The organism is Pseudoalteromonas sp. DSM 26666 (genome assembly GCF_900116475.1).
In the GTDB taxonomy this organism is placed as follows: Bacteria; Pseudomonadota; Gammaproteobacteria; order Enterobacterales; family Alteromonadaceae; genus Pseudoalteromonas; species Pseudoalteromonas tetraodonis.
This window is the reverse complement of the sequence record NZ_FPAR01000002.1, coordinates 288,357-403,699: the sequence shown is the minus strand read 5'-3', so window position 1 is coordinate 403,699 and position 115,343 is coordinate 288,357. Positions and strand designations below refer to the sequence as shown.

Genomic DNA, 115,343 nt, shown 5'->3' with positions numbered 1-115,343 from the left:
GCTTTATTCGCAAATGGCAAAAGTTTCATTTTGACATAACGATTACCACCAATAACGTTTTGAATGAATTTTTGACGCTTTCTTTGTAATCGTCTTCTCAGTATAAATAACTTCTTAAGTGAGCAATCACGTAAAGTTTTTTTACTTGTTAGATTAACTTGTACAGTTTCTAACTCTTCTAATTGAGTATTGATCTCATTTCTTTGAGTAAGCCAAGCCTCATATTGTTCAGGGTTTAATTCCTCCCCTTTATCTGCATATTCTTGTACAACTTGTTCATATTGTTGAGTTGTTTCAACACCTTTGCTAAACCAACTTGATTCGCTAATCGATTTTTCACGATCTTGCTCAGCTTTCGTTACTAATTCTTTTAAATTTGCCAATTGTGTTTGAACTGCTACCAAATCACCTTTGAATGTTGCCTGTATTCTTTCTAGCTCTGTCACATAATCTGGTTTATCTTCACCTTCCTCTGTTAAGGTCAGCTCAGTAAATTCCTCTGATAACATGTCATCTATAGAGTCAACTAGTCCAGATACACCTGCTGACTTTTCAACTTTTTGCTTCTCAAGGGTATAGGTTTGATAAGCATTAAATATATCTTTATGACCACCTCGTTCAAAGCTTTCGATATCGCTATTTAAATCGTCTTTCTGTGATTCAAGAGTGCCTCTACTATCCAAATGCCCCTGTAACTGACGTACTTCACGGCAAAGCTCCAGAAAGTTATTCAATTCGCCATTAAACTGATACTTCCATGCAGAAAAATTAACCTCGTTCGAACGATCAATAATTTCTAATAAACTATTGGTGTTGCTAGCCAGTGCATTAATCTGTTTCTGGCTATATAAGCTAACGTGAAAACGTTCTTTTGGTTTTCCGTTATCAGCAGCCCAACCACCTTCTTGTAATTTATTAATATATGGCGCTGTATTATATTTCCATATTGATTGATAAGACTCTTCTCTTCGTTGTAACTCAACACAAATCTCAGTATCAGCTTTGGTTACACCATTCTTAAAAGAGCAAATTTCTTCATGAATCTGCGGAAGATCTGATACTTCATTTTCCCGTCCTAATGCCAATCGCACAGACTCAATAAATGTAGACTTACCTGAGCCACGTCCACCTATAACCGCATTAAAAAGGGGGTGTAAATCAAAGGTTGCTAGCTGACCAGGAAATCTCCCACAATGCTGCATCTGTGAAATATTCAAGCTTTTTAAAAATAAATCAGGTGTAGAGCTAGGATCATCAATACAATTTTCAACACAGAAATCATGGTCATGTAATGCAAGCCTAAGACCACCAATTGATGGTTGGCTCATTTTAATCCAAGAATATCGCTTTCCTAAACGGGAGCATTCGTGAGCATCAGACCCTTGCAATTTAGCTAAATGAGAACAAGCGCGAGCTAGTTCTGGGTTGACAGTACCTAGAAAGTTTAAGTCAATAAACTCAGCTGCCTCAATCTTACTAACCCAATGTTCAATTTCTTGGTTAGTTTTAGTAACACCATGCAGTAAACCTTTAGCGCGATCAATATGAGCCGGAATAGCAACACCATCTGCTGATTGAACAATATCAATAACGCCATCAATAGAAGCGGTTGTAAAAGTTGCCTCTGCATTGCCATGACCGGTTGTAATACCACATTGTCCTAACACAGCAGAAATTTTTGCTGAATCACAAGCAGGATCAAAAACAGCAAGCATGTGAACACGCTTTTGCCCTGTGCTTATCGTTATTTCGCATGCAGGAAATAAGCAAATTGGTCGATACCATTCGGCAGTTTGATCAAGTTCAGCATATGTCGCTTTTAATCTATCAATCCAACCACCAGATACATGATCTGCAATAGCTACACAGTCAATTTTTTCTACCATTAATGCTTTGAGCCAATCAGTTTCAGTCTCTTCTGGCTTTTTATAATCTGAAGAAGCTGGTGTATGCGTATGAAAATCAAACTTATACCAACGACTTCCTAAGTATTCATTACTCATAATTTTATCTTCCCTGATATTAATTTAGGCAACAACATATCGCGCTGTTGTTTGAGGTTTTGATTTCTTTTCTTTAAGTTAACCACATTCTCAAAAAGCTTATGAACAATTAACTCAAACTGTTCAACTAAACCTTCAGGTGGGGCGATATACTTTAACTGCTTTAACGTTGTTTGAGTCAAAAGCGGCTGGGCTGAGCCTCCGGCATATTTATTTAAGTTGAAGTACTCTAGCAGTAAGAATAAATATGAAATATTATTTTCCGATTTACATTTAGCGATAATAGTATTATCTGACCCCCAAAACCTATTGAAACAATATTCAACTGCACCACAATAAGCTCCAACACGACCTATTATTACAGCATTTTCATATTTCCATCCCTCTGCCTTACCAACAATACCGTTAGCACCGTACAGGTCAAACTCACCAACTACAGATTTAGCGCACTTCTTGCCATTCCAAAAGTCAAATGATTCTGAAAACTCTTTAACTTCCCACCCCTCAGGAATTTGACCTAGTGGCGAGTCAATGAGTTTTGGTTTGCCATCTGCATCAAAGTTATCTTCGTAGCTTGGGTAGCGGAAGTTAACAAACCATTCGCGATAAAGTGATTGCGCCATGTCTTCCAAAATAGCGATACGGCGGTTGTTGTTTTCGATTAGTGAGTCATAGTTTGATAGATACTTTCCGATAAGGACTTGAGCCTGAATATCTGAAACAACTTTAATGTCAATGTTTTCAAAAACACTTTTACTTACATTTTCGCGACCTGAGGCTGTACCGCTATTTAATGATTTTACAGTTGGAATTGTGAGCTGTAATAAATAGTAAATGTACATGATGTCGAATTTTTTAGTATTAACAACAACACAATTCACAGCCTGATTTACTAGGCTTTTTTCTTTTGTAAGGCAAGATTTACCTATTGTCCCTATTGTTACAACGCAAGGAGTAAAAGCTGGGACGAGTTTATTCTTGAATTTCGCAATCCCCGCATCCGAAAGACTCTCTTCCGTATTTCCAATATATCGCTGACCTAGAACCATATCTGTTGGCTTTATTAAAGGAATCTTGTCTCCATAATAGTGTCGTTGTTTAGTTGGTGGTGTACCACCAGTTATAACATTACCTAAATCTTTGATTTTTAGTGATTCAATTTGAAGAGTCATTATAATCCCTCCAAAAGACCAACAACATTTTCTGAAATTGAAGCCTCCAATTCATGCGCTTCAGCATTTAAGACTTCTAACTCCTCTTGTAATGCTGTTAACCTAACAACAAAGTCTTCATCACTTTCTTGCTCACCTTCAGCAACACCCACATAACGACCAGCGTTTAAACTATAACCTTGTTCAATTATTTCTTCTTTAGTGGCGACTTTACATAAGCCAGCGATATCTTGATAAGTTAGTTCGCCACTCTCTTTTTTAAAGAAACTTTCAAGCGAATAATTACCGTCATTGTCAGCATCGGGGTGTGTTTCTAGGTAAGTATTATCAATCTCTTGCCCACGGTATAAACGCACAATATTGGCGATAAAGTTAAGTTGTTCGCTGGTGTAATCACGCACAGCACGAGTCACTTGGCGGAAGATATGGCGAGCATCGATAAACAATACTTTATCTTTGTTATGCGCGGGTTTGTTTTTATCTAAAAACCATAAGGCACATGGTAAAGTTACGGTGTAAAAGAAGTTACTTGAAACGGCCACCATAACATCAACACCATCTTCTTCAATCAGCTTTTGACGGATTTCCTGCTCTGAGCCACGGGCATCACTGGCTGAGTTTGCCATAACAAAACCGGCACGACCTTTCTGGTTAAGTGCTGAGTAAAACATTTGAATCCACAGGTAGTTGCCATTGTCATTACGTGGCATGCCATAAGGGAAACGGTGTATATCACCTTCTAAACGGTCTTTTTGGATTTCGTTAACATTAAACGGTGGGTTAGCCATTACAAAATCAAACTGACCATACTGTTTACCGTCAATTACTTCACCTTTAGCTAAATCGAACGGGTCTTCATAATAAGAGTTACCTTCACGGATATCGCCCTGCAAACCATGTACAGCAAGGTTTAACTTAGATAAACGAACCGTATCGCCTGTTTTTTCTTGCCCAAATACAGACAACTCATCTGATGCATCTCTATTATGCTTTGCTACAAAGTCGGCAGAGCTGATAAACATACCACCACTACCACAAGCAGGATCAAACACTTTACCGTGGTAAGGTTCAATCACTTCTGTGATTAACTTTACTAATGCTGAGGGAGTGAAGAATTCACCACCGCCTTGGCCTTCAGTTTTGGCAAACTCATTAAGGAAATACTCGTAAATACGGCCAAATATGTCTGAGCCAAGAGTGAAATCGATGTCATTAAAGTTTTTAAGTAAACTCTTGAGCATGTCGTTTTCAAAGCGAGTATAGGTTTTAGGTAGTGCATCCTTAATTGCTTCGTTGTCAGCTTCTAGCGCTTTCATGGCATCATTCACCTGAACACCAATATTAGAGCCTTCAGGGAGTGCTAGTAGGTTAGAGTAGAGCGCTTCACTGGGCACATACATTGCGCCTTCAGCTTGGATTTTAGACTTTATATCGCCACTGCCACGACGGCGAGAGCTAGACTGTTCTTCTATCTTGCTTTTTGCCAGAGTAAAACGGTACTCTGCATACTTAAGAAAAATTAAACCCAGTATTGGTCGAGAGTATTCTTGAGCTGTTAAGCCTGTGTTAGCGCGTAATGAGTCCGCTGCTGACCATAAACGTTTTTCTAATTCTTCTATCTTTTTAAAATCTGCCATTTTTATAATCCTTCTTATAATTCCCTTTATGTAGGGTAATGTATCAAATATGAGTTTACTTATATACAAACTGAACAGTACGACTATCTTATTGATATTTAGCCAGTAGTGATTTCAACGTTTTTTGAGATTGTTCAAACTCAACTTGATAGTTATTTAGTATTTGTAGCTCTTGCTCAACATCTAACTCCTCAACTTCAACGTTTTTAATAATATAACGTGAAATATTGAGTTCGTTATTTTGCTCTCTAATTTCAGGCATAAATACGGCTTTATAACGATCGTCGTCAGCTAGCTTTCCTGCCGCTAAATCTGCTATTAACACTGCGTCTTCTTCTGAAATAGTTATTCTGTTTTTGTTGCTTTTACCTATTTCACTGGCATCCACAAATACCACTGAAGAACCTGCTGGTTTGTTTTTATTAAGCACCAAAATAACAGGGGGGATGCTTGTGCCATTTAGAACATTAGCGGGCAAGCCAATAACAGCTTCCAGTAATTCGTTTTCTAGCAAATGCTCTCTTACTTTTGCATCGTAACCGCCTCGGAATAAAAAACCTTGGGGTATTAAAATGTAACCTTTACCCGTTTCATTTAATTTACTTAAGGCTTGTTGTATCCATAAGCTATCACCAGCAGCTGCCGATATTGGCTTATCTTTAAGCACTGCGATAAAAGGAGCACCTATTAACATGCGCCGTTCATCTGCACCAAATTTCTGAGCCATTGGCGGCTCCATAACAACTAAATCAAATTGTTTGTCTAATCCAAAATTTGACTCTAAAAGTGAGTCTGTATTCGCCAAATTGAAATGTTTATTTTCAAGCGCGAGTAATCGATAAGCAGAGATATAAGTACTGCGATTCTTTTCTTCTAAGCAAAGAGTTTCTGAATTTAAGCTAGATGCTACTCTTGCTAAACCACATGCTCCGTCATACAAGGATTTGCTACTGCAATCACCAACTAGTGCAGAAAATATCCTTTCTATATTAAGGTTGGTTAAATCTCCTGAAAACCTTCCAAGTACTTGTGCATTCATTTCTCTTAAAGCCTTAGCAAGGGTGTCAAAGTTTGAAATGGCTGCGATGAAAGAGACGACAAGGTTGATTATCTTCACGTCAATTCGATATTGCTCTGGCGCTGAGCATATCTCAGCTGGATAATTCCCCTCTAACGCTTTTCCAGCTTCTATTAGCATATCTAACTGTTTAGCATGACCGCTATTCACGATTACTTCGAATGACTCAGAGTTTTCCTTTGCAATAAAAGCAACATAAGTAACCAATTCTAATATGTGTGTCACTTCCATTGAGCTACGGCTATTATCAATTAGATTCCTTAACTGTTTTGTTAAATTCTCCATTACTTAGCTCCTTTAATTAATTGGGTAATATAAGCCGTTGAAACTTTCTTTTGTTGCTCTGCCAAATTAAGTGTTGATTGATAAGCCTGGTTGCTAGCATGAAATAGTTCTGCAATTTCATTTTGTTTATTCAACCCTGGTAGCTCAATCACTAACTTTTTGATACTTGATAAGCTTATATTTGTAATTATTGCACCTGTGCTGATCGTATCTAACTGGCTTTGACCAACAGATGAGTTAAAGTAAGCTACAAGCACTTCTCCAAGTAACTCATTGTTATTTGGTCTAAGTAAAATAAAGTTAGCTGAGGCAATAACATTAAGGTCGGCAATAGCTTTAGTAACATAACCGGCCTTTATTGAGTTACCTTTAGCAAGAAGCACCACATCCCCTTCTTTTAATAGGAAACGCTGAATATCCTTCCCTTTCTTTATTATTATTTCACTAAGCTGTTGATCAATAATTTCACCATTTAGATTAACAGAGCTACCTGTTAACAAGCGCATAGCGCCTTCAGAGTTACTTTCATTCTTTTCGAATAGCGCGTTTGTTGCACCAGTGGTTAATTCATTACATAACACCTCGATAGTTTTCATGTTATTCTCCTTTCGTTTTCAGCCTACGAGTTAGGTTGTTGAGGTGATATTAGCCATCAAACCAAGTTAAAGCAAGTAGTTTTTTTAATTTAATTGAATCGTATTGTGAGTACGAATGTGTTGTTGATTGGGTTTATTTTGTTATCTTATTGAATCTATGATGATTAATATGGGAGTAATGAAAAGTTAGCAAACGATTATTAAATGCTGCGCTAAAGGCTTTCATGATTACTACACCGACACGGTTCGTCAACAAGTAAGCCCTAATGCGTTAGTTATTTGTGGTGTTTCAAAAATTGAAAACTTAGCAACCAATTATGAGCTACTGGTTATTGCTACGGGCGCGAGTTCAAAAATGATACTTGATGACACTAAAAGTGAGTCAAGCTCCAAAGTAGTAGCCACTAAACCAAAAGAATCTGATATTTTTGATATTCCTGCTTTTATACGTAACCAATCTGCACTACCTAGTAAAAGCTCTTTATAGGCTTTGTAAGTAAAGACAAAACTGTATAGCTATATGTAAATGCTACTCTAGTATTTGTAAAGGGCTGCTCTTTTTAAGCTTTTGGGTTTGCTGAACTATATTACCCCAGATAGTGGAATAAGCACTTATTGTGCTTTTAACTTTGACGATAAATGTATTTGAATTATCAAATTTAAAAAATGACTTTTTTGTCGTTTTGTTTTTTAACTTAGCCTGTATTTTTACTTCTTTAAGTATTTCCTTCTCAAATAGGGAAAAGTTTTTATAAAGTGCCTTAATATCAGTGTCATATATTTTATTCGAGTGGTCATAATGTTTACTCATCGGATCGTGGTCTGAAACAGAGTGATGAAGCATTTTTTTAGACTCAATTTCAGCAATTGTTGATGACCCAATTTTTTTAGTTAGCACTTCTTTCATATGTGATTTTAAAAAGCTGCGCAGTAGTGTTGGAAATGCTCCGGCTGAGCCTTTTATATTTATGTTATCTCGCGAGGCCGCTACCATGTTTTTTGGTGCATGATACTTAAGTGCTCGGTTTAAACTCTCTTTACTAATGGGTTTTGAGCCGTCTTTAACCTTGCAAAATAAGTAGGTGCGGTTTATGTCTGGGTTTAATTTTAACTCTTGTTGTATTGTTTTTTTCATCTCGGGTGTGAGTTGTATTTTAAACTCTTTTTGGTTTTTCATAGCACCGCGAGTGGTATGAGTTGTTTCAGGAAACGTTAAAAATTTAGGATTATCTAAATCATCTATATACGATAGACGAAGGTTGCAAATATTTATGGGTCTTAGCCCAGTAAACATCATCAGTAGTACCGCATTTATTAATGTATTATTTTTAGCTGTTTTTAGGTTTATGTATAGCTGAGAAATTAGAGATATATCAGTATATGCCTTACAAGGAATAGGCTTCGCCGTTCGAGAAGATATATAATTATTGTCTATCTCTAGGAATGGATTAGTGCCGTTATTATATTTATTTTTTGCGAACACCCACAGTTTTTTCATCTGCTCGAAATGCTTAGCCACATGCGGACCACTTTTCTCTGTTAGTAGTTGGTCAAGCGTGGTTTCTATTATCTCAGGCGTAATAGTCTGAAATAACGTATTTTTACCAAATGCATTTTGAATTGCATTAAGGTAAGAGGTATATGTGGTTACTGTGGTGTCAGCTAACTTGCTAGGGCTATGTTTATTAATTGCCTGTAAGTTTTCTATTTGTTTACTCACTACAAATTCGAATGTGTAATTAGAGGTGTTCTTTTTGTATATTTCGGCCGCTTTTAATTTCGCTGCTGAAAAACTCATATCATTAGAATCACCAAGCTTAATATTTTTTATGCCATGTTCTTTTTTAAAATGAGTAAAAAATTTAATAATGCCATCATGCTGGAATACAATTCTTATTTGATCTTTAAGCTGATACTTTGAAAGTCTCCTTCCTTTTTCTTGCGCCAATATAATAGTCGCAAGACTGGCTAGCTCTTCCATTGACTCGTCATTGTACGGTGGCTTAAATGCATTAAATTCAGCCATGCAAAGGTCACGACTTTCGATCGTAACCTCACATGGTTTTATTGAATTTAATACTGATGTTGCCATTAATAGAAAAACCTTAAAAAAGTTAAAATCATCAAATAATTGACGAGGTATCGCTCTAATAAGGAAATGATATGAAATTAATTTTTTTTACAAAAACTTTGGTAAGTCGAAATTAAACTTTTTTAATTATTTTTTGCTTTGGCTTCTTGGTCACTTAAATACCTCTCAACGACAGCTCTTCCCTCTGCTGTTAAGATCAAATCTTTTGCTACTCTACTCGTATCACCAAGTGGCTGGTTGATGAAATTTACATAACTGCCTTTGTGAACTAAGTGAGCTTTAATTCTATCTCTCAGGGCTTTCTTTTGGTTATTTTCTTCTAGGTTCTTAGCTTGTTTACTTTGCATACCCGTAAGTTTGAGTTGTTGGCTTTCGAGTTCCTTGGCTCTTTTTAAAATACTTGCTTCATGAATTTTAAATACATTAAATTTTAGCTTTGTTGAAGTGCCAAATAGTTCTTCAGATTTATCATAGTTTAAGCCGTTTGGATCGTCTTCTTTTCTTAGGTGATGAAGCGCGAGTCTTGTGAGTTCCTCAGCGTGTTTAAAATGATAGCCGTTGGCAACCATAATCGCTTTTGCGTTGGATTTAAAAAAGCTTCGGCACATTGTGCAAAATGCTCCCGCAGATCCTTTCATTACAATGTTTCTTTTATCTCCTTTTACTGCATCAACAGGGGAGTAATCTTTGATGATTTTGTCCAGCGACCTTTTAGCAAATGGTTTGTTAAGATCGCGAGGCTGAAGAAATATATGATCAGGGTTACAGTTGGGTAATGCATTTTCCATCCAAGCTCTTTGTTCTAAAATAATGGCGCGCATGGCTTTGGTTAAGGGCAATTTATATTCTTTTTGGTTTTTCATTTCTCCACGAACTCCGACAACAGATGCCGGAAAGGTAATTAATGTTGGGAAGTCGATACTATTGAGCCACTCCCACTTCATTTGTGGAATATTAATAGGGCGTATACCTGTCAAAATCATGAATCGAGCTGCATTTTTTTGATGTACATTTGGTGCAGACGCGAGGTTTATCCACAATTCAGCTATTGAATCTAAGTCAGTATAAACTTGGCAAGGACGAGGGCTTTCTACACGGTCAGATACGTAAAAGTCATCGATATCAGCTGCTGGGTTTTTACCTGAGTTAAATTTGTTCTTAGCAAATCGCCATACTCTTCTAATTTGTGCAAAAAGCTCGATTGCCTGGTTATTGGACTCTGTCTGGATAATTAAATCTACAATCTTTTCTAACTCTCCAGCTGTAAGAGACTGGAATGCACGCTTAAGCGGAAAATGATGCCTAAGCTTTTTTATTCTACATTGGTATGTTCTGAGCGATGAAGCTGCAAACTTGGTGGGTGCGTTGTTATGGCGCTCAATTAGGCTTTTCTCGTAAGTATCAAAAACTGTTTTGACAGTGTGGTTGTTTAAAACTCCCTCCTGCATTTGAGCAGTGAGCTTACGCGCTTTTGCTATTGTTAATTCAGGTGCTTCACCTAACTTGGTATTAGCTATGCCAGATGATTTAGGGAAGTTAGAGTAGAAAATAGCAGCGCCAGACTTGGTGAAAATTAGTCGAATATGGTGTTGCGCTTCGTATTTCGATAACCTTTTAGTCCTACTAGGTTTAAAGCCTTGTTTATAAATGCTTTTTTCTTCAAAAAATATGATGTGTTGAGCCAGCGTAGCACACCGATTTATGTGCTGCATAGAAAATGGCGGTTTGAGCTGGTTCCATTCTAGTTTTGCTTTCGTATATTGAGCTTTGTTAAGCGTTGATAAAGAGTACTTCACTTTGTTATAACCTATATAAATAAAGGCCTCGCGGCGATTTTTATTGATTGAGATCAACAAAGCAACAGAGAAAAATAGGCATAATTCGCGGCTGTAATTTACACCTAAAAATAAAATGGTGTGTTACGAATGTGTGCTACGATTAAATAAAAAATAAAGGTTTTTTATTGAACTACACTTGTATGAAAAGCAGTCAAAAAACATTTCATTTAAATCTATGTTTATGTTTTATAATGATTTTAATTGAAGGGGCTTAAAAGTGGCTCTACTCATAAATAGCAAATGCATTAACTGTGATATGTGCGACCCCGAGTGCCCAAATGAAGCCATTTATATGGGCGCTAAAATTTATCAAATAGATTCAGATAAATGCACCGAATGTGTGGGTCATTACGACAAGCCAACGTGCGTGAGCGTATGCCCCATTGATTGTATAAAGCCTGACCCTAATCACCGAGAAACTATAGATGAGCTGGCAGAAAAATATGTGAGGTTAATGGGTTAGTTACTTAATTAGTAGATTAATTATATGTTTTTCTGAGAAAGCTAAGTGCATTGTAACTAATTAGTTATTGTTTATTTTTGGCATAGTTCCCACATACAATTAAAAAAGGATTTAAAGTGCTCTTGAGCGAAATTAAAAATATAAAGAGCTTTCTTGGTGCCCAACTTTATTTTCAGCTAAATGGCCGAAGCTTAAATAATTTAATAGCTAAAGAGTAAAGGTCACAAATATACAATCTTATAAAGTATTATAGGGTTATTGAATATAAGAGATGACTTTATGAATACATTATACATTACTGGAGCAGGTGTAAGTGCTGCTAGCGGTATTCCCACCTTTCGCGGTGAAGATGGTTTTTGGACTATTGGTAGTAAAAACTATACGCCAATGGAAATGGCGACACGTGCAATGTATGAAAATAATCCAAGTGAGTTTTTAGCTTGGTATTATCATCGCTTTGCAACTTATCGTCATCATGGTCCTAACGAAGTGCATCATTGGCTTAGTGATAAAAACTTAATAACTCAAAATATTGATGGGCTAGATGGTAAGGCGGGTAATAAAAATTACATTGCGATTCATGGTCGGCTTGATCAAATGACTGTATTTCATCATCAAGGTGATAACGTTACACCACAAGCTACGCTATGGAGTAATGTTGATGAGAGCAACTTACATCGCTCTCTACTTGCGTTATTCAATATTGAAAACCATCAGCCAAAGCTTAATCATTCTTTAAAGCCCTTTGTGTTGTTATTTGATGAATATTACACCGAGCTATACCGCATTACTGAAGCGCAGCAGCGAATGATTGATGCCGATAAAATGGTGTTTATGGGTACTTCGTTCAGCGTTAATATTACTCAAATGGCGCTCGAGATTGCGCGAAGTTACAGTATTCCTATTGAAATTGTTGACCCCGACCCTACTCATGTATTGCACTCAAATGTAAGTTATAAAAAAATGACTGCGTTGGAGTACATACAGCAACAAGGTTAACTGGGTAAATAGGTTTTGTATTGCTGCTGGTATACATAACCTATTATGCGTTATTAATAATCAGTACAGCTTAGGCTATGTTATTGTTAGCCTTTAATTCACACTATGTACCGGTTATTTTAAGTACTAAAATACATTATAAGTAGACGACAGCAATGTTAAGTATTTCTCTTGGGCCTTTGGTTATTTCCATTTCACAGTTGATCATTTTTTTAGGGTTAGGCATTTTTTGGGGGCTTACCTATTTATTAACACGCCAACATCCATTACAAAAAGCGATTTTAGATACGGTTTTTAAAGCAATTGTGGTGGGCTTTTTAGTCTCGCGGTTAGCGTTTGTGTTTACTATGTGGGATGCTTATCAAGGTAACTGGTGGCAGCTTTTTAATATTAGCGATGGCGGCTTTATTGGTTATTATGGTTGGCTCAGCGGTATAGTGGTTTTAGCGTTTTATGCACGTGGTAAAAAAGCGGTAATGAAACACTACGCTATTGCTGGGTTTGTTGGTTTTTGTTCAATGATTATTCCTAATTTTGCGCTGTCTATTTACCAAACGGGTGTGCAGTTACCGCAGTCTGTTGTGCATAATATTCAAGGGCAGCAAGTTAACTTACAAAACTTCAAAGGTAAGCCGGTGGTGATTAACTTTTGGGCGTCTTGGTGTCCGCCGTGTCGAAAAGAAATGCCGGTACTGCAAGCGGCTCAAAAAAATAATCCAAACATTACAGTGGCGTTTGTCAATCAAGGCGAAGACTTACACACGGTAAAAGCGTTCCTTGATGAACAGCAACTCGACCTAAATCATGTGTTTTTTGACCAAAGTAGTAATGTGAGTCGCGAATCAGGTGCTGCGGGCTTACCAACAACTTTATTTTATAATAGCCAAGGTGAGTTAGTTACCAGTCATATGGGAGAACTTTCTCATGCGAGTTTAGGCTATTATATTCAGGCTATTAGTGATAAAAAATAACGGTGTATTGCTGTTTAATCGCGTCATTCCTTTTTTATGCTCTTTTAATAAGCAGCTAAATAGCAATTTTGCTGCTTAACTTCCTACCTTTATTTGAATTGACTATTTTTTGATAGTTTATTCAGTTACTTATCAGTTTACATTAACAAACTATTAAGTTTGGTTGTGTAAAATACAGCTACTTTTTTCGTATCAGCTTTAGCCGGTACGCTCATCTTTAAGTATTAACTGTATTTTAAATGGAACTGTTAAAACTATGACCGCTCATCGGATAACCCACGCTGCACATCACTCTCTTCCACTTTTTATTAAATCAACGCTATGCGTGTCTATTCTATCTGTTATCAATCATGCATATGCTGATGAAGCAGAAGATAAAACATTAAAAAGCAAAGATATGGAAGTCATTGAGGTGCGTGGTATTCGTTCCAGTATGGCGGCTAATTTAGATATAAAGCGTTTATCGAGCTCTGTGGTTGATGCCATAACAGCAGAAGATATTGGTAAGTTCCCTGATAAAAATGTCGCTGATTCATTACAACGCGTACCTGGCGTGGTGATTGACCGTGACGGAGGCGAAGGCTCATCGGTAAGTATTAGGGGGTTATCATCTGAGCTAACCTTTTCTCAGCTAAATGGTAATTTTATTGCGTCATCACCAGGTGAGCCGTCTCGCTCATTTGATTATGCATTACTGCCCTCAGCCATGATTGAAAGCGTGGAAGTGTATAAATCGCCAGAAGCGCGTTTAGATGAGGGGGGCGTTGGCGGTACAGTATTAATGCATAGCCGCAAACCGCTGAGCATGGAGGCAAACTCTGGGGTAATTAACATTGAAAGCACCTATGCCGATGTGACTGAAGAGTCTGAGCCGCAGTTAACCGCGCTTTATTCTTGGAAGAACGAGGCTGATACCTTTGGCATGTTGTTTGGTTATACCTCACAAAAACGCACTAACCGAACTCTCTCAGGAGGCACAGATGCAAACGTATGGCGCTTTGCCGGTGATAACCCGGTAGATGCCAATGGCGAGCTGGTTGATAATAATAATCAGTGGGGCTCAATAAACGATGCTCAGGGTAATAATTATAACGATGTTTGGTTTCCTCAAGTGGTTCGTGGCTCAATTGTAAACGAATTACGTGAGCGAGAAGGGATGCAATTTAGCACGCAGTGGCGCCCAACAAGCCGTGTTGAAATTGGCTTTAACTATTTTGGATTTTCACTTGATAAAAATAGAACTGAGTCGGTGATTGATATACCTGAATGGTCTTTAAATCCTGACTTTTTAACCGATGTAAGTTTGGATGAGTCGGGCACTATTATCAATGGGATGCAATTTGATGCAGCTGCGAGTGGCGCAGAGAATGATATGCAATTGCCGTGGATGCGAGGCCGTTATGTGCGTGAACAGTCGACCTCAGACACCTTTGATTTTAATTTAACCTATGAAGGCGATTATTTTAAAGCCCGTTTTGTGGCGGGCAATACGCGCTCTGAAGGCGGGCCAAAGGAGAGTTGGGAAGCGGCGTATAAAAGTTCAAACGCCGGTGAAAATGAAAGCCGTATAGAAAATGCATCGCAAACAGCGGGTTGGCAAATTAATGAAAACGATATTAGTTTCAATATAGACCCTAATACGCTAGCTAACTTATTAAATGGTGTGGGCGGTGGGCGCGATCCAGGCTCGTCAAATTCAAGTTTTGTACGCAGTGAACTCGAAGAAGATTACTACCAAGCTGACTTTGATATTTATACCGATTGGGGAATTTTAAGAACAATTAAAACCGGCGTAAAGTACCGAGAAGCTACGCTGCATCGTGAAACCGGTAATACCTTCTTTTTAGATCCTAATTTTGATATTGCTGCAGGAGAAGCCAGCGGGGAGGGGATCACACGTTTTGACAGTTATCAGTGGAATAACGGTATGCCACTAGCACAAGACGTGTTTATTAACGAAGCTAACATTGCTGGTGGTTTTAATATAAACCAAATGCCCGGTATTGATTGGCAAAAATATCGTGACATTGTGACCAGTCATTATGTGCCGTATACACGCAAAGAAGATAACTTTATTTATGATATTGAAGAGCAAATAGCGGCGTTTTATCTGCAAGGTGACTTTGAGTTTAATAGCGTGCGCGGTAATTTAGGGGTGCGTGTGGTGCGCACTAAAACCATGACATCATCAACCGACCTATATACTTATTTATTAGATCATACCAATGATGACAGCGGCGAGCCGGTAACCGGAGATGATCGATTTGTTGAAGACTATCAACTTATTACTCAAGAGAGTACCGATACTCAAATTCTTCCTAGCTTTAATATTGCATGGGATATAAGTGATGATGTAGTGGTGCGCGGCGCGGTTGCTAAAGTGATGTCACGACCTGATTATGCCGATTTAGGCGCACAACAACGCATCACGTTTGTCTCAGATGAGTGGGCAGACGATAGAGCTGAGTTTAATGAAATTCCGGGTTTTAGTGGCAGTGGCGGTAATAAAAACTTAAAGCCATTTGAGTCGGTGCAAGCTGATTTATCTATTGAATATTACTACAGCGAAGGCTCTGCCATTGGTTTAGCACTGTTTCATAAAACTGTTGATAATTTTGTTGTACCCTTAGTCATTGATGTACAACAAGATTTTGCTGGTAAAGAGGGCATTGTTGAGGCAGGAAATATTACTGTATCGCCATATAGCACAGTAGGTAATGGCACTGATGCCGTATCTAAAGGGGCGGAAGTATTTATACAGCATGCCTTTGATAGTGGTCTTGGTTTTTATGCAAACTACACTTATAACAAAACCAATAAAGCCGATGTCGAAGTGAATGGTAAAGAGTTTGGTAAATCGCCACTAATAGGCAGTGCTAAGTATCAATACAATACCTCGATATATTATGAGGGAGATGCCTTTAATATTCGAGCTTCTTATAATAAACGCGGTGAAACTGTGTTGGGTTTAAATAGCGGCTTAAATGTATACCAAGACCCATACGAGCAAGTTGATGTAAATGCTTCGATTAATTTATTAGAGGATTTGAGTTTGACCGCTGCAGTTATTAATTTAACTAAATCTGAGTCGGTAAAGCGCCTAGGTAACGATACAGAGTCTCGGTTATTAAACTCAAGCTATTCGGGCAGACGTTATTATGCAGGTATAAACTACCGTTTTTAAGCTGAGTGTGTTGAGTTTAGGTAAACAAGCTGTTTTGTTGCTGTTTTAGCTTTTTCTTGTAAGTTATTACTTTATAATGAGCGTTATAAAAATTATTTAAATAATATTAACAGGATTGAAATGAGTGATTTAACGGCAATAGCCAACTTATCCATTTTATTAGTTGAGCCTTCTGAAGTTCAGCAAAAGCTAATAAAAAAATCACTGGCTCAGTGCGGTGTTACACAAATTGAAACAGCAGACACGCAAGCAAGCGCACTTGCTGCTTTATCAAAGTATCACCCTGATTTAGTCATTAGCAGCATGTACTTAAGTGATGGCACGGCTGATTCTTTATTACAGGCAATACGCAGTAACAGTAACACTGAGCAACAAGCATTTATGCTGGTGTCGAGCGAGCGTAATAAACGTCATTTAGAGCAACTTAGGCAATCGGGGGTATTAGCGATTTTACCTAAACCGTTTAGTGCCGACGAAATAACCCGAGCGCTTAAAGCGACTTTAGATATTATTAGCGAGCAAGAAGTGGAACTAGAGCACTTTGATGTGACGCTTCTTAGAGTGCTTGTAGTTGATGACAGCCGTTTTGCACGAAAACACATAATACGAGTGCTAGCGGGGATGGGAATTCCAGCACCGGTAGAGGCCGAAGACGGTAAACAAGCAATTGAAATGTTAAACAGCCAATCATTTGATTTAATTGTTACTGACTACAATATGCCAGAAATGGATGGTAAAGAATTAACTGAAACGGTAAGGCAATCGAATGCGTACTCGCATATTCCAATCTTGATGGTGAGCTCAGAAGCTAACGATACCCATTTAGCTAATATTGCTCAAGCGGGTGTGGACGCAATATGTGACAAACCGTTTGAGCCCGCTACTGTGCGCGATTTACTCTTTAAAATCATGAGCTAAAACATAACTATAAAAGCACTTTTTAACTAAAGTGCTTTTAAGTAACGCAATGAAAAATTGAGCAGCTTGGCGGCCGGCAAGGGCTTACTTAAATAAAATCCTTGAGCAATATCGCAGTTTAGCTCGTTGAGTAAATCTAGCTGCTCTTTGGTTTCTACCCCCTCAGCCACTACTTTTATTTCTAGGCTGTGTGACATAGCTATGGCCGCTTTCACTAAATTACAGTCTGCCTTGTTATCTGTTATGCCAGTAATAAAGCTGCGGTCAATTTTTAGCACATCAAAAGGGTATTCTCGTAAGTAACTTAATGATGAATACCCTGTGCCAAAGTCGTCCATTGACAGTTTTATGCCCAGCTCATCAATTTGCAATAAGGCATCATGAATTGACGCTTGGCTATTCATCAGCACCCCTTCGGTAATTTCCAGCTCTAAACATTCATTATTAATACTATTTTTATGCAGAGTGTGTTTAATTATATTAACCAGTTCCGGATCTCTGAATTGGCGCGGTGATAAATTAATCGCCATGGTATAGTTTTGCTTGTTAATTGATTGCCATTCATTTAAAAAGCGTAAGGCTTGTTGAAGAACAAATACACCAATAGGCGTAATTAAGCCGGTTTGCTCTGCAATTGGGATAAACTCATCTGGTGTGATTTCCCCTAACACTATATTATGCCAACGAAGCAAGGCTTCAGCGCCAACGATGGTGTTTGTTTTTACATCTATTTGTGGTTGGTAATAAAGCTCAAATTCATTACGCTCCAGTGCACCATGCATTTGCTCTTCTATTTCAAAGCGTCGGCGCATGGCGACGTTCATTTGTGGGGTGAAAAAAGAGGATGTGTTTCGCCCCATGGTTTTTGCTTGGTACATAGCGGTGTCGGCATTTCGTAACAACACCGAGGCGCAGGTGCCATCCTTAGGGGAAATAGCAATCCCAATACTTAATGTCAGTATTAAGTCTCTACCTACAAGTTTAAAGGGTTTCCTAAATGCTTGAAGTAACCGCTCAGCAATCGCTAAAGCATCGTTTTCATCATTTAAATTGGATATTAAAACAATAAACTCATCGCCGCCCAATCGGCCTATTGTGTCACTTTTTTTAAGTGTTTGCTGTAATCTTGCTGCTGCCGCAATTAATAGTTCATCGCCCACTTCATGGCCTAAAGAGTCATTCACTTTTTTAAAGTCATCAAGATCTAAAAAGAACACCGCGGCTTTTTCGTGGCTCTTTTGTACTTCCAGTAATATTTGTGATAAGCGGTCTAGGGATAAAAAGCGATTAGGTAAATCGGTTAAACTATCAAAGTGGGCCTGATGGCGAATTAGTTCAGCGGAGCGGTGTGGTTCGCTAATATCACGAATAATCACCATAATTTGGTTTTTTTTGGGCAGTAAACGCAATCTCGCTTCGTAATAAATTACGCCTTCAGGCATGCTTAATTCGTATTCAAAACTGACCATACTGTCTTGTGTTATCGTTTTTTCTATATGAACCTGAAACTTTTGCGCTACTTTTTCAGGTAATACATCCACCATTTTTTTACCAATAAACTGGTTAGGTGAAATATATAAATCGTTTTCATTATTTGCATGGTAGTCAGTAATAGTGCCATTTTGCTCTAGTACAAAAAATAAATCAGGAATTGCCTCAAATAAAGTTTTGAGCATGGTGGCATTAAAGACGGCTTCTGCTTGTGCTTTGTGAACATCAGACAGATCAATATCAATACAGTACATTTGTTTGGTATTGTACTGATTGGTAAACATAACATGGCTTGAAAATACAGCTACATCACTGCCATTTTTATGGCTGAGTATGAGTTCTGATGCGGGAATTTCAATATCATACTTAATCCAATTACTATGCGCTTTAATAACGGGCTCTCGCATTGACGCGGGTATAATTAAATCTTCGAGTTTTTTGCCAATGGCTTCTTGGTGTGTATACCCATAAAGTAATTCGCTGCCTTTATTCCAATAAATAACACGTCGTTGCTCATCGTAACCTTGTACTGAAATAGAATCGACTGCATCAAAAAGTTGATGCAACGGGTCATTAGTAACATATTGATGAGCTGGCATATTATTAGTTTTATTGGGAGCCATTAAATGGGTTCCAGTTATTGAATTACTTTCTTTATATAATAGACATAAAGTTGTGATTTAGCATGGTAAGCGGCGTTTCAATAAGTGATTTTTTATTGATTGAGTAAATAGTGATTTGAACAAAGCCCAGTTAAGCACTTTTATAGTAAAGGCCAATAAACATTGGCCTTTATATTCTATTATTAGTTGGTGGGCATTAAATAGATTTCGCGTACGCTATTACGCTGATTAGCTTCAATGGCAAACAAAACTGCATCGGCCACGTCTTGAGGGTCGAGCTTATCTGGTTTTGCTTCATCAAAAAATGGTGTATTCACCATGCCTGGGGCTATGGTTGTACATCGGCCATGCCAAGGTTTCATTTCTTCTGCAAGGTTTTGACCAAAGCCATGAGCAAACCATTTAGTGGCACCATAAATAGAGCCATCAATGGGTCTTCGTCCTGCTGCAGAGCTGGTTAAAATGAAATGCCCTTGGTTTTCACGTAAATGAGGCAAAGTGAGTTTAGCGGTCCACAGCAATGCTTTAATATTAAGGTCAACCATAGCTGACCACTCTTCAGGATCGCCATTCTCTGTACCAGGTGATGACACACCCATGCCTGCGTTAGCAAATGCCGCGTCTAATTGACCAAATTTTTCAACGCCTTTACTCACTACATTCTCAAGTTCATTAAATTCAGTGGCATCGGCTGAAACGCTAAATGCATTTTCATGGCCTAACTCGTCAACTAGTTTATTGAGTTTATCTTTGCTGCGTGCGGTTAAGATCACTTTGTGGCCATTATTAACTAATGTTTTAGCGGTTGCCTCGCCAATGCCGCTCGATGCGCCGGTAATTAAAATTACTTTCTGTGTCATAGTTCCTCCAAAACAAAAAGCCCGCAGGTGCGGGCTAGAATTTATAAAGTTGATGCTTACTGAGCAATATCAAATGTCACTTCGGTATCTTCACCGGCTATAACCGCTACCGGCTTAACTTGATATAGGGTAAACGCTTCATCTTGTAGTTCGGCATCATCAATATGTGCGTTACAGGTATAACCTAGCTGATAATCGCCAGGTGTAATAAATGCCAGTTCAAATTCATATTGGCTAGTTTGTGCGTTTAGTTCTACGTTTGCAGTAGCCAATGGCGCGTCTACAGGGGTTTCATCTTCGTTTACTTCGTAATTATCACGGGGTACTTCTACATCACTGTTATACAAATAAACAGCATGACCAAATGAGCCATCTTCTGCGGCAACATCTATATTATCGGTTTCACAATTGGCGAACAGCGATTCGCTAGTTGTGCCTCTAATATCTTGTGATTCCGCGAGGTTTTCAAGACGTACTCCGCGCGGCTTTAATACTATTTCGTCCCCATTTTGTGGCGCAACTAGTGATTTCTTAAGATCAAACTCAAGTACAAAAGTATTGTCTGTTTGATTAAGGGTAAAACCATCAAGTTGAATTTCGCCTATTCCGTCATTGCCTTTTCTATTTACAATTAACGGTGCAGTGCTGTCATCTTCATAAACGACATGCGAAGTTTCAGTTAGGTTGTTTATATCACCATTTATCACGTCGGCACGTATCCATGAGTATTCACCTGCAGGTACGTCTTCGCCTTCTAGTAAGCCAAAAACATCATCGCCGGTGTACTCTAATAAGTTAACCATTTCAGCTTTGGTTGAATCGCTGGCTTCACGGGTTTCGAAGCTAAAATCTTCGCCACCTTGTGAACGAAGGGTGATAGAGTCAAAAACTACATTAACCGCTTTTAAGCCGGTTACTGGCGCATCTGAAATTCCTAAACTGAACGTTGATTTTTGCGGATCGGTAGGCGTAATAGGGGAGTCATCATTTGATGAACCACAAGCCGTTAATGCTAATAAGACAGCGCTACTGAGTAATGTTGATTTTAAGTTCATGTTAGGTTTCCAAATACTTTAAAGTATCACCAAGTATAGATACAAAAACTTAACCTACATTGAATCAATTTTATTAGGACATTAAGGATGTAGGGTTTGCAGTAAGCTTGCAAACCCTAGTAGCCGAAAGCAATTAAGCTTCTAGTTGAAATGGGTATACCGATCCTAGGCTAAGTAACTGGGTTAACTCATCAAGCGCTTGATAACTTTCGGTTAATAACGCTGGATCGGCAAAATCGTTCGCACCGAGTTTATCGCGGTAATGGCGCGTAGCCCAATCACATAATTGGGCGTACTTTTGCTCATTTAAAATAACCTCTGGATTTACCGCTGCTAGTTCTTGGCTATTAAGCGCCACACGTAAACGCAAACAAGCAGGTCCGCCGCCATTTTGCATGCTTTGGCGTAAATCAAAAAACTGCACTTGATTTATGGGGTTATCGGCAATAATCATTTCTTCAATATACGCTTTTACAGCAGGATTACGCTGGCATTCTTGTGGGGCAACGAGCAACATTTTATCGTCACTAAGGCTAACCAGTTGGCTATTAAATAAATAGCTACTAACGGCATCTTGAATACTCACTTTGCTGGTTGGCACTTCAATAATATAAAGCTGTTTGTTACCTACATAGGCTTCGCGGATATCGTCTAATGCTTGCGTTTGATTTAAAAACGCCTGCTGATGGCATAATAAAACATTAGCGTTACCCACCGCGATTACATCATTATGGAACACCCCTTGGTCAATCACATCAGGGTTTTGTTGTAATAGTATTTGGCTGGTATCTTTTATATTGTGCAATCGACAAATGGCTTCAGACGCTTCCAAAGTTTGCCTTGCAGGGAACTTAACGGGTTTAACAAGCTGACTGTTGAAGGCACTTGCACCAAATACAAATAATTCTAGCCCGGTTTCACCATGGCTGTCGCACAGGCGAGTATGGTTTGCTGCGCCTTCATCACCAAAAAAACCTTGCTCAGGCAAATGTGAATGGTGTGCAAAGTATTGTTCGTTATTAAACATTGCTTTGAGCAAACGTGTAGTGGTGTTTGGCTCTAAAGAGCGATGAAATTTATTATTTAGATTAGCCGCAGTGAAGTGTACTTTGCCGTCGTTAGTATCAGGTGAAGGCGATACGGTGGCTGCATTAGCGGTCCACATGGCTGAGGCAGAGTAACAAGCGCGCAATAAAATAGGATCGGCTTTAAAGGCTTTGTTAATGACTTGTGCATCGTTGCCAGTAAACCCTAAACGCCGCAATACATTTAAATCTGGGCGAGCATGAGGCGCAAATACCCCTTGGGTTAAGCCTTTATCGTGCATGGCTTTCATTTTAGCCAAGCCCTGCAATACTGCTTCTTGCGGATTTGAAAAGCTCGCCGCGTTATTTAACGAGGCAACATTTCCATACGACAAACCTGCGTAGTTGTGAGTAGGGCCGACTAAGCCGTCAAAATTAACTTCTAAAGCATGCATACACGTTCCACTAACCAATTAAATAGTCTTTTACAATACAACGCTATGACTTAGCTTGCAAAGTCTGTTCAAAAATAGTTTTTAACGCGAGTAGATACGCTCTTTCTCACTGGTGGTATGCGTATTTGTTGGCTCATTAACTTGCCATACTGTGATATCTAAGCGCCATAAAAAATAAAGAGTGTTGTATAAATTAGACATAATTTTTTTCCTTGGTGTAACTAATGACAATTAAATATAAGGAAGAAGTATGCCAATTGTTTATTGAATATTTTATGAATATAAATCAGATATTTACTATTATTTCTTTAATACCTAGTTTGGTTGAGGCACCAAATTGGGGGAGTAATTATAAAATATGCACTTTTTTGGTGTGATGTTATAAAGCCCTGCATTACATGACAGGGCTAGGGTAATTGCGTTAGGTTATTAACGACCTACTTTACCTTTTACAAGGGGCGTAAACGACATCACTTTAAACTTATTAGGGTTTTGAGTTTTATCATTGCTTAACACCGGCGAGTTGTGCAAATCGTTTACTGTAAAATATATTTTATGATCTGCACCATAACTAAAGCCATCTGGCCAGCTTAGGCGATCATCTTTAAATAACACTTCATAGTCGCCACTTGGTTTTACGACGCCAATTGCACCATTGGTTATATCGGTCACATAGACGTTACCGCCCCCATCCACCGTAATGCCGTCGGAAATGGGTTTAGTGCCGTAGCGCATTACTTTAGCTTCTAGCGCTTTTGCTGAAAGCTGCTCGTTGTTAATTGCGCTGGTGGCAATACGATAAACCGAAGTCCCCGACATTGACCCAAAGTAAAGCCAGTCTTCGCTAGGATCAAGCGTAATTGGGTTAACACCTAAACGCGCAGGTTGTCCGCCCAGGCGCATTGTTCGGCCATTAATAACCATATCAATATTTTCGGCGGTGGTGTATTGGCTATCTTGTAATACTCTTCGCGCTTCACCGGTTTTTAGGTTTACTATAATAATCGCAGCCTGACTGCCTTGTGCTGTGTCGGCAATGTAAATAACGCCGTGTTTATTATCGATAACTAAATCGTTTAAAAACGAGGTATCGGTAATTGTTGGCTTGGCTAGGTAAATAATTTTATGCAGTTGCTCTTGGTTGGTATCCCAACCAACTAATCGCCCCGCATGATCGGGCCCTGAGGTATCAAGCATCCATAGTATGCCGTCACTTGATACATTAACACCGAGTACCCCGTAAAAGCCCTTACCTTTGTTATATGCGTAAGCCCATTGCTCATTAGGGTAGGGTTTAGTGGTGCCATCACTTAATAGCTCCATGATTTTTTGATTTTGCCCATAAAAACCATGTATAGATAAGAATTTACGGCCAGATGGCGTAATGGCTATGTTGCCAGGCGGGTGTTGTGCATCAAATGTCGCAACAGTGGTTAATTCACTATTATTGGCAAGTGCTCCATTACTTACCAGTAATGTAATGCTGTAAGTAATAGCAATAAGTCGTTTTTTTAAATGAGTCATTAATTAACGCCTTGTTAGTTAAGTTGTAGCTGGGTAAAGCTGGGTTTTTAGTCGGTCAGATCATTGACCACTAAGTCGAGTAACTGCATTAATTGTTGTGCTTGGGTTGTGTCGATACTGTCAAATTTGCAAAAAATCCTTTTTGGGATGTCGGCAGCTTTAATTTTTAAAGACTGACCCGTGTGAGTCAGTTGCACCAAACGCCTACGCTTATCGTGTTCGTCTTTTATAACGTTAAGTAGTGACTTGTCGGTCATTTTTTTTAATATTTGAGTAAGCGCGCCACCATCGATTGCGGTTTTATCTATTAACTCAGCGATGGTTACTTCATCTTGTTCCCACAGCGCCATCATAACAACATACTGAGGATAGGTAAGGTTAAGCTCACCTAGAGGTTCTCGATAGGCACGGGCTATGCTGTTGGACGCCATATATAAACGATGGCATAACTGATTTTTTAATTTTAACTGTTCAAACGACATCGCTTTATCCTTCATTTCAATACAGAGTATTTTAGTTTGCATGCAAAGTATTTGCAATCGGAATTTAGTTGATCTATTATTTTGCATGCAAAGTAATTAACTTAGAAATTTTAATCTTAGGAGTTCACTATGAATGTATTACAAAATGTAGCTTATACAGCAAAAGCAACGGCAACAGGCGGACGTGAAGGCGTTGCTAAATCGGATGATGGTCGTTTAAATGTTAACTTATCAACACCTAAAGGGTTAGGTGGTGACGATGGACAAGGCACTAATCCAGAGCAATTATTTGCAGCAGGTTATGCTGCCTGTTTTATTGGTGCACTTAAGTTTGTAGCGGGTAGCGAAAAAATTGCGTTACCAAGTGATACTTACATTAACTCTGAAGTGTCTATTGGTGCGATTGATGCCGGTTTTGGTATTGCTGTAAAATTGGCTGTATCACTAGGTGATATGGACAAAGCAGCGGCACAAGCCTTGGTAGAGAAAGCACATCAAGTATGTCCATATTCAAATGCAACTCGCGGCAATATTGAAGTAGAGCTGTCGGTTATTTAATTAACCCCTTTATATTGTTTATAAAAACACGCCATGAGTGATCATTGCGTGTTTTTTATTGGACGCACCTCTAAAAGCCAAACTTGAGTTGACGCGGAAAATAGATAACTTTACCTGAATATATGAAATTTCATATATTCACTATTCCATATGTCTTTCTTTTCATATATTGTTGTTGTATGCAAAACAAGACTACACTGTATGAATCAACTAAATCCTCTGCATTTTTTTAAATGTATCGCTGACGACACCCGCTTAAAGACAATACTGCTTATTGCGCATGAAGATGAGTTATGTGTATGTGAATTAGTGGCGGCACTTGATGTAAGCCAGCCTAAAATTTCACGGCATTTAGCTGTATTACGTCAATGCGGTTTGCTTGCTGATCGTAAGCAAAATCAATGGGTGTTCTATAGCTTAAATAAATCACTACCTGATTGGGCGAAAGATGTAATTACAAAAACATTACATGCCACCCCTACATTTTATGAGCATCAATTACAGCGTTTAAATGTGATGGGCAAGCGTCCTGAGCGAATTTTAAAATGCTGTGACTAACTAAAGGAATTTTATAATGACGATTAAAGTAGGCATAAATGGTTTTGGACGAATCGGACGTTTAACCTTACGAGCGGCAATTGATTGGCCTGAGGTTGAATTTGTACATGTTAATGATGTGGCTGCTGATGCGAAAACACATGCCCATTTATTAGAATTTGACTCGGTTCACGGGCGCCTAAAATATGAGGTGCAAGCCGATGATAATAGTTTTTCTGTAGCAAAGCATACGGTTAAAGTAACGAATAATAAATCGATTGCAGAGACTGACTGGTCACAATGTGATGTGGTGATTGAAGCCAGCGGTAAAATGAAAACAACAGAATTACTTAACGCTTATTTAGCGCAAGGTGTAAAGCGTGTGGTTGTTACTGCCCCAGTTAAAGAAGAGAGTGTTTTGAATGTGGTAATAGGGGTGAACGATCATCTTTATAATCCGCAGTTACATAAAATTGTTACCGCGGCTTCATGCACAACAAATTGTTTAGCGCCTGTGGTAAAAGTATTGCAAGAAAAAGTAGGGATTAAGCATGGATCCATAACAACGATTCATGACATTACCAACACCCAAACCATTATAGATGCACCTCATAAAGATTTACGTCGCGCGCGCTCATGCGGAACAAGTTTAATTCCTACCACTACCGGCAGTGCAACGGCTATTACGCAGATATTCCCTGAGCTCAAAGGAAAATTAAACGGCCATGCAGTTCGAGTCCCCCTAACCAATGCATCAATTACTGATTGCGTGTTTGAACTAGAGCGTGGTGTAACCGAACAAGAAGTGAATGGATGGTTTAAACAAGCTGCTAACAACGAGCTAAAAGGCATTTTAGGCTATGAAGAAAAGCCATTGGTATCTATTGATTACAAAACAGACCCTCGTAGCACAATTATAGATGCGCTTTCGACAATGGTTATAAACCATACTCAACTTAAACTCTATGCTTGGTATGACAATGAATGGGGTTATGCCAACCGGACTGCTGAGCTGATGCTCAAAGTAGGACAAAGTGATTTAGTAAACTAGTTCAGGGTATTGAAGATGTTTTCGCAAATCGCCAATTTACCATCGGCTTTAAAACAGTATGGTATTATTACGGGTAATTACTGGGCTTTTACACTAACAGATGGCGCACTTCGCATGCTGGTGGTGCTGTATTTTCATCAGTTAGGGTATGGCGCGCTCGCGATTGCCATGCTGTTTGTGTTTTATGAGTTATTTGGGGTTATTACTAACTTAATTGGCGGTTGGTTAGGTGCGCATTTAGGTTTAAATAAAACCATGAACATAGGATTAGGGTTGCAAGTTGTGGCTTTAGCTATGTTGTGTGCACCAAGCGATTGGTTATCGGTAAGTTATGTAATGTTAGCGCAAGCCTTAAGTGGGGTTGCCAAAGATCTCAATAAAATGAGCGCTAAAAGTGCGATTAAATATTTAGTTCCCGAAGGTGACAATCAGCAAAGCCAATTATACAAATGGATTGCTATATTAACGGGCTCTAAAAATGCATTAAAAGGAGTTGGCTTCTTTTTAGGGGGGCTATTACTTACTTTACTAGGATTTGTTGGAGCGTTAGTTGCTTTAATTATGCTTTTAACTATCGCTTGGATCATTAGCTTAGTGTATTTAGAGGGTGATATAGGCAAAGCTAAAAATAAACCAAAATTTAAAGCGTTATTTTCTAAGTCTAGGGCAATTAATTTACTTAGTGCCGCTCGGTTTTGTTTATTTGCTGCTCGTGATGTATGGTTTGTTGTTGCACTGCCTGTTTATTTAGCCTCGCAATTTAATTGGCCACACTGGTGGGTTAGTGGTTTTATGGCACTATGGGTGATTGCTTATGGGGTAGTGCAATCTCAAGCACCAAAAATTACGGGTAAGTCACTTGTCAGTAATGATGCGATAAAGAAAGCGTTTTACTGGGGGGGAGTATTGGCGTGTGTCACCTTGTTATTAGCTTGTTTGATGCAGTTTAATATAGCTGTAAACACTACGCTAATTGTTGGGTTATTTATTTTTGGTGCTGCATTTGCTATTAACTCATCATTACACAGTTATTTGATTGTCAGCCTTGCTAAAAGTGATGGTGTTTCTTTGGATGTAGGTTTTTATTACATGGCTAACGCTGCAGGAAGACTGGTCGGGACAGTACTTTCTGGTTTTATGTATAAAGTATATGGGCTGCAGGCCTGTTTGTGGGTAAGCGCTAGCTTACTTTTGCTCGTTTGTTTAATCACTCAACGGTTAACTAAACAAAGTTAGCCGAACACTAAATACTAAAATAAGTCACTAAACGGTATTTCTGAAATATTTTATAGTATGTTCTTTTAATTGGTCTAAACTAAAAAATACATATGTAAGGTAAGGTAATTTTAATGCGGGAAATAGCGTTAGCAAAAAAGTTATTGTGGATAAGTGTTGGAAGTATACTTTTAACGGTTGTACTATTTTCAGGAATATTGTGGTCTAAATTATCATCAAGTAATGCACAAACCTCTTCAGAGGCAGAAACATTAATTGTCAGTGAAGTAGATGGTCGCTTAACCGCAAATGCAGCAGCATACGGTGAGAAAATTGCGGCATTTATCAATGAAGCTTATCGGATCCCATACTCTCTTGGCAGTATTTTAGAAGACGCCGATAAAACATCCATAAACAGAGAATCTGTCGCTCTACTAAATCGCTCAATACTAGAAAGCAATGATGTTATTTCTAGTATTTACTCACAGTTTGAAAAAAATGGCTTTGATGGCAAAGATAGTGATTTTACCCAAGGGTACGATCATTCAGTTGCTGGAGCTGGCACACTAGAGGTTTATCTAACGAGAAATTCGAACGGCGTTGTTGAACAACAAGTAGTAGAAGATGCCTCAGAAAAATATGTTGATAAAATTAATGAATTCGGTTTACGTGAAGCCGAATGGTACTTGTGTGCAAAAGACAAATTAAAACCCTGCATTATGGAACCCTACCTCTATGAAATAACACCGGGTTATTCTGAAATGATGACCTCTTTAGTGGTGCCTATTATTAAATCAGGCCAGTTTGTAGGGGTAACAGGCGCAGATATTACACTACCTGTATTTCAAAAATTGACAGAAGAGCTTTCAAAAGCGCTTTATGATGGTAAAGCAAAAGTAACCTTACTGAGTCATTTGGGTTTAATTGTCGGTACGAGCCACTACAAAGAAAAACTAGGTCGCCCTTTAAAAGAAGCGGTTAGCGCTAAAAGTTATGAGAGTTATAAAGCTCTAAAAGGCACCAAAGGAACAAACAAACAAGGCGCTGAAATAATGGTGTCTTACCCGATTGAAATTAAGCTTGCTGATGTGAAATGGATGCTGCTAATTGAAGTACCCGCTGAACTTGCCTTTGAAGGACCTATTCAATTAACTGCTGGGATGTCTGAGGCTGCAAAAGAGCTGGGTGTGATTATTTTGATCACGGGGACTGTGATTGCGGTATTGGCATTTATAGTAATGAAGCTTGTAGTAGGCAGTGTTGTAGCGCCACTTAAACAAATACAAGAACGTGTAGATAACCTAGCCAGCTCTGAAGGTGATTTAACACAAACACTACATGTTGATACGCATGCTGAGCTTATAGCTTTGGCCGGAGGATTTAATAAGTTTTTATCAAAACTGCGTGAACTTATTAGTGAGCTAAAAGCGGTCTCGGATCAAACCAAGCATCAAGGCGAAGTTACCTCAAATATTGCCGTAGAAACTAAGCATAATGTTCAGGCACAGTTTAAAGAAATTGAAAGTGTGGTTACTGCAATGAATGAGATGAGCGCGACAGCACTTGAAGTGGCTAAAGCTTCTGAGCAATCTGCGCAACAAGCTGATGAAATCAATACCTTAGTGGTTAGCAGCGAGTCGAGTTTATCTTCTGCGATGACCCAAGTTAAAACAATGTCTGAGGAAATCAAAGAAGCCAACCAAGCAGTCGAAAAAGTGGCCTCACGTAGTAATGATATTACGCAAATTTTGGATGTAATCCGAACTATTTCTGAGCAAACAAATTTACTGGCATTGAATGCCGCCATTGAAGCTGCACGTGCCGGTGAACATGGCCGAGGTTTTGCAGTTGTTGCGGATGAAGTTAGGGCTTTAGCGTCTAAAACTCGCTCATCCACCGATGATATTAGCAGCCTAATTGATAGCTTGTTATCAGAAGTAGGAAATGCCTCAACTGTCATCGAAAAAGGCGTTGTACGTGCTGAAAATGCAGTTGATGAAACTTCTACTGCCTTTGATGCACTGCACAGTGTTGTTGTAAAAGTGGATGAAATAACTAACCAAATCACCCATATTGCAACCGCAGCTGAAGAGCAAAGTTTGGTCACTGAAGAAATAAATCGTAATTTAACTATTATTTCTGATGCGGCATCTCAGCTCTCTGATTTATCTGCTCAGGCAGGCGATAGCAGCCAAGAACTCAATAAGTTGGTTGCACAGCAAGACGCTGAGCTGAATAAGTTGAAAACGTAAATTTTTTATTTAGAGTTAAACAAGCGGCTAATTTAATACAGATTAGCCGCTTTTTTATACGCTGAATAATCAAACTGAATATAAAAAGAGTTTATTTAAGCGCAAAGGTAAGCACCCAATAGGATTACAGTTTTTTGATTAGTACAAACATTTGGTTGATCATCGGCATCGCCAAATGCTCGACTGCAGGGCGATTAAAGTAACCTCGTAATCCTGTAAATTGCACTTGGAAAAATTGTGCGTATGCAGTTGCAGTTAAATCACCGCTTAGCTCACCATTTTCAATAGCGCGGGTAAACAATGTGGTTAAATAAGATTCAAATTTAGTCAGTAATCCTGCGCTTAACTCACTTAAAGCCGTGTCTTTTTCAGCAAATTCGGTATTTGCTTTTACTAACATACAAATAGCACTTGGACTGCAGTCCTTGGTTTTAATAATTACATTTTCAACAAATCCCCGCAAACCACCTAAAATCGAATCAGAGTTTGCTATAAAGCCCTCAATTTGGCTTTTCATCTGTACGGTGTAGTCTTTTAAAGATTCGCTGTATAACCCCTCTTTAGAGCCAAATGCAGAGTAAATACTTCCTGGTCGCATATTTATAGCTTCCTGTAAATCGCGGGTAGAAGTAGCGTGAAAGCCTTTCTCCCAGAACAGCTGACTTGCCACGCGAACAACATGTTCACGTTCAAATTTAATTTTATTGGCCATAATAGTTTCTATTAATTTGAGCGACTGTTCAATTTTAACTTGAGCGACCGCTCAAAATCAAATAATATGTTTCTCAACACGACTTAATACTATTTATTATATAGGAGCAAACTATGGCTGAATTTACCTTATACACGCAAGAAAATGCATCAGCAGAGGCAAAACCTTTATTAACAGACTCTGTCGCCGCTTTTGGAATGTTGCCTAATCTTCATGCTGTGATGGCTGAGGCACCAACATTGCTAAAGGGTTATCAAGTACTGCATGAGTTATTTCAAAAAACATCGTTTAATGCACAAGAGTTAACGGTTGTTTGGCAATCAATTAATGTTGAGCACGAGTGCCATTATTGTGTGCCAGCACACAGTGGTATAGCGGCTGCCATGAAAGTTGATGAGAATATTGTGGATGCATTAGTCAATAAAACCCCGCTTGCTGATCCTAAACTTGAGACACTTCGTGAGACAACGCTTGAAATGACACGAGAACGTGGTGTGTTAAGTCAGTCACAGCAGGAAAAGTTTTTTGCAGCAGGGTATACAAAACAACAGCTTCTTGAAATTGTGTTGGGTCTTGCGCAAAAGGTGATGAGTAATTACACCAACCATCTTGCAGATACGCCTGTTGATAATGCGTTTAAAAAATTTATAAAGTAATTTAAGATCAGTGTTCTAGTTCAAAATCGTAATTATTAATGGCTAGAACACTGTTTTTTAAAGAACTAATACGTTTTTAGGTATTACAAGGCAATAAGTAAAACTTATTTAAACTTTACTTCTTTATTGCTGCGATGGTAGGTGCGAATTTGCGGCTTAGTCCATTCACCTTTTTTTAAATAACTGGTGGAAACAACAAATTGCTCATCTTTGAATTCACTAGTTGATTTAACTTTAGTGATGCCCTCTTGGCTGCCAGTGACGTCTTCATAAGCAACAAATTGTGTTGGGCTCAACACTTTCATAACTCCTTTGGTATAAAAGCCAGCCGTAGTAAAATAATAAAATACTAATGACTGTTTTTTGCGATCATAGAAAATCATTGATTCGCCCCCATACTCACCTTCATTTATAGAATGCGTAGTGCGAATGGCTTTACCATTTAAGGTGCGCTCCCATTTGGTCACATCTTGGGTTGGAAGCGGGTTTTTATCTATATGAAAATCAGCTTGCCAAGTACCTAAGTAAGGAGTGAATACCGCAAGCTCAGGCTCTAGTAAATCCGTTTTATTATTTGCTTGAATACTGAATATACATAGTGAAAACAGCAGCATCGAAGCCTTTAAATATGTCATAATTTAACCTTGGTGTTTCTTTTAATTATCTTCATTATAGGCGATTATTTTTTGATAAAAAGTAGCTTAATTATATTTTCCAGCTTGTTTATAGCCTTATTTTGGTTAGCTTACTTAAATAATGAAGTTGAAATGTACTTACCCATATATGTTTCATCGATCAGCTGTATTACATTTGTATATTACGCATGGGATAAGCGAAAAGCGGTACAATCAAACCATAAAAAGGTGAGTCGTATACCTGAACGACACTTACATCTATTGGCTTTATTTGGAGGATGGCCCGGTGCACTTATTGCGCAGCAAAGTTTACGACATAAGTCACAAAAGCGAGTTTTTATTGCAGTGCTATGGGTATGTATTGTGGTTAATATTAGTATAATTAGTTACGCGTGGTTTGCCTATTACCGTATTTAAAATGCCTTTATTGAGCGTAATAAAGGCATTTTAAATTGATCATTCGCTTATTGCGCAGACTGGCTTAGCTGTTTTTCATCTAGCTCAATAGTTAAGATGGTTTTTTTGTCAACCGTTACCCATTTCCTATAAGTCACATAACCTGCTTTACTTACTTCGATATCATATTTACCTGCATCTAGTTCAATAGCGTCTTGATATACAGGCACTATATTCATAATACGTACTCTAGAGTCAGCAGGGTTAGTAATAACAGTCAGTGATATTGGCGCATTCTCTTCGCTAACTTGAGGCGTTGGCTCAATAACTACTTCCTCTGTTTTGTTTACACTAGAAGTTGTCGAACAACCCGTAAGTATAACGGCTGCAGCTAATAAGCTTAAATTTTTCATAGGTACTCCATTAATTATAAAAAGTCTATATATTTTAAAATCTTGGCGGAGTGTATGATGATGAAAATGCACTCGTCGTCCTTGACTTTATTATGTATATTTTGGGTTAGTCTAATAGCTAACTAATCTATATTCAATTATATCTGTGTTATTTTTGAGCAATAAATAAGAGTTGTTTAAAGCATATTGTCTAACGATTGCGTGATGGCCTCACTTTTTTCAACCAAACGTTCAGCTGCTTTATACATTCTTTTTTTCATTAAATCGTTCGCTGTACTAATGTAACGTCTCGATAATTCTTTTCTAAGTGATACTAAAAGAGAAAAATCGTTGGGTAGTGCTGTCGATTCGGATTTAATAAACTCTTCAAATTCCATTAAAGCTTTATGATCTTCAATAGTTTCTAATTGTGCAGAAAAGCGTTGAAACTTTGGACCATAAAAAATGACCGCATCGGCACGAGGAAACTCGGCTTGTTCGCCTAAATTAATCTTTTGTTGGTATGCGGTTAGTGCATTAATTGCAGACTCACGCTTCATTAAATTAGCAAGAAGCTCTTCTGCTTTTTTGTTATTTGAAAATACAATTTTACCCACATTTAAAAGTACTTTTTGTGAGATGACATCATCGCTTTCTATGGCTGTGTTTAACGCAACAGTAAAGTTATCAAGATGCAGATCTGTTGGTTGATAACGGTAAGTTTTATCTACTTCTTTTAGATCTTTAACGAGATGAGCAATACTATTGGGCTGGTCTTCGTTGTAGCGTGATTGTTCGAGTAATAAATCTATTCTCGCGGTAATATCAAAAATAATTGATTGGCGCTCCCTCAATACACTTTCTAATTGCATCGAAAGTTTTTCTGAATCGGGATAGTAGTTCAGTGCATTAGAATAGACCGCTATTATTTTATCAAAATCTTTAAATTTACGGCCCGCAATATTATTAAACTGGCTTGCTTCATCATTAAAGCTATCTAATATACTTTGCTGATTTGATCTGAGTAATCCTTGTTTAAGCACCTCATACTGTGGCGGAATTTGTTCTAGCTTGTTTAAAATAGTAGGGCCTTGCCAAGACATCCATGCTTCCACTTGTTGGTTGATTGCCTTGGCGTTATCAAGTTGTGCCTGTAATTGCTTGGTATTATCTGAGCTTGAAAAATAATTTTGAGTGATTAAGGCAATAATTGCCACACTAGCCACACTGGCAAAAATAGCGGGTTTTAAGTTCACTTTTAGCGTTTTTGAAATTTGTTCTAGTGAATCGAGTCTTTGGCTGGCGCTTAAAGATAATGCTTTATGTAAATTTTTCCATAAAAGGAGAGGGCAATTACTTGGTTTTTTTACAGTAGTATTTTTAGGAACTTTATCTGCAGCAATGCGGTTAAATGGGTGCTTACTGCTTAGAAGCTCATAAGCAATACAGGCAAATGAAAATACATCATCTTTAATGGATGCTTCGCCGCCTTTTAGCTGCTCAGGGCTAGCATACGTTGGAGTATAACCACCAATGGTTGCAAACTCACTTTCGTTTTTAACAGCATATTGGTCGTCCAAACTTTTGTGTTTAGCAATACCAAAATCAAGCACTTTGAGGTTACCATTAGAGTCAAAAATAATATTCGAAGGCTTAAGATCATTATGTATTACGCCACGTGAGTGGGCATATATAAGGGCGTCAGTTAATTGTTCTAAAATAATTTTCGCTTTTTTAAACGCTAAACCTGAGGGTTTATTTCGCTTAATAATTTGTTCTAGAGTTTCTCCCTCAATGAGCTCCATAGTGACATAATATAAATCGCCATCAGAGTCTGCTGAGTAAACTTTTACAATACTAGGGTGAGCAAGTTGTTGTGTTTTTGCTGTTTCATCTTTCAATAATGAAATAGCTTCTTCAGAGTTGGAAAACTCTTCTTGGAGCACTTTTATAGCGACCGATGCTTCAGAGCGACCGCTGTTTTCTAAAAAGGTATCTCGCGCACGATATATGTAACACATTCCACCTTGCCCGATGAGCTCTTCAATTAGGTAGCGATCGGATATCTTTTTGCCGAGGAGGTTTTGTTTATGGATGCTTGATGTTTTTTTTGTGCTGGAGTCTAGAGAAGCAATCTGAGTTTTATCGTTGTTATCATTAATATTGCTCATTAAAAAATCCTTTTATTGTGTTTAGTTAAATAATTACAAAGGTAAATAATCTCTACTTACCTATCAATTTTCCCTCTGATATAAGCATGTATTTTACAAAAATATACAATTATAGCAATGCCTGAATAGCATATTGTTGCCGGTGAACTCGCTTTATAGTGAATTGAAAAAGTCGGTTTAAAGCCAGAAGATGTCTCTAAAGCGTTTATTTTTGGCCTAGTTAAAAAGCATTAAAAAGAAAAGTAACAAACGCCGTCGATGAGTATATAGGCCGTATTGTTTTAGAGACAAAATCTACAATGCGACATTTCTCTGTGTTAATTTCAATGTTGACAATAGTTTCGCTTCTACTTTATCCTGTTCACAATAATGCTATAGGGACTGACTTATCAAATGGAACTGATACTAAACATCACTAGTTATCACAGACTTTCGCCTGAAATCGAAGCTACCAAAACGGTAAAAGATTCACTCACTTTTGGCCGTTCTGAGGGATGTGATTGGCATCTTCCCGATCCTGAAAAAATTATCTCAAGTAAGCACGGTAGAATTGAAAAAGAAGGCGATTCTTTTTATATATACGATAATTCAACCAATGGTTTGTTTATTAATTTTGCAGTGGCGCCTTTAGGTCAAGGTAATAAACAACGTTTGTCAGATAGTGATGTCTTAACTATTGGTGATTTTCAGGTTGATGTTAGTTTAGCTGATGAGCCACACGCAGATATTAGTAATCCTATTACTTCAAACAGTTCTCAACAAGTAAGTACATTTGCTTCACATAGTAGTCAAACTGCAGAGTCTGCGCCGTTATTCAATGATTCAATTATGAATGAGTCTATGCCTGCGGTATCTGTAATTTCACAACAAGCAACAGCGGATAATCATATTCCAGAAGATTGGGATGAACTAACTCGCCTTATGAATACCGATGAGTTTGATCTTGGTAATGACGAAGTGAATTCTTCAGCGCCAGTTGACACTCCAGCTCCAATAAAAGAAAGCGCACCGACTAAACGTTATAATGCTGAGCAGCAAGCTGTAAAACAAACAGCGCCTGTAAAAAGCTTTGCTCAAAATGATAAAGTATTTTGTGATGCCTTTTTAAACGGATTGGGGATTAAGGATGAGCTTAAAAGTGCTCTAGATAATGAAAAACTGTGGTTTGAGATGGGGCAGGGCTTAAGTTTATTACTGACAGAGCTTATGGAATCTTTACGCCAACGCGCGATTGTAAAGAACAAATTAAGACTGAACCATACAATGTTTCAGACCGAACAGAACAACCCATTGAAGTTTTCTGCCAATATTGATGATGTTATTCAGAACTTGTTCATAAAAAATAGTGCAAGCTTTCTATCTTCGAATGAATCTATTAAAGAAAGCTTTGTAGATACACGCAAGCACGAGCAAGCACTGCTCGCTGGTGCAGATGGCGTGCTCAAAGGGATGTTATCGCAAGTTTCTCCCGTGCAAATTAATCAACAGGCAAACGATAATTCTAACGTGTTAAAAATTATTCCAGGCCAAATAGAGTCTAAATGCTGGAAGTTATATCAAAGTTTATATGATGATATTTCTCAGGAAGTTAACGCGAAAGGCGCTATGGCTATGTCTGATGATTTTTTAAAAGCATATAACGATCGAATCAAAGAAACGCTCTAGAAAGGAAAGTAAATAATGCATAAAGTTAAGCTCTATTTAATGAGTTTTAGTTTACTATTTTTGGTACTGGGATGTACTACGATGAATAAAATCGTACCTCCTTCTACAGATCTGATCATCAATGTATCTAAAAATGTTAATCCTGATACATCCGAACGCCCTTCTCCGGTGGTGATGAAAATTTTTGAGTTGAGCTCAAGAACAATTTTTGACACGCAGGATTTTTTTAGCTTATACGATACGCCAGAAAAGATATTAGGCCCTGATTTATTAAAAAAGGATGAGTTAGAGCTTCAACCTGATTCAGTACAGCAATATAAAATGAGCCTTAATCGTAATACTCGTTATGTTGGGGTTGTTGTTGCTTACAGAAATATAGACCAAGCAAGGTGGAGAGCGGTTATTGAAGTTGACCCCACCGGTTATGACGACATCAATGTAAATGTAGAAGCGATTGCTACATACATGAGAGAGCAATAAAAAAGGATTTTTAAAATGGGTGATAACACTCGTGTTGCTTGGACTGAGGGGATGTTTTTAAGACCTCAGCACTTTCAGCAATCAGATAAATATATTTCAAATGTGATTAAGCAAGTATGCAGTGGAAACCTTGCTGATCCATGGGGAATAATTGATATTAGTATTGATAATGAATTACTTAACAGTGGTCAATTCGCTGTTGATTCATTAACTGCAATCACCCCAGATCTATTGCCAATTGATATGCCTCAGTCAACCTCTTTACCTGAGCCTTTAGTGGTTAATAAAGATGTGTTTGATGAAATTGTTTATTTGGCTATTCCTGCGCTAAAAAATAGTGGCGTTAATATATCGTCAACTGACGATAATATGGTTACTCGCTATAAGCTTAACGATTTGGCAGTGAGTGATGACTTATTGGGAGCGCAGTCTCAAGAAATAATTCAAGTTGCAAAAGTATACAGTAAGTTGATGCTGTCTTCTGATGATCATTCAGGGTATATCGTGTTGCCTTTAGCACGAATAGTGGATGTGAGCAGCGAAGGGCAAATAAAGTTAGATGCAAAGTACATTCCTCCCTCTTTAAAAGTAGGGCAGTGTAAACCTTTATCGGGGCTAGTGAGAGAAATTGGCTCAATGATAAAGCAACGCGCTGAAAGCATTGCTGCTAGGTTGTGCCAAGGTTATGCGGGTAGTACGTCAGTTGCAGATTTTATAATGCTGCAAACACTAAATAAATATGACGCGATATTTAATAATTTGCTCAGCGTTAATAGTTTACATCCGAACGTGTTTTATAGCCGCTTAATTGAACTGGCAGGTGAGTTATCAACCTTTAGCACGGCTAATAAAAGAGTGCCTAAATTACCTAATTATGATCACACAAATTTAGGGCAAGTGTTTAGTGAAGTGGTTAACTTTTTATACCAATCATTAAGTCATGTAATTGAGCAAACCGCGACTGAAATTAAGCTTGAACAAAGTAAGTTTGGTATTTCGTTTGGTGCCTTAAAAGATAAATCTATTTTAAATTCAGCGCAGTTTGTTTTAGCAATTAAAGCAAGCGTTCCGCATGAAGAGTTGAGAAAAATTCTACCTTCGCAAATTAAAATTGGCAGCGTTGAAACCATTCGTGATCTTGTTAACAACCAGATCCCAGGTATTACAATTAGTAACTTGCCAACAGCGCCAAGACAGATCCCTTACCATGCTGGTTTTCATTATTTTGAATTAAATCGCCATGGTGAACATTGGGAAAAACTGCGCTCCAGCGGAGGAATTGCTATCCACCTCTCAGGAAGTTACCCAGAACTCCAATTAAGCCTTTGGGCTATTAGAACTTAACTTTTTAAAAGGAAGAGTTTCAATGGACGAAACCATTATAAAACCACGCCCTGGCCGACTAGGGCGAAATACCCCAAGCAGTGGTGCAGCGCAAAATGATGCTGATAAAACCGTTATGTCGGTTGAGCCACCCTCTGCAAAGCCGATGAGCAATAATAAGGTATCAATTTTTAAAAATCCCTTGTTAGAAGCGGCAACAGATTGCTTTTCTCTTGTGATATCCATAAATCAATCGCTTGAAATGAGCAATCTAGCAGCGCTCAAACACCGCTGTGTTGAGGCTATAAAGCGTTTTGAAGTGGAAGTCCGTAACCAGCACCTATCAAAAGAAGTGATTAATAATTCACGCTATTGCCTATGCGCTATTCTTGATGAGTCTGTATTGAATTCAAAGTGGAGCTCAATGGAGTGGGCTGATGAAAGTCTGCTGTCGACTTTTCACAAAGAAACCTTTGGTGGTGAGTATTTTTATACTCTACTTGATGCCGGGTTAGGGCAACCTGAAAAAAACAAACAGTTTTTGGAGTTGCAATACCATTGTTTAAACTTAGGCTTTAAAGGGAAATATCGATTAGATGCCGGCGGCGATACAAAAGTCGAAGAGTATCGTTCACAGCTTTATCATTTACTCAATCAGCTTGATGGCCCAATTAATAATAAACTATCTCCAAATTGGCAACAAAGAGTTGCTGCAGGTGTTGAACTAAGAAATCATGTGCCACTGTGGGTCATATTTTCTGTGCTGGGGCTAATATTATTGATGATTTATCTATCAATAAATATGAAGCTAAATAACGATGTTTTTGCGATTAATGAAAAACTAGCGGGCATTCATCCGTTAGCTGTCAATCAAACGGTTGATAAAAAAGATCAGCAGCTGCGTGTACTTGAACAGTTACTGCAAACAGAAATTAAAATGGGGATTGTTGCTGTTGCAAAAAATTCCGATGGGATCCGCATAACGATAAACAGTGAAAATTTGTTTAAACAAGGGGATTCTCAACTACTTCCATCATTTCAGCCTATTTTAGAAAAGTTAGCGTTAAGCTTAGAGGGAACTAAAGGGCGAGTGCTTATAACGGGCCACACAGATGACTTACCAATTAGTACAGATAAGTATCCTTCTAATTGGCATCTTTCTTTAGCCAGAGCAACACAGGTTGCTAATTTAATGGCTAAAAGTACCAACTTAAGCGGTCGTTTATGGCCAGAAGGAAAGGGCGCTGCAGAGCCTATCGCCAGCAATTCAGATTCAGCTTCTCGGTCATTAAACCGACGAATTGAAATCGATCTATTATTTTAATGAGGCTGCAATGAGTTTCTCACAAAAATTTAAAAAAATAACCTACGCACTAACATCACGAACCGCTATATTAATTATCGGCTTTTTAGCCTTATCATTATTAATTTGGTTTGGTGGCCCTTTAATCGCAGTGGCAGACTATGTACCGCTTGCAGGTGTAGCATCACGATTATTAACTATTTTATTGGTATTATTAGTTTTTTCAGTGACCAAAATTTATCGTCTTATGCAGCAAAATAAGCGCGATGAAAAAATGGCAGATGAGTTAATTGATAACAATGATGCCAATAGTAGTGAAGTAAACGAAGAAATTACTACTCTTAAAACGAGAATGAATGAAGCTATAGATTTACTAAAAGATGTAAAGCTATTTAAAGGTAAAAATATATACCAGTTACCTTGGTATATTATGATTGGCCCTCCGGGTGCAGGTAAAACAACGGTTATTCATAACTCAGGCCTCGATTATCCATTAAAAGATAAGCTAGGCGTTGACTTAGTTCATGGTGTAGGCGGTACCCGTAATTGTGACTGGTGGTTTACCAATAAAGCGGTATTAATTGATACCGCAGGGCGTTACACAACACAAAGTAGCCACGCAAAACATGACTCAAGAGCATGGGAAGGTTTTTTAGGGTTATTAAGAAAGCATCGCCCGTTACGTCCTATTAATGGCGTGATGATCAGCATGGGTATTTCTGAGCTAATGAGCCAGACCAAAACTGAGCGAAACCTACATGCTCGTGCTATAAAACAGCGTCTTCAAGAATTACAAAACCAACTAGGGATGACATTTCCTGTTTATGTTATTTTTTCTAAAGTTGATTTAATTGAAGGCTTTAGAGAGTTTTTTGCTGAGCTAACTGAAGAAGAATGTGAGCAGGTTTGGGGAATTACCTTTGAACTTGATTTAGATAAAGATACTCAGGTAGATGCGTTCAATAAAGAGTTCCATGCTTTAATTTCTAAGCTTACAGAGATGTTAAATCGTCGGCTTATCAATGAGCGAAACGAAGCTATTCGTGCCAAGATTTTTGAATTCCCTCGACAGTTACGGGTATTGCAGGGCGTAGGTGATGACTTTTTAAAAGAAATTTTCACCCCCAATGCCTATGAAGAATTACCCATGTTCAGAGGGGTGTACTTAACCAGTGCGACGCAAGAAGGGACACCGTCAAGCTTTTTAAATGATGTGAGCGCAGGGAAAACAGATTACATAAATCAATCTAAAAGTTTCTTTATTAAGAATGTTTTAGAAAGTGTTATTTTTCCTGAGCAAAACTTAGCAAGCACTAACAAACATCATGATAAGCAAAATAAATGGCTTCGCGTTGCAAGTATTTCAGCTGCGTGTGTTGCTTTATTAGGTTTTTCAGTTTCGTGGTACTTTAGTTTTGCATGGAATAGCAACTTAATAGACGCCACCGATGAGGCAATTACTACTTACCAAGAGCTCGATGCCTCTTCGTTTGATAGAAATAATTTATTGGTGTTGAACGACAGACTAAATGCACTGAGAAATCTACCTGCTACTAACTCTGAGCTCATTAACCCTGAGGATGCTTCATCAGTTGGTTTTAATAAGTTAACCGAAATTAAAGAATCTTCTACTAATGCTTACAAGCGTTCTTTACAAACGTATTTAGAGCCATTTGTTGCTAATACTTTAATTAAGGAAATGGAAGCGCATCCAGAACACTTAAGCTATTTATATGAAACGCTAAAGTGTTACTTAATGTTGTTTAAACCTGAATACTTTGAAAGTGAAGATATTGTGGTGTGGTTCAGTGCTTATTTAGACAGAAACTTACCCGGTGATTTGAATATGCAAACGCGTGGTGAGTTAATGAATCATATTTCAGCTTTACTCAATGAGGGAATCACGCAAACCGAAATAGATAACCAAGCTGTGCGAGTTGCACGTGCAGAGTTAACTAAACTACCGATTGCGGAAAGAGCATACCAGCGTCTTCAAGCTGATTTTCTCGATAGTAGTATTCCGCCTTTCAGACTAACCGATATTATTAGCTTTGAAAGTGCACAAAAGTTTACTTTTCGTAATAACGGCGACTTAACGCGAAGCATTCCAGGGTTATACACTTTTAATGGTTTTCATGGCATTTTTAATATTGAAAAAGGAAAAATGCTTGGCAACTTAATGGCTAGTAGCTGGGTTTACGGGCAAGAAGCCTCAGGAACTTACGATATTTCTAAAGCGGAGATAGAGAAGAAACTAGAGCAGCGCTATTTCCAAGATTACATTTATTATTGGCAGTCATTTTTAGATGACTTGAGTCTTAATCAATACAGCTCACCCGCTGAAGGCGTCAATATTACTGATGTGCTAGCAGGCTCTGAAGCACCGATTAAAAATATCATTAATGCGGTGAAAAAGAATGTTCAGCTTACTAAACTCCCAGTATCTGAAAATCAAAAAGTAGCCGGTGATGTGGCAGCCAATGCTGCTAAAGTCGCTATGCAAACTAAAGCAAATCGAATTAAGCGCTTTTTACCTGATGAAGCTCCAAAATTTGAAATTGATCTACCAGGTTACCAAGTAGAAGAAGCCTTTGAAGATATTATCGATATTGATGTTCAGCAACTTGATAATATTCAGAAAAATTTAAGAGAGTTAAATATTTATTTAACCAAGCTTGATAGAGGCGATCAGCTTAAGTATTCCATTAAAGATCAAATAAGCGGTAAGAGTAAACCTAGCTTTATTCGCCAATTAGAGTATCAAAGCAGCGACTTACCTTATCCATTTAATAGTTGGTTACTGGATATTAGTAGAGATACTAGCAACATAACCAAAAATAGTGCTAACAGGCATCTAAATGAAATTTGGAAAAGTAAAGTTTTACGCGAGTATAACGCGGCGATTGTGGGCCGTTACCCATTTGCTCCGCAGGCTGAAAAAGAAGTCAGCATTAAAGACTTTACCCGCTTCTTTGGTCCTAATGGCACCATAGACAACTTTTTCAATAGCTACGTAGCTCCGAGTGTAGACATGAGCTCAACCCCTTGGAAGTTTGAAAAAGATATTGGTATTAGCAACAACACGTTAAAAATGTTCGAGCATGCTTACAAAATTCAAACCGCATTTTTTGACCGTGGTAGTAATACTCCAAGAATTGAGTTTGGCTTGCGTACCTTTAAATTAGATAAAACGGTCTCAAGCTTCATGATTGAAATTGATGGCCAATCTATGATTTATCGTCATGGTCCGCTTAAGGTGACCAATTTTGTTTGGCCTGGTGCAAGTGGTCAAAGCAAAACTCGAGTGGTGTTTACTCCACCAAATGGTGGGCGTTCAATTAACACCACCTACCAAGGTGAGTGGTCACTATACAGAATGTTAGATGAACTGAGTGAAAAGCGAAGTAAAACGCGAGAAGACTTAGAGCTGCATTTCTCACTAATGGGTAACAATGCAAAAGTAGAATTATTGCCGAGTTCAATCAGGCATCCTTTTTGGAATAGCAGTGTAGAGAAGTTCTCATGTCCGACCCGATTGTAGATATTGGTTACCTTGGCAAAGTCCCTTGTTTAGGCGACTTTGTTCAAGATAATGTTACTAAAGAGTTTTCAGAGCATTGGGAGCAATGGCTTCAGGCTGCCATTGCTGTAAGTAAAGAACAGCTTGGTGATGTTTGGCAAGAAAACTATTTAACAGGTCCCGTTTGGCATTTTGCCTTAAGCCCAAATATTGTGGGTGATACTGGCATTATGGGCACGTTATTGCCAAGTATGGATGCTGTGGGGAGGCATTATCCTCTCACGGTAACGCGAACAACACATATTGCGCCTGTCGATGTGCTTCATTCTGGTGTTTTTTCGTTGGAGTACGAAGATGCAGTACTCAAAGTACTTGATGGCTCCGTTGATTTATTTTCTTGGCGTAAAGAGTTAGCTAATACTTTGAGCGAAATTACTTCAACTAAAAAGCAAGTTAGTTTTGCAAACTCGCTAGATAAGAATAAACAGGCTACAGCATTGGAGTTTTCTGGTACCGAATTAAGTGATCACATTTTACAAGATGCCATGCATGCCATTTTATATAAAAAGTATGGTGATTACAGTGTTTGGTGGACTCATGGCTCATGCAATATTAAGCCTATGGTGTTGATCACTTCGGCTCTACCGCCTGTAAATCAAGTGGCCGCTATGCTAGATGGACGATGGAAACATTGGGAATGGAATTTTACACAGGTAAAAAATAGTGATTAATAATTTAAGCTCAAGTTATGCCATTACCCACCGAGGTGCTGTTAGGCAACTTAACGAAGACGCGCATGTAGAAATTAACAGCCATAATTTATGGGTAGTAGCTGATGGTATGGGAGGACATGAAGCGGGTGAAGTTGCCAGCCAATTAGTTGTTGATGTTATAAGAACCCATGTTGAAAAGTTTAAACTAGAAGATTTAAACGTCAGTGACATTGTTAAAGCCATTGAAGATGCAAATAAACAATTAACTGAATATAGCGCGCAATACTTAAGCAACAAAACAGCGGGCAGCACGGTGACAGCTTTGTTTGTTAAAAATGAGCGCTATTACATTTTATGGGTTGGCGATAGCAGAGCTTATTTGTTACGCAATAGTAAGTTGACTCAAGTTTCTAGAGATCATAGCCAAGTTAACGACTTAATAGATGAAGGAATGATTTCTGTTGAAGAAGCTAAAAATCATCCACTATCTAATGTAATTACCCGTGCCGTAGGGGTAATGGATGAAGTAAAAGTTGATGTTGTTGAAGGGGATATAAACACAGGCGATATATTTTTACTGTGCTCAGATGGTCTTACTGGCGAGTTATCAGATGAAGAAATATGTTTGTCATTAGAGCCCTCTAGTATTATTGATTCAGGAATGGCGTTAATGCATTCTTCGTTAGTCAGAGGAGCCAAAGATAACGTGACCTGTATTTTAGTAAAATATGATGATGTGGATGCCAATCAATCGATACAATCTTGCAATTTGCAAGATGAGGCAACGATTCCATTGTTCACTAAGTAGCTGATTAAGCCTGTTTTAGTATAATCAAGAAAAAAAGTTGTAAATAAATCAGGAACAAAAAAACTGTTATTTCAATTATTTATAAAATAACATTAGCCAGCTTATCGGCATAATAGCGTCAAGGCTTGTAATTTAATTTAAAGAATGTAATATAATTTCCGCTTTGCTTCTTAGAGCACATGGATAATATTTAGGACAATGGAATGTTTTTATTTGAAGAGTATATTTCCCCTATTTCAGATGCTGAGTTTGCAGGTATTGATCCGCGCTCAGACGTCTCTCCAACGTCTACTTACTATGCCTTAAAAGATTTAAGAAACCAACTTCGTGCGGCTGAAAGAAATGCCTTAGTCGATGAAGAGGGAATTGCTTCACTTTCGCGAGATTGGCTGCCATTACTTGAACAATGCAGTGAGGCAGTTAAAAGCGAAAGCAAGGATATTGAATACCTTGCATGGCTAATTGAAGGTTTATGCCGCGTTCACGGGTTTAAAGGAATAGCGTTTGGTTTTCGCGTTGCCAAGTATTTGCTTGAACACCATTTTGAATCCCTTTATCCAACACTTGATGACGGTGATGAAATTTCAGACAAAGTGTCTGCCTTAGTTGGCTTAAATGGTACAGCCGGTGAAGGCACGTTGATCATCCCAATAAAAAGCATTTATATGACAGACAGTGTCAGTATGGATCCTTTTTCTTTTTGGGAGTATCAGCAAGGGTATGATATTTCGCGTTTAAATGATGAAAAGCGCGAAAAGAAAATAGCCCAAGGCGCAGTTGATTTTGAGCAATTAGAAAAAAGTGCCGCTGAGACCAGTACCGAATTTTTTGTGTCTTTAAAAAACGATATTGAAGATGCGATAGAGCAGTTTGCTGCCTTGAGCGAAGTTATGGATGAGGTGACAGGTGAGCCACAACCGACGTCTAACATCAAACAAGCATTAGAAGTGAGCTTAGCGGCGGTAAAACACGTAGCAGCAGATAAGCTTGAAGCAGCGCAAACTGCACTAGATAAAGCTAACGCTGAGCCTGAAGAGGAACTCGTTGAGGATGCGATTCAAGCTGACTCAGAGCAACCTAAAAAGCTTAGCAGTGATGAGATTAATTCAAGAGAAAACGCAATTAAAAAACTTCAAGAAATTGCGACTTTTTTCAGAAAGACTGAACCTCATTCACCGATGTCTTACACGATAGAACAAGTTATTCGATGGAGCGAATTATCGCTACCTGAGTTATTAAATGAGTTAATTACAGATAGTGATGCTAGGACTGGATACTTTAAGTTGTCTGGCATTAAGATCAGCGAAACTGAAACATAGTAAAAGGAGTTCTCAATGAGTATCCATGATAAGTTAAAACGAGTTCGTAAACCTAGAGTACATATCACTTATGATGTGGAAACCGAGGGCGCGGCAGTAAAAAAAGAATTACCCTTTGTAGTGGGTGTAATGGGCGATTTTTCTGGTGATAATACAGAAGCGCTTAAGCCACTAAAAGATAGACGTTTTATTCAAATTGATCGTGATAACTTTAATGATGTTTTAAAGCGTATGAGCCCATCTCTACGTTTAAAAGTAGACAACACATTAACGGATGATGGTTCTCAGTTTGAAGTTAATTTGAACTTCAAATCGATTGACGATTTCGAGCCTGCAGCCGTTGTAAATCAAGTAGAGCCGTTACGCAAATTGATGGAAACGCGTAACAAGCTTCGTGACTTGATGACGAAGATTGACCGCTCAGAAGAACTTGAAAACGTACTAGAAGAAGTATTAAGCAACACAGCAAGCTTAGACTCGATGGCGAAAGAACTTAACTTAGAGGAGACTGATAAATGAGCACTGAACAATTAGCAACAGAATCAGAATCGGTAGCAGAAGTTAGTTCTTCACTTTTAGAGCAAGCAATTGGTGCGACTAAACAAACAGAGTCAAGCCGTGCTGAAGAGTTACTGAAAACGTTAACTGAAGAAGCATTAAAAGGCACAGTTCAATGGAACAAAAACATGACTGTGACGTTTAATGAAGCAATTCAATTAATCGATCAAAAAATCTCAAAGCAGTTAAGTGTCGTAATGCACACGGATGAGTTTCAAAAACTTGAAGGCTCATGGCGCGGATTACACCACTTAGTGATGAATTCTGAAACTAGCTCAACATTAAAAATTCGTGTTTTAAACATGAAAAAGAAAGAGCTGCATAAAGACTTAAGTAAAGCTGTTGAGTTTGATCAAAGCCAAACCTTTAAGAAAATATATGAGTCAGAATTTGGTACCCCAGGTGGTGAACCGTATGGCACGATTGTAGGTGACTTTGAATTTACTAATCACCCAGAAGATGTTGAAACATTAAGCTTAATGTCTAATGTTGCAGCTGCTGGTTTCTGTCCATTTATTGCCGCATCATCACCGTCGTTATTTGGTTTTGATAATTGGGAAGAATTAACTAAGCCACGTGATTTAGAAAAAGTGTTTGAATCACTAGAATACACTAAATGGCGTTCATTTAGAGACAGCGATGATTCACGCTTTGTATCACTTACTATGCCGCGTTTCCTTTCGCGTTTACCTTATGGTGCAGCGTCAAAACCAGTTGAAGAATTTAACTACGAAGAGTTTGAAGTTGAAGCGAAAGATGGCCGTTCAGTCAGCACTGATAATAGTGATTACTGTTGGAGTAATGCCGCATACGCTATGGCAACAAACATGACCGCTGCTTTCTCTCAATATGGTTTCTGTACTGCTATTCGTGGCGCAGAGGGTGGTGGTAAAGTAGAAGGCTTACCAACGCACATATTTACAAGTGATGATGGCGATCCAGATCTTAAATGTCCTACAGAAATTGGCATTACAGACCGTCGTGAGGCTGAGCTAAGCCAGTTAGGTTTCTTGCCTTTATGTCACTATAAAAACACTGATTATGCTGTTTTCTTTGGTGGCCAAAGCTGTCAAAAACCAAAAATCTACTCAACACCTGATGCAACCGCTAATGCTGCCATTTCAGCACGCTTACCTTACTTAATGGCGACTTCTCGTTTTGCTCATTACCTTAAAGTAATGGCGCGCGATAAAATTGGTAGCTTTATGGAAGCAGAAGACGTTGAATCATGGTTAAACCGTTGGATTCTGTCTTATGTAAATGCGACAGAGGGCGGTGGTCAAGATATTAGAGCACGTTACCCTCTTGCTGATGCGAAAGTATCTGTAAAAGAGATCCCAGGACAACCTGGTGCTTATAACGCTGTTGCTTGGCTTAAACCTTGGTTACAAATGGAAGAGCTTACCTCTTCTTTACGCCTTGTAGCTAAAATCCCAGAGATCGGTTAATAATACCGCTCTCTCGCATTAAGGATGATGCAATAGAATGAATCACGAAGAGTTTTCATTTATCAATCAAGACTTCACTTTTCAACAAAAGTCGCAGTCTCGAATAAGTGATAATGACGCTTTACTCGATAGGTTTTTGAACGAAAAAAACCTAGATAAAGCGTTATTATTATGGCTTGAAGGCTCTTCTGATTCTCCACTTTCTTGGAATAAGGAGTCATTGAGTCCTTATTTACAGCGTGTGATCATTGAACTCGATCAACTGATTTCTGCACAACTCAATCATATAATTCATGCGAAAAGCTTTCAAAATTTAGAAGCTAGTTGGCGAAATCTATGGTGGCTATTATTACAAACAGAGCAACAAGACAAAGAAAAAAAAGTAAAAGTTAAATTGCTTAATTGTGACTGGCCAACGCTCTCAAAAGACGTAAATAAAGCGATAGATTTCGATCAAAGTACGTTTTTTCAATTACTCTATCAAAACGAATTTGACAGTGCCGGCGGCGAGCCCTTTGGTATTGTGATTGGTGATTATGAAATTAGTAATGGTTGCTCAGCGGGCACTATTTACAACGACATAGATACTATTAAAGAAGTGTCAAGAACGGCTGCCGCCGCATTTTCTCCTTTTATATGTTCGGCATCGGCTAACTTATTTGGCGCAGATAGTTTTTCCGACTTAGGTTATTACTCTGATTTATTCAATCATTTTGAACAGCCTGAATATATAAAATGGCAAAGCTTTAGAAAAATGGAAGAAGCTAGATTCATGGGTTTTACACTCCCTCATGTGCTAGTTAGGCCGCCCTATGCTAATGATGGCAAGCGGCATCAAGAATTTTATTTCAAAGAACAAATTATTAATCCAGAAACTGATATGCTGTGGGGAAATGCAGCCTATCAATTTGTATCAACAATAATCAGAGCTTACTGCGATAGCGGCTGGTTTGGGCATATACGTGGTATAGAGCCAGGGAAAGTGTCAAAAGGCTTAGTCACAGGGCTAGCTCGCGATAGTTTTGCTAATGATACTTATCAAAAAGAAGCCAAGCCGCCACTGGATTTGTTAGTAACCAGTAAGTTTGAAAAGCAATTTTCTGAACTCGGTTTTATCCCAGCCTCTTCGGTTACAAATACCGAACATATTGTTTTTTACAGTAATGCGTCGGTTCAAAAGACAAAAAATTACGACTCAAGCGCTGCTAATATCAATGCGCGCTTATCGTCTATGTTGCAATACATTTTATGTGTATCGCGCTTTGCGCACTATTTAAAATTATTGGCCCGAGACCGTGTTGGTTCTTATAGCACAGCACAGGCCTGTGAAAGAGATTTACAAGCGTGGATCAATAACTACACAACCGCGTCAGACTCTGCGTCTGAGCACATTAGAAGTAAATACCCACTCAGTAATGCAAAAATAAAAGTAAGTGAAAACAAGGCTAATCCGGGTCATTACTTTTCGGTTTTGCAGTTACAGCCCCATTTTCAGTTAGACCAAATGGTCTCGAGTATTAAGTTAATAACAGAGCTCAGTCCTCATCATAAAATAAAGGAATAGTCATGAAGAAAATACACAGTTTAATTCGCGAGGGAAAACTTGCTGATGCTTTATTATGTTGCGCTACAGAGTTGCAAGATGAGCCTTTAAATTTTGATATTAGAAGTCTTTATTCTGAATTACTTTGCATTAACGGTGAACTTGAAAAAGCAGATAAACAGCTAGATTTTATGGTGCAAAAGAACCCTGAATTTGCTGTAGGTGCGGTTAATCTTAGGCATTTAATTCGCGCACAACAATCGCGTGTAGATTTTTATCAAGGTAAGGGCATTCCTAAACTCTTTCATGAAGCTAATGAGCTAGACACCTTGTTCTTAAAAATGCACGTAGCCTTACTTGAAGGCGAAACATCTGAAGCGGCAACGCTTGCAAAACAAATGGAAGCACTTCGTCTTGAAAGCGTTGATGATGAGCATTCAGCAATTAGAGATTTAGATGATAGCTTAAGCCCATATTTAGAAGTGCTAGGCACGAATGGCGAGTTTTACCTTGCAAACTTTAATGAAATTGAAACATTAAAAGTAGAACCTGTAACGTCTTTATTAGAGAGCATTTGGTTACGCGTTGAGATCACTATCAAAGACGGTCCGTCAGGCACGGCACACCTACCATTGGTTTATGCAAACTCAAATACTGAGCTGGAAAAGTTAGGTCAGGTTTCTGATTGGGATGAGCTACAAGATGAGTTTATTGTAGGTAAAGGAATGAAAATGTTATTTGTCAACGATGAAGCAATCACTATTCCTAGTCTAAAAATCAACGCCGTTGAAACAGCAGAGTAAGTGCAATAAACGATTATGATTGAACATAAGCAGCAACTCCAAGCATCTATTTTAGATAGGCTCATTGACGATGAGCCTGACTTTCAAGATGCGCCTTCTCGTACTGAGGGGATCAGCATTAGTGAGCTGAGAAAAAATGTGCGTAGAGACATAGAAGCGCTGCTAAATGCTCGAATTCAGTGGCATACCTGGCCATCACAATATGCTGAGTTGTCGACTTCGTGTTTATCATATGGTTTGCCTGACTTTTCGAGTATGTCTGTAAGCTCACACGAAGGGCGTGCACTTTTATGCGAAACCGTAAGAAATACAATTTTAAAATTTGAACCGCGGTTTATTGAAGTAGAAGTGTTTACCGATGATGAAGTACCCGTGAACAGAGTATTAAACCTAAGGATTAACGCCTTGTTGTATGCCGATCCAGAACCTGAATTTATCAGCTTTGATTCTGAAGTTGAGCCGGTTAATTTAGGTATGAAGATTATTGAGGCCTCTTTATGAACGATGAGTTATTAAAGTACTACAACCGCGAACTAGCGTTTGTTCGCCACATGGGTAAAGACTTTTCTGAAAAGTACCCTAAAGTTGCTGGGCGATTAAAGTTAAGCGATGACCATATTGAAGACCCTCATGTATCTAGGCTAATCGAATCTTTCGCATTTTTAACTGCTAATATTAGGCAAAAACTCGATGACAGCTTTCCTGAGCTAACTGATGCTCTATTGGGACAGATGCTGCCAGACTACCAAGCGCCTATCCCTTCTATGTCGGTGGTAAAATTAGAAGCTGAAAATCTGTCCACCACGGGTGTGGTCATTCCAAGAGGCAGTGAAGTAGAAACCAATGTTGAGTCGATGAAGCAATGTAAGTTTCAAACCTGTTACGAGACTTATTTATGGCCTGTTGAGATCACAAGTGCCCAATTTGATAATAGTCCGTTTGTTGCCCCTAAGCCTCGTTGGCATGAAAAAGCTAAGTCAATTTTTAAACTTGAGCTAACCGGTGAATATCCGGGTGTATCACTTGCTGAAACCGGGCTGGAAAAATTACGATTATTTATAAATGGCCAATGGCATCATACGCTTAAAGTGTATGAACTATTATTTAAACACGCTATTGGTATTGCTTTTGATAATGGTGAAGAGGGTATAAAGTACCTTTCTAAAAACCAGTTAAAAGCCGTAGGCTTTGATGCAAATGAAGCGGTGGTGCCCTATTCGCAGCGCTCAAGTGCTGGTTATCGGTTACTGGTGGAAAACTTTACCTTTCCGGAAAAGTTTCGCTTTGTTGAGCTTGAAAATATTCGTTCATCACTGCCTAAAAAGTCTAACAAATGCAGTGTGTATATTTATCTTGATTCAGAGTCAACCGAGCTTGAAAAGCAAGTAGACAAAAATATGTTTTTAATGGGATGTACACCCATTATCAATATGTTTGAGCAAGAACTAGAACCGATTCGCCCTGAGCTGAGTGAATACGAATACCAATTAACACCACGCTATATGGACTCTGAAATCTCAGAGGTGATTGGTATCTCAGAAGTTATTGCGTTTGATCACAAAGGGAACAAACAAATAGTGTGTCCTTTTTATGGGCAGACTCATCCACGATACCAAGGCCATGATGATTTATTTTGGCACATCCGCAGAGAAACCGCCTCATGGGCCGGTGGCTATGTTGAGTCAGGTACGGAATCGTTTCTATCATTGGTAGATGCACGATTTGAAAATAGCGCTATGGATTATGCTGAAGGGAACACGGTATTAACAGTACGTGCTAATTGCAGTAATCGAAACCTTCCTGCTAGCATGCCTTTTGGAGATGATGAACTCGGACTTTTAATGCCTGAACGTGGTGATGTAATAAAAAAAATACGTTGTTTAATCCCATTTACTCATGCAGTTAGACCGATATTAGCCGATGCAACTCGTTGGCAATTAGTTAATCATTTAACCCTTGATGCGTTTAGTGGAGATGATGCATGTAACAAGCTTAAAGAAGTGTTACGGCTGTATGACTTTAGAGCTTCACCGCAAACAAAAGGCCTTATCGATAATATTTACCGCGTGATTGTAGAACCCGCAACGGCGCGTGTTGTGCAAAAAGGGCGAGTAAGCTTTGCAACGGGAAGTGAAATTGAAATTACCTTCGCCAATGATGATTTCTCGGGAAGTGGCATGTTTTTCTTTGCTTCTATCCTCGATCATTTCTTTGCACAATTTGCGGCAATAAATAGCTTCACGCGTGTTAGTTTAAGGCTCAAAGAACAAGAGCAAGTGTATTATCAATGGCCTGCTCGAGTTGGGGAAAGCCCGTTAATATGATCCAGCATATTATTTCTCAAGCGTCACAAGTTGATTTTTATAAAGCTGTTTTCATTATTGAAAACCAGCTGAAAAAGCATGGCTTAGAGTATCGCTATGTAGGGTATGACAGTAGCCCAAAGCAAGAGTTAATTAAATTTACCGCAACACAAAAATTTGGTTACCCAGGTAACGCTATCACAAAATTAGAGCAAGCTAGCTTTGAAGATGGGTTGCATAAGGTCAACATGCAGGTCTCTTTTATGGGATTAACGGGTTGCTCGGGCGCTTTACCTCAATTTTACAGCGAGCTGGTGATGCAGCGTCTTCGCTATAAAGATACCACCATGCGTGATTTTTACGATATGTTTAATCATCGTTTGGTGTCTTTATATTATCGAGCGTGGAAAAAATATAAGCCGTCTTTAAATCATGTGAACAAAGATAAAAACAAAGACCCATATACACAAATATTGGGACTTTTAAGTGGCGGCTATAATGATCATCAGCTGCACTTTTCAGGCCTTTATAGCCGAAAAATTCGTAACGCTTTTGATTTAAAAAGTGTATTGAGCTCTTACCTTGGTTGTGATGTTGTCATAAAACAAATGGTAGGAAAGTGGCATGATCTGAAACCACAAGAACAAACTTGTTTAGCAAGTGAGCGCCTATATGAGGGACAACATGCTCGCTTAGGCGTTGATACCGTAATAGGTAAAAAGATATGGGATATTTCTTCTAATATTGAGATTCATATCAGTACTACTGATATTGATAAAGCAAAATCCTTGTTACCGAAAGGCAAGTTATTTGAGTTAGCTACAAAGATTGTAAAAGATTATGCGGGCAATGCGATTTCATTTCGACTTATCATCGAATCAGATTTTCAACAACTTGATGCGGTGCAGTTGTCTAAACGTGAATGCCAACTTGGCGCTAATAGCTTTTTAATGGCGAGTAAAAACACCCCTAAATTTAACCCTATTAAGTTATCGTTTAAAGGATAATTAAAAATTAAAAGGAACAGTGTATGTCAACGATGACATTAAATAAATTAGTTGAAAAACTAAGTCCAGATTGTAGAAAAAGCTTAGAGGCAGCTGTTGCAATATGTAATAGCCGCAGCCATTTTACGGTTGAATTAGAGCATTGGTTGTTAGCTATGATTGAGCAGCAACTAGACGATGTTAGGCTCATATTCGGTTCGTTCGATATTGATATTGATCAGGTAAAGCAAGATTTAAACCAATCACTAGAGTCATTTAAAACGGGCAGTGATTCATCGCCTAGCCTATCAGTGCATGTGACTACCTTATTAAGGCAGTCATGGTTAAGTACCAGTATTGAGTTCACCGATGAGCAAATTCGTAGTGCTTACGTTATTTACACGCTCACAAAAGACGATACCTTGTCTAGTTTAGTAACGCGTTGTAGTAAGCTTTTCAATAATATAGAACCTGGACAACTGTTACACGCATGGCCTGAAATTGTTGCCCAATCGCAAGAACGTAATACCAGCACTGCAAGTGCTACAACACCTGCAAATGGTTCATCTAAAACACCAAGCTTAGATCAATTTACAGTTGATTTAACCGCTCAAGCAAAAGCGGGGAAAATAGACCCTATTCTAGGTCGTGATTTTGAAATACGTCAAATGGTTGATATTTTAACTAGACGTCGTCAAAACAACCCAATCTTAACGGGTGAAGCGGGTGTAGGTAAAACCGCTGTGGTTGAAGGACTTGCCCTAAGAATTGCCCAAAAAGACGTACCTTCAGTATTACAAAACGTTAAGTTGCACAGCCTAGATTTGGCTTTGCTTCAAGCAGGTGCGGGCATGAAAGGTGAGTTTGAAAATCGCTTAAAGTCGTTAATTAACGAAGTTAAAAACGCTGTTGATCCGGTGATTCTTTTTATAGATGAAGCTCACACTATGATTGGTAGTGGCGGACAAGCGGGTCAAAACGATGCGGCTAACTTGCTAAAACCTGCTTTAGCAAGAGGGGAATTACGTACAATTGCAGCAACAACGTGGGCTGAATATAAAAAGTTTTTTGAAAAGGATGCTGCACTAACACGTCGTTTCCAAGTGGTAAAGGTTGAAGAGCCATCGCCAGAAAAAGCGGTTGCTATGCTACGTGGTTTAGTTCCTGTTATGGAAAAGCATCATAAAGTGTTTATTTCAGAGCAAGCACTTGAAAGTGCGGTGCATCTATCGCACAGATACATTACTGCCAGGCAACTTCCCGATAAAGCAGTTGCATTGTTAGATACGGCCTGTGCTCGTGTTGCTATGAGTCAAGCATCGACACCTAATGCGATTGAGCAGTTAATGAATAGACTTAGTGAAATTGAAGCGCAAGTTTTAATGTTAAATCGTGAGCAAAAAACCGGTTTAGATCACAGCGAACAATTATCAGCACTTAAATCTGAACTAGTTGAGATTGAACAGCAACTTGAACCATTAAATGAGCAGTTCAACGTTGAAAAAGGCATCGTTGCAGAATTAAACCAAGCGCTTGAATCGATTAACACCAACGATGCAGACTCTTCTGTTGAAGTACTTGAGCAGTTAAAAGAAAGCAAGCTTAAGCTAGCCTCGTACGAACATAATATGGTGCATTGGCAAGTTGATGAAGAGTTGATTGCACAGGTTATTTCTGATTGGACTGGTATTCCTGTTGGTAAAATGCATGAAGATGAAATTCATGGCATTTTAAATTTAGCTGAGCAAATGAAACAACGCGTAGTTGGCCAAGATCATGCGCTTGAACTTATGGCTAAAGTAGTACAAACCTCCCGTGCTCAGCTTGCAGATGAAAGTCGCCCTAATGGTATATTTATGCTGGCAGGCCCAAGCGGAGTGGGTAAAACAGAGACCGCACTTTCACTAGCACAAGAAGTGTATGGCAGTGAAGATAACGTAACGGTTATCAACATGTCTGAGTTTAAAGAAGAGCATAAAGTGTCATTACTACTTGGCTCACCTCCAGGTTATGTTGGTTATGGCGAAGGCGGTATTTTAACCGAAGCAGTAAGAAGAAAACCATACAGTGTGGTGCTGCTAGATGAAATGGAAAAAGCGCATCCTGGCGTACAAGATATCTTCTATCAAGTATTCGATAAAGGCACCATAAAAGACGGTGAAGGCCGAGACATCGACTTTAAAAACACCATCATCATTATGACCTCAAATGTGGGTACTGATACCACAATGAGCTTATTTGAAGATGAAGAAAGCAAGCCAAGTATTAAAGGCTTATTAAAAGCACTACAAGATGATTTATTAGGGGCATTTAAGCCTGCATTTTTAGGACGAATTAACGTTATTCCATATATTCCGTTAAGTGATGAAATTCTTACCCAGATTGCTGCGTTGCAAATTAGTAAAATAATTAAGCGTGTTAAAAAGCACTATGATGCGCAATTAACGTATAACGATGATGTGATTGAGCACATTATTGCAAATTGTCAAAATGCCGGATCGGGTGCACGAAATATTCACACGATATTACAGAATAAAGTACTACCTCTATTGTCTGAGATCTTGCTTTCAAGCATGGTTGAAGGTGAAAAAGTAACATCTATCTCATTGTTAATTAAAGATAATGAGTTCGATGTTGAATTAACTAAAGTTAATTCAAAATAACTTGTTTTTAAGGTTGTTTCTTTAGTTTTAGGGCATTATAATTCGTGTGTCTTATATAGAAACAAGGAATTTTTGAGACATTGTCTTCATCTAGGGAAAGGAATTCTGAAGACCTTTTCATTGCTGTTTTAAAGATAATGATTTCAAGGAATTTTGGGTAACCAAAGTAAACGAATCCACATAATGGATAATATTGTTTAATAAAAAGGAGCATTATCAAATGCAAGCAAATACATATTTAAAATACGGTTCAATCAAAGGCGAAACTACTGCTGAGTCTTTCAAAGATTTAATTACAGTTTTATCTTTAGATTGGAACGTTAGCCGTGAAATTAGCGCAGCGACTGGTACGGCGATGGATCGTGAATCTAGCTCTACTCGTTTAGGCGATGTGACTATTACTAAACTTCAAGATAAAGCATCTCCGGATCTTTTCAAAGAAGCAACTATTGGTAAAGGTCTACCTGCTGTTTTCCATATCACTAAACAAGGTGATAAAGTTGAAGAAATCATGAAAATCGAACTTACAGATGCCATGATCTCTAGCTACTCAGTATCAGTTCAAAACGACCGTCCAATTGAAACAATCACTATCAGCTACACTGAAATGATGATGACTGTTACACCTACTGACGACCAAAACAACATCACTGCACCACTTGTATATGGTTACAGCGGTGTTAAAGGTCAACAAATGTAATATTTGTTACCCGATTGTAGCTCTGGGCTTTGCCCAGGGCTTTTTTTGATCTTCAGGATGGGAAAAGCAAGGAATGCAAAAAGCAACACAAGATAAAAACGTAATTCAAATTAGTACTCCTGTTGGTAAAGACGCCCTTTATTTAACACGCTTCGTTGCGCAAGAAGCCATGTCAGATTTGTTTGTTATGTCGGTCAATATGTACACCATAGGCCAACAAATTGCACATGAAGATCTGGTTGGCAAGCCTGTTTCTATCAAGGTAAAAAATGCCGAGGGTGGCGGAGAGCGTTATTATCACGGTATCGTGAGTCAGCTTGTTTCTAACGGAAGCCGTACGGCGGATGTTGATGAGCAAAAAAATTACATTGATTATCAAGCTACCATTGTGCCTTTTGCCGCTTCTATGCGTAATCGTAAAAACAGTCGCATTTTCCAAAAGAAAACAATTAAAGATATATTTGCTGATTTGTTTGGCCAACACAATGTGGCTTTTTCAGATAAAACCAGTAAAACCTACCCCAAATACGAATACTGTGTGCAATACCAAGAGTCAGATTTTGACTTTATCCAACGCTTATTACAAAGCGAGGGGATTTTTTACTTCTTTGAGCATACAAAAAGTAACCATACATTAGTTTTAGCAGATGATATTACCGCATATGAAATGTGTGGTGAGGCTAAAGTTGTTCATTCAACTGGCCATTTAAGTGAGTCTCATGTTTCGCGTTGGCAGGGCGGATTAAGCTTAGCGCCAGGTAGTTTCAAACGTTTGGGCTACGATTTTAAACAGCCATCACGTTACCCTGATGCAGAGCAAGCAAACGCAGAATTACCGACCCAATCGGTATCAGAAATTTTTGAATATACAGCTGAAGCAGAGTGTCATCCCCGCGCGGCTAATTTGGCATCAGTTCAACTAGAGTCACTGCAAAGAGACATGAAGCTCTCGAGCGGTCGCAGTGACTGCCGCTCATTCTCTGTTGGTAAACTGTTTAGTTTCAAAAAACATGAAGACCCACGCCTTGAAGGTAAAACCTTTGCTATCACCTCGATGATGACGTCGATTGTGGTACCAAACCAATCAGGCGCTGCACAAGCATCGAGTGAAGAAGTGTATTCTAACCACTTTGAATGTGTGCCAAAAGACATTCCATACAGAGCGCAAGTGAGCAAAAAGAAACCGGTTATCAACGGCGTACAAACAGCCATAGTAACGGGTGATAGCGCCGATGAAATTATGATTGACCAATATGGCCGCGTTAAGGTGCAATTTGATTGGGATCGTGAAGGTAAAAAAGACTCTAAAAGTTCATGCTGGATCCGAGTTGCACAAAATTGGGCTGGCAAAAAGTGGGGCGCCTTTTTCTTTCCCCGCGTAGGTCAAGAAGTTCTGGTTGATTTTATTAATGGCGACCCAGATCAACCTATTATAAGCGGTGCTGTTTATAATGCAGACCTAATGCCTCCGTACGCATTACCTGGTGAAAAAACGCAAAGTGGTATTAAGACTCGCTCAACTAAAGAAGGTGGAGCAGATAACTTTAATGAGCTGCGCTTTGAGGATAAAAAAGGCAGCGAGCTTGTGTATATGCAAGCCGAAAAAGATAAACAGCTTTACGTTAAAAACGATCAAAACGAAAAAATAGATAACGACCGTAATGTTGAAATCCTCAATAACGATAATCTCAAAGTCACAGCTAACCGTGTTGCTGAAATGGGTGAAAATGACACCTTAAAAGTCGGTAAAACACTTAATATTGAAGCGGGTGACGAAATAGTGATAAAAACAGGCTCTGCGCAAATTAAAATGAGCAGTAGTGGTAATATTACTATTGAAGGTACAAACATTGATATTAAAGGCAGTAATGTAAAAGTAGATGGCAGTGCCATTACCCTATCTGCTGGTGTAATTAAGTTAAATTAATGATGGAAATAGTCAATAATTTTCAATCAGGGTTTAGAAACGGCATTGCAAATAACGGGCACGTTGTTTACTGCCGTTATGGTTTACCGCATTTAGTGTGTTTACCGATAAACAGGCCAGATGATCCATTACTAAGCCCAGCTTTAAGTCATTTAAAAGCCATGAATGGCTATTATGCACAGCAGTTTTTTATTCATTTAAGTGATGCACTTAATAGTGAAAATGTAATTTCAAACTTATATCAATATGCAACTCAAAGCGCTGTGGCACTTGCTGATCACAGTAAAGATGAGTTAATTGAAGAAATTTCGCTACTGGTAACCAGTAACAAGCTATTAGTTATCCCGCTTTATGAATAGTATTTCATAAACCAACAAAGACACGACAAGGAGTCAAAATGGGTAAACCCGCTGCTACAATTGGTCATATGCATGTATGCCCTAAAGTGACCGCTAAAGTTCCACATGTGGGTGGACCTATAGTTGCTGGCTCTGGCAATGTATTAATAGGTGGCATGCCCGCTGCCCGCAAAGGCGATATGATAGTGTGTGTTGGACCGCCAGACAGTGTGAAAACAGGCTCGGGTAGTGTTCAAATTAATGGTAAACCTGCCGCCAGAATGGGCGATGATAGTGGCCACGGCGGAAAAATCGTTGTGGGCAACCCAACTGTTTTAATTGGTGGCTAACTTTGCTAGCGACCTATTTAAGTGATCATCAAGCACAATTACTACAAATTAGTAATGCTCAGTTGTGCCCGTTTACGTGTGTAGGTCATGTTCGCTATTTAAGAAAAACGCTATTAGAAAGCTGTTGGTTAACGGCAAAAAATAATAATCAAAAAAATAACTTTGAATTGCCCACCACTGAGCAACTAGTCGAAATAATAACTAACACCAAAAACGATGAATTAGTTGCCCAAGCATGTATTGAAGTCATGGCTAACTTGCCACAAAATAAAAATATTATATTTATAAATGAATTACTTAACGAGCCAGCGCTGAGTGCCTTTTTTAAAATCATTATAAATAAAGTCGTTATTCAACAGCATAGCTTTAACTTAATTCGGCTATTAAATTTAAACACCTTGTTTTTTGCTTACAGTGCTGATGATGAAATTCCCCCGCAAACCCTGGTTACTATAAATCAAATTACCAGCCTTGCGCAGCACCACGATAGACAGATATTAACGGCTATTTTTGATGCATTAAGTGAGCAAGCCCATCTATCACCCTTAATGTCGTTATTTTTGTTGTCATTAAATTTTGAGCAAGTAAACAGCTTAAGTAATCATGCCAGTAATACCTTATCGGTTGATCAAACACTGCATATTTTATTACAAAGCGGTTTTGTAAAACTGATTGTTTTAGCCAATTCTTTATTACAACAGGTAGAGCAACCCGCGTTAATTATTGCGCTAATAAGACGCATGTTAGGTGATAAACTCGATCAGTTAGTGGAGTACGATATCCAGCGACTCGCTTGGCAAGGTGATGAAAGCGCGCTATTAGAGTTTCAGCAGCAGTTAAAACATAACTGGTCTAAATATGAATCCGCCATGTCGAGTTTACGACTGATTGCAGGGCACCCTCTTGATGAAGTGCCTAATGCCATTTATTTATCGGCCATGGATAGCTATAGCCAAGGGGTGTTTAATTTATATCGCTATTATCAACATCTCGCTGCCAATAAAACTCAGGACGAGGTGGCATCATGAGTGCATTTTCAATCGAGATGACATGCTTTTCTGTCCCAAATATTAGCAGCGTAGACACATTATTATTTGACGATAACAGTGCTGTTTTTAATGAGTTGCAATGGCAGTCTTGGGATGCATGTGTTTACGATTGCATAATTAAATCTAAAGAATTAATGGCAGAAGTCACCGACAGCACATTGCCGATGATTTGGTTACTACCGGCATTATCATTTCAAGATGAGCTAAAACAGTTATTAGCTCAAAGCTTACAACAGTTATACCCCGATCATAGCAGTGAGCTGATTTTTCATGGAACAACAGGTGCACACTCTGCTATAGCTTTGGCTGGTGAAAAAAAATGGCAAAAATTTAATGTAATTGCTTTAGATGCAACTTTTAAAGCAAATAAACAGCAACAGTTTGTATATCAAGGTGTAGGTGGTGCGTTGGCTGTAGTTGAAATGGTGCCTTGCGGGTGGTCGCAGGTAAGCCATGAGATTGCAGCATCTATTGATTTTAGCAAACATAATCAGCTAGCAGGTATGCTTACGCGATTAGCTGAACAAACAGAGAATAAGATTGATCTAATTTTTGCACCGGGAAATGGGGTAGATGATGATAGTTGGCTAAACAATTTACAGCTACTTACTAGCTTAATTGATGAGCACACATATTACGAACTACCCAATTATAAATTAGGGAAAATAGGCGCACTAGAAGGGTTAGTTAATTTGTACCAATTAACCACAAGCCCTGCAATTGTTGAGCATTTTAGTTATGCATTAATGCTTTCACAGGAGCAAGCTAAGCATCAAGGTGCAGCATCATACTTATGGATAAGTGAGGAAGTAGACAGCTAATGCAAAGTAATACCGTTGTTTTACAAGGAATAAGTTACCCAATTTGCCTCGTCGCTGGTAAAGGTTCTGCGCCGTCGGGCTTTGTTGCTGTAGCAGCTAACACGCCTGAAAGTGCCAAAAATCAAATTGCGCAAATAGGCAGTGCGCTTACTAGCGACGCCGCTAAACGTTTAGACGTTATTAACTTGCTTAACCTTGCAGGAGTGAGCTGTTCGCGCGGTGCGTCAGCCCGTGAAACCGCGAGTGTATTAACCCAAGCTTTGGTTGCAGATAAAATTAGTTGTTATCACCAAAAAGCTAAGTCGGCTATTCAAGTAAGCGATAACACTAATAGCGGCGCAGCAGGTAAAAAGCCAAGTAGTAAGAGCAGTTCAACAGCCTCAGGTAAAAGTGCCTCTCAAGCGCCGGCTAAAAACAGTGGCGGTGCAAGTAATAATACCCCTAGTGAAGAACCTATCACCAAGCAAGAATGTCGTTCTGATCCGGTTTCTATGCTCTCAGGTGAAGAAATACTGCCGCTTATTGATTTCACCCTAGCAGGGAGTAAACAATTAATTTGGCGACGCCTATACCGTTCATCGCATGCGGATGTTTGTAGTGTAATGGGTAATGGTTGGCGACATGACTTTATGGTGCAGTTAACTGAGCATTACTTACCGCCACCTAAGGTAGGCCCAAAACAAAAAGGCACCTACTGGTTAGAATACCAAGATGAGCATGGCGCTAAACACCGCTTTGAAAAAGTAAAACCGGGGCAATCGAGCTATCAGCTAAGCAGTAATTTGGCGTTGCATTACCAAACTAATGGTAAGCAAGTATTGGTAACCCCAGATGATCAGCATCTTACGTTTAAAGCTGGCGAAAACTCATGGTTGCTCGAAAAAGTTATTAACGAAAAAGGCCAAAGTATTGGTTTTTATTACGATGCGAAAGAGCGCTTGCATCGCGTTGAGGTAAATAAAGCGCGTGGCTGTATTTTAAAATATAACCCGCAAGGGTTGCTGGCAAACATTTCGGCTTATCGTACAGGTGATAACAACAAGCCAGTATTACTAACGCCGTTACTTGCGCAATATGATTATGATGAAAACAAAAACCTCGTTCGCGCGACCAATCAACAAGGTGAAACAGAGCATTATGGCTATAACGCCGCTAACTTATTAACTAAGCGTACCCGTGCCAGTGGTTTTAGCCATCATTTTGAATGGGACAGTTACTCATCGAGTGCTAAGTGTATAAAACAGTGGGGCGATAACAACACCTATACGTATCAGTTTGAATATAATTTAGACGCTGGTGAAACAACCTGTATAGACTCGCGTGGGCATAAAGAACACTTTGTACATAACGCGCAAGGTAAGTTAGTTAAGCATACCGACCCAAATGGTAATGTGTGGCAATATAGCTATAACGCACAAGGTCAAAAAGTTACTGAAATAAAGCCAGATAGCAGTGAAATAAAGTACAGCTATACCCCTTACGGTCAGTTAGAATCAATAACGCAGCCAGATGGCAGTGTCACTAAATTTGCTTACAATCAATTGGGTCAGCGTGTATTAACCACCTTGCCTGATGGTCAAACAATAACCCGTAAATACAGCGTGGCGGGTTTGCTGCAAAGTGAAACCTTTGGCGACGGTCGCACCGTACTTTACAGCTATGACAAATTTGGCCAATTAACCCAACACATAAATAAAGATGGTCAGGTCACTAAATTTGTATGGAACGAGCAAGGTGAGCTATTAGCAAAACACTATAACGATGAGCTTATTCGTTACAGTTACGACAGTTTAGGCCGTGTAAATGCCACCATTAATAACGCAGGTTTGTTGACTCAATATAAATACAATGAGCACGGTCAGCTTGCGCAAACTATTGCCTTTGACGAAAAAGACCCTGAAAACAAACAGCATCAACATTTTAGTTACGATGATGCAGGGCGGTTAATTAGCTCGCAAAACAGTAAGGGTGATACCACCGAGCAACACTTTGAAGGGCTAAGCCAGCCACATTGTGTTATTCAGCCCGATGGCAGCGCACTGCATTTAACTTACGACAAAGAGCGCAATCTAACCGCTATCGAACGTAGCGACGGCCATGTATACCGCATAAGTTATGACGCTAACGAAAACCCAACGCAAGTAACTGGATTTGACGGTACGCTACAGCAATATAAATACGATGCTTGCAACCGCTTAACCTCGGTTACACAAAGTGACAAACGCCATGTGAAAATAGAGCGCGATAAATTAGGCCGCGTGATTGCGCAGCATGCAAGTTTGGCAACCGATACTCACATCGTTAATAACGCCAATTACTACAACTATAACCTGCAAGGTAAAATTACTCGTGCGCACAATGCACAATCAACCTTAAAGCAGCAGTTTGATAAAGGTGGGCGGTTACTGCGTGCTGAGCAAGTACATAATCAGCAACAAGTGCACACCTTAAAATACAGTTACGACGACTATGGCAGAAGGCAATCACTGACCTTGCCAGATTCAAGTACGCTTAAATATAGCTACAATAAATTCGGCCAGCTAAGTGCTATTCACTTACAGCAAGCCAATAGCACGGCTGTTGAACTTGCAGCGCTTAGCTATGACAGTCAAGGCAATATTCAAACGCAAAAGTTTGGTAATGACGTAACCCTTATCCAACAATTTGACGTATTTAACCGCTTAACACAGCAGCAGTTAACCCATCCTGCGCAAGCACTATTTGATACCTGTAAGTACAATTACGACAGCGTAAATCAGTTGATTGCGCGTAAAGAGGAAGGTGTTAGCAGCCACAATATTAATTTTGAGTACAACAGCCTTGGCCAGTTAATTCAGCAAAATCTAGCCAGTGGTGAGAACACAAAAACTACCCAATACCAGTGGGATAGTTTCGGTAACCCAGTTAGCCAGTCAAAAATTAAAAATAACGAGTTAGCCGAGCAGCAAACTACTCAGCACAATGATGAGAGCGATGCTATCAATAAGGTTGAAAGCAACCAGTCAGCTAATACACCTAGTGTAATTCAAAGTGAGTATAGTGACTCAAAGTCAGCAACGCTTGCTAGTGACCTAAGCGAAGATGATAGGGTTATTAAAGGCACCACGGACGCTGACCGTTTAATCCATTTCGGGGATAGCGACTTTCATTATGATGAATTCGGTAACCAAATACGCGAAACCGGTAAAGGTATAAAAACCCGCCGCGAATACAATGCATTTAATCAGCTAAGTTGCTTTAACAACAACGGCACGCTTACCCAATACGACTACGACCCACTCGGGCGCCGCATTGCCAAGCATACCGAGCAGGGTAAAATAGACTACATTTGGGATAACGACCAGCTAATTGGCGAATACCAACACGGTGAATATACCTGGTATATCAACCTACCAAATCAATTTCACCCGGTCGCGCTAATTAAACAAGGTGAGGTGTACTACTACCACCTAGACCAACTGAATACTCCATGTTTTGTAACCAACAACAAAGCAGAAGTAGTGTGGGAAAATCAAGCCGATGTGTATGGTTATGAAGAGCTAAAGCAAGAGCATGAAGCGGATACTAAGAACAGCTTTACTCAGCCAATCCGTTTTCAAGGGCAATATTTAGATATCGAGAGTGGGCTACATTACAACCGTTATCGCTACTACAGCCCCAAACAACAACGCTTTATAAACCAAGACCCAATTGGCTTAGTGGGTGGCATAAATCATTACCAATATGCGCCGAACCCGGTGAATTGGGTGGACCCGTTTGGGTTAATGTGTAAAGAAGGACAGGCAAAGGTTAAGGTTGCACTTGATGCAAAGCCAGAGATTTCAGGTGACCTTAGAAGCCAAATAGAAAATATTTGTAAACAAGAGCAATCAGGGTGCACCGCTGATGAGATGGTTGAGCAGATTAATGCTTTTGATGCAGTTACAGGTGGGCTTGATCTATTTGTTTCTGGATTATTAAACTCAGTAGTTGATGTTGTAGCTGGTGGTGCAGGTATTGTCACTCTCGCTATGTCAGGAGGTGATATAGATGCAGCGGTTCATACCATAGAAAGTGTACAATCCAATCAAATAGGCCCATTTACTGATGCAGGGCAAGCCGTATCAGAGAAGTTAGCTCCGATCGTGCAAGAGTATTATGAAGACAATATGGCAGCGCTTGGTGATGCGACGCTTGAGGCGACAGGTTCACCAGCACTTGCTACAATGGCGCATAAATCTGTTGAAATTGCTGCTACCTTAGCTGGCGGTAAGACTGTTTTGAATGGGACTAAAGGTGCTAAAAATGCATTAAAAGCTTCAAATAACGAACCGAATATTATTTCTGGTAGTGGCTCTGATGTGCATATGGATGGACATAAAATATATGATTCAAATTTCCCCGCATTAAGTACAAATCCAAGTGCGCAATATCGCTTTTCTGACCCTACGTATCGCCCAACTGGTGAAGATGTTTACTTTGGTGAAAATGTTGTTACCTCATATGTAGAAGTCCGTAAAAATTTAGATGGGAAGTCTCTGTTTGTTGGTGATGTGCGAGTGGATAATATTTTGGATTTGACAGATCCGAATGTGCTTAAAAAAATGAGTATTGACCCAGCTAAATTGGCTGCGAAAGTCGATAATCCTGTTCAGCAGAAAACAATATACGGTTATACAAATCAGATTTCCAACCAAGCATTCGACGCCGGTTATAATGGAATTTTGTATCCAAGTAGTAGAAAGAACGGAAATAATCGAGCAATTACTTTGTTTGGTGGTCGCTATGACTCTGATGCAATAACGTTAATTTTAGATAGGAAAATAAGCCCATGAGCAATTTAATTTTACGGGGTGCAGATGAACTTGGTATTCAGCCTGCTAAAGTCAAGGGCATGGAACAGCATGGATTATGCTATTTCACTTGGCATGATAGTGAAGTAGTTGGGGGGCAATGTTCCTGTTGTAATACAATCGTCTGGGCTACGGCCAGAACTAACGCTATATTGGCAGAGGTTAAGCCAAACTCAGTTCCAGATAGCGGGAGTGAATATAGGAAGTACTACAAGGGTAAACTTGACCGATTTTTGTTAAGTTTACCTGAGTGCCCTTCTTGTAGCGAAGCAAAGTATGATCGCTTCATCAATAATGTATCTTTCCCGCGCTTTCCTGATGGAACAGATTTTGATGATAGCGAAGAGGGTATCGAGTTAATTAATATACCTCCGAATAGTTTAAAGGTTTGGTGGCTTAAAGAAAGTACTTAGATTCGTTCTGAAAATAAACTAGAAACTAAGAAAATAAACTAGACACCAATCTTAATTTTATACAAAGTACTACCGCTGAATATCACGTTGCGTGCGCCGTGCATTTTAATGTGGAGAGACCACTTTACTGGTCAATCTTACGAGCATCGTAGAGGGTGGGTTGAAGACAAGCTGCTTGAATTAGCTAAGGTATTTTGTATTGGCTTAGTGCTTATGCCGTAGTTAGTAATTACACTCACTTAGTACTGTGTAAATGGATAAAAGCTAATAGGTTAAATGACAAAGCTACAATTATCAGATGAGATAAGCTGTGTAAAGGCACTGCACTTACGCAAAAGGTCATCCAAGGTGAAAAGCTAAGTAAAGTTAAGTCTATTTTTTAATCGAACGGTCAAACAATATCTAGAGCGTTTAGCTAGTATCAGCTGGTTTATGCGCTTGTTAAATGAAGACATAGCCACAGAGCAAATAAGAAGGTAACTGTAAAGGTCGCTTTTGGTAGGGCCAATTAAAGTCTCAGGAACTATTGGATGAAGCTGTACTAGCTGCGTGTATATACTTGAAGCCCAATCAGGACAGATTAACATGATATGGCTAATGAGGTAACGGTTGAAAGTGATTCACTTCCACGTTTTTTAATTAATGGTACTTATTTTAAATAATTAGAAATATAGGTAAGGAGGCCCAAACCACTATGTTTGGTTTAATAAAGAAATATGATGTACATATGTGCTCTGAAGTTAAAGGGATTATTACTTTAAACGGCAATCCCGTTGAAGGTGTTTTAATTAATCGCAGCCTCAAATTTGCACATAAAATTGAAAAAGAAGATCAGGTTATTACAGCTTCCGATGGCATGTTTTATATGCCAGAAGTTGTAGTTGAGTCAAAAATACCCGGTGATATGTTCTCGCATGAAGTTACTTATCAACTTATTACTGCAATTCATGGCGGTGAAGAATATGAACTTTGGAATAGTGAGCTACGTGGTATTGATGAGCCTGATGAGTATAAACAAAAGCTAAGCAGTCTAAACGCTGACTTGGTATCACCTAATGTGGATTTTATATTTCCTAACCATGCTCATGAAAATTTAGATTTTTATGGCTCGACTATTTGTAGATGGAAAAGTGACTTTGAAATCTATGAAACTGAAGACGATGATACGGATTACTTTAAAGATTTTAAATAATAAAAGGATTTTACATGAAAATTTTATCTCCTAGCATAGCGGCACAACTGGCTGATTTTGCGTACAAAAGCATCGCGGTTTCGGCGGCTGGTGATCAGTCAAAAAAAATAAAGTCGAATCCAATTATTAGTAAGCACTTTGCATTTGATTCAAAAACATCAACACTAACAGGTGTAAGTGGCACAACAGCAGAGCATGTATTGAACCAATCTACTGGTTTTGGCTTTTTTGGTGTAGGCAAAGGTACCGGTAACCATGCGGGCGAGATTGTTATAGCAATACGGGGTACTGCAGGGCTTGCTGATGCGTTAACAGATTTACACTGTGGTGTTACCGTTGGCCCAAACTGGACACCGGTGCATTCTGGATTTAATCGTACTTTTGAAACTATTAAACCGCAACTAGCAGCAATATTGAGTAAGGCAGGTGGGCGCCCTGTTCACTGTATTGGCCATAGCCTTGGTGGTGCTTTAGCAACGTTAGCAGCTAATTGGATTAAAGCTCAATATAAGGTGCCTGTAAAACTTTATACTTTTGGATCTCCAAGGGTGGGTCTTAACCCTTTCGCAATTAAAACAGAGACAAGATTAGATGGCATTTATAGGGCTGTTCATCGTAGCGACCCTGTAGCTATGGTTCCTGTTTGGCCGTTTGTACATGCGGGGAGCGAATATAGGCTAAGTACGTGTGTTTCATTAACGGGTGCGGCGCATAAAATGGCAGGTAATGCGCCAGGTTATATTAATACTGCAGCTAGTTACCCTGACTATAAAAGTATGCAGAAAGGCTCTATATCTAATCTAACGATGACACGTCTGAAGTACTATAACCGCCATCATGCTTCTTTTAATGCACATTGGTCTGAAAAAATCACGAGTGCCCTTATCACTTTATTACGTGAGAGCGGTAAGTTAGCAAGTATTATGGGTCAAATAGGCACATCAGGTGTTTTAACTATTTATGATTTATTAGCTCGGTCAATTGTCGAAATTTCACAAATGTCAACTAAGTTTGCTGAAGACAGTAAAGGGCTAATTGGGCATATACTCAACTTCGTAGGAAAGCCATTTGTTGCTGTTGATATAACTTACGCAGGGGTAAAAAAAGCTTTAACTTGGATGTTAGAAAAACTTAAAACACTAGTAATTGCTGCGGTAAAAGTTTCACCTCATATCGCCTTTGGCTAGTAATTAAATTAAGGCTCAGGTAGCTACTGAGCCCATTCTCGTAAAAGTGGTTAGCCATTAGTATTTAGATAAGTACTAAGCTGCCCTATAAACTCTCAAATATAAGGAAATATAATGAATAAAATAAACACGGATGTAAATTACAGAACAATGGCCGGCAATGCGCGATTAGTTATTATTGCCGAGTCGAGCCATAACCCAGTATCTTATAAATATGAGGCTATAAAAGCCTTAAAACAGCTCAAGGCGGCTGGTTTTACTCATTTTGCAATGGAAATGCTACCTACAAGAATAAAAGACAAAATAGATTTTTATCAGCGTACTGGTAAGGGGTTTGACGTAATCAAGCAGCACTTTAAATCAAAATGGAATTGGACTAATGCTTCAAGTACAGGATATGGGGAGTTAGTAAAAGCGGCTAATTCTCTCGGGATGAAAATTGTTCCTTTAGATATGCCTATTGAAATGATGGATGAGATTGACGAGCGTTGTAATTGGGAGCAAGCAGACACCGGTTCATGTACTGACTCTCATATCGAACGAAACCATATGTGGGCAGATATTTTAAGTAAAAATTTAAAGTTAGAAGAAGGCTCTCGAATTGTTGCATTTATGCATAGGTATCATGCGTTTCATGCTGGCAATAAGCATATTGGAATTGACTCTATTATGTTGAATTCAAAAGTTAGTCGTATCAGTATCATAGAGTACATCGGTGGAGCTACCTGTATTGACAATGGTGTTTGTAAGGGGGAGGCTGATGTCGAAAAACCATTAAGGGAAACTTATTTTTATAGGAAAGGAACGTATATACCTTCGCCTTTACCTTCTTACACAGTTCATATTCCTGAAAAAGCCATTTTAAGGAAATGATGATATGGCTAAAATTTTATTATTATTGATTCTTATAGCGCCTTCCATTCATGCAGCTGGCCCTCGATGGGATAATTCAATAGATATAAATGCTCCAGATTTGACTGTATCAGCTGCCGCAGAGCAGTGCCATAAAAGCTTAATTAACGCGCCTGAGTATCTCGAAGAGTGGTGTGAAAAAGCCTATGAAATGGGATACTGGAAGGCACTGGTTACACTAAGCCTTCATAATGGAGATGGAACTCGATTATTAAAGGAGGCCAAAAAGCGGGTTGCGGCAAAAGAGCCAAAAGCTTATTCAACTTTAGCTTGGTTATATGGCAGTGGTATGTTTGTGGAGCAAGATATTAATTATGCTATTTCCCTTTACAAAGAATTTTTAGCATTAGATGCAGAATTGCCAAATTCGTTAGTTGCGGCTGCGCACTTTAAGTTAGCAAACTTATATGAATCGCAGCAGAATTGGCTTGCAGTAAATGAGCATGCACAATATGTTATTGACCACAGCCCTTTAGCTTATGATAAAGAACGAGCTGTTGATTTGTTAGAGTTAGCTAAAAAAGAAATTTTGATTAAGAATAAATCATTGAATAAAAACTGATACAAAAAGGAGCTATAAACGCTAAATTTAAGGCGCTATAGAATTATTATGGAACAACAAAACCAACACACACTAACCAACCTTGTATACGATATTTACGAGGATCCAACCAAAATTGAAGAGCATCAAGAGCTTATTCAACCACTATTGAGCGATTTAGTTGCAACTGCCCCTGCGGGTTTTGAAGGCATGGCGACGATGATTAATACTCACATATCAAACGGGTTTAAGTTTAAAAACCCTAAAATACAAAAGTTTGAGCTTGAGTCAGGCTTATTAAAGCTTAAAACCTACCTGCAAAAAATAAACCTTTAATTAGTTTCGTAATTGCCAATACTCTCGGCGAAGTGTGTTGGCTGTAATCAAGGATGATAAATGACTCTTATAAACACCTGCATTTTAATGCTGTTTTTACAGCCATTATTTGTTTATTTAGCACTTTTTAAACAGTCAAAATATAGCGTTGAGCCAAAAAGCTCGTTAGATAATGAAGATTCAATGTTTTTATTTATCGCCCCTGGCTTATCGGTTTTTTACCTTGATCAGTTTTGGGTCGCGCTGCTTTATTTAGGTAGTGTGTGCTTATTGGGTGTATTGCTAGCTAAAATTGTAGAAAGCAAAGCAAACAAGCGATTAACCAGAGATGACTCAATAGGGTTTATGGTCGCCAGTTTTATCTTTTTTGGAATGATAAAATTAATTATTGTCGCGGTAGCGTATTTTTTTACCGATGACGCTTCAAGCGCGATAACAGAAAATTTAAGCCCAGCTAAAGAGCCCTCATTGACGATTAGCCAAATGTTTAGTGTGGATTATTTATACAGCCAATTTAAACCTACGGTTTATTTTTTAGCATTAATGGTAGTGACCTTAGTGCTCAAAATTATTGAGTACAAGTTTTCTTTGAAAGAGGCGCTTTCAGGCATACTTATTATGCTAAGCGCTATATTAGTCGGTATTTCCCCACTATTTGGCGAAGCTTATATATTAGGCTTAATTGCAAACTTTTTCATCTTTTTTATAGTGTGCTCTACATGTATTGAAATAGACAAAATAGGGGATGCATCGGGTGGCGCTATTGCTATTTTGTATGGCTATATATTAATGATGGGACTCGGGTTTAGCATTATATGTAAGCTTGTTTATGAAGTGTTTTTTTAGTGAAATATTGATTGTTTTTTACTCTAAATGCTTGCAGTGCGCTTTGTACCCAATTAGAATAAATTTTAGTTGGAATGGCAATTTCATTAACGCTGATAGTTAAGAGTTTAAAACGTCATTAAATAGCAATACGACACGTATATTTTGAGGCTAATAGTAGGGAGTTGTATATTTTGTTATCGCGTTTTAAAGCTTACTTTTTGGTAGTTGTATCTATTACTATTATTTTTACTACAACACAGGCTTGTGCAGATATGTTTGGTTTTTTTAATAAGCAGGATTTTGTTTTATCGGCTCCGGTAAAAGGGCAATTATTAGATAAAGGGCAGCCTGTTGCAAATACTAAGGTTGTGCGCTCGCTTACTTATGGTGATGAATATAAAGATGAAGCAATAACCGATGATAATGGTTTTTTTACCTTTACAGAAAAATCTATAAAAACGAGTAAGCCTGCAAACATGTTTGATAATGAATCATTGGTTCAGCATGTTTACCTAGAAAATGGCACGCCTGAGGGCGTTGTACTTTGGTACACAACCGTGTCTATGCACGAGGGGAGTGATACCCTAAAAAACTTACTCGCTAACTTAGAGTGTGATATTGCCGAAGAGCCACAAACATACGACATACCTATAGAAGAAGCGCCAGAGCATTTTTTTACCATATATGGTGCATGTAAAATGTAACTTTTAACATAATCATTTAAAGGGAATTTTATGAATACTTTAACTCCTACACAAGCTGTACAAGTTGCTTTGCTTGCTTATAAAGCAAAGAGTATTAAAAGTACCACGTTACTTAATAATTCTTTGCATCCTTCTCTGCGAGGTAGCTTTAACTTTGGGGTGAGCCCTGAAGCAGTGCAAGGAATATCTGGTGGTTTTTTCTCTCATTTATTTGGTTTAAGTACTGGTTTTGGTTTGCTAGGGCATGGCCAAGGACTGTATAAAGGTGATTCAGTCATTACTATTCGTGGTACGGCCTCTCTTAGAGATGGCCTAACAGATGCACACTTTGGGTTAAGCGGTGGCTCTAATGGCAGTATGGTACATGCTGGGTTTAATAAAACCTTTTATAGTATGAAACCTGCACTACAAGAGTTCGTTGCTGCAAATATAAGAGATAAAATGACCGGCTGTGTGCACATTGTTGGTCACAGTTTAGGTGGTGCATTGGCTACGCTTTCAGCCGATTGGATAAAAGCAGAGTATTCGTTGCCGGTTAAATTATATACATTTGGCTCGCCAAGAGTGGGGCTTGATAACTTTTCACGCGCTGCTACTTCTCGTATTGATAAAATATACCGCTGTACACACGGTGCTGATCCGGTTACAAAAGTGCCTTTGTGGCCATTTTCACATGCGCCCTACAATGGCCAAGAAATTCGTCTTGATAATGGTCAGGGCCTAAAAGGCGCAGCCCACAAGTTAAGTGGTAAGCCAGGCTATGTTAATACCGCAAACAGTAATGACTGGGGCAATTTAACTGTAAAAGCAAACCACTTCTTAAGCACACCGGTACGTTTAAAGTTTGAAGACAGAAACCAAGCTTCATTTAGTTCACACTGGGCAGATAAACTGGGCGCTGCGTTAGTTACCTTATTAAAAGATTCGGGTTACTACAGTGCTGTTGCAGCACAAGCAGCCATAGGTACAGGCTTAACTTTTTACGATATGCTCGCGCGAACGCTTGATAAAATAGCCAAAGCGTCAGCCTCATTTGCAACGCAAACCTTAGGTTTACTCGGCCACATGCTAGTGTTTGCTGGCAAAGTTATTAGTAAAGCCGTAGAGCTGACTTACAGTTTTATAAAATCGGTATTTGACTCAACTCTAGGGGCGTTATATCGCGCAGCACGAGAAGGCTTAAATGGTCTAGATTAAGGTTTTATAAGCCTTAATCTCGCTCTAACAAAATGGCACCACTTTGGGTTTCACCTAAGTGGTCGTCTTTGTTATAAATAGGGCACTTACTCATTGATAAACACCCACAGCCAATACAGCCATCAACCCGTTCACGTAGACGTTGCATATAAGCAATGCGCTCATCAAGCTGTGCTTGCCATTGTTTTGAAAGTGCAGACCAGTCTTTTTGGGTAGGTGTGCGCTGCTCTGGTAACGTTGCTAAAGTTTGTTTAATTTCTTCCAGCGTGATCCCCATCGCTTGTGCCGCTTTTATAACTGCGACTCGCCTTAGTACATCTGGTTTAAAGCGTCGTTGGTTGCCACTGTTTCGCCAACTGCGTATTAGCCCTTTATTTTCGTAAAAGTGCAGTGTAGATACCTTAACGCCACTGCGTTTAGCGACAAACCCAACCGTTAAGTTGGCTTCAGTAAGCTTTTTTTGTACCGCCATCACTTTAATTCCTTTTAAAAATTAAATTATTTCTTATTGACCTGAACTTAACTTGAGGTTTTAAGCTTTGCATTATCATAAAAAAAGGAGCTAACCCAATGCAAGAAAAATCAGCACACAATATTGCAATCATATATTCAAGTGGTCGTAAAAATGGCAATACTACCGCGCAAGTTAATGCCTATAGTAAGCAACAAAGCGGCATTGTTTTTTGCTTAGATGATTATGTTATTTCACCTTATCGCTACGATAAGCAGTATCACAATGATGATTTTTATAATTTGTTTGAAGTGTTACTTCGCTACGAACATTGGGTGTTCGCATCGCCTGTGTACTGGTATAACACCACGCCACAAATGAAAGCATTTATGGACAGGATCACAGATTACATGGATGATGAGGCGTTAAAACCGAAGCTTAGAACTTTACGTCAAAAGCAGTTTTCACTGCTGTCTAATGCCGCATCTCCCTCTGCGCCAGACGCATTTATCGATATGTTTAAACATACCTTTAATTATTTAGGAATGACTTTTAAAGCGCATTCACATGTTCAGGCTAGTTAATCACGTTAAATAGCGTTAGGCTAAACAAAAAGTAAAAAGGATGATGTATGAAAACGTTACTTATTGGCTCAAGCTTACTTTTGGCTAGCTTTAGTACTCTTGCTGCAGAGCCTGCGCCTGTTATTAAAGACTATGGTTATTTTTATAATGTGCCCGAGCATGTGTCTGATTTAAGCCAAGCGCAGTTTAAGATAGCTTTTGATGTAGGTAAAGGCGCTGAAAAGGGCGCGCAAAATAATCATATTAATTCGTTAGCGCGATTTATTAATATGCATGTGGCTCACGGCGTAAAACCAGAAAATATTCAGCTTGCGCTGGTGGTACACGGTGGAGCCAGCGTTGATGTACTGCAAAACAGTGATTATAAAGCTCGGTTTGAAAAAGATAACAAAACCGAATCTTTAATTAAACAGCTGCTTGCTAATAACACGCAGGTATATTTATGCGGGCAGTCGGCAATGCATATGAAGGTAGCAGCAGATCAGCTTATACCTGGGGTGAAAATGGCGCTTTCTGCGATGACTGCGCATGCGCAGTTACAGCAACAAGGCTATACATTGAATCCGTTTTAATGAATATTCTGTGTTTTGGTGATTCTAATACTTTTGGAGTCTCCCCGGTTGATGGGAAGCGGCTGCCTGCGTGTGAGCGCTGGCCAGGTATACTACAACAATTAGTTGATGGTCATGAGGTTATCGAGGCAGGGCAGCCGAATAGAACCTTAGTGAACAATCCGCCTTTTGATGGTGATAAGTCAGGGGTTAAGTATTTAAAACCGTATCTGGAAGCGCACACTGTTGATGTTGTTATTATTCAACTCGGTACTAATGATTTAAAAGCACGTTTTGCACTGTCTGCTATCGATATTGGCAAAGCGCTTGAGGAGTTAATTTTAGCCATTAATGCCTTTTATCATTGTAAAACAATACCAAAGATAATCATTATAAGCCCGCCCAAGGTTCATGAAGTGGGAAGTTATAAAAGCATTTACGCAGGTGCAGGTAAAAAAGCTGAACAATTATCCATTGAGTTCAAAGCCGCCGCTGATCGTCACACGTGTGTATTTTTAGATTGTTATCCGCTGATACAATCTTGCAAGAAAGAGGGCATACACTTACCCGTTAGTGCGCATAGAGAGCTTGCTAATAGTTTGACACCTATAATAAAGAAAGCCGCAGTGTATTAATCACCGCGACTTTAATTTATTGCTTAGGGAGTGTATTAAAATGCGTAACTAACACTTAAGCGTGTTGTACGCGGCATAATGTAACGACCATTGGGGGCGTCGGCATTACGTGGGTCGCCTTCAGTGATACCTTGCTCGTCGGTTAGGTTATCTATGGCTAATTGCAGTTTAATGCCTTCCATTGGCTCAACAATTAAACCTAAGTCAACTTTTTCGTAGCCATCAAGTGTTACGGTGTTTTCATTATTACCAAAGCGGTCATCTACTGCTGACAAAGTACCATAGAGTGTGGCGTACATGCCGTCTACTTCAAAGTCATAGCTTGGTGTTACGCGTACTTGCCATTTAGGCTGGCGCTGTGCTTCATTGCCTTTATTTTCTGGACTTTCAGTGATTTCGGTTTGTTGTAATGTGGTATTTAAATTAACAGAAAAGCCAGATTCATGATTAAAGTTGTAATCAAGTTCAACACCATACGCTTCGTTGGTTAAAATTTCAGCCGGCACACCCGGGCGACTTACAAAGGTATCGCCTTTTACTTCATTGACAAAAAAGGTGGCGTAGAAGTCGGTAGAGTCTGAAATAAGCTTGTAACCTAGTTCGCCCTGCGTTACTTCTTTAATTAGTTTTTCACCCCCTTGGTATGCGCCAAAGTTATCTCTAAAGTCATCAAAATATGGCATTTTATAACCACGGTTAACACGTGCAAACACGCCCATGTCGTCATTAATTGAATAGTTTAAACCGGTTGTCCATGAGGTTTTACTTTCATCGTAATCAACAGTTTTAGTGATAATACCGTCAAGGTCTTCATCAACACTGTACTGCACATCATGGTTTTCTTTACGTACACCTAAATCAAGCGTAAATGCATCTGCAAATTTATATTGGCTTGTAAAGTAAAGGGCATTGGTGCGTGCATCGCCTGTTGAGCTAATATCGTAATTAAAACCACACCCGTCAGTGTTTTGGTTACATTCAATACCATTTAATAACTCACCACCAGCTTCCAGCACATGATACGCGGTATTACCTAAGCTCCACCAATCGCTCGCAGATGTGCTTGCTGTGTAATAACCAAAAGTGGCTGATAAGTCACCAAATTGTTTTGAAAAAGCTAAGTCGTTAGTAAACGAGCTTATTTCTTTTAATACTACCCAGCGACCCAGTTGCTGAATCGCAGTGTCACTAGCATATTCGGTGTTAGTTACCGCACCGAATGCCGTTTGGCCATTGTCGGCCACTTCACCAACGGTTGTTGCTGAACCATTGGGTACTAGGCCAAATGTATTGGCATCGCCTTTGGTAATATTGAAGCGATCAATAAATTGCCAGCCATTATCAAATTCAAGTTTAATACTACCGCCGGATACATGGCCATCCCATCCTCGGCCATCACCTAGGTCGATGTCGTGTGGTTGCGCATTTGGGCCGGTAAAAATCGTCGCTTGACGGTTAAGTGTGCCAAGTTGGGTATATTCAGCATCAATGCCATTAACATTGAGTGGTGTTGGTAAGTACCATGCGCCATGATCGTCTGTTTGACGGGTATAAAAGTTAAGCTCGCCATTGTCTAACTCTTTAGTAATGTTAATTGTAAATTGGCTGCCTTTTTCAGAAGTAAAGCCTGCATCACGGATACCAGGAGAGCTTTTAACATAGCCGCCTACCATAAAATATAGGTCGTCGGTGATTTCACCACTTACTACAGCATCAACCCGTTGTAAGTCGTAATCTGAGGTGGTGTATTTAAATAAGCCTTGAGTATCTTCACTGCCACGTTTTAATCTAAAGTTGGTTGTTAAACCAGGCTGACCGTTGGATAGCACAGGATTAGGACCACCACGCAGTGCTTCCATTGTTTCAATCGTTTCATCGATTCTAAATAACGATGAGTTTTCTAAAAATGAAAGAGTAGGGGCTGGGTAAACTGGCGAGCCTTCAATACTGAGTGTTAAAAATGGCGCATCACCACCTCCTGGAAACCCACGCACAAATACGTTGGCACCAGACTCACCGCCAGAGCTTTCAACCCACACACCGGGAACGGCTTTAAATAAGTCAGCAGTACTTTTAGGTGATAATTTTATAATTTGTGATGAATCAATATTTGTTACAGCGTAGCTGGCATCAATTTTTCTGATCCCAACACCTGCGGGTGTACCAGAAACGACAATTCGCTCAACCTTTTTTTCTTTTGCTTGTTCTGCTGCAAGAGCAGCGTGTGTGCTTAGGGCTAAAGTAATTGCACAGGCTAGCATGCTTTTTGCTTTATTGAATTTCATGTGTGAGATCCCGTTTTTAGTGTGTTAAACAGTGTGTATTACAGCGAGATTGATTAAATTTTAATGTAAACAGGCTGTATAAATTGAAACTCTAGAGATAAATGCAAACGTTTGCAATATTTATTTGTAAATTATTTATTAATAAGGGCTGTTGTTTTATTGAGCGTAATTACACAAGAGCGTAATTTTTAAGTTAATGGGCAAGCCAGTAAAAAATAATAATGCTATATTGTCAGTAAGTTAGATATAGCACCAGCCGCAGTGGAGCGTTTAGGGTTTTATGAATAATAAAAAAATTAAATTAGCTGATTTAGCAAAGCTTGCAGGGGTATCTACCTCAACGGTTTCGCGCGCGCTGAATAATAACCCGCTCATTAAGCAAGAAACCCGCGATAAACTTCAGCAGCTTGCAAAAAAACATAATTTTAGCCTTAACACGGCAGCTAGCCGTTTGCGTACGCAAAAGACCAATGTTGTTGCCGTCATTATTAATCTTGATGAGCAAACCGAGCAATCAATCAGCGATCCATTTTTACTCAAGGTAGTGAGCGAAATTAACCTTGCGCTTAATCAACAGGGGTTAGAGTTGTTGTTATCTAACTCTATTATGGCGCAAGATGACTGGGCTAATTACTTTATTAATGGCCGCCGAGCAGATGGCATTATTGTTGTGGGGCAAGGAAAAAACCAAACTAATATAGAAGCGGCTGCCGATGCAGGTATTCCTTTAGTTGTATGGGGGGATCCAAAAACACAAAGCAATTATCCTATTGTCGGCAGTGATAACTACTTAGGAGGAATGCAAGCGACGGCTCATTTAATAGAACACGGTGCTAAAAATATTTTATTTTTAGGCGATCCTGAGCATGGTGAAATTAGTGAAAGGCATCGTGGTTACGCTGCTGCACTTTCTACCCATAAACTTGAGCAGCATGTTATATCCATTGATCTTACCAGTCGCTCTGCGTATCAAGCAATTAATCAGTTATTACGTGAAAAAGGGTTGTATTTTGACGCGATTATGGCCTGTAGTGACATGGTTGCACTGGGGGCAATGAAAGCGCTGAAAGAGCGCTACGTGAGTATTCCCAACGATGTGGCTCTGGTTGGATTTGATGACATTGCCATGGCTGATATTAGCCACCCTTCACTTTCTACAATTAAACAAAACACCCAATTTGCTGCGACTTTGTTAGTTAAAAAGTTAATACAGCAGTTTTCAGGTGAAAAAGCCGAATCACAAGTTATTGATATAGAGTTAATTACTCGCCAGTCAAGCAAACGTTAACTTAGTATGCATGTATATAAATTGTTAAACTTAAAATGCAAACGATTGCAATGGTATTTGTTCTACACTAAACTCTGGACTCACTGACTAACACACACGGTAATTTACCAGCTATGGGTAATTTGCTTTTTATAAAAGTTATGGCGTATGTAGCTATAAACGAGGCAAGCAATGAGTAAAATAAAAATCACACTGGCAATTGCTGCAAGCTATTTTATTTTCGCAATTTTATTAAATAGCGTAGGCACTGTTATTTTGCAGGCTATAAACACATTAGGGGTAAGCAAAACAGAAGCGTCGGTTTTAGAGGGGTTTAAAGACTTATCAATTGCAATAATGTCATTTGTTGTTGCTTCATTTATACCGCGTTTAGGCTACAAGCTTGCAATACTGCTAGCACTGATAGTTGTCGCTATAGCGTGTTTGAGTACGGCTGTAATAAGTGACTTTTACATGTTTAAAGTGTTATTTGCTGCTGTGGGTTGTGGTTTTGCGGTCGTTAAGGTGTCGGTTTATTCAATTATTGGCCAAGTGACTGAGGATGCAAATAGTCACTCATCATTACTGAACACCATAGAAGGCATTTTTATGGTGGGTGTATTAAGTGGCTATTGGGTATTCACCGCATTTATAGACCCTGTTGATAGCAATGCCTGGTTGAACGTTTATTACGTATTAGCAGCGCTTACGCTTTTGGTGATTATCAGTGTCGTAATAGCACCAATAAAACCTGCTATTAAAGGTCAAAAAAGCAACTCGGGTTGGAATGACTTTATTGCTATGCTCAAACTTACCTATCAACCGTTAGTGCTGATTTTTATTATTAGTGCATTTTTGTATGTGTTAATCGAGCAAGGGGTAGGGACTTGGTTGCCTACATTTAATAATCAAGTTTTGCAATTACCAGTAGCCATTAGTATTCAACTAGCGAGTATTTTTGCCGCAGCTCTTGCTTTAGGGCGCTTAGTGGCGGGCCAAGTATTAAAGCATATTCATTGGTTTGTAGTACTTAGCTGTTGTTTAGTTGCTATGGCTGCATTGATCATTATTACCTTACCACTAACGGAAAACTTACCTAAAAGCGAGGTGAATAGTTTATTTGATGCGCCTCTGGCGGCGTTTGTTTTGCCATTAATTGGCTTTTTTATGGCGCCCATTTATCCGGTACTCAACTCAGTCATGCTCAGTGCGCTTCAAAAGCATCAACATGCTGCAATGACAGGGTTAATCGTTGTGTTTTCAGCACTTGGTGGCACCACAGGGTCGGTGATAACCGGGTATGTATTTGAACACTTTAGTGGCCAGTATGCTTTTTATCTTTCACTTGTGCCCATTAGTTTAATTTTTATTAGCGTGATTATTTTTAAAAAACGCACCCATGCCATTTCACAACACGCAGTCAATAGTTAATAGATTAGGACAGTTATGAGTTTTTTTAATAGCCAATTATTTAAAGATGTACAAACACAGCACATATTTAGCGACTGTAAAACGTTTGCTGATGCAACAGCGCGTGTTGATTGGCAAAGTGCCTGTAAACAGTATGAGCAAATAGCACCCCTTGATAAAACTCAATTAAGAGACTTTGTTGATGCGCATTTTATAACAACACCTTTATTAACAATGAAAGGGGCTGCAAATACCACAAGTGTAAAAGGCTACATAAACTCACTGTGGAGCGGCCTTCGACGTGAAGCCGATACACCCAAAGCTAATTCTTTACTCGCTTTAAAGCACAGCTATATTGTACCTGGTGGACGTTTTCAAGAAATTTATTATTGGGATAGTTACTTTACTGCGCTGGGTTTAATTGATGCAGATAAAAGTGATGTAGTAGAAGACATGCTACAAAACTTCATAGACTTAATTAACGATTACGGCTGCATTCCAAATGGTAACCGCAGTTATTATTTATCGCGTTCACAACCGCCGATTTTAGCGCTGATGGTTGAGCTTTTATGGCAGCACACTCACAGTAAAACACATAATTTAGCTTGGCTTAAATTGTGTGTTGAAGCTTTAACAAAAGAGCACGCATTTTGGATGCAAGGAGCAGATACACTCAGTGATACACAAACAAGTGTAAAACGCGTGGTAACAATGCCATGTGGTGGGGTATTAAATCGCTATTGGGATGATGAGGCGGCTCCTCGCGCAGAGTCATTAAGAGAAGACTTAGCGCTTGCATCAGGGTTTAGTGATGATAAAAAAACTGAGTTTTATCGTAATATTCGTGCTGCGTGCGAATCTGGGTGGGACTTTAGCTCGCGCTGGTTAGCCGAGTCAAACTTACTAAGCTCAATTCAAACGACAGATATTGTACCCATAGATTTAAATTGCCTACTGTACAATTTAGAAAATCAGCTTAATAAATGCTTTAAATTGCTTGGTAATGAGCAACAATCACAAACGTACAGCAGCTATGCTGTAAAAAGAAAGTCACTTATTAATCAATATCTTTGGAGTAATGAGAAGCGTTTTTTTGTTGATTATAATCATAAGCTATCTAAGCCGTCTGCTATTTTAAGTGCAGCGGCAAGTACCCCGCTTTTTGTTAATTTAGCCTCGCAACAGCAAGCTGAACTGGTTGCAAACGTATTGAGCGAGCAGTTTTTAAAAGTAGGTGGTATTGTAACAACGGTTGTTGATACTCCACAGCAATGGGACAGCCCGAATGGCTGGGCTCCATTACAATGGTTTGCGGTAAAAGGCTTGCGTAATTATGGTATTGATCAATTAGCTACACGCATAATGAAAAACTGGCTAACAATGGTAGAACAAGATTTTATTGAAAATAAATGCTTGCTCGAAAAATATAACGTATGCACACCGCAAAAAAAAGCCAGCGGGGGTGAATATAAAGTACAACAAGGATTTGGTTGGACTAACGGTGTTACATCACGCTTTTATACCCTTTTATAGGGTAACTAAACTCATTGGCTTATACCAAAAGAGCATTGTGTTTTGTAGTTAATTTAGGTAATGTGACGATTGTTGTAAATCTAATGTTTCAAGGATGAGTTATATGTTGCAAAAAAGCTCGGCTTTTATTAAGACAACGCTTCAATCGTCTTTCCATTCTCAAAACTACACAGTTATTTTAAGAACACTTCAAGCCATTTTTGGTGATATAAAAATGGACAGTACTATCCCACATATTGATCAGCGTGGTGCTTATGACATTTTTCTAATTGATGGATCTCAAAATGATTGGCAGGACTTGATCCCAGCAGATTTAATTTGTTTGGCTAAACAGTATAAAGTTGTGCTTTTTAATGTAGAACTAGAGCAAGTATGTGAAAAAAACTTATTACTCAATCATTTTAATGGGGTATTTTATAAATCGGCAGCAGCAGAAGATATATTTAAAGGCTTAGTAAGAATTTCTACTGGTGAGCTTTGGTTTACTCGTAAAGTAATCTCTAAGGCCTTTAATGATATTCTAAGTGTGGCCTCTTCGTTTAGCTCCTTAAGCGAAGATATCACGTTAAATGAAGCTGACTATAAACATTTAACTAAACGAGAAAAGTCGGTTATTCATTTAATTGCACAAGGAGCGAGTAATAATAAAATAGCGGACAAACTAAATATTAGCGACCATACTGTTAAAACTCACCTTTATAGCGCATTTAAAAAAACTAATTCGCGTAATAGAGTTGAATTGGCCAATTGGGCGCAAAGATATATTTCAGTATTATTACCCGTTGAGAGCTAATCGTTATTTGTTTGGCCACATCAATGACGTTGTGGCCATCTGCAAGAGTAGGTTAAGTTGCCTGTTTAGCCCATAAGCCTTTATCAATACCTTTGGTGATAAGATCTGTAAGCGCCTTTTCTATTGCTTGCGTTACGCAAATGCTCATTGGTTCATTATCACTAAAGCCCGCCTCAGCTTCCGCCAGACGTTTATAGCTAACATACCTAAAAAAACCTGCTCGCATTTCTTGGCTCAATACTTTTTTGCTGGTGGCTACTGATAACAATACCTGGCCAGTTCTTACATCTACGGCACGTAAATAGATTGATATTGCATCTTCACGATATAGCTCTGATGCGCCAATACCAAAATATTCCATTCCTAAGCCACCCGTTTTTACATTGGTGTCGTAACTAATTATACCGCCTTCTAAAATGATTTTCGCAGTGGTTAACGGCGGTAGCTCGCCTTGATTAGGGTTAGTCGCTTGTGCCGCTCTAATTATTTTTCTCTCTGTTAAAATATTTTGTAGACCCTCACGTTCAACCGGCGTAAACCAGTCAGACTCATGTAATGCTTGCACTAGAATAGAGTTTGCACCTTGAGTGACGGCCGTTGAAAACGAGCTAACATTAGTTTGTGGCTTATATTGACCGGTTTGATCGCGAAATGAATAAACCGAGACTGGAATGCTGCCCGCAGGTTTAGGTAAGCTTTTTAAATCAGAAAAGACATCTGTTGGCTCTAACGTTACCGCACTTTGTTTTGACGGAGGGATTAAATTACCCATAGTAGAGCAACCACTAAGAGAAAGAGCGATTGTTATTATTATTAATTTATACATTATCCAAACCTCGGTACTTCGATAACCACAACCGAGTCATCAATTACATTTGTTATTCTAACCGTGATAGTGTCGGTTGTACTGGTGATCACTTCTATTTGATAATCACCACTCATAAAAATGGAGTCTTGATTAAAAACACTGTCTTCAATATTTTCCCCAAAAGCCATGTCGGTGATTTCTCTCACCATTCGATTTAAGTATGTCCGCTCTAATGAATCTTGAAACTGCTCTGCATACCCTTTTTCGACAACCGGCGCTTTATGTTTATTTTGTGCTTGTGCCTTACTAAGCAGCATATTTGCATTGAGAGGGTTGCCACCAAAACTCGGGTTAATAGGGGTATAAATAATTTCAGTTGCGGAGACTGAAAAGCTTAAAGTTGTTATTATTGTTAATGCTATTTTTTTCATTGTTACCATCCATTCAATGCCATATCAGGACTCGCTGTTTGCATATTCGATCGCGCCATGGCGTCCATTACAGAGTGCACTGCTTGCTCTACTCGCTCGTCCAAAGGCTCTAACTTTCGTCCCAAATGGGTTGCATAAATAATCTTATGATTCATTATTAAAACTAATTTAGTACCAGCACGGGGTATAACCGTTTCTTTTATTTCTACATTAAAGCCAGCTGTTGAAGGCAGTTCACGCCAATAATTTGAAAATTCACTGTAAAATTGATACCCAAAGCGACTAATACTTTTGTTTAGTAATAATCCATCGATTTCTAAATCAGCACTGGCATTACTCAAAGGAGTAAAAAAAGTTAAAAGTATAAAAAGATAGATATATTGTTTATTTTTCATAGTTAAAATAAGGGAGAGGGTTACTCTCCCCCGTCTCATCAATTACATTTGTGTAATTGTTGCTGTATTACCATCACCAAGTTGAGTGACAGAGAATGTACTGTTAAAGCCAATTACGTTACCTTCAACAGTGTTGTAGTTACCGGTTTGAGTAACAGAGAATGAAACGTTTTCACCGCCTAATAAAAACGCTGAATCTCCAGTTCCACCTACCCAGTTACCTTCGCCTTGCTGTGCAATATCAATAGAGTGATTACTGCCCTCTACCATTAAGTCAATAACGTTAATATCACCATTTTGAGCAATATCAATTTGGTTTGCGTTACTATCAAGGATACCCGCTAGTGTAACAATCGCCTCATTTTGATTACCGACTTGATTAACATCAATATCGTTATCGTTTGAAGTGAGAGAAACATCAGGGTATGAAGACTGCACTAAAATTGCGTTTTCATCGCCACCTGATTGGCTAAGATCAACATCGTTACCGCTACCATTAAAGTTAGCTAAATGAACCGAGTTAAAATCACTAACCTGGGTTACTGTAAATTCATTATTTGAACCAATGACACCCATGTATGCTTCATTAGTGTTACCAACTTGCATTGCTGTAAGCTCATTGTTATCGCCCATTAGCTCAGTAGTCGCAAGGTTTTCATCACCAATTTGATTAACTGTTACTTCATTGAATGAACCGTCAAAAAGACCAGACTCAATAGCATTATTCGAACCTTCTTGGTCTAGTTTTATTTCATTATCATTACCAGTAACGGCTGCAAAAGTAATGGTATTGTTATCACCGCTGCTTTGTTCAATAGCTATTTCGTTGTCATCACCAGCAATATCAGTAAATGTAATGATGTTACGTGAACCATCTTGGCTAACGTCAATCTCATTTTCGTTACCGCGTAATGAGCCTATTTTAAATTCATTCCAGGTGTCTGTTTGTTCAATTTCAATAATGTTTTCATCGCCTGATAAGCTAAGTACTTCAAATTCTTGCCACATACCAGACTGAGATGAAATAATTTCGTTACCATTACCTCTCATGTCCATGTTGTAAAACCAGTGACCGCCATTTCCTTGTTCAACGTCAATATTATTATCGTTACCAGTGATAATATTGATTGCTTCATTGTTTTGAAATAATCCTTGGCCGAATTGAGAAACATAAACGCCGTTGTTATCACCCGTTATGCGTGTGATGAAACCATTAGCAACACCATCTTGAGCATAAGTTTGTTGGTTGTTATCACCTGTTGTTTCAACTTCGGCGTAATTACCATTTTGTAATTGAGCTATTTTAACATCGTTGTTGTTACCGATTTCAGTAGCTAGTGCAGTATTGCCATCGCCATCTTGAGAGACTAATGCCGTGTTGTCAGAAAATGATTGCTTAACTGTTACAGCATTCTCAATGCTACTTACAGATACTTTAGCTGCAAGCTCAGAAGTTGAACCTGCTTTTGTTTCTGTGTTTGCGTTTGCTGTAAAGCTGGCGCCCATTGCAATTGCAATTGCACAGCTTAAAAGTGATTTATTCAATTTCATTATTATTCTCCTTGAAAGATAAAATAAAATACCTTGATTATTTATTAAGTTTTAAAAAGGTATTTTCGTTGCAGCATGCCGTGCTGCCATAATGTGTGATTAGCTTTTTATTCTTAAACGTAAAATGCTGTTTTAAATATGAACTAGGGTTTGGTCATTAGTACTTGGTAAGGTGGTTTGCCATTCACTAATTCATAACTGCTCAGTCACTGTATTCTTCAATGAGCTCATTTTGAATCATCTTTTTTAATGGTAATTTAAATCTATAAATTTCAATTACTTACTCATTTAATTTGTATTTTCTATCTATTTATATCAAAAACCAGTAAAAAATAATGAGTTAACACTGTGTTAAAAATAAGTTATTTAATTCATTAAAATGGCTGCTATTAATGTTTTTTTTACTGTATTTCTAGTTAAAAATAATGGTTTTGTTCCTGATTTTGTTTTTTTTACTTGAGTTAGTGACTGATTACCCGTTTTCTTAACGCTTGCCACGTGATTACTTAAATTCATAAACGTAAATATTTCGCTTAGTAAAGCTAAGTTAACTTAATTACGGATAGAACAATGAAAACAAAATTATCTATTATTACACTTGCACTTTTACCTTGTTTAGCTGCGGCTAAATTGCCTGATGTTAACAGTACAACTCAAAAAGTAACTGCGAGCAGTGACTCGATTATTGTTAAGTATAAAAAGAATGCTTCGCCGGAAATGCGTAAGCAAGCTCGTTCGTTAGTAAAAGCCAAAATATCTGATCTAAATAACGATGAAATTGATGATAACTTCACCTCGTTATTTTCTGGCCGCCTCGCAAAATTTAAAATATCAGGAATGAGTGCTAAAGAAGCAATTGAGCGCTTAAAATCGCATCAAGCTATTGAGTATGTTGAGCCTGATTACCGAGTGAGCATAGCAAGCGCAACTAATGACCCTCGTTTTGATGATTTATGGGGCTTAAACAACGAAGGCCAAACTGGTGGCACGGCTGATGCCGATATTGATGCACCAGAAGCATGGTCAATCTCTACAGGTAGTCGTGATGTTGTAGTAGGTGTTATTGATACGGGTGTTGATTATAGCCACCCTGATTTAGCTGCGAACGCGTGGGTAAACAGTGGTGAAATTGCCGGTGATGGTATCGATAATGACGGAAACGGTTACATTGATGACGTTCACGGTATTAATGCAATTACTGATGTTGGTGACCCGATGGATGACGAAGGCCATGGTACACACGTATCGGGTACAATCGGTGCCAGTGGTAACAATGGCGTCGGTGTTGTTGGTGTAAACCATGATGTTTCTATTGTTGGTTGTAAGTTTTTAGCCGCAGATGGTACAGGTTCTACCTCTGGTGCTATTAAGTGTATCGATTACATGGTTGGCCTTAAAAATGCGGGTGTTAATCTGCGTGTGTTAAATAATAGCTGGGGCGGCGGTGGTTTTAGCCAAGCGTTAGCTGATGCAATTACGGCTAGTGAGCAAGCTGATATTTTATTTGTTGCTGCTGCGGGTAATGATGCGGTTGATAACGATCAAAATCCACACTACCCATCTAACTATGAGAACGACAACGTATTATCGATAGCAAGTACTGATAGCAGAGATAATATGTCTAGCTTTTCTCAATGGGGCCTAACAAGTGTTGATATGGGCGCACCTGGCTCAGGTATTTTGTCGACCGTTCCTGGTAATAGCTATGCTACTTATTCAGGTACATCTATGGCAACACCGCATGTAGCTGGTGCTGCTGCACTTGTACTTTCAGTTAATCCTGATTTAACAACACTAGAGCTTAAAGAATTACTTATGTCTAGTGGTGATGCTAATGCGGCATTAAATGGTAAAACGGTTGCAGGTACACGCCTAAATGTTAACCAAGCGCTAATTGATGCTGATCCAACTCCAGGCTTTAAATTATCTGTATCGCCGGTTTCTCAGCAAGCGACTGTAGGTGATACGGTTTCTTATACCTTTACGATTGGCTCAATTGCACAATGGGAAGGTGACGTTTCACTGGCTTTAGCTTCAGATCTTACCGATGCATCACTAAGCGCAACTACCGCTCGTCCGGGCGATGAAGTTGTTCTAACGGTTGCAACTAACAGCGATACTCAGTGGGGAAATTACGACTTTACTGTTACCGCAACAACTGAAGAGCAAGTTAAAGAACAAACTGTTAGCTTAATGCTTCAACCTGCTGGTTTAAATGACTTTACTTACAGCAGTGATGAAAACATCGCTATTCCAGATAATTCTCCAGAGGGCGCAAGCTCGGTTATTACGGTTGCTGATGATTTAACTATTTTTGGCACCACTGCTGATGTAGATATTACGCATACTTGGTCTGGTGACTTAGTACTTACGCTTATTTCAGCGCAAGGTACAGAAGTAACTTTACAAAGCAATGAAGGTGGCAGTGCAGACGATATTGTTAAGTCATTTACATCAAGCGTATTTAATTCTGAAGTGGCAACCGGAGATTGGACACTTCATGTTGAAGATACAGCTGGTGCAGATACGGGTAATATCAATGGTTGGTCACTTACATTTAGCGCTATTGGTGAGGTAAGCCCACAACCACCACAAGCTGGCTTTAGTGTTTCAGCACAAGGTTTAACTGCTACATTTGTAGATACAAGTCGTGATGTAAATGATGACATTTCACAGTGGAGCTGGAACTTTGGTGATGGTTCAACATCAACAAACCCAAATCCTACACATGTTTACGCTCAGTCAGGAAGTTATGAGGTTGAATTAACCGTAACGGATAGTGAAAATAACTCAGATACATTCACTCAAACAGTGGTTGTTAGTGATGTTGAAATTGAATTGAGCTTAAAACGCGCTAACAAGTCACGTCTTGATACTATGCGTGTTGAGTTAAACTGGGCAGAAGTAGGGGCTGAGTCACTTAGCCTATACCGAAATGGCGAACTAGTAGATACCGTATCAGATAATGGCCGTTACCGTGATTATGTGCGTAACGCAACATTACCGGCATACGACTATCAGTTATGCGTATCTGAAAACGTATGTTCGAATATTATTACGGTTTCATTTTCTGAATAAAACGTTTACCCCTTAGACATTCAAAGCCCAGCAATGCTGGGCTTTTTTATGGAATATCCCTTCTTAATTTTATAGTAATAAATAATTAGTTAATTTTATAATGTAACTATTTCGTATTTATTTTGTTTGTTATTTGTGCATTATTTTCTTGATATTTACGATATCCATGTTAAGTTTGTACCTGAAAGGTAAAAAATAATGAGTATAAACATCGTTAATGGAGGAGCAAATGAGCTCACGTAAAATAATAACAAATGCCTTTATTCTAAGTGCTTTATCGTTAAGTTTTCTTAGCTTAAATGTACATGCGTCTATTGATTGCAGTGCGTTAGAACAGTGGCAAACAGGCCAGATTCACGTTGCTGGAGATCAAGTGCAAGCGCAAAGCACAGCGTATGAAGCTAGCTGGTGGACGCAAGCCAATCCAGTGGAGAATGCTGGTGATTATAAAGATTGGAAAATTTTGGGTGTATGTGACAACGCTGTCATTGATAATGAAATTCCAGTAATTACCGAGTTAATGCCTGCAGACGGTTTTCAACTAACCGATAAAGACAGCGTTGTCATATCGGCGCAAGCAATTGATAACGATGGAGAGGTAACCACCGTTGAGTTTTTTGTTGATGGTATTTTTCTAGCTGCAGATACTTCATCACCTTACAGCGTTGATTGGCAAGCTGTGGCGGGTTCTCATCAAATAAGTGCAATTGCAACGGATGATCAAGGTGCGCAGTCATTACAAATCATCAATACCTTAACAGTTGCAGATGACGTTACTAATCCTGTTAATCAAGTACCCGTTGCATCAATTTCATTGAGTACCTTACCTGAACAGCTAATTGTGGGTTCACAAGTTGTGTTTGAGCTTTCAGGTAGCGATAGCGATAGCGATGGTGAGATCACTGCGCTTAATTTTGCTATAAATGGTGATGATACTCATCAAGCGACATCAGCAACTAGTCAGTATACATGGCAGGCTACAGCTCTTGGGCAGGCCAGCTTTACACTTACAGTGACTGATAACGAAGGGGCTACAGCACAAACCACAAAAACCCTAAATGTTGTTGACTCTGCAGCGCCCGGCAGTGGTGTAACTGATTGTCAACCACAAGGGTTATATCAAACCCCCGATGTTAATACGCCTTATTGTACTGTGTATGATGCTGATGGTCGTGAAGTTATGGGAGCTGACCACCCGCGTCGTGTTATTGGTTATTTTACTAGTTGGCGAAATGGTGCTAATGACCAACCAAGTTATCTAGTTAATGATATTCCATGGGATAAAATTACTCATATTAATTATGCCTTTGCGCATGTTGATGCCAATAATAAAGTATCTATTGGCGATCCTAATTCAGCAAATAATCCTGCTACAAACATGGAATGGCCAGGCGTTATTGGCGCTGAAATGGATCCTGAGTTTGCATACAAAGGACACTTTAATCTTTTAAATAAATACAAAAAACAACACCCACACGTTAAAACCTTGGTATCGGTAGGTGGCTGGGCTGAAACGGGGGGGTATTTTGATGAAACCGGCCGCGTTGAAAGTGGTGGCTTTTATACCATGACCACCCATGCTGATGGCTCAGTCAATTATGAAGGTATTAATGCATTTGCAAAAAGCACCGTTGAGTTTATTGAAAAATATGGATTTGACGGCGTTGATATTGATTATGAATACCCATCTTCAATGAACGACTCAGGTCACCCCGATGATTTTCCTATATCCAACGCGCGCCGTGCAGGATTGAATGCCTCATACCAAGTGCTAATGAAAAAAGTACGTGAAGAGCTAGACCGTGCAGGTGAAGCAGCAGGTAAGCACTATTTACTCACTATTGCGTCTCCATCTTCTGGTTATTTATTACGAGGTATGGAAACCTTTCAAGCGGTTAAATATCTGGATTATGTAAACATTATGTCTTACGACTTACATGGCGCATGGAACTCACATGTAGGGCACAATGCTGCCTTATTTGACACCGGTTTAGACTCAGAACTGACACAATGGAACGTCTACGGCACTAAAGAATTTGAAGGGATTGGTTACTTAAACACCGATTGGGCGGTTCGTTATTTCCGAGGGGCAATGGCTGCCGGTCGAATCAATATCGGTATTCCTTATTATACTCGAGGTTTTAAAGATGTGTCGGGCGGAACTAATGGTCTATGGGGTCAATCGGCTTTACCAAATCAAGCTGATTGTGCCACAGGTACAGGGGTTGGTGAAAAGAACAAGTGTGGTAATGGTGCATTAGGTATTGATAACCTTTGGCACGATAAGAACGACGCAGGTCAAGAAATGCCCGCCGGTTCAAGTCCTTTATGGCACGCTAAAAATCTCGAAAATGGTATTGTTGGCTCTTACCTCGAAGTGTATGGCTTAACCCCCGATACCGATGCTGACGATCGCTTAACAGGTTCTTACACACGTTATTACGACAGTGTTGCCGTCGCACCTTGGCTTTGGAATGCCGATAAAAAAGTATTTCTGTCGATAGAAGATGAAGAGTCGATGGCCTCTAAAGTTGATTATGTTATTAACAACGGCCTTGGCGGTATCATGTTCTGGGAGCTTGCTGGTGATTTTGATTACGACTCAGCAAAAGGCGAGTACTTCATGGGGTCAACGCTTACTTCACTTGCATACGATAAGTTTAATCAAAGCGGTGTTGCATATGATGTTCACGCGGGTAACCCTAATTTTACAGTGCCTGCTGAAGCTGTAGATATCACATTTGAAGCCAAAGACTTCCCTGTCGGTGATGATAACTACCCAATCAGCCCAACATTTGCGTTTACCAATAACTCAAGCCTTGATTTAAGCGGTGCAAAAATTTCATTTGATGTACCGGTATCAACCTCCGCTATTTTTAAATCCAACTGGAATGCACAAGAAAAACTGGGCATGGCAGTAGAAGTAAATGGCTCGAACGCAGCGGGTAATAATATTGGCGGTTTTGAGAACGAGTTCCACCGTTTCTCAATCACACTGAACAATGAATGGGGCGGTCAACCAAAAGACTTTAGCGCTGGTGCAACTGTGAATGCACAAGTGATGTACTACATGCCAATCACTGGGCCTAGCAACTTTACCATTGAAAAAGGTGGAAAAACTTACGCATTCAAAGCTGAATACCCAATGCTACCAGATGCAACACCGGGTGATGGCACGGGCAATCCAGATAACGGTGGCGGTGACCCTGCAGGTACGTGTGAAGGAGTTGATATAGCCTCGATACCTGTTTATCCAAACTTCCCTCAAACTGACTGGGCGGGCAACCCAAGCCATGCCGCAGCAGGTGACTTAATGTCTCATAACAACGCGATATACAAAGCCAAGTGGTGGACAACGTCTGAGCCGGGTGTAACGGCTGATTGGACCCTAAGTTGTAGCCTGTAATTTTCAAAAACAATGAGGGGTAGGCCTGAGCTTGCCCCATGTATTGAGTCTTAGAAAGGATAAAATAATGGCATCAATTAAACTTAACACACTATCGCTATCTGCAATCGCAGGTGGCTTGCTACTGAGTATGCTAGCACCGCAAGTACAAGCACATGGTTATATGGATAGTCCTAAAGCACGCCAAGCATTTTGCCAAGATGATGGCGGATACTGGTGGCCAGAAGATGGCACAAATATTCCTAACCTTGCTTGTCGATCAGCATATCTAGAATCCGGCACGGTGCAGTTTGTGCAAGCGATTGAATTTTCTGTTAATACTCCTGACTATTTAAATCAAACTGCAGTTGAGGCCAGTGTACCAAACGGCACTTTATGTGCTGGTGGCGATACAGCCAAACGCGGTATGGATTTACCATCACCACATTGGCAACGTAGTGACGTAGTGCCCAATGCTAATGGTGAAATTCAAGTTCGTTACCTTGCATCAACGCCACATAATCCCAGCTTTTGGCAGTTTTACTTAACTAAGCCAACTTTTAATGCCGCTACTGATGTATTGACCTGGCAAGACTTAGAGCTAGTTCAGGAGTATCAAAATGTTGACGTGATTAAAGACACCGATGGTGAGCGTTATTATCAAATGAGTGTGGCTATTCCACAAGGACGCAACGGTGATGCCATTTTGTACAGCCGCTGGCAACGAAACGATGTTGTGGGTGAAGGCTTTTATAACTGTAGTGATATAAATATTGTAAACGACGCTGCTCCAACCAATCCGAATGCGTGGGCAAGCCTTGGGTACTTTGTACGTCAAGGGCAAAATGCCATTGTTGGTGACACTGTATGGGCTCGCTTATTTGATGAATCTGGCCAAGAGGTGATTAATCAACAACTTAAAATCAATGCCGATAATCAAGCAAATTGGCAACAAGTGTTGGCGTCACAACTCAACCTTGATTATGCGCATTTAGTGCAGATTGGTGTGCAAAATCAAATTGGTGATGTTGTATTTAACAGCGCTGATGTACTAACAAACCAAGTCTATGGCAGCAATCCAAATTATACCTATACATTAAGCGTGCTGGGCACCCCTGATAATACAGCGCCTATTGTTAGTAAGCCAGAAAACCTAGTAGTTGATGAAAACACTACCACGGCTGTGCATTTACATGCGTTTGATGATGAGCAAAATGCGTTAATTTATACTTGGTCAGTACCGGCACCACTGAGTTTTACCGGTAGCGATGCCAATATCAACTTAATTTCATCTGAAGTTTCAACACCTACAGATTATACCGTTGTGGTATCTGTTTCTGATGGCCAATTAACGACCCAAACCGAGTTTGTTGTCACCGTTAATGACAGCGTTATCAATGATCCTGTTATAGCGCCTTGGAGCACTACTGAGGTTTATCAAGCAACAGATAAAGTGAGTTTTCAAGAGCGTGTTTACTTAGCTAAATGGTGGAATCAAGGTCAGCAGCCCGATAGTTCAAGTGCGTGGGAGCTTGTTGAGGAGGGTCCTAATCCAGCAGCATGGAGTATTAACAAAGCCTATCAAGCGGGCGCAGAAATAATCTATCAAGGACAGCGCTATCGCGCTAATTGGTGGACTCAAGGCGATACGCCAGGACAAGCCAATGTATGGAAAACACTGTAACTAAAAGCCTAAGTTTTGTAGTTCAAACTTATTAAACCAAAATAATCACATTAAAAATAGATAAGAGAGAAATATGAATATTAAACAATTAACCGCAGCTATGGGTGTTGCACTATTTGCCGGTTCTGTATCGGCAGCGCCTTCTACACCAAGTATTAATTGGGAGCCACAGCAATATTCGTTTGTTGAGGTAGACCTTGAGGGAAACGGCTCTTACAAACAGCTGGTTACCCGTGTTGAGCAAGTTAATATCAACATTGAATGGAGTGCGTGGAGCGGTGATGGCGGCGATAGCTATAAAGTGTACTTTGATGACATGCTAGTGAATGAGGGCACGCTTGCTGCTGGTTCTAAAAGTGGCACTATTTCATTCCCTTATGATAAAGCAGGCCGCCATATAATGTATATTGAGCTATGTGAAGGCGGCACGACTTGTGCGAGAAGTGCGGGTAAGCCAATTGTAATTGCTGACACTGACGGCGGACATTTAGCACCATTACCTATGGATGTTGACCCAAATAACCGTGATATTGGCGTTAAGCAAGATTTAGTGACGGGCGCTTACTTTGTTGAGTGGGGGATCTATGGCCGTGATTACGATGTAACGAATATGCCAGCACAAAACCTGAGTCATATTTTGTATGGCTTCATTCCAATTTGTGGTGAAAATGCGTCGTTAACTGGCGGTCCTAAGCGCGCACTGGAAACAGCCTGTGCGGGCTCTGCAGATTACGAAGTGGTTATTCACGACCCATGGGCCGCAGTACAAAAAGCATTGCCAGGGGTTGATGCTAAAGATCCCATTCGTGGTACTTACTCGCAGTTAATGGCACTAAAACAGCGTTACCCCGATATTAAAATTTTACCATCTGTAGGTGGTTGGACGTTATCAGACCCATTTGGTGGTTTTACTAATAAAGCAAACCGCGACACCTTTGTTGCCTCAATGGAAGAGTTTTTAAGAACCTGGAAGTTTTACGATGGTGTTGATATTGACTGGGAATTCCCAGGTGGTGACGGCCCCAATCCTGATATTGGCGATCCAATTAACGATGGCCCAGCCTATGTTGCATTAATGCAAGAACTACGCGCTATGCTTGATAAACTTGAAGCAGAAACGGGTCGTACTTACGAGTTAACCTCAGCCATAGGTGCAGGTTACGATAAAATTGAAGATGTAGATTATCAAGCCGCAAGCCAGTACATGGATTACATTTTTGCCATGACCTATGACTTTTATGGCGCATGGAGTAACGTAACCGGACACCAAACAGCACTTTACTGTGGCGAACACATGAGTGTTGGTCAATGTAATGGTACCGGGCTTGATGAAAATGGCGAACCTCGTAAAGGCCCTGCTTATACCACAGATAATGCTGTGCAGCTGTTACTTGCGCAAAATGTACCATCGAAAAAAATCGTCGTGGGCACAGCTATGTATGGTCGTGGTTGGGAAGGTGTTTACCCGCAAAATGCCGCGATTGATGGTAACCCAATGACCGCCCCTGGTAATGGCCCATTAAAAGGCTCCACGGCACAAGGTGTATGGGAAGATGGAGTTATTGATTACAAGGGCGTTAAAGCCAATATGATTGGTGCGGCAGGCACCGGTATTAATGGTTTTGAAGTGGGTTATGATGAGCAAGCACAAGCCGCTTATGTATGGAATCGCTCAACTGGTAAACTGATCACCTATGATAGCCGTAAGTCTGTGCTGGCCAAAGGTGCGTATGTTAATCAGCATAACTTAGGCGGTTTATTTGCATGGGAAATTGATGCTGACAATGGTGACATTCTAAATGCAATGCATGATGGCTTAGGGGGCGTAGTTGCGCCGCCAAGTAATAAAAAACCGGTTGTTTCAGTGTCTTCATCTGTGTCTGTTAATTCAGGCGAGAGCATCACAGTAACGGCTTCTGCAACCGATGCAGATAACGATCCACTGAGCTTTAGCTGGAGTGCTGATAGCGCGCTAGTAGTATCTGGACAAAATACATCATCACTGGTTATTAATGCGCCAACAGTAACTGCAGATACACAGTATGTTGCAACCGTTGCAGTATCAGATGGTCAAGCAACAGTAAATCGTGATGTTGTTGTTAATGTTATTGCGCCAACATCAGGCGGCGAAAATACAGCACCGAGTGTTAATGCAATTGCTAATGTTAGTGTTGACGAAGGCGCATCAGCAAGTGTTGCTGTAGTTGCAAACGATGCACAAAACGATGCGCTTACATATACGTGGACAGTACCAGTAGGCTTAACGTTAGTGGGCAGCGGTGCAAATGTGAGCATTGAGGCAGGCGCTGTAGATACAGATACAAACTTCACTGTTTCAGTTGCAGTCAGTGATGGCGAATTAACTACAACACAAAGCTTTAGCGTAACAGTGACAAATGGTGATACTACCACTCCACCAACAGGAGATTGGGATGCGAGTGTTGCATACGTTGGTGGCGATGTCGTCACTTATAACGGCGTTGAATATAAAGCAAAATGGTGGACTCAAGGTGAGCGTCCTGATTTAGGCGGTGCGTGGGAGGCAACAACACAGCCTACAGATGATACGGGTGCTGCAATTTGGCAGTCATCGGCTATTTATAACAGCGGTGATGAAGTCTCTTATCAGGGCAACAAGTACCAAGCTAAGTGGTGGACTCAAGGGAACGAGCCTGGTTCAACCGATGTATGGTTAGCACTTTAATGTAAAACCTTATTGTTTGATTTTATAAAAAGCAGCTTTCGAGCTGCTTTTTTTTATCGCGAACAGTCACTTTGATTTTTCAAAACAAGGCTTTATTACTAATAATTAATCCATTGACATCAGCATACACCCAATCACCGGTATTAATTGTGGTGTTTAACATATTAACCGGGTGATCTTTGGCACCTAAACCGCGCTTAGTGGTGCAGCGCGGCGTAGCGCCTAGCGCCATCACGGGTAAATCAAGCGTGGCAAGAATTTCAATATCGCGGCAGCAACCATTAATAATAATGCCTTGCCAGCCATTTTTTAGGGCTCGCTCTGCAATCATATCGCCAATGAAGGCAAAACGCTTACTAGCAAAGCCATCCACAACCAACACTTTGCCTTCACCATTTTCATGTAATATGTTGCCAGCAAACGAGTTATCGTCTGGGCAGGTGACAGTCACTACTTGACCATAAAAGAGAGTTTTATTACCAAAGTGTTGCAAGCCACTGTCAGCGACTTGCACATGGTCGCGATGTTCATCGTATAAATCGGGCGTAGTAAACTGTGTCATTGAGGGCATCCTTGTTTTTTATAAAGCCACGTAGGCCAACGGCAGTACATTAAAAGTAGTAATAATGTTTATCGTAGGCTAATTAATTATTCAGGTGTAGCTATTGTTGTAAATTGGCGTATAGATTTTAGTCGCAATATAAGCACTTTTAACGTTTTTTAACGCTTTTTTATAAGTAACTTATGCTGTTACTTAGTTTTATTTTTTTAAATAAATTTGATTTTGCCAGAGCATTAGCCAAACGTCTCATTGTTGCGTGCTTTTTCATATGCTACGTTCAATTGTTATTTTAAAATTTGGGCTGCAATATTTGGCCCTATACACACATACAAAAAGAGAAGCGTGCTTTATGATCATCTTTTTTATTTGCCTAACTATTTTAATATTAGGCTATAAGTTTTATAGCCCGTTTGTTGAAAAGCAAGCGGGCATGGATTCAACGGTCGACACACCACAAAAACGCTTTAGCGAAGGTGTTGATTACGTTGCAATTCACCCTGTTCGTGCATTTTTGATTCAATTTTTAAATATAGCAGGCGTAGGCCCCATATTTGGCCCAATATTGGGTGCATTATATGGTCCGGTTGCGCTTGTATGGATTGTGCTTGGTAATGTTTTGGGTGGCGCTGTACACGACTTCTTCTCAGGAGTAATGAGTATAAAAGAAGACGGTAAAAGCTTACCGGAAATAGCAGGGCACTACTACAACGTTGTATTTAAAGGTTTTATGCTTATTTTTACTGCGATGCTACTATTTTTTGTTGGTGTTGTATTTATTATGAGCCCGGCAGGATTATTAAGTAACCTTGATATATTTAAGGATACAATATTTGCAAATAATACCTTTTGGGTTTTGGCCATTTTAGCCTACTACTTTTTAGCCACGTTATTACCCATTGATAAAATCATCACTAAGTTTTACCCTATTTTTGGTTTGTTAATGATTGTGATGACAGTAGCTATTGCGGTATCACTGCTAATAAACGCACCGCATTTACCAGTAGCGGGCGACTTTTTAGCATACTTTGAGGCCGATCACGCTCATGACTTCTTAGCACCAAATCCTGATGGACTGCCCACTTGGCCGCTGCTATTTATAACCATTACCTGTGGTGCTATTAGTGGTTTTCACTCAACGCAAGCACCTATTATTGCCCGTTGTTTAACCAACGAAAAATACGTACGCCCAGTTTATTATGGTGCGATGATGTGTGAAGGCATTGTAGGTTGTGTATGGGCATTAGCTGGTATTGCTGCCTTCCCTGAAGGCTATGCGGGTTTAAAAGCTATGCTTGATTTAGGCGGTCCAGGTTTGGTGGTTAACCATATTGCAAACAGCTACTTAGGTGTATTTGGCGGTATTATGGCAATTATTGCTGTTGCTGTTTTCCCTATTACCTCAGGCGATACGGCGTTTCGTTCACTGCGCTTAACCGTGGTTGATGCATTTAGTATTCCGCAAAGTTTACGTAATCGTTTATTGCTAGCAATCCCTATTTTAACCATTGCCTACTTTATGACTAAGCTCGATTTCTCTGTGATTTGGCGCTACTTCGCATTCTCAAATATGCTGCTTTCTACCAGTGTGTTGTGGCTTGCGACCAAGTACTTATTTGACCGTGGTACATTCCACTGGATCACTAGTATACCAGCAGTAATCGCTACAGCAGTGACCTTGTCATATATAATGACTGCGGCAATAGGGTTAAACTTATCAAGTGATTTAGGTAAACCGATTGGTGCAGCAGTGGCTGTTATAGGGTTTATTGTATTAGCTGTTGTGCATTCAAAGCATAAAGTGCGTACGGCTTAATAAATCGTAATCTTAAAAATGTAAAAGCGAGCCTTATGAAGGCTCGCTTTTTTTATACTTGATGACCAATCGCTAAAAAGTGGCTTGTTCGAAGTAGCTAATATCATCTAGGGTTTTACTAATCATCATCGCCCCCTCTAATAAGCTCACTGTTTGTATTGCCGCGCGAGCAGGGTTTTTTTCACCATTCGCAGCGTGTGCTTGGGTTAACCAGGCTAAATTTTTATTAAAAAACCGCTGAACTTCAACCCGCACTTTATCAGGTAGGCTGTCGCTTTCTGCGCCGAGCAAGCCACATAAACACATTTTTTTATCAATCACGAGTGCATTTCTAAATAACTGAGTGTAAATATCAATAGGGTTTTTACCGTTTGCTTTGTGTGCCTCCGGTTCACCAAGTACAGCGATAAAGGCATCGGTATATTGATGCGCAAGCTCTGCACCTAAATCAGCTTTAGTTGGAAAGTGATAATGCACACTGGCACTTTTAATACCAATTTCATTGGCCAACTCTCTAAAGCTAAAATTGCTATAGCCACCAAGTCTAACTTTGTTTTCTGCTGCTTTTAACAGGGCTGCTTTTTTTGTCATTTTAAACTTCCTTCATATCGCTGCAAAAAATTATCAATCAGTAGGTAGTTATTTTCAAGCTCTTTTATTTTTAGTTTGCAAAGGTCGAGATCTTAATATAAATTACCTACCAGTAGGTAGGTAATTTATTCTTGCTAGTATTAGCTCAAACTGTGATTAAAAATATAAAGAGATAATTATGAAAATTTATGATGTAGAAAACTTTCCTAATCCATTACGTGTACGTATTGCGCTTGCTGAAAAAAAGGCGACTGATAAAGTAGAATTTGTTGCTGTCGATTTATTAAATGGTGAGCACCGTACTGAGGCTTTTTTAGCTAAAAACCCCTTAGCAGGCGTACCTGTTTTAGAGTTAGATGATGGAACGTTTATAGCAGAATGCACCGCAATTACTGAATATATTGATACCGCTTTTGCAGGCCCTTCATTAACCGGTGTTGAGGCAAAAGAGCGCGCGGTGATTAATATGATGCAAAAGCGTGCGGAGTCAATGGTACTTGATGCTGTAGCCACTTACTTTCATCATGCAACGGATGGTTTAGGCCCAGCGCTTGAAACCTATCAAAATGTTGCTTGGGGAGAAAAGCAAGGTGAAAAAGCGCGCCAAGGCTTTGTTTATTTTAATACAGTGTTAGCCAACTCTGCTTATGTTGCTGGTGAGAATTTTAGTGTTGCAGATATTACTTTGTACGCCGGTCTGGTGTTTGCAGGCTTTGCAAAAATAGCTATTCCTAGTGAGCTATCACATTTAATAGCATGGCAAGAAAAGGTCGCTCAACGTCCAAGCATTGCTGTTTAGATATGGAGTCAAATATGAAAATTGCAGCTGATTTTAGCGAACGTGTTGTTGTACATAGCGAATCGTTAGAATGGATAGCCTCACCGGTGGCGGGTGTTGATAGGCGTCCACTTGATAGAGTGGGCAATGAGGTTGCACGCGCAACCAGCATTGTACGTTATGCGCCAAACAGCCATTTTTCTGCCCATACACATACCGGCGGTGAAGAATTTATTGTGCTTGAAGGTGTTTTTCAAGATGAACATGGTGATTTCCCCAAGGGCTCTTATATTCGCAATCCGCCTGAGTCAAAACATACACCAAGCTCTGAAAACGGGTGCGTTATATTTGTGAAATTATGGCAGTTTCAGCCAGAGGATAGAGAGCATGTTCGCTTGCAAACTAATACCATGTGCAGTGTTCCTCACCCTGAGTTTAGTAATGTAAATGTAGTTTCTCTTTATAAAGATGCCTTTGAAGAGGTGAGTATTTTTGCATTCGCACCTAACAGTGAAATATCGTTAAACGCCTTAGGTGGGGGCGAGCTTTTAGTTCTTGAAGGCTCGCTTGAAGAGCAGGGCGATACATTAGTACAGCACAGCTGGTTAAGAGTGCCGCCTAACAGCGAAATTAAAGCAACAGCAGGCAGTGAAGGAGCCAGAGTGTGGCTTAAAATCGGTCATTTAACAGATGTTGAAAACCAAATAGCACGGCTTAAAAATGCATAATTCAGCATTTAATTAAAATGGGCACAATAAAAGTGATGTGCCTGTTTTTTGATCTACTTCACTATTGGTTAATAAGCTATCACCTATACTTGATGCTCATATTATTGTGGAGTTCGGGTTATGGTAAATTTAACACACGGCTTATCTATTGGTATTGAGCGCTCTGGTTGCGAGTTTTTTTTAACCTTAAAAGCTATAGGTACACTCACTCACAAAGATTATGAGGTGATCACGCCGATGATTGACTCTGCGCTTGGCGAAGTTAAACATCCTATTGTTAATGTACTCATAGATGGTACTGAGCTTGATGGCTGGGAACTTAGAGCCGCATGGGATGATTTAAAACTTGGCTTAAAACATAACAAAGAGTTTAAAAAAATAGCCATATACGGCAACAAGGACTGGCAATCAACCATCGCTAAATTAGGCAGTTGGTTTGTCTCAGGTGAAATTCAATATTTTGAGAACGCCACTGCGGCTTTAGAATGGTTAAAAAGTAATGATGAAGAAGCGGATGCTTAAATAAAGGCCATAATCGGCTTTTATTTTTAAAGTATTTATATCAATTCGCTTAATTAAGTGATCTATTTTGAGGCTGGAAAAACGTGTTGATAGCTAGGCAAAAAATTTGCTATTTAGTTGTTCTAAATGAGAATTTTTTAACGCAGATAGCGACACGTTTAGCCTCGTAAAATAATTAAGTATTATTGCGGATTGGTATTATACCTCTTGAAGTGTAGGTAATGCGGGAAATGCCCCCTTGGCTAAGCAGGCTTTAGAGCCACAACGCAAACCAAAACTTAAAGCGTGTTTTACTAGGTGCTCATTATTAATTTTTTCGATGAGCGAGCTATTTTCATCGGTGTGATTTAAATAATATAACACGCCTGCAATAAACGCATCACCGGCACTGGTTGTATCCACAGCATTAATGATTGGCGCCGATTCATTTAATATAAACTCTTTATGGTAAACCATTGCCGGTGCAGGGCCATCGGTTAAAAATACCAATTTTACACCTATATTTAAAATAGACTGTAAGTAATCATCAGGTGATTGCTGTGTTTGCTCAGCTAAAAAGTTCAGCTCATCACGCGATAGCTTAACAATGTCGCAATAGGCATAACACGCATGTACATTGTGTTCAATGTCATTGCTATTTTGCCACAAGCTATAGCGTAAATTTACATCAAAGCTAACGAGTTTATGGTTGTTTTTAGCCAGCTTTAAAGCACACACGGTGGTGTTTGCAATGGCTGGATTGGTTAACGTGTTGGAACAAAAGTGTAGGGTACTCAATTCATCCCATTTAATATGGCTTAAGTGATCACTCGTTAACAGTAAATCGGCGGTATTGTGGCGATAAAAATTAAAGCTGCGTTCACCGGTTTCATCTAAACTCACAATAACCACGGCCGTTTGAGAGTCTTTAATCGTAAATAAGTACTCTGTACTTACTTTATATTGCGCAAGCGATTTACTTAATTGTTTAGCAAAGTAGTCATCACCCATACCGCCACAAAAAGCAGCCTTGCCGCCTAACTTTGCATAACCTACCGCTACATTGGCAGGGGCACCTCCTGCAATGGGCAAATAAGCACTGTTTTGAGAATCTTGTGGCAGCATATCAATAAGTAGCTCGCCGAGGCTAAGTAATTTGGTCATAGTGTAAATCCTAAAAAACCCAGCAGAGCTAGGTCAAAATTCAAGGGAGAATTATTAAAACTAATTAAAGTTAGTGTAACAATCGCTGAAAAACATAGCTTCAGCGTTTGTTACACTAAAAATGGTTAGTTAAACGCGTATTTAAGCGTTATTGATGTTGTGCGGCCATTAATAGTACGGGCGCGAATAATGTTATTATCTGGAATTGAGCCTTCTTCAGCTTCTGTAATACCTACCGTATCGAATAAGTTATTTACATTAAGTGCAATATTAAGGTTTTCAGATAAATCGTAACTTACAAAGCCATTTACTTGAGTGTAACCGTCAAATTTAAGGTCGTTGTTGTCTTGAGCGTAAGCATCAGTAGTACCAATAAAGTTCACACCGGCAGCACCTTTATCAAAGCTATAACGAGCCATTAAAGAGTAGATTAAATCAGCTTGGCGGCGTGGCGTATTACCTACCACTTCAGGAGTAAGCGCATCCTTAGCAATTTCTGCATCTGTCCATGTTAAGTTACCACGAAAATCCCATGCATCGATGAAGTAAGTTGATTCAATTTCAATCCCTTTTGCTTCGTATTCACGGTCAAAAAAGGTTTGCGATGTTGCTTCAAAGTTTTGCTCTTCTGTTTCTGCATAAAACGCTGTTGCGAAAACTGAAAGTGAATCAAAACGTTTTTTAACCCCAAATTCATACTGGTTTACTTCATCAACGGCATCTTCATCAGCAACCGAACCGTCAGCGCGTACTTTACCAAATAAAAGTCGGTCAGCATTTGCGCGGCCACCTTTACTCAGTCTTGCAAATGTCGCAAGGCTTGAATCTATTTGGTAGTTAGCCCCAATTGAATAGGATGCATAATCCCAATCGTAATTTACTGGGCTAGCATTTGCGGTATCAATGCCTGCTACATTTTGTTCAGGAACTGAAATCACTCCATCGCGATTCATATCGACCGTTGAGGTAACGGCACCTGCATAGTTGCCGCGTGCTTCACCACTATCGTAACGAGCACTTGCGTCAATACTTACATCACCCACTTTTGTTGAAAATGAAACGTACGGGGCGCGGGTATCGTATTCTGTATCGTAATCACGCTGACAGCAGTTACCCCAAAAAGGCGTTCCGTATGCATATAAACCATTTTCAGAAAACGCTGTACCATCAGCAGCTGTTACATTTAGTAGCGCCGCATTATCGCCCTTAAGCTCCATTAGGTAAGAGTTCCATAACCATGACATAGCAATATTTTGCGTTGAAGCATAGTAACCAAATGTAACGCTTGTATCATCGCTTAGTGATTTAGTTAGTTTGAAGTCGTTCACAATAGAGTCAAAGTCGTTCATTGTGACGTCAAACGTATGAATACGCATGGCTAAATCGTCATTAAATGCAGCTCCGGTATTTGCATTACTAAGCGTTGCACCTGCGCCGCCAATACTTTGTGCAATAGCAGTCGCGCTGCCTACTTCAGCAGGAATAAGTGAATTAAAGTTACCGCTAACAGAGGATTTACGAAAACGGTTTTCAATACGCCAATCGTTATCTAAGTCAAATACAGCTTCAAAACCCACTGAGTCAACTTGCGGGTTCATGCCATCGCGAATATCGCCGCTACTAATTTGATTTTCGCCATTTAAACGCACTGTTTTAGTAAATAATGCTGAATGCGGGGTATCTGATTGTGCGTCAAACCCTGGGATTGAGTCACCATTTGCATACATTGGCATTGGTAAGTAACCCACGCTTTTGTCATCTAAATGTTTGTAATAAAGACGCACGTAACCGTTTTCAAAGTCTTTGGTAAGGTTGGCTTTAATTTGCCCACCTTTATTTGATGTGTAACCTGTTTCACGCGGGCCTTCACCTTGGCGCACAAAACCACCTACATGAAAACGTACGCTATCACTAAGGTAAGTGCCGTATTCAAAGTCTGTACGAATAGTGTCGTAATCAAGGCCCAGTGTTGTAGAAACACTGCCTGATTCGTTTTCACCATTTTTAGATATAAAGTTAATTATGCCGCCCGGTGCATTACTTGCTGCAGTCGAGGCCGAACCACCACGAATTGATTCGATAGTTTGTACGGTATTATCTAGGCGCATAAATATATCAGCGTTACCAAAAGCAATATCACCGTATTGCATAACGGGTAAACCGTCTTCTTGTAATTGTAAAAACTTAGCACCACCAGAGGCCACAGGTAAGCCGCGTACAGCAATGTTTGCGTTACCTTCACCGCCGGTTGATTCTGAGCGTACGCCCGGAATAATTCTAAACGCTTCAGCAGTTGAACGCGGTGTAGATACTTCAACTTGAGCAAGCGATAAACTGCTCACTGATGAGCTTGATGCCATAATGGTTGTACGACGTGGTACACCGGTTACAACGATAGTCTCAAGACCTTTGTTAGCTTGCGCTTGTGTGTTTTGCTCTTCTTGTTGTGCATAAACGCCTTGGCTTACAGCCAGCGCTAAAGCACTCATTAAATATAAAGGTGTGTTGTGTGTTGTCATGTGAACGCCTCGCTTTGTGAGCCCGAAGGGGTTTGTTATTTTTACTTAATCGATTAAGTAAAAATAACAAATCTTTTACAATAAGCAAATTATTTTATTCTTTATTTGCTGTTTTTTTACTCATCTATTGATTTATATAGTGTTTTTTTAGCCCCCAATTTGTTGATTTACTCAGTTATTAGGTTGCTCTCTTGTAAAGCGCTGGCTGATGGGTCACGGAAATAGTTAAACAGCATCGCTAAAAATAAAATAATGGCAAAGCCGGTTGCAAGATAAAAACCATAACGTACATGACCAAAGTAATCGCTGATCATACCCATAAATAAAGGCGCTAATGCGGCTGAAAGTGCAGTGAAAAATAATATAACCCCAGCAACTGCGCCATGTTGTTGTACCGGGAAGCACGATATTCCTTTGGAGTTTAAGGTCGGGTAAACCATCGACATAAATAACCCTGAAAGCGGCAATAAACCAACAGCCCAATCAACGCCACCGACTAAAGTACCCACATAACACAGTGCAATACCTAAACTTAAGTAAGCCATAACACCTTGCCAGCTATAGCGGTTTAATAACCACACAGCAATAAAACGACCTGCGGCACGCAGTATAAAAAATATGGTGAGTGCATAGGTTGCCAAAAGGGGCCAAGAGCCCGTGTAGTCTTTTAACAGCGTCGGCATCCATACGTAAATGGCAACCTCGGTTGCAACATAAAGCGCAATGGCGAGCGAAAAGCCAAGCGCGTAGGGGTTTTTTATCATTTTCATGGTGGTAGCAAGTGAAGCGGGCTTTTCAGTGCTTTTAACAACGCTCGGATACTCTGCACGCCACGCTAAAAACGCTAAAATTAGGCACATAATACCGGCAATAATATATAAATAAGTCCAACTTACATTTTGTACCAGTAATACACCAACAAGTGCAGGTCCAACAATGGCACCAATACCAAAAAAGCCTTCTACTTTGTTCATGGTTTTAGTGTGCTCTGCGTTGCTATGAGAAATATCGCCTAATAACGCCAAAGCGCCGGTTTTAAATAAGCCAATAGCTAAGCCAATACAGCAAAGCAAAAAAATAAAAAATATAAAGCTGCTACTAATGGCGAATAAAAAGCAACTCGCAGAAAATATTAATAACCCAAGCATAATCGTTTTTTTACGCCCGAGGCTATCGGCTAAAAAGCCTAAAAATAATCCGCTAAAGGCAATTAGTGCCATAGGCGCATAGTGAAATGCACTGGCTTGGGTCATGCTTAAACCAAATTCAGTTATGAGCTCGGGAATGATCATGCCAACGGCATCGGAGGTCATGGCAAACATAAAAAACATCATATATGTGAGCCAGCGAATTTGTTGCAACGGATCGCTGCTTACGTGTGTGTGTGATTTTGTCATGTGCTTTTCCTCGTTAAATGCGTTCTTAACACCCAGTAAGTCAGTCAGTTACTGATTATAGTATTAATGTCGCCACGATATTTGTATGTAAAATTTATAAAAATAACTTGTAAATTCGTACGTGCTAGTTAAAGATATATCTTAATCGATTAAGTTTCAACATGGTAATCACACAATGATGAAGAATAAAGTTCAATTGATCACATACGCTGATCGAATTACTGGCCAAGATATAAATGCACTTACCACTCTTTTACATGGCCCATTAGAGGGCGTTTTTGGTGGTGTGCACTTATTGCCATTTTATAACCCAATTGATGGCAGCGATGCAGGCTTTGACCCGATTGATCATAGTGAAGTTGATTCTCGAATCGGTACTTGGGACGATATACAGGCACTCGGAAAAGACCATGATTTAATGGCTGACCTCATAGTGAACCATGTGTCGGCGCAATCTTTTCAGTTTCAAGATGTGCTGGCTAAAGGTAAAGCGTCAGCATTTTGGGATTTATTTTTAACCAAAGAAGACGTGTTCCCCAATGGCATGAGCGAGGCTGAGCAGCAAGCTATTTACCGTCCACGCCCAGGCAGTTGTTTTACGCCAATGAAATGCGGTGATGGTCAAACGTATGATTTTTGGACCACCTTTACCGATAATCAAATTGATATAAACGTAAAAGTAGAAGCGGGAATTGCGTATTTAAATAACGTGCTTACTAAGTTCTCTGCTAACAACGTTAATATTATTCGTTTAGATGCAGCGGGTTATGCCATTAAGCAGGCGGGTACTAATTGTTTTATGCTAGATGAAACGTTTGGCTACTTAGATAACTTATCAAAGCAAGCCAACGATTTAGGTATGGAAACCATTGCAGAAATTCATAGCCATTATCAAACACAAGTAGATGTAGCTAAGCGCGTTAATATGGTTTACGACTTTGCGTTGCCACCACTTATTCTACATAGCTTGTTTAATAACAATGCGGATGCATTACTTAAATGGCTAAAAATATCGCCGCGTAACTGTTTAACGGTACTGGATACGCATGATGGCATAGGCATTATTGATGCAGGCCCAATGGGTGAAAAACCAGGCTTATTAAATGCAGAGCAAATTGATAATCTAGTAGAAACCATGCATGCAAATAGTAACAATCAAAGCCGCCAAGCAACAGGCGCTGCTGCCAGTAATGTCGATTTATATCAAGTGAACTGTACTTATTACAATGCATTAGGCGCTAATGATTTTGACTATTTGCTGTCGCGCGCAATTCAATTTTTTGCGCCAGGTGTACCGCAAGTTTATTACGGCGGCTTATTTGCCTGTGAAAACGATATGGAACTGTTAGCAAAAACCAATGTTGGCCGTGATATAAATCGCCCATATTTGAACGCGGCTAAAATAGAGCAAGCCCTTAATAAACTGGTAGTAAAAGGGCTGATAGAGCTAATTAAAATGCGTAATGAACATCCCGCATTTGCAGGTGAATTTTCGGCTCAAGGCGGCGCAAGTGTTTGTTGTTTAATGTGGAAGCTTGAACAACAATCAATTTCATTGAGGATTGACTTTGCAAGCCGTACTGCACTTATTACGCAGGTTAATGGCACTCAAGAAAGCACTCTAAACTTACAAAGTTTATTGGCTTAAATAGCTTTATTTGTTGAAAACCAAAAGCCAAGCAGCCTCTGTTTGGCTTTTTTATTTGCTTTATTAGCAGTGCTTAGCTACTTGCACCAATATCGAGTGCGTAACCTACTTCATATTGTTTTTCTTCTTTAGAAATAAATAAGTTAGCAGCCATAACGCCCTTTTCTTGGCTATTTTGATGAATTGTAGTGAGACGAGGTACAAAACGAGCGGCTTCTTCTATGCCATCAAACCCCACAATACGCAGCTCACTGCCTATTTTTATCCCTTGTTTTATGGCTTCTCGCATGGTGGCAAGGGCAATTAAATCACTCATGCATATAATCACGTTAGGGCGAGGGGAGGCTGTTAATACCTCTTTTGCGGCAATATTTGCAAAGCGCTCACTGCTTTCAGGAATATTCCAAATGCGGTCGTCGGCAACCTTTATATTAGCCTCACTTAAGGCGCGTTGATAACCACGCAAACGTTGATGCGAAATAGATTGGCCAGTTTCAAATTCGTGATGTTCGTATACCCGGCACAATACATTTTCATCAAGTAATCTTAAACCTAATATAGCCACTTTATCATCTTGATTATGTAAAACATGTTTGGCTATTTCATAACTGGCTTGCTCGTTATTAACATTAATTGAGGCGTTACGGGCAATGTCAAAATCAACCGTCACCACATGTTTGGAGACTGTTTTTAATTGCTCTACTAGTGCTTTATTGCGCGGGCGACCATAACAAATAAAACCATCGACAAAATCAACAACGCTGTTGAGGTTGTCATTATTGCCTGAAAACAATAAAACATTAATATTGTTTTTTTCAAGTACCGAGGTTACTCCCCGCATAAAACTGCTCGCAACAGGGTCTGATACCATGTATTCCACGCTATCGGGAAGGATTAATGCAACAATATTAAAGGTGCCACTTCGCAAAGACTGCGCCGCTTTATTAGGGCCATAATACCCCAGCTCTTTGCACGCTTTAAGTATGGCTTCGCGGCGTTTAGCAGAGAGTTGATCAGGGCGATTAAACGCATTTGATACCGTAGCATTAGACACACCTAACTCTTTGGCAATACTCTTTAATGTCCAGCGGGTGGGTTTACTCATCGGTGACTCATTACTACTTACAACATTGCAAACAATCTAGCATATTAGGCTGTTTAATATAACAAAAACTGTTGTGTTAGGTTAGTGGCGACACGCTTTTGGTGCAATACCAAAAGTTTGCTTAAATAAACGGCTAAAATGACTGGCGCTATTAAAACCCAGGTCGTAGCACACCTTGCTTATAGCGTGGCCTTCTAATAAAAGCGTACGGGCCTTTTTAAGCCTAAGTTGTTGTTGCCAAAGCGCAGGGCTAGTACCAAAAGCAAGTTTAAACTGCTGATAAAACTTACTACGGCTCATACAGGTTATTTTGCAAAGGGTGTTTATGTCGAGGTTTTCGTTTAAATGCTCTTCAATATAATGCAGTGCATCACTCACGTTACTTTTTAGGCGCAGCTTGTCACAGTTGGCCAGCAATAAATCACGGCTTTGCTGTTGTAATAAACGGGTGATCAATTCGTTTAACGATAAATCAATTAAGTAGTGCCGCTCGGCGCCTTGCTCACTAAATAAATGCACCATGCGCTCTAATAACTGCTGCGTTTGAGTATTATGTTGGGTATGCACTAAATTAGGGCTGTATTCAAACAAGGCATCGTTTGCAAAATTTTGCTGCATATTAAGCGCATTAGCCACATTGGTTATTTTATCGGTGCTTATTTCAATGGCTAAACAGGTTGTGGGTGCGTTCATAGATGCATGCGGAAAATCAATTAGTACGCCTTGCTCAGGTGCTAATACAAACGATTCATGTGGTAAAAACGCTTTGTGGTATTGACTGCTCTCAACATGCATTATTTTTTTACCACTGAGCATGGCACAAAACAGTAATTCGTTAGAATGCAACGCCACTTTTTGCGCACTTTTATAGGTATCGTAAATACTTAGCTCAGAGTTATCGGCAGCAAAGGTCACTTTGTTTTCAATCAGTACATCAAGTTGTTGGCGTTTTTTATTTAACTGAGATGTGTGCATGTTCAGCCTTTTTTAATCGTTATAGAGCGTTTTTAATATGGACTCACAGACAACTTTTTTGGACAGCTAAGCAAGTTTTTAAGCGCTTAATGGTCTAATGTCAATCAATACCGATTAAATATAAAGCAACTAGCTACATTACTCTAACAAGTTGCTGGTATTTCGGCTTAGACTTTTAGCTAACAACAACAAGAGAACACACATATGATTTACGCAAATCCAGGCACAGCAGACGCACTCATCACATTTAAACAGCAGTATGGTAACTATATTGGCGGCGAGTGGGTTGCCCCAGTTAACGGCCAGTACTTTGATAATATAAGCCCAGTTAATGGCAAGGTATTTTGTAAAGTACCGCGCTCAGATAAAGACGACATAAACCTTGCACTCGACAAAGCCCATGCAGTAAAAACCCAGTGGGGCACCACCTCAGTCGCCGAGCGTAGCAATATACTATTAAAAATTGCCGACCGAATTGAACAAAACTTAGAGTTACTTGCAGTGGCCGAAACATGGGATAACGGCAAAGCGATTCGTGAAACCCTTGCCGCTGATATTCCACTTGCTGCGGACCACTTTCGTTACTTTGCCGGTTGTTTGCGTGCTCAAGAGGGCAGTATTGGCGAGATAGACGAAACTACGGTGGCGTATCATTTTCATGAGCCTCTAGGCGTTGTAGGGCAAATTATTCCGTGGAACTTCCCATTATTAATGGCCGCATGGAAATTAGCGCCTGCACTTGCAGCAGGTAACTGTGTAATATTAAAACCCGCAGAGCAAACACCCGCCTCAATCTTAGTGTTAATGGAAATTATTGGCGATTTACTGCCAGGGGGTGTTTTAAATGTGGTAAACGGCTTTGGTAAAGAAGCTGGTGAAGCACTGGCAACTAGTACGCGCATTGCTAAAATTGCCTTTACAGGCTCAACTCCTGTGGGCTCACATATTTTAAAATGTGCAGCCGAGAATATTATTCCTTCAACGGTCGAGCTTGGGGGGAAATCGCCTAATATCTTCTTTAGCGATGTTATGGAAAAAGACGACTCATATTTAGATAAGGCAATTGAGGGTGCCATTCTTGCCTACTTTAACCAAGGTGAAGTTTGTACTTGTCCATCACGCTTGTTCATTCAAGAAGATATTTATGAGCAATTTATAGAACGTATTTTAAAACGTACTAAACAAATTAAACGTGGCAACCCGCTTGATAGTGAAACCATGGTAGGCGCACAAGCCTCTAAAGCGCAGTTTGATAAAATTTTAAGCTACATTGAAATTGGTAAAGAAGAAGGTGCTGAAGTATTAACTGGCGGCCATGTTGAGCAATTAAGCGACGAGCTAAACGGCGGGTATTACATTCAACCTACACTATTAAAAGGACGTAATGACATGCGCGTGTTCCAAGAAGAAATTTTTGGCCCCGTTATTTCAATGTCGACCTTTAAAGACGAAGCCGAAGCACTTGAACTGGCTAACAGCTCAGAATTTGGTTTAGGCGCAGGGGTATGGAGCCGTAATATGAATCGTGCTTATCACTTTGGTCGCAAAATAGAAGCAGGTCGTGTATGGACTAATTGTTACCATATGTACCCAGCACATGCAGCGTTTGGCGGTTATAAAAAGTCTGGTATAGGCCGCGAAACTCACAAACTCGCGCTTGATCATTACCAACAAACTAAAAACTTGCTAGTAAGTTACAGCGAAGATCCGCTTGGCTTTTTTTAATAACGCGTTTTAGTTTAAACAAACAACCTATAAGTAATGAAAGCGCTACATTTTTGTAGCGCTTTGTTTTTTTTAAAACTAATACCGATAGCATTTGATTAGTGGTTAATTATAATGATAAAGAAATGATTTATTAATGAGGCGCTGGGTTGAAAAAGTAGATTAAAGGTTCTAGCTCAGGGCTGTTATGACTAGGTTTCAGGCTGTTTGTAAAAGCTCACAGCTCGTCACTCGAAGCCGGCTCATTTTCTCCTCTGTGTTCAAAAAGGCTTTAATGAATTAATCACAAAAAGGATTATGGTGATGTTTGAAACGATTGCGATTTATTCAGGGTTAATAGCCACATTATGGATTTTCATTGGTGTTTATGTAGCAAGTCGGTTTTATGAAGGTTACAGTCATTCTAAACAATTTTGTAGTGAATTAGGTGCAACGGGAAGCCCAACTGAAAAACTGTCACCGCTAATTAATAATTATCCTTTAGGTTTTCTATTTTGCTTTTTTGGCTGGTATTTGGCGCAATTGGCTAATGTTTCTATATTGGTTAATATTGTTGGTTGGTTAGTTATAGTGCATGGTATTGGTACCTGGGTTGCGGGTTACTTTCCTATGGATGCTGACCCATTTACTAAACATCCAACTTTTAGCTGCAAGGTTCACTCTTGGGCTGGTTTTATTATGTTACTTTCGCTGGTTGTAGCACCAATATTAATAGCTATTAGTCCAACCACAGAAATTACTCCTTTATACTTTCGTGTTTTTTCAATTGTTTCTGTTATCGCTACTGTTTATTATCTGTTTGCTATGGCTAAAGCGGGTAAGCTTCAAAGTAATCCAGGTACCTATCAACGTATCTCTTATGGTATCCAATTAAGTTGGTTAAGTGTTTTTTCAATAGTGTTAATGTAATTTTAAACTAATTTAAATCGTCTTCAATAATTTAGAGACTTAACTCACTAACGACTATGATTTATTTCAGCTTATTATTTGGCGCCACAACTCAAGGAAGGCTCATGAATATAAACCACGCTAAATTCCGTTTTATTTTACTAAAAGGTGTTCTAGGCTGGGGAATTCCTACCGCTATTTTATTTCAATTAATTATGTACTTTACAGGTGAGCAAGATTTTTTTGATGGAATCATTTCATCTTTAATAATATTTCCTTTAGTAGGCATATTATTTGGATACTTTTTGTGGCATTCGAAATATAAAAAAGAGCGAAATAACTGAGATAACAACCTTAATCACTTGGTTTGTTGAAATTTTTTAGCTTTGATAACAAGAAGGTTTGAGTGAAAATTTGTGAAACCCAAAGGTTGCTTATTCGGCAGTTTTCAATTGATGATGTGCCGGCATTAAGTGAAATTCTTAGTGACGATGAGGTGATGAAATACTCAATTCGTGGTGTATGCGATGAAGCTGCAACACGTGATTTTATAAAGTGGTGTTTACAATACTACGACTCATGTGGTTTGGGCCCATGGGCACTAATAGATAAAAACAGCGATTTACTCATTGGATTTTGTGGTATTTCTCCACAAAATATCGCGGGTAACGAAGAGCCTAATTTAGGGTATCGATTAGCGGTCGATTTTTGGAATAAAGGCTTAGCCTGCGAAGCGACTAAAGGTGTTTTAAAGTATGTGTTTACGCAAACTAATCATCAATCCGTCGTTGTTATTATTGAACCTGAGCATATTGCGTCATTGAAAGTAGCAAAGAAAATTGGCTTTACAGACTATAGCAATCATCAATTTCATGGTCGTGCTGTACAGTTATATCGATTAACTAAAGCGCAGTGGAGTAAATGGACTTCTTTAGATGCTGCTTATGTGGCCATCTAAAGCTCAAGATAGTTAACGTTGATTTGTTAAAAGGAAATTTTAATGGATTTAGATTCTCACATAGTTCAACTTGAAAAAAAACAACCGAAAGTTATTTAGTGCATCCCATTATTTGGGACTTACGATAGCGATGGCTGTTATTGTTTTGTTGTTAATGTTTTATTTCAGTCCATTGATAGGGCTTGCTTGTTCAGGTTTTGCTGCTTTCTTTTTAAACTATTTCTATTCACAGTATAGCTTTAGAAAACTCAACGCCCGCATAACACTACTGCAAACCAAAATTGAACAAACGTCTAAGTAAGGTGTTGCGCTAAATTTAAAGCCAGTTCATTTCAAATCTTACTCGTTGTTAGCTGCT

At 39.3% G+C, this 115,343-nt stretch carries 95 protein-coding genes and 1 pseudogene (1 of these 96 only partly in view); 66 read left to right on the top strand and 30 right to left on the bottom strand.

What is annotated here, in order from left to right; translation table 11 throughout:
* The 5 genes from BM380_RS05725 to BM380_RS05705 all read right to left on the bottom strand — a co-directional run.
* On the bottom strand, nucleotides 1-2,003 hold the 5' portion of the coding sequence (locus BM380_RS05725; RefSeq protein ID WP_090493454.1) for a TrlF family AAA-like ATPase. Its footprint begins 712 nt before the window's first position; 2,003 of the gene's 2,715 nt are visible here — the first part of the coding sequence; its start codon is at nucleotides 2,001-2,003; its stop codon lies off the left edge, out of view.
* Nucleotides 2,000-3,175 carry a restriction endonuclease subunit S gene (locus tag BM380_RS05720; protein ID WP_090493452.1) on the bottom strand — a complete coding sequence of 392 codons (1,176 nt, stop codon included), beginning with the start codon at nucleotides 3,173-3,175 and terminating at the stop codon, nucleotides 2,000-2,002. Before BM380_RS05720 ends, BM380_RS05725 begins: the two co-directional genes overlap by 4 nt.
* A complete protein-coding gene (locus tag BM380_RS05715; RefSeq protein WP_090493450.1) occupies nucleotides 3,175-4,812 on the bottom strand; it encodes a class I SAM-dependent DNA methyltransferase in 1,638 nt (545 codons plus the stop codon). Before BM380_RS05715 ends, BM380_RS05720 begins: the two co-directional genes overlap by 1 nt.
* Before the next feature lie 88 nt (nucleotides 4,813-4,900).
* Nucleotides 4,901-6,175, bottom strand: coding sequence for an N-6 DNA methylase (locus BM380_RS05710; RefSeq protein WP_090493448.1), 1,275 nt, complete (start codon nucleotides 6,173-6,175; stop codon nucleotides 4,901-4,903).
* On the bottom strand, nucleotides 6,175-6,771 hold the full coding sequence (locus BM380_RS05705; protein ID WP_090493446.1) for a restriction endonuclease subunit S: 597 nt from the start codon (nucleotides 6,769-6,771) through the stop codon (nucleotides 6,175-6,177). The genes BM380_RS05710 and BM380_RS05705 overlap by 1 nt, the downstream gene beginning before the upstream one ends.
* A gap of 355 nt (nucleotides 6,772-7,126) precedes the next feature.
* On the opposite strand from BM380_RS05705, the gene BM380_RS18470 reads away from it, so the two are divergent.
* A complete protein-coding gene (locus BM380_RS18470; protein WP_302847030.1) occupies nucleotides 7,127-7,258 on the top strand; it encodes a hypothetical protein in 132 nt (43 codons plus the stop codon).
* A 42-nt stretch (nucleotides 7,259-7,300) separates the two neighbouring features.
* Here the strand turns inward: BM380_RS18470 and BM380_RS05695 are convergent, their stop codons facing one another.
* Together BM380_RS05695 and BM380_RS05690 are read right to left on the bottom strand one after the other, a co-directional pair.
* Nucleotides 7,301-8,863 carry a site-specific integrase gene (locus BM380_RS05695; RefSeq protein ID WP_090493444.1) on the bottom strand — a complete coding sequence of 521 codons (1,563 nt, stop codon included), beginning with the start codon at nucleotides 8,861-8,863 and terminating at the stop codon, nucleotides 7,301-7,303.
* Between the two features lie 122 nt (nucleotides 8,864-8,985).
* Nucleotides 8,986-10,659 carry a tyrosine-type recombinase/integrase gene (locus BM380_RS05690; protein ID WP_090493442.1) on the bottom strand — a complete coding sequence of 558 codons (1,674 nt, stop codon included), beginning with the start codon at nucleotides 10,657-10,659 and terminating at the stop codon, nucleotides 8,986-8,988.
* 259 nt (nucleotides 10,660-10,918) lie between these two features.
* Between BM380_RS05690 and BM380_RS05685 the strand changes: the two genes are divergently transcribed.
* The 5 genes from BM380_RS05685 to BM380_RS05665 all read left to right on the top strand — a co-directional run bounded on the left by BM380_RS05685 (nucleotide 10,919) and on the right by BM380_RS05665 (nucleotide 17,236).
* Nucleotides 10,919-11,164 carry a YfhL family 4Fe-4S dicluster ferredoxin gene (locus BM380_RS05685; protein WP_016900100.1) on the top strand — a complete coding sequence of 82 codons (246 nt, stop codon included), beginning with the start codon at nucleotides 10,919-10,921 and terminating at the stop codon, nucleotides 11,162-11,164.
* Nucleotides 11,165-11,443: 279 nt separating this feature from the next.
* Nucleotides 11,444-12,163: an SIR2 family NAD-dependent protein deacylase gene (locus BM380_RS05680; protein WP_090493440.1), complete on the top strand. Its 720-nt coding sequence runs from the start codon at nucleotides 11,444-11,446 to the stop codon at nucleotides 12,161-12,163.
* Between the two features lie 155 nt (nucleotides 12,164-12,318).
* Entirely contained in the window at nucleotides 12,319-13,134 is an 816-nt protein-coding gene (locus BM380_RS05675; RefSeq protein ID WP_090493438.1) for a TlpA disulfide reductase family protein, read from the top strand.
* Between the two features lie 256 nt (nucleotides 13,135-13,390).
* Nucleotides 13,391-16,318: a TonB-dependent receptor gene (locus BM380_RS05670; RefSeq protein ID WP_090493437.1), complete on the top strand. Its 2,928-nt coding sequence runs from the start codon at nucleotides 13,391-13,393 to the stop codon at nucleotides 16,316-16,318.
* A 120-nt stretch (nucleotides 16,319-16,438) separates the two neighbouring features.
* Entirely contained in the window at nucleotides 16,439-17,236 is a 798-nt protein-coding gene (locus BM380_RS05665) for a response regulator transcription factor (protein WP_090493435.1), read from the top strand.
* Nucleotides 17,237-17,262: 26 nt separating this feature from the next.
* On the opposite strand, the gene BM380_RS05660 is transcribed toward BM380_RS05665, so the two are convergent.
* The 6 genes from BM380_RS05660 to BM380_RS05635 all read right to left on the bottom strand — a co-directional run bounded on the left by BM380_RS05660 (nucleotide 17,263) and on the right by BM380_RS05635 (nucleotide 24,751).
* A complete protein-coding gene (locus BM380_RS05660) occupies nucleotides 17,263-19,350 on the bottom strand; it encodes a bifunctional diguanylate cyclase/phosphodiesterase (protein ID WP_090493433.1) in 2,088 nt (695 codons plus the stop codon).
* Between the two features lie 182 nt (nucleotides 19,351-19,532).
* Nucleotides 19,533-20,210: an SDR family oxidoreductase gene (locus BM380_RS05655; protein WP_090493432.1), complete on the bottom strand. Its 678-nt coding sequence runs from the start codon at nucleotides 20,208-20,210 to the stop codon at nucleotides 19,533-19,535.
* A 56-nt stretch (nucleotides 20,211-20,266) separates the two neighbouring features.
* Nucleotides 20,267-21,265, bottom strand: coding sequence for a DUF4382 domain-containing protein (locus BM380_RS05650; protein ID WP_028834249.1), 999 nt, complete (start codon nucleotides 21,263-21,265; stop codon nucleotides 20,267-20,269).
* Nucleotides 21,266-21,398: 133 nt separating this feature from the next.
* Nucleotides 21,399-22,745 (bottom strand): N-succinylarginine dihydrolase, encoded by a 1,347-nt coding sequence (astB, locus tag BM380_RS05645; protein ID WP_090493430.1) that lies wholly within the window; start codon nucleotides 22,743-22,745, stop codon nucleotides 21,399-21,401.
* A 429-nt stretch (nucleotides 22,746-23,174) separates the two neighbouring features.
* The gene (locus BM380_RS05640; RefSeq protein ID WP_090493428.1) at nucleotides 23,175-24,269 is read right to left on the bottom strand and encodes an L-dopachrome tautomerase-related protein; all 1,095 of its coding nucleotides are present in this window, start codon (nucleotides 24,267-24,269) and stop codon (nucleotides 23,175-23,177) included.
* Between the two features lie 47 nt (nucleotides 24,270-24,316).
* Entirely contained in the window at nucleotides 24,317-24,751 is a 435-nt protein-coding gene (locus BM380_RS05635; RefSeq protein ID WP_090493427.1) for a MarR family winged helix-turn-helix transcriptional regulator, read from the bottom strand.
* Nucleotides 24,752-24,880: 129 nt separating this feature from the next.
* Between BM380_RS05635 and BM380_RS05630 the strand changes: the two genes are divergently transcribed.
* The 5 genes from BM380_RS05630 (at nucleotide 24,881) to BM380_RS05610 (ending at nucleotide 30,364) form a co-directional block, all read left to right on the top strand.
* Entirely contained in the window at nucleotides 24,881-25,309 is a 429-nt protein-coding gene (locus tag BM380_RS05630; RefSeq protein ID WP_013462947.1) for an organic hydroperoxide resistance protein, read from the top strand.
* A gap of 201 nt (nucleotides 25,310-25,510) precedes the next feature.
* On the top strand, nucleotides 25,511-25,867 hold the full coding sequence (locus tag BM380_RS05625) for a metalloregulator ArsR/SmtB family transcription factor (protein WP_013462948.1): 357 nt from the start codon (nucleotides 25,511-25,513) through the stop codon (nucleotides 25,865-25,867).
* Between the two features lie 16 nt (nucleotides 25,868-25,883).
* Entirely contained in the window at nucleotides 25,884-26,897 is a 1,014-nt protein-coding gene (locus BM380_RS05620) for an ArsJ-associated glyceraldehyde-3-phosphate dehydrogenase (protein ID WP_013462949.1), read from the top strand.
* 15 nt (nucleotides 26,898-26,912) lie between these two features.
* Nucleotides 26,913-28,133: an organoarsenical effux MFS transporter ArsJ gene (arsJ, locus tag BM380_RS05615; RefSeq protein ID WP_090493424.1), complete on the top strand. Its 1,221-nt coding sequence runs from the start codon at nucleotides 26,913-26,915 to the stop codon at nucleotides 28,131-28,133.
* A 113-nt stretch (nucleotides 28,134-28,246) separates the two neighbouring features.
* Nucleotides 28,247-30,364 (top strand): methyl-accepting chemotaxis protein, encoded by a 2,118-nt coding sequence (locus BM380_RS05610; RefSeq protein ID WP_090493422.1) that lies wholly within the window; start codon nucleotides 28,247-28,249, stop codon nucleotides 30,362-30,364.
* A 124-nt stretch (nucleotides 30,365-30,488) separates the two neighbouring features.
* On the opposite strand, the gene BM380_RS05605 is transcribed toward BM380_RS05610, so the two are convergent.
* On the bottom strand, nucleotides 30,489-31,076 hold the full coding sequence (locus BM380_RS05605; RefSeq protein WP_090493420.1) for a TetR/AcrR family transcriptional regulator: 588 nt from the start codon (nucleotides 31,074-31,076) through the stop codon (nucleotides 30,489-30,491).
* Between the two features lie 113 nt (nucleotides 31,077-31,189).
* Between BM380_RS05605 and BM380_RS05600 the strand changes: the two genes are divergently transcribed.
* Nucleotides 31,190-31,732: a carboxymuconolactone decarboxylase family protein gene (locus BM380_RS05600; protein ID WP_033102987.1), complete on the top strand. Its 543-nt coding sequence runs from the start codon at nucleotides 31,190-31,192 to the stop codon at nucleotides 31,730-31,732.
* 104 nt (nucleotides 31,733-31,836) lie between these two features.
* On the opposite strand, the gene BM380_RS05595 is transcribed toward BM380_RS05600, so the two are convergent.
* Nucleotides 31,837-32,367, bottom strand: a complete 531-nt coding sequence (locus tag BM380_RS05595; RefSeq protein WP_013462954.1) for a hypothetical protein — start codon at nucleotides 32,365-32,367, stop codon at nucleotides 31,837-31,839.
* Nucleotides 32,368-32,418: 51 nt separating this feature from the next.
* Between BM380_RS05595 and BM380_RS05590 the strand changes: the two genes are divergently transcribed.
* A complete protein-coding gene (locus BM380_RS05590) occupies nucleotides 32,419-32,784 on the top strand; it encodes a DUF1294 domain-containing protein (RefSeq protein WP_028834243.1) in 366 nt (121 codons plus the stop codon).
* 47 nt (nucleotides 32,785-32,831) lie between these two features.
* Here BM380_RS05590 and BM380_RS05585 read toward each other — a convergent pair whose 3' ends face one another.
* Both BM380_RS05585 and BM380_RS05580 read right to left on the bottom strand, forming a co-directional pair.
* The gene (locus BM380_RS05585; protein ID WP_028834242.1) at nucleotides 32,832-33,176 is read right to left on the bottom strand and encodes a PEGA domain-containing protein; all 345 of its coding nucleotides are present in this window, start codon (nucleotides 33,174-33,176) and stop codon (nucleotides 32,832-32,834) included.
* A gap of 176 nt (nucleotides 33,177-33,352) precedes the next feature.
* Nucleotides 33,353-35,326, bottom strand: a complete 1,974-nt coding sequence (locus BM380_RS05580) for a serine/threonine-protein kinase (protein ID WP_013462957.1) — start codon at nucleotides 35,324-35,326, stop codon at nucleotides 33,353-33,355.
* A 393-nt stretch (nucleotides 35,327-35,719) separates the two neighbouring features.
* Here BM380_RS05580 and tagH point away from each other — a divergent pair, with 393 nt between their 5' ends.
* The 33 genes and pseudogenes from tagH (at nucleotide 35,720) to BM380_RS05415 (ending at nucleotide 74,088) form a co-directional block, all read left to right on the top strand.
* The gene (tagH, locus tag BM380_RS05575; protein ID WP_013462958.1) at nucleotides 35,720-36,991 is read left to right on the top strand and encodes a type VI secretion system-associated FHA domain protein TagH; all 1,272 of its coding nucleotides are present in this window, start codon (nucleotides 35,720-35,722) and stop codon (nucleotides 36,989-36,991) included.
* 15 nt (nucleotides 36,992-37,006) lie between these two features.
* Nucleotides 37,007-37,471 carry a type VI secretion system lipoprotein TssJ gene (gene tssJ / locus BM380_RS05570; RefSeq protein ID WP_013462959.1) on the top strand — a complete coding sequence of 155 codons (465 nt, stop codon included), beginning with the start codon at nucleotides 37,007-37,009 and terminating at the stop codon, nucleotides 37,469-37,471.
* Nucleotides 37,472-37,486: 15 nt separating this feature from the next.
* Complete coding sequence (tssK, locus tag BM380_RS05565; protein ID WP_013462960.1) at nucleotides 37,487-38,815, top strand: type VI secretion system baseplate subunit TssK; 1,329 nt, start codon at nucleotides 37,487-37,489, stop codon at nucleotides 38,813-38,815.
* 22 nt (nucleotides 38,816-38,837) lie between these two features.
* Nucleotides 38,838-40,118, top strand: coding sequence for a type VI secretion system protein TssL, long form (gene tssL, locus BM380_RS05560; protein WP_090493418.1), 1,281 nt, complete (start codon nucleotides 38,838-38,840; stop codon nucleotides 40,116-40,118).
* Nucleotides 40,119-40,128: 10 nt separating this feature from the next.
* The gene (gene tssM / locus BM380_RS05555; RefSeq protein WP_090493416.1) at nucleotides 40,129-43,638 is read left to right on the top strand and encodes a type VI secretion system membrane subunit TssM; all 3,510 of its coding nucleotides are present in this window, start codon (nucleotides 40,129-40,131) and stop codon (nucleotides 43,636-43,638) included.
* A complete protein-coding gene (gene tagF, locus BM380_RS05550; RefSeq protein WP_090493412.1) occupies nucleotides 43,620-44,348 on the top strand; it encodes a type VI secretion system-associated protein TagF in 729 nt (242 codons plus the stop codon). The genes tssM and tagF overlap by 19 nt, the downstream gene beginning before the upstream one ends.
* Complete coding sequence (locus tag BM380_RS05545) at nucleotides 44,341-45,138, top strand: PP2C family protein-serine/threonine phosphatase (RefSeq protein ID WP_033102984.1); 798 nt, start codon at nucleotides 44,341-44,343, stop codon at nucleotides 45,136-45,138. The genes tagF and BM380_RS05545 overlap by 8 nt, the downstream gene beginning before the upstream one ends.
* A gap of 203 nt (nucleotides 45,139-45,341) precedes the next feature.
* A complete protein-coding gene (gene tssA, locus BM380_RS05540; RefSeq protein ID WP_024602746.1) occupies nucleotides 45,342-46,457 on the top strand; it encodes a type VI secretion system protein TssA in 1,116 nt (371 codons plus the stop codon).
* Nucleotides 46,458-46,472: 15 nt separating this feature from the next.
* Nucleotides 46,473-46,976: a type VI secretion system contractile sheath small subunit gene (gene tssB / locus BM380_RS05535; protein WP_010389380.1), complete on the top strand. Its 504-nt coding sequence runs from the start codon at nucleotides 46,473-46,475 to the stop codon at nucleotides 46,974-46,976.
* Complete coding sequence (gene tssC, locus BM380_RS05530; RefSeq protein WP_013462966.1) at nucleotides 46,973-48,463, top strand: type VI secretion system contractile sheath large subunit; 1,491 nt, start codon at nucleotides 46,973-46,975, stop codon at nucleotides 48,461-48,463. Before tssB ends, tssC (BM380_RS05530) begins: the two co-directional genes overlap by 4 nt.
* Nucleotides 48,464-48,500: 37 nt before the next feature.
* Nucleotides 48,501-50,027, top strand: a complete 1,527-nt coding sequence (gene tssC / locus BM380_RS05525; protein ID WP_028834236.1) for a type VI secretion system contractile sheath large subunit — start codon at nucleotides 48,501-48,503, stop codon at nucleotides 50,025-50,027.
* A gap of 2 nt (nucleotides 50,028-50,029) precedes the next feature.
* A complete protein-coding gene (locus BM380_RS05520) occupies nucleotides 50,030-50,809 on the top strand; it encodes a type VI secretion system accessory protein TagJ (RefSeq protein WP_028834235.1) in 780 nt (259 codons plus the stop codon).
* Nucleotides 50,810-50,824: 15 nt separating this feature from the next.
* Nucleotides 50,825-51,310, top strand: coding sequence for a type VI secretion system baseplate subunit TssE (gene tssE / locus BM380_RS05515; protein ID WP_013462969.1), 486 nt, complete (start codon nucleotides 50,825-50,827; stop codon nucleotides 51,308-51,310).
* Entirely contained in the window at nucleotides 51,307-53,133 is a 1,827-nt protein-coding gene (tssF, locus tag BM380_RS05510; protein ID WP_013462970.1) for a type VI secretion system baseplate subunit TssF, read from the top strand. The genes tssE and tssF overlap by 4 nt, the downstream gene beginning before the upstream one ends.
* Nucleotides 53,130-54,119 (top strand): type VI secretion system baseplate subunit TssG, encoded by a 990-nt coding sequence (gene tssG, locus BM380_RS05505; protein ID WP_090493410.1) that lies wholly within the window; start codon nucleotides 53,130-53,132, stop codon nucleotides 54,117-54,119. Before tssF ends, tssG begins: the two co-directional genes overlap by 4 nt.
* A 23-nt stretch (nucleotides 54,120-54,142) precedes the next feature.
* On the top strand, nucleotides 54,143-56,761 hold the full coding sequence (gene tssH, locus BM380_RS05500) for a type VI secretion system ATPase TssH (RefSeq protein WP_090493407.1): 2,619 nt from the start codon (nucleotides 54,143-54,145) through the stop codon (nucleotides 56,759-56,761).
* A gap of 220 nt (nucleotides 56,762-56,981) precedes the next feature.
* Nucleotides 56,982-57,461, top strand: coding sequence for an Hcp family type VI secretion system effector (locus BM380_RS05495; RefSeq protein WP_013462973.1), 480 nt, complete (start codon nucleotides 56,982-56,984; stop codon nucleotides 57,459-57,461).
* Nucleotides 57,462-57,534: 73 nt separating this feature from the next.
* Nucleotides 57,535-59,388 carry a type VI secretion system tip protein TssI/VgrG gene (tssI, locus tag BM380_RS05490; protein WP_024602740.1) on the top strand — a complete coding sequence of 618 codons (1,854 nt, stop codon included), beginning with the start codon at nucleotides 57,535-57,537 and terminating at the stop codon, nucleotides 59,386-59,388.
* On the top strand, nucleotides 59,388-59,747 hold the full coding sequence (locus BM380_RS05485; protein WP_036955207.1) for a hypothetical protein: 360 nt from the start codon (nucleotides 59,388-59,390) through the stop codon (nucleotides 59,745-59,747). Before tssI ends, BM380_RS05485 begins: the two co-directional genes overlap by 1 nt.
* Nucleotides 59,748-59,785: 38 nt before the next feature.
* Nucleotides 59,786-60,076: a PAAR domain-containing protein gene (locus tag BM380_RS05480; protein ID WP_013462976.1), complete on the top strand. Its 291-nt coding sequence runs from the start codon at nucleotides 59,786-59,788 to the stop codon at nucleotides 60,074-60,076.
* A 2-nt stretch (nucleotides 60,077-60,078) separates the two neighbouring features.
* Nucleotides 60,079-61,104 carry a hypothetical protein gene (locus tag BM380_RS05475; protein ID WP_090493405.1) on the top strand — a complete coding sequence of 342 codons (1,026 nt, stop codon included), beginning with the start codon at nucleotides 60,079-60,081 and terminating at the stop codon, nucleotides 61,102-61,104.
* Nucleotides 61,101-61,946, top strand: a complete 846-nt coding sequence (locus tag BM380_RS05470; protein ID WP_090493403.1) for a hypothetical protein — start codon at nucleotides 61,101-61,103, stop codon at nucleotides 61,944-61,946. Before BM380_RS05475 ends, BM380_RS05470 begins: the two co-directional genes overlap by 4 nt.
* Nucleotides 61,946-66,760 carry an RHS repeat-associated core domain-containing protein gene (locus tag BM380_RS05465; RefSeq protein WP_139232426.1) on the top strand — a complete coding sequence of 1,605 codons (4,815 nt, stop codon included), beginning with the start codon at nucleotides 61,946-61,948 and terminating at the stop codon, nucleotides 66,758-66,760. Before BM380_RS05470 ends, BM380_RS05465 begins: the two co-directional genes overlap by 1 nt.
* The gene (locus BM380_RS05460) at nucleotides 66,757-67,191 is read left to right on the top strand and encodes a hypothetical protein (protein WP_090493401.1); all 435 of its coding nucleotides are present in this window, start codon (nucleotides 66,757-66,759) and stop codon (nucleotides 67,189-67,191) included. Before BM380_RS05465 ends, BM380_RS05460 begins: the two co-directional genes overlap by 4 nt.
* Nucleotides 67,192-67,270: 79 nt before the next feature.
* A pseudogene (locus BM380_RS18410) lies at nucleotides 67,271-67,690 on the top strand (transposase); the annotation flags it as partial.
* 228 nt (nucleotides 67,691-67,918) lie between these two features.
* Nucleotides 67,919-68,383, top strand: a complete 465-nt coding sequence (locus tag BM380_RS05450) for a DUF6795 domain-containing protein (protein WP_139232425.1) — start codon at nucleotides 67,919-67,921, stop codon at nucleotides 68,381-68,383.
* Between the two features lie 14 nt (nucleotides 68,384-68,397).
* Entirely contained in the window at nucleotides 68,398-69,570 is a 1,173-nt protein-coding gene (locus BM380_RS05445; RefSeq protein WP_090493398.1) for a lipase family protein, read from the top strand.
* A 114-nt stretch (nucleotides 69,571-69,684) separates the two neighbouring features.
* Nucleotides 69,685-70,443 (top strand): ChaN family lipoprotein, encoded by a 759-nt coding sequence (locus tag BM380_RS05440; RefSeq protein WP_090493396.1) that lies wholly within the window; start codon nucleotides 69,685-69,687, stop codon nucleotides 70,441-70,443.
* A 4-nt stretch (nucleotides 70,444-70,447) separates the two neighbouring features.
* Nucleotides 70,448-71,044, top strand: a complete 597-nt coding sequence (locus tag BM380_RS05435; protein ID WP_090493394.1) for a hypothetical protein — start codon at nucleotides 70,448-70,450, stop codon at nucleotides 71,042-71,044.
* Between the two features lie 48 nt (nucleotides 71,045-71,092).
* Nucleotides 71,093-71,359, top strand: coding sequence for a hypothetical protein (locus BM380_RS05430; RefSeq protein ID WP_090493392.1), 267 nt, complete (start codon nucleotides 71,093-71,095; stop codon nucleotides 71,357-71,359).
* Between the two features lie 60 nt (nucleotides 71,360-71,419).
* Nucleotides 71,420-72,205 carry a hypothetical protein gene (locus BM380_RS05425; RefSeq protein ID WP_090493390.1) on the top strand — a complete coding sequence of 262 codons (786 nt, stop codon included), beginning with the start codon at nucleotides 71,420-71,422 and terminating at the stop codon, nucleotides 72,203-72,205.
* Between the two features lie 173 nt (nucleotides 72,206-72,378).
* Nucleotides 72,379-72,891 (top strand): DUF6795 domain-containing protein, encoded by a 513-nt coding sequence (locus BM380_RS05420; RefSeq protein WP_090493388.1) that lies wholly within the window; start codon nucleotides 72,379-72,381, stop codon nucleotides 72,889-72,891.
* A 30-nt stretch (nucleotides 72,892-72,921) separates the two neighbouring features.
* On the top strand, nucleotides 72,922-74,088 hold the full coding sequence (locus BM380_RS05415) for a lipase family protein (RefSeq protein ID WP_090493386.1): 1,167 nt from the start codon (nucleotides 72,922-72,924) through the stop codon (nucleotides 74,086-74,088).
* 13 nt (nucleotides 74,089-74,101) lie between these two features.
* Here the strand turns inward: BM380_RS05415 and soxR are convergent, their stop codons facing one another.
* Nucleotides 74,102-74,560, bottom strand: coding sequence for a redox-sensitive transcriptional activator SoxR (soxR, locus tag BM380_RS05410; protein ID WP_008468671.1), 459 nt, complete (start codon nucleotides 74,558-74,560; stop codon nucleotides 74,102-74,104).
* A gap of 98 nt (nucleotides 74,561-74,658) precedes the next feature.
* Between soxR and BM380_RS05405 the strand changes: the two genes are divergently transcribed.
* From BM380_RS05405 to BM380_RS05395, 3 genes are read left to right on the top strand one after another with little or no spacing between them, the layout of a single operon-like run.
* Nucleotides 74,659-75,123, top strand: a complete 465-nt coding sequence (locus BM380_RS05405) for a flavodoxin family protein (protein WP_064663726.1) — start codon at nucleotides 74,659-74,661, stop codon at nucleotides 75,121-75,123.
* Between the two features lie 47 nt (nucleotides 75,124-75,170).
* Nucleotides 75,171-75,695 (top strand): DsrE family protein, encoded by a 525-nt coding sequence (locus tag BM380_RS05400; protein WP_090493384.1) that lies wholly within the window; start codon nucleotides 75,171-75,173, stop codon nucleotides 75,693-75,695.
* Complete coding sequence (locus tag BM380_RS05395) at nucleotides 75,695-76,309, top strand: GDSL-type esterase/lipase family protein (protein WP_090493382.1); 615 nt, start codon at nucleotides 75,695-75,697, stop codon at nucleotides 76,307-76,309. The genes BM380_RS05400 and BM380_RS05395 overlap by 1 nt, the downstream gene beginning before the upstream one ends.
* Before the next feature lie 35 nt (nucleotides 76,310-76,344).
* On the opposite strand, the gene BM380_RS05390 is transcribed toward BM380_RS05395, so the two are convergent.
* Nucleotides 76,345-78,594 carry a TonB-dependent receptor gene (locus BM380_RS05390; RefSeq protein WP_090493380.1) on the bottom strand — a complete coding sequence of 750 codons (2,250 nt, stop codon included), beginning with the start codon at nucleotides 78,592-78,594 and terminating at the stop codon, nucleotides 76,345-76,347.
* Nucleotides 78,595-78,874: 280 nt separating this feature from the next.
* On the opposite strand from BM380_RS05390, the gene BM380_RS05385 reads away from it, so the two are divergent.
* From BM380_RS05385 to BM380_RS05370, 4 genes are all read left to right on the top strand, one after another.
* The gene (locus tag BM380_RS05385) at nucleotides 78,875-79,882 is read left to right on the top strand and encodes a LacI family DNA-binding transcriptional regulator (RefSeq protein ID WP_090493378.1); all 1,008 of its coding nucleotides are present in this window, start codon (nucleotides 78,875-78,877) and stop codon (nucleotides 79,880-79,882) included.
* 171 nt (nucleotides 79,883-80,053) lie between these two features.
* Nucleotides 80,054-81,292, top strand: coding sequence for an MFS transporter (locus BM380_RS05380; protein WP_090493376.1), 1,239 nt, complete (start codon nucleotides 80,054-80,056; stop codon nucleotides 81,290-81,292).
* Between the two features lie 15 nt (nucleotides 81,293-81,307).
* Nucleotides 81,308-82,804: an alpha,alpha-trehalase TreF gene (gene treF, locus BM380_RS05375; RefSeq protein ID WP_090493374.1), complete on the top strand. Its 1,497-nt coding sequence runs from the start codon at nucleotides 81,308-81,310 to the stop codon at nucleotides 82,802-82,804.
* A 103-nt stretch (nucleotides 82,805-82,907) separates the two neighbouring features.
* Nucleotides 82,908-83,597 carry a response regulator transcription factor gene (locus tag BM380_RS05370; RefSeq protein ID WP_013462996.1) on the top strand — a complete coding sequence of 230 codons (690 nt, stop codon included), beginning with the start codon at nucleotides 82,908-82,910 and terminating at the stop codon, nucleotides 83,595-83,597.
* Nucleotides 83,598-83,649: 52 nt separating this feature from the next.
* Here the strand turns inward: BM380_RS05370 and BM380_RS05365 are convergent, their stop codons facing one another.
* Genes BM380_RS05365 through BM380_RS05350 form a run of 4 tightly spaced genes read right to left on the bottom strand, consistent with a single transcriptional unit; the run spans nucleotide 83,650 to nucleotide 86,782 of the window.
* Nucleotides 83,650-84,423 (bottom strand): CsgG/HfaB family protein, encoded by a 774-nt coding sequence (locus BM380_RS05365; RefSeq protein ID WP_024602690.1) that lies wholly within the window; start codon nucleotides 84,421-84,423, stop codon nucleotides 83,650-83,652.
* Nucleotides 84,423-84,845 (bottom strand): curli assembly protein CsgF, encoded by a 423-nt coding sequence (locus BM380_RS05360; protein ID WP_016900115.1) that lies wholly within the window; start codon nucleotides 84,843-84,845, stop codon nucleotides 84,423-84,425. Before BM380_RS05360 ends, BM380_RS05365 begins: the two co-directional genes overlap by 1 nt.
* Complete coding sequence (locus tag BM380_RS05355) at nucleotides 84,839-85,231, bottom strand: curli production assembly/transport protein CsgE (RefSeq protein ID WP_016900116.1); 393 nt, start codon at nucleotides 85,229-85,231, stop codon at nucleotides 84,839-84,841. Before BM380_RS05355 ends, BM380_RS05360 begins: the two co-directional genes overlap by 7 nt.
* A gap of 42 nt (nucleotides 85,232-85,273) precedes the next feature.
* The gene (locus tag BM380_RS05350; RefSeq protein WP_090493372.1) at nucleotides 85,274-86,782 is read right to left on the bottom strand and encodes a curlin; all 1,509 of its coding nucleotides are present in this window, start codon (nucleotides 86,780-86,782) and stop codon (nucleotides 85,274-85,276) included.
* Between the two features lie 570 nt (nucleotides 86,783-87,352).
* Here BM380_RS05350 and BM380_RS05345 point away from each other — a divergent pair.
* The 4 genes from BM380_RS05345 (at nucleotide 87,353) to BM380_RS05330 (ending at nucleotide 97,633) form a co-directional block, all read left to right on the top strand.
* Nucleotides 87,353-89,860 carry a S8 family serine peptidase gene (locus tag BM380_RS05345; RefSeq protein WP_090493370.1) on the top strand — a complete coding sequence of 836 codons (2,508 nt, stop codon included), beginning with the start codon at nucleotides 87,353-87,355 and terminating at the stop codon, nucleotides 89,858-89,860.
* A 229-nt stretch (nucleotides 89,861-90,089) separates the two neighbouring features.
* Nucleotides 90,090-93,266, top strand: coding sequence for a glycosyl hydrolase family 18 protein (locus BM380_RS05340; RefSeq protein ID WP_175527448.1), 3,177 nt, complete (start codon nucleotides 90,090-90,092; stop codon nucleotides 93,264-93,266).
* A gap of 67 nt (nucleotides 93,267-93,333) precedes the next feature.
* The gene (locus tag BM380_RS05335) at nucleotides 93,334-94,929 is read left to right on the top strand and encodes a lytic polysaccharide monooxygenase (RefSeq protein WP_090493366.1); all 1,596 of its coding nucleotides are present in this window, start codon (nucleotides 93,334-93,336) and stop codon (nucleotides 94,927-94,929) included.
* 73 nt (nucleotides 94,930-95,002) lie between these two features.
* Complete coding sequence (locus BM380_RS05330; RefSeq protein ID WP_090493364.1) at nucleotides 95,003-97,633, top strand: glycosyl hydrolase family 18 protein; 2,631 nt, start codon at nucleotides 95,003-95,005, stop codon at nucleotides 97,631-97,633.
* A gap of 79 nt (nucleotides 97,634-97,712) precedes the next feature.
* Here the strand turns inward: BM380_RS05330 and BM380_RS05325 are convergent, their stop codons facing one another.
* On the bottom strand, nucleotides 97,713-98,195 hold the full coding sequence (locus BM380_RS05325) for a putative 4-hydroxy-4-methyl-2-oxoglutarate aldolase (protein WP_013463007.1): 483 nt from the start codon (nucleotides 98,193-98,195) through the stop codon (nucleotides 97,713-97,715).
* Nucleotides 98,196-98,544: 349 nt separating this feature from the next.
* Between BM380_RS05325 and BM380_RS05320 the strand changes: the two genes are divergently transcribed.
* The gene (locus tag BM380_RS05320) at nucleotides 98,545-100,008 is read left to right on the top strand and encodes a carbon starvation CstA family protein (protein ID WP_013463008.1); all 1,464 of its coding nucleotides are present in this window, start codon (nucleotides 98,545-98,547) and stop codon (nucleotides 100,006-100,008) included.
* Nucleotides 100,009-100,080: 72 nt separating this feature from the next.
* Here BM380_RS05320 and BM380_RS05315 read toward each other — a convergent pair whose 3' ends face one another.
* Nucleotides 100,081-100,599, bottom strand: coding sequence for a TetR/AcrR family transcriptional regulator (locus BM380_RS05315; RefSeq protein WP_013463009.1), 519 nt, complete (start codon nucleotides 100,597-100,599; stop codon nucleotides 100,081-100,083).
* 178 nt (nucleotides 100,600-100,777) lie between these two features.
* On the opposite strand from BM380_RS05315, the gene BM380_RS05310 reads away from it, so the two are divergent.
* From BM380_RS05310 to BM380_RS05300, 3 genes are all read left to right on the top strand, one after another.
* The gene (locus BM380_RS05310) at nucleotides 100,778-101,398 is read left to right on the top strand and encodes a glutathione S-transferase (RefSeq protein ID WP_016900120.1); all 621 of its coding nucleotides are present in this window, start codon (nucleotides 100,778-100,780) and stop codon (nucleotides 101,396-101,398) included.
* Nucleotides 101,399-101,412: 14 nt separating this feature from the next.
* The gene (locus BM380_RS05305; RefSeq protein WP_090493591.1) at nucleotides 101,413-102,105 is read left to right on the top strand and encodes a cupin domain-containing protein; all 693 of its coding nucleotides are present in this window, start codon (nucleotides 101,413-101,415) and stop codon (nucleotides 102,103-102,105) included.
* 120 nt (nucleotides 102,106-102,225) lie between these two features.
* Nucleotides 102,226-102,627: a SpoIIAA family protein gene (locus tag BM380_RS05300; protein WP_013463012.1), complete on the top strand. Its 402-nt coding sequence runs from the start codon at nucleotides 102,226-102,228 to the stop codon at nucleotides 102,625-102,627.
* Between the two features lie 198 nt (nucleotides 102,628-102,825).
* Here BM380_RS05300 and BM380_RS05295 read toward each other — a convergent pair whose 3' ends face one another.
* The 3 genes from BM380_RS05295 to BM380_RS05285 all read right to left on the bottom strand — a co-directional run bounded on the left by BM380_RS05295 (nucleotide 102,826) and on the right by BM380_RS05285 (nucleotide 107,686).
* Complete coding sequence (locus BM380_RS05295; protein ID WP_024602702.1) at nucleotides 102,826-103,770, bottom strand: carbohydrate kinase family protein; 945 nt, start codon at nucleotides 103,768-103,770, stop codon at nucleotides 102,826-102,828.
* 125 nt (nucleotides 103,771-103,895) lie between these two features.
* Nucleotides 103,896-106,289 carry a TonB-dependent siderophore receptor gene (locus BM380_RS05290; protein ID WP_013463014.1) on the bottom strand — a complete coding sequence of 798 codons (2,394 nt, stop codon included), beginning with the start codon at nucleotides 106,287-106,289 and terminating at the stop codon, nucleotides 103,896-103,898.
* A 167-nt stretch (nucleotides 106,290-106,456) separates the two neighbouring features.
* Nucleotides 106,457-107,686 carry an MFS transporter gene (locus BM380_RS05285; protein ID WP_090493362.1) on the bottom strand — a complete coding sequence of 410 codons (1,230 nt, stop codon included), beginning with the start codon at nucleotides 107,684-107,686 and terminating at the stop codon, nucleotides 106,457-106,459.
* Nucleotides 107,687-107,861: 175 nt separating this feature from the next.
* Between BM380_RS05285 and gtfA the strand changes: the two genes are divergently transcribed.
* The gene (gene gtfA, locus BM380_RS05280; RefSeq protein WP_090493360.1) at nucleotides 107,862-109,334 is read left to right on the top strand and encodes a sucrose phosphorylase; all 1,473 of its coding nucleotides are present in this window, start codon (nucleotides 107,862-107,864) and stop codon (nucleotides 109,332-109,334) included.
* A gap of 73 nt (nucleotides 109,335-109,407) precedes the next feature.
* On the opposite strand, the gene BM380_RS05275 is transcribed toward gtfA, so the two are convergent.
* Together BM380_RS05275 and BM380_RS05270 are read right to left on the bottom strand one after the other, a co-directional pair.
* Entirely contained in the window at nucleotides 109,408-110,439 is a 1,032-nt protein-coding gene (locus tag BM380_RS05275) for a LacI family DNA-binding transcriptional regulator (RefSeq protein WP_090493359.1), read from the bottom strand.
* 81 nt (nucleotides 110,440-110,520) lie between these two features.
* Nucleotides 110,521-111,414 (bottom strand): AraC family transcriptional regulator, encoded by an 894-nt coding sequence (locus tag BM380_RS05270; RefSeq protein WP_090493357.1) that lies wholly within the window; start codon nucleotides 111,412-111,414, stop codon nucleotides 110,521-110,523.
* A 204-nt stretch (nucleotides 111,415-111,618) separates the two neighbouring features.
* Here BM380_RS05270 and BM380_RS05265 point away from each other — a divergent pair, with 204 nt between their 5' ends.
* The 4 genes from BM380_RS05265 to BM380_RS05250 all read left to right on the top strand — a co-directional run bounded on the left by BM380_RS05265 (nucleotide 111,619) and on the right by BM380_RS05250 (nucleotide 114,985).
* A complete protein-coding gene (locus BM380_RS05265; protein WP_090493355.1) occupies nucleotides 111,619-113,139 on the top strand; it encodes an acetaldehyde dehydrogenase ExaC in 1,521 nt (506 codons plus the stop codon).
* 303 nt (nucleotides 113,140-113,442) lie between these two features.
* A complete protein-coding gene (locus tag BM380_RS05260) occupies nucleotides 113,443-114,048 on the top strand; it encodes a DUF998 domain-containing protein (protein ID WP_090493353.1) in 606 nt (201 codons plus the stop codon).
* Between the two features lie 104 nt (nucleotides 114,049-114,152).
* Nucleotides 114,153-114,371 (top strand): hypothetical protein, encoded by a 219-nt coding sequence (locus tag BM380_RS05255; RefSeq protein ID WP_024602708.1) that lies wholly within the window; start codon nucleotides 114,153-114,155, stop codon nucleotides 114,369-114,371.
* Between the two features lie 62 nt (nucleotides 114,372-114,433).
* The gene (locus tag BM380_RS05250; RefSeq protein ID WP_090493351.1) at nucleotides 114,434-114,985 is read left to right on the top strand and encodes a GNAT family N-acetyltransferase; all 552 of its coding nucleotides are present in this window, start codon (nucleotides 114,434-114,436) and stop codon (nucleotides 114,983-114,985) included.
* Nucleotides 114,986-115,343: the final 358 nt, after the last annotated feature.

Excerpts from the sequence above, each read along its gene's own strand:
- BM380_RS05370 (WP_013462996.1), top strand. The coding sequence starts at position 82,908 with ATGTTGCAAAAAAGCTCGGCTTTTATTAAGACAACGCTTCAATCGTCT.
- BM380_RS05275 (WP_090493359.1), bottom strand. The coding sequence starts at position 110,439 with ATGAGTAAACCCACCCGCTGGACATTAAAGAGTATTGCCAAAGAGTTA.
- BM380_RS05260 (WP_090493353.1), top strand. The coding sequence starts at position 113,443 with ATGTTTGAAACGATTGCGATTTATTCAGGGTTAATAGCCACATTATGG.
- tagH (WP_013462958.1), top strand. The coding sequence starts at position 35,720 with ATGGAACTGATACTAAACATCACTAGTTATCACAGACTTTCGCCTGAA.
- BM380_RS05660 (WP_090493433.1), bottom strand. The coding sequence starts at position 19,350 with ATGGCTCCCAATAAAACTAATAATATGCCAGCTCATCAATATGTTACT.
- BM380_RS05430 (WP_090493392.1), top strand. The coding sequence starts at position 71,093 with ATGGAACAACAAAACCAACACACACTAACCAACCTTGTATACGATATT.
- BM380_RS05405 (WP_064663726.1), top strand. The coding sequence starts at position 74,659 with ATGCAAGAAAAATCAGCACACAATATTGCAATCATATATTCAAGTGGT.
- BM380_RS05605 (WP_090493420.1), bottom strand. The coding sequence starts at position 31,076 with ATGGCCAATAAAATTAAATTTGAACGTGAACATGTTGTTCGCGTGGCA.
- BM380_RS05295 (WP_024602702.1), bottom strand. The coding sequence starts at position 103,770 with ATGACCAAATTACTTAGCCTCGGCGAGCTACTTATTGATATGCTGCCA.
- BM380_RS05345 (WP_090493370.1), top strand. The coding sequence starts at position 87,353 with ATGAAAACAAAATTATCTATTATTACACTTGCACTTTTACCTTGTTTA.
- BM380_RS05390 (WP_090493380.1), bottom strand. The coding sequence starts at position 78,594 with ATGAAATTCAATAAAGCAAAAAGCATGCTAGCCTGTGCAATTACTTTA.
- tssH (WP_090493407.1), top strand. The coding sequence starts at position 54,143 with ATGTCAACGATGACATTAAATAAATTAGTTGAAAAACTAAGTCCAGAT.
- BM380_RS05650 (WP_028834249.1), bottom strand. The coding sequence starts at position 21,265 with ATGAACTTAAAATCAACATTACTCAGTAGCGCTGTCTTATTAGCATTA.
- tssJ (WP_013462959.1), top strand. The coding sequence starts at position 37,007 with ATGCATAAAGTTAAGCTCTATTTAATGAGTTTTAGTTTACTATTTTTG.
- BM380_RS05445 (WP_090493398.1), top strand. The coding sequence starts at position 68,398 with ATGAAAATTTTATCTCCTAGCATAGCGGCACAACTGGCTGATTTTGCG.
- BM380_RS05630 (WP_013462947.1), top strand. The coding sequence starts at position 24,881 with ATGAATGTATTACAAAATGTAGCTTATACAGCAAAAGCAACGGCAACA.
- BM380_RS05325 (WP_013463007.1), bottom strand. The coding sequence starts at position 98,195 with ATGACACAGTTTACTACGCCCGATTTATACGATGAACATCGCGACCAT.
- BM380_RS05435 (WP_090493394.1), top strand. The coding sequence starts at position 70,448 with ATGGCTAAAATTTTATTATTATTGATTCTTATAGCGCCTTCCATTCAT.
- BM380_RS05360 (WP_016900115.1), bottom strand. The coding sequence starts at position 84,845 with ATGGTAACAATGAAAAAAATAGCATTAACAATAATAACAACTTTAAGC.
- BM380_RS05300 (WP_013463012.1), top strand. The coding sequence starts at position 102,226 with ATGGTAAATTTAACACACGGCTTATCTATTGGTATTGAGCGCTCTGGT.
- BM380_RS05705 (WP_090493446.1), bottom strand. The coding sequence starts at position 6,771 with ATGAAAACTATCGAGGTGTTATGTAATGAATTAACCACTGGTGCAACA.
- BM380_RS05425 (WP_090493390.1), top strand. The coding sequence starts at position 71,420 with ATGACTCTTATAAACACCTGCATTTTAATGCTGTTTTTACAGCCATTA.
- BM380_RS05595 (WP_013462954.1), bottom strand. The coding sequence starts at position 32,367 with ATGACATATTTAAAGGCTTCGATGCTGCTGTTTTCACTATGTATATTC.
- BM380_RS05710 (WP_090493448.1), bottom strand. The coding sequence starts at position 6,175 with ATGGAGAATTTAACAAAACAGTTAAGGAATCTAATTGATAATAGCCGT.
- BM380_RS05340 (WP_175527448.1), top strand. The coding sequence starts at position 90,090 with ATGAGCTCACGTAAAATAATAACAAATGCCTTTATTCTAAGTGCTTTA.
- BM380_RS05485 (WP_036955207.1), top strand. The coding sequence starts at position 59,388 with ATGATGGAAATAGTCAATAATTTTCAATCAGGGTTTAGAAACGGCATT.
- gtfA (WP_090493360.1), top strand. The coding sequence starts at position 107,862 with ATGATGAAGAATAAAGTTCAATTGATCACATACGCTGATCGAATTACT.
- tagF (WP_090493412.1), top strand. The coding sequence starts at position 43,620 with ATGTCCGACCCGATTGTAGATATTGGTTACCTTGGCAAAGTCCCTTGT.
- tssC (WP_028834236.1), top strand. The coding sequence starts at position 48,501 with ATGAATCACGAAGAGTTTTCATTTATCAATCAAGACTTCACTTTTCAA.
- astB (WP_090493430.1), bottom strand. The coding sequence starts at position 22,745 with ATGCATGCTTTAGAAGTTAATTTTGACGGCTTAGTCGGCCCTACTCAC.
- BM380_RS05330 (WP_090493364.1), top strand. The coding sequence starts at position 95,003 with ATGAATATTAAACAATTAACCGCAGCTATGGGTGTTGCACTATTTGCC.
- BM380_RS05460 (WP_090493401.1), top strand. The coding sequence starts at position 66,757 with ATGAGCAATTTAATTTTACGGGGTGCAGATGAACTTGGTATTCAGCCT.
- BM380_RS05385 (WP_090493378.1), top strand. The coding sequence starts at position 78,875 with ATGAATAATAAAAAAATTAAATTAGCTGATTTAGCAAAGCTTGCAGGG.
- BM380_RS05305 (WP_090493591.1), top strand. The coding sequence starts at position 101,413 with ATGAAAATTGCAGCTGATTTTAGCGAACGTGTTGTTGTACATAGCGAA.
- BM380_RS05350 (WP_090493372.1), bottom strand. The coding sequence starts at position 86,782 with ATGAAATTGAATAAATCACTTTTAAGCTGTGCAATTGCAATTGCAATG.
- BM380_RS05495 (WP_013462973.1), top strand. The coding sequence starts at position 56,982 with ATGCAAGCAAATACATATTTAAAATACGGTTCAATCAAAGGCGAAACT.
- arsJ (WP_090493424.1), top strand. The coding sequence starts at position 26,913 with ATGTTTTCGCAAATCGCCAATTTACCATCGGCTTTAAAACAGTATGGT.
- BM380_RS05310 (WP_016900120.1), top strand. The coding sequence starts at position 100,778 with ATGAAAATTTATGATGTAGAAAACTTTCCTAATCCATTACGTGTACGT.
- tssB (WP_010389380.1), top strand. The coding sequence starts at position 46,473 with ATGAGTATCCATGATAAGTTAAAACGAGTTCGTAAACCTAGAGTACAT.
- BM380_RS05580 (WP_013462957.1), bottom strand. The coding sequence starts at position 35,326 with ATGAGCAATATTAATGATAACAACGATAAAACTCAGATTGCTTCTCTA.
- BM380_RS05320 (WP_013463008.1), top strand. The coding sequence starts at position 98,545 with ATGATCATCTTTTTTATTTGCCTAACTATTTTAATATTAGGCTATAAG.
- BM380_RS05355 (WP_016900116.1), bottom strand. The coding sequence starts at position 85,231 with ATGAAAAATAAACAATATATCTATCTTTTTATACTTTTAACTTTTTTT.
- BM380_RS05655 (WP_090493432.1), bottom strand. The coding sequence starts at position 20,210 with ATGACACAGAAAGTAATTTTAATTACCGGCGCATCGAGCGGCATTGGC.
- BM380_RS05470 (WP_090493403.1), top strand. The coding sequence starts at position 61,101 with ATGAGTGCATTTTCAATCGAGATGACATGCTTTTCTGTCCCAAATATT.
- tssC (WP_013462966.1), top strand. The coding sequence starts at position 46,973 with ATGAGCACTGAACAATTAGCAACAGAATCAGAATCGGTAGCAGAAGTT.
- tssM (WP_090493416.1), top strand. The coding sequence starts at position 40,129 with ATGAGTTTCTCACAAAAATTTAAAAAAATAACCTACGCACTAACATCA.
- BM380_RS05415 (WP_090493386.1), top strand. The coding sequence starts at position 72,922 with ATGAATACTTTAACTCCTACACAAGCTGTACAAGTTGCTTTGCTTGCT.
- soxR (WP_008468671.1), bottom strand. The coding sequence starts at position 74,560 with ATGGCGGTACAAAAAAAGCTTACTGAAGCCAACTTAACGGTTGGGTTT.
- BM380_RS05480 (WP_013462976.1), top strand. The coding sequence starts at position 59,786 with ATGGGTAAACCCGCTGCTACAATTGGTCATATGCATGTATGCCCTAAA.
- BM380_RS05680 (WP_090493440.1), top strand. The coding sequence starts at position 11,444 with ATGAATACATTATACATTACTGGAGCAGGTGTAAGTGCTGCTAGCGGT.
- BM380_RS05315 (WP_013463009.1), bottom strand. The coding sequence starts at position 100,599 with ATGACAAAAAAAGCAGCCCTGTTAAAAGCAGCAGAAAACAAAGTTAGA.
- BM380_RS05270 (WP_090493357.1), bottom strand. The coding sequence starts at position 111,414 with ATGCACACATCTCAGTTAAATAAAAAACGCCAACAACTTGATGTACTG.
- BM380_RS05255 (WP_024602708.1), top strand. The coding sequence starts at position 114,153 with ATGAATATAAACCACGCTAAATTCCGTTTTATTTTACTAAAAGGTGTT.
- BM380_RS05380 (WP_090493376.1), top strand. The coding sequence starts at position 80,054 with ATGAGTAAAATAAAAATCACACTGGCAATTGCTGCAAGCTATTTTATT.
- BM380_RS05600 (WP_033102987.1), top strand. The coding sequence starts at position 31,190 with ATGGCTGAATTTACCTTATACACGCAAGAAAATGCATCAGCAGAGGCA.
- treF (WP_090493374.1), top strand. The coding sequence starts at position 81,308 with ATGAGTTTTTTTAATAGCCAATTATTTAAAGATGTACAAACACAGCAC.
- BM380_RS05635 (WP_090493427.1), bottom strand. The coding sequence starts at position 24,751 with ATGTCGTTTGAACAGTTAAAATTAAAAAATCAGTTATGCCATCGTTTA.
- BM380_RS05400 (WP_090493384.1), top strand. The coding sequence starts at position 75,171 with ATGAAAACGTTACTTATTGGCTCAAGCTTACTTTTGGCTAGCTTTAGT.
- BM380_RS18470 (WP_302847030.1), top strand. The coding sequence starts at position 7,127 with ATGATACTTGATGACACTAAAAGTGAGTCAAGCTCCAAAGTAGTAGCC.
- BM380_RS05665 (WP_090493435.1), top strand. The coding sequence starts at position 16,439 with ATGAGTGATTTAACGGCAATAGCCAACTTATCCATTTTATTAGTTGAG.
- tssG (WP_090493410.1), top strand. The coding sequence starts at position 53,130 with ATGATCCAGCATATTATTTCTCAAGCGTCACAAGTTGATTTTTATAAA.
- BM380_RS05290 (WP_013463014.1), bottom strand. The coding sequence starts at position 106,289 with ATGACAACACACAACACACCTTTATATTTAATGAGTGCTTTAGCGCTG.
- BM380_RS05395 (WP_090493382.1), top strand. The coding sequence starts at position 75,695 with ATGAATATTCTGTGTTTTGGTGATTCTAATACTTTTGGAGTCTCCCCG.
- tssI (WP_024602740.1), top strand. The coding sequence starts at position 57,535 with ATGCAAAAAGCAACACAAGATAAAAACGTAATTCAAATTAGTACTCCT.
- BM380_RS05675 (WP_090493438.1), top strand. The coding sequence starts at position 12,319 with ATGTTAAGTATTTCTCTTGGGCCTTTGGTTATTTCCATTTCACAGTTG.
- BM380_RS05625 (WP_013462948.1), top strand. The coding sequence starts at position 25,511 with ATGAATCAACTAAATCCTCTGCATTTTTTTAAATGTATCGCTGACGAC.
- BM380_RS05695 (WP_090493444.1), bottom strand. The coding sequence starts at position 8,863 with ATGGCAACATCAGTATTAAATTCAATAAAACCATGTGAGGTTACGATC.
- BM380_RS05585 (WP_028834242.1), bottom strand. The coding sequence starts at position 33,176 with ATGAAAAATTTAAGCTTATTAGCTGCAGCCGTTATACTTACGGGTTGT.
- BM380_RS05335 (WP_090493366.1), top strand. The coding sequence starts at position 93,334 with ATGGCATCAATTAAACTTAACACACTATCGCTATCTGCAATCGCAGGT.
- tssF (WP_013462970.1), top strand. The coding sequence starts at position 51,307 with ATGAACGATGAGTTATTAAAGTACTACAACCGCGAACTAGCGTTTGTT.
- tssL (WP_090493418.1), top strand. The coding sequence starts at position 38,838 with ATGGACGAAACCATTATAAAACCACGCCCTGGCCGACTAGGGCGAAAT.
- BM380_RS05610 (WP_090493422.1), top strand. The coding sequence starts at position 28,247 with ATGCGGGAAATAGCGTTAGCAAAAAAGTTATTGTGGATAAGTGTTGGA.
- BM380_RS05620 (WP_013462949.1), top strand. The coding sequence starts at position 25,884 with ATGACGATTAAAGTAGGCATAAATGGTTTTGGACGAATCGGACGTTTA.
- tssA (WP_024602746.1), top strand. The coding sequence starts at position 45,342 with ATGTTTTTATTTGAAGAGTATATTTCCCCTATTTCAGATGCTGAGTTT.
- BM380_RS05440 (WP_090493396.1), top strand. The coding sequence starts at position 69,685 with ATGAATAAAATAAACACGGATGTAAATTACAGAACAATGGCCGGCAAT.
- BM380_RS05720 (WP_090493452.1), bottom strand. The coding sequence starts at position 3,175 with ATGACTCTTCAAATTGAATCACTAAAAATCAAAGATTTAGGTAATGTT.
- BM380_RS05640 (WP_090493428.1), bottom strand. The coding sequence starts at position 24,269 with ATGACTCATTTAAAAAAACGACTTATTGCTATTACTTACAGCATTACA.
- BM380_RS05670 (WP_090493437.1), top strand. The coding sequence starts at position 13,391 with ATGACCGCTCATCGGATAACCCACGCTGCACATCACTCTCTTCCACTT.
- BM380_RS05715 (WP_090493450.1), bottom strand. The coding sequence starts at position 4,812 with ATGGCAGATTTTAAAAAGATAGAAGAATTAGAAAAACGTTTATGGTCA.
- BM380_RS05265 (WP_090493355.1), top strand. The coding sequence starts at position 111,619 with ATGATTTACGCAAATCCAGGCACAGCAGACGCACTCATCACATTTAAA.
- BM380_RS05450 (WP_139232425.1), top strand. The coding sequence starts at position 67,919 with ATGTGCTCTGAAGTTAAAGGGATTATTACTTTAAACGGCAATCCCGTT.
- tssK (WP_013462960.1), top strand. The coding sequence starts at position 37,487 with ATGGGTGATAACACTCGTGTTGCTTGGACTGAGGGGATGTTTTTAAGA.
- tssE (WP_013462969.1), top strand. The coding sequence starts at position 50,825 with ATGATTGAACATAAGCAGCAACTCCAAGCATCTATTTTAGATAGGCTC.
- BM380_RS05285 (WP_090493362.1), bottom strand. The coding sequence starts at position 107,686 with ATGACAAAATCACACACACACGTAAGCAGCGATCCGTTGCAACAAATT.
- BM380_RS05465 (WP_139232426.1), top strand. The coding sequence starts at position 61,946 with ATGCAAAGTAATACCGTTGTTTTACAAGGAATAAGTTACCCAATTTGC.
- BM380_RS05520 (WP_028834235.1), top strand. The coding sequence starts at position 50,030 with ATGAAGAAAATACACAGTTTAATTCGCGAGGGAAAACTTGCTGATGCT.
- BM380_RS05365 (WP_024602690.1), bottom strand. The coding sequence starts at position 84,423 with ATGTATAAATTAATAATAATAACAATCGCTCTTTCTCTTAGTGGTTGC.